Here is an 81,885-nt window from a genome sequence, read left to right on the forward strand (position 1 = left end):
CCGACCGCCGGGCGGCGGTGCGAGCGCACCTCGCGCATGCTCAGCCCGGGGACCAGGCCCATGAAGGCCAGGCCCATCACGACGGTGAGCCCGCCCAGCACGATGTCGATCGTCCGCTTGTAGCCCTGCAGCTCCTGGCCGAAGTAGCCGAACAGGGCGCCGGTGGAGACGAAGACGGCGGTGAAGCCGAGGATGAACAGCAGCACGCCGAGCAGCATCCGGCCGCGCCGGGTGCCGCGCGCGTCGGCCAGGTCGGCGGCGGAGAAGCCGGTCACGTACGACAGGTAGCCCGGCACCAGCGGGAGCACGCACGGCGAGAAGAACGACACGAGCCCGGCCGCGAGCGCGACCGGCGCCGCGACCAGCAGCGCCCCGCTCTGCACGGTCGCGGTGGTGTCGGCGAGCCGCAGGACGGTGCCGGCGGCCTCCGCGCTCACTGCTTCGGCTCCGCGACCACCGGCTGGAGCACCGACTCGAGGGCGTCGTCGACCGTGCCGCCGACGGCGCGGGCGGCGAGCTTGCCGTCCCGGTCGATGATCAGCGTGGTCGGGATCGACTGCGGGTTGAGGCTGCCCTTGGGGAACTTGAGCAGCTGGGTGCCGGCCGGGTCGAAGATGCTCGGGTAGGTGACGCCCTTCTCCTGCTCGAAGCGGAGGGCGTTGGCCTTCTCGGTGTCGCGCGTGTTGACGCCGAGGAACTGGACCCCCTGGTCCTTGTACTTCTGCCAGACCCGCTCCAGGTCGTCCGCCTCGCCCCGGCACGGCCCGCACCAGGAGCCCCAGACGTTCAGCACGACGACCTTGCCGCGGTAGTCCGAGAGCTTGACCTGGTTGCCCTCGAGGGTCTCCCCGGCGATGTCCGGCGCGTCCTCGCGGTGGCCGGCCTCCGCCTTGGAGACGTTGGTGCCCTTGACCGTCACGAACCCGAGCTGCCCGTCACCACTGCTCGACGAACCCGACGAGGAGCATCCGGTGAGGACGAGCGCAGCGGCGGCGGCGGTAGCGGCGGCGGCTGCGGCGACACGGGGGCGGGGGCGCGCCATGGCAGACATGTGAAAAGTTTCGCATGGAGTTCCAGGCAGGTTCGGGGGGGTCCTGCCTTGCGCGTCGCACCCCCTCTGACCTGCGGCGAGGCCCGGCCGTCCGGTGATCTTCGGACGGCCGGGCCCCATACTTACACCCCGCTTACGGGCCGTTCGGGCGAGTCTCGAACGGGCCCTCGGGCGCGTCGTCCGCGGGCCTCGGAGCCTCAGGCGCCGAAGCTCTTGCCCACCGGCTTGTCGCCCTTGCGGCCCTTGCCCACCAGGTGCGCGGGCAGCAGGTCGCGGGCCGGCTCGCGGTAGCCGACCGAGACGATCTTGTCGCCCTCGAAGGTGAAGCTGGTCAGCGAGGCCAGCGAGCACTGCCGGTTGCGCGGGTCGTGCCACAGCCGGCGGCGCTCGACGAAGGAGCGGACGATCCAGATCGGCAGCTGGTGGCTGACGCAGACCGCCTCGTGCCCGCGGGCGGCGTCCCGGGCGGCGCCGAGCGCGCCCATCATCCGCACGACCTGGTCGAGGTAGGGCTCGCCCCAGGAGGGCTTGAACGGGTTGGTGAGGTACTTCCAGTAGCCCGGGTTGCGCAGCGAGCCGTCACCGACGCCGAAGGTCTTGCCCTCGAAGATGTTCTCCGCCTCGATCAGCCGCGCGTCCGCCGCGACCTCCAGGCCGTGCGCCTTGGCGATCGGCTCGGCGGTCTCCTGCGCCCGCTCCAGCGGGGACGCCACCACGTGGGTGATGTCCCGTCCGGCCAGGTCCTCGGCGACCCGGTCGGCCATCCGCCGGCCCAGCTCGGACAGGTGGTAGTCCGGCAGGCGGCCGTACAGGACGCCCTCCGGGTTGTGCACCTCACCGTGCCGCATCAGGTGGACGACGGTGATCTCTTCGGCACTCACTTCTCAAGACTCCTGGGGCTCGGGGTGGACTAGGCCGTGGCCGCGGCGGCCGCGCGCGCGGCGGCCGGCAGGGCGGCGGCGATCCGCTCGATCGCCCGCTCGTCGTGGGACGCCGAGACGAACCAGGACTCGAAGGCGGACGGCGGCAGGTAGACGCCCTCGGCGAGCATCGCGTGGAAGAAGGCGGTGAAACGGTACGCCTCCTGGGTCCTGGCCTCGTCGTAGTTGGTGACCGCGGCCTCGGTGAAGAACACCGAGAACATGTTCCCGGCGGTCTGCAGCCGGTGCGCCACGCCCTCCTTGGCGAGCGCCTCGGTGACCAGGCCGGAGACCTCGGCGGCGACCCGGTCCACCGTCGCGTAGACCTCGTCGGTGCAGCCGCGCAGCTGGGCGAGGCCGGCGGCGGTGGCGACCGGGTTACCGGAGAGGGTGCCGGCCTGGTAGACCGGGCCGGCCGGGGCCAGGTGCGCCATCACGTCGGCGCGGCCGCCGAAGGCCGCGGCCGGGAAGCCGCCGCCCATGACCTTGCCGAAGGTGAGCAGGTCCGGCGCCCAGCCCTCGTGCGCGGCCTCCAGGCCGTACCAGCCGGCCTTGGAGACGCGGAAGCCGGTCATCACCTCGTCGGAGATGAACAGCGCGCCGTTGTCCCGGCAGAGGCGGGCCAGGCCGGCGTTGAAGCCGGGCAGCGGCGGGACGACGCCCATGTTGCCGGGCGAGGCCTCGGTGATCACGCAGGCGATCTCGCCCGGGTGCGCGGCGAAGGCCTGTTCGACCGCGGCGAGGTCGTTGTAGGGCAGCACGATGGTGTCGCCGGCCTGGGCGCCGGTGACGCCCGGGGTGTCGGGCAGGCCGAAGGTGGCGACGCCGGAACCGGCGGCGGCCAGCAGCGCGTCCACGTGACCGTGGTAGCAGCCCGCGAACTTCACGACCTTCGCCCGGCCGGTGAAGCCTCGGGCCAGCCGGATCGCGGACATGGTGGCCTCGGTGCCCGAGGAGACCAGCCGGACCTGCTCGACCGGGGCGATCCGCGCGACGATCTCCTCGGCGAGCTCGACCTCGCCCTGGCCGGGCGTGCCGAAGGACGTGCCGCGGACGACCGCCGCCTGCACGGCGTCGATCACCGCGGGGTGCGCGTGGCCGAGGATCATCGGACCCCACGAGCACACCAGGTCGACGTACTCGCGGCCGTCGGCGTCGGTGAGGTAGGGGCCGGTTCCGGACACCATGAAGCGCGGCGTGCCGCCGACCGCGCGGAAGGCGCGCACCGGGGAGTTGACGCCGCCGGGCGTGACGACCGACGCGCGGTCGAACAGCGACTGGGACTGGGGGGCTTCGTAGGGGTAGCTCACGGGAGACATGGTCTCAAATCGTGTCCTTGACCTCTGCATGTCGGACCCGATCATCTGGAACGATGATCCGGGCACCGTTGTCTGTACGGTTGTCCGTAGAGACGGGGGCGCTGACTGCCCCGCGGCGCGGACCAGTCAGACTGTGCACTCAGAGTGCGCAGGCGCTCCGGTTGTGTGCAGGGGTGTGGAGAGGACTGCCGCCTTCCGCGAGTGGGTAGGGCCCGCGAGTGGGTACGGCGGCGCATGACGGGTAAGGAGCACGTCCGGAGGGACGCCGGGCGTGCGGGGGTCTGTCGATTCCGGCGAATTCCGGTGAGGATGGTCCGAGTGTCCGAGGCGCAGGACGGCTACGACGAGGCCGCGGGGGGCTCCCGCAGGCCTGCCGAGGCCGCACGCGGGGGTACGGGAGCGGGGACGGGACGCGGTCGCCGCGGCGGCGAGAGGCGGGGTGAGGGACGCGTGGGGGTGACGTACAAGTACTTCGGCGCACCCGACCGCGCGACGGCCGCCAGAGTCCCCACCGCGCTCGGACCGGGCGGACTCGGCCTGGACGCGGGTGAGCTGGGCTCGCTGGGGCGCCTCGGCGACCTGATGGAGACCAGCGGGTCCCCCAACGGGCACCTCTCCACCAAGATCAAGCCGGAGACCATGAGCGCCATGGTCCTCACCGGCATCCAGGGCGTCCCGCTGCACCAGGTCCCGCCGCTGGAACTCGTCGTGCTGCACCCCGACTACGCCGTCGTCCAGCTCCCGCAGAACGTCGTCGAACCGCTGCGCAAGGCCGACGAGACCGAGCTCGGCGCGGCGGCCTTCATCTGGTCCACCGTGCCCGACCGCCGGGGCCCGCGCGACGCCTTCGTGATCTACAGCATGCTGCACGAGTGGCAGGACTTCGCCAACCGCCTGCACGAGGCCGGCCACCAGCTGTACTGCCTGGTCTGGCCGTAACGCGGCCGGACGGACCGGCAGATCCGACGAAACCGAACGCCCCGACGGCCGAACCGGCCTCGGGGCGAAGGTGTCTGACGGCTCGTCACCGGTCGGCCCCGGCGGGGCGGAGCACCACTGCGGCGAGCAGCGTGGCGAGCACCAGCAGGCCGGCGGCCACCGCGAAGGCGACGTGGAAGCCCCCCACGGGTGAATCCGAGGGGCGGTCGGCGAGGGTGGTGAGGACGGCGACGCCGAGTGCGCCGCCGACCTGCTGGGTGGTGTTGAAGAGCCCGGAGGCGGTGCCCGCGTCGGCCGGCCCGGCACCGGACATGCCCAGCGCGGTGAGGGCCGAGATCGCGAGGCCGAATCCGGCCGCGAGCAGCATCGTCGGGAGCAGGTCGAGGACGTAGTCCGCGTCGGCGGGCAGCCGGATGAGCAGCGCGAGGGCGGCGACCAGCAGGACGAGACCCGCCAGCAGCACCGGGCGTTCGCCGAAGCGGGCGTTGAGGCGGGCGGAGAGCGCCAGCGAGACCGTGCCGATGGCGAGTGCGGCGGGGAGCATCGCGAGGCCGGTGGCGGCGGCGCCGTAGCCGCGGACGTTCTGCAGGTAGAGCGCGATCAGGATCTGGAAGCCGAACAGCCCGGAGACCATGAGCAGTTGGACGGCGTTGGCGCCGGAGACGTTCCGTGAACGGAACGTCCGCAGCGGCAGCAGGGGGTGGGCGGCGCGGGCCTGGCGGAGCAGGAAGCCGGCCAGCAGGGCGAGCGACAGCGCGCCGAGGCCGAGGGTGCGGGCCGAGGCCCAGCCGTGCTCGCCGGTGCCGACGATGGCGTAGATGCCGAGCATCAGGGCGGCGGTGATCAGCGCGGCGCCGAGCCCGTCGGCGCCGGCCCGCAGGCCGGGGCCGCTGTCGGCCGCCAGCGCGCGGACGGCGAGCAGGGCGGCGGCGAGGCCGAGCGGCAGGTTGATCAGGAAGATCCAGTGCCAGCTGAGCGCCTGGGTGAGCACGCCGCCGAGCACCTGGCCGACGGAGGCGCCGGCCGCGCCGACGAAGCTGAACGCGCCGATGGCCCGGCCGCGTTCGCGGGGCTCGGGGAAGAGCGTGACGATCATGCCGAGGCTGACGGCCGAGGCCGTCGCACCGCCGACCCCCTGGAGGAAGCGGGCGGCGATCAGCACGCCCTGGCCGGGGGCGAGGGCGCAGAGCAGCGACGCGGCGGTGAAGACGCCGAGCCCGGCGACGAAGACGCGCTTGCGGCCGACGAGGTCGCCGAGGCGGCCGGCGAGCAGGAGCAGGCCGCCGAAGGCGATCAGGTAGGCGTTGACCGTCCAGGTCAGGCCGGCGGGCGAGAAGTGCAGGTCGTCCCGGATGGCGGGCAGCGCCACGGTGACGATCGAGCCGTCCAGGACGATCATCAGCATCCCCGCGCAGAGCACGGCGAGGGCGAGTGCGCGGGAACGGACGGGGGCGGCGGGCGCCGGGGCGGGCGCGGTCGGGGCGTGCGTGGGCATGGCGGGTCTCCCGGTTCGTCGAGTACCGGGTAAGACGCTAGCAGATTGTTTTGTTCGGGACTATCTATCTCGGGAGCAGCTCGCGGCGATCCGCTCAGCTCCGGGCGCGGCGGGCGCGGCGGACCGTCCGCTCGCTCTCCACGGGCTCCGCCAGGTGGCCGTCCACCAGGCGCGTCAGCGCCGACACGAAGACCCCGCGCTCGGGCTCCGGCAGGGCGTCCAGCACCTCGCGGTGCACCCGGTCGGCGATCTCGGTGCCCCGCTCGACGGCGCGCTCGCCCGCCTCGGTGACCGAGATGATCCGGGCCCGGCGGTCGATGGCGGACGGGCGGCGCTCGGCCAGGCCCGCCTTCTCCAGCTCGTCGACGGTGACCACCATCGTCGTCTTGTCCAGGTCGGCCAGCTCGGCGAGCTGGATCTGGGTGCGCTCCGCCTCCTGCGCGTGGAACAGCACGCAGTACGCGCGGGGGGTGATCCCGAGCTCGGTGAAGGCCGACGCCATCCGGGTCGCCAGCACGTGGCTCGCGTGGTCCAGCAGGCCGGAGATGTCGCGGATCTGCCGCACGGGCGGGGTCGTCGTCATGCGTCCGAGGTTAGCAACGTGCCGTCCGTCGGCAGATGATCCCGTAGCCAACCAACCGGCGTGCCGTCGCACACGAACCGCCCCGGCGCGGGACGGCCTACGGGATGCCCATCTCGAACAGCGCGTACCCGGCGTACCAGCCCGCCGCGATCGCGGGCATCGCGAACAGCCCGATCAGCGAGGGCGTCCGCACCCGGCGCAGCGCGACCGCGAGGCCGACGCAGAGCGGGAAGGCCGGCAGCAGGTAGCGCGAGATGTTGTCGAAGATCTGGTTGCTGCTCAGCGCGGTGAAGATGGTCAGCAGCGTGTAGATCACCAGGACCAGCGGCGGGCGCAGCCGCAGCAGCAGCACCAGCAGGCCGGGCAGGGCGATCAGCAGCGCGATCGCGATCAGGTCGGGGGCCGGGTTGGACTGCCAGAAGTTCCAGTGCCCGGTGACCACGTCCAGGGCCGTGCGGGAGGTGGAGGCGCCCCAGTCGAAGTAGCGGTTCCAGGCGCCGCGCTGGAGCTTGAAGTAGCCGCCCCAGTCCCCCATCCGGTAGCCGACCCAGGCGACGTACCAGAGCAGGCCCCACGGCGTGATCAGCATCGCGAAGAGCGGGCGGCGGACGCCGTCGGTGCGCCGGACGAGCGCCACCAGGGCGGCGACCGAGACGGCGGCGATCAGGGCGGCGGCGGTCGGGCGGTTGAGGCCCGCGGCCAGGGTCAGCAGCCCGGCGGCGACCCAGCGGTGGGTCATCACGCAGTAGCAGGCCCAGGCGGACAGCGCGACGAACAGCGAGTCCGAGTAGACCGCCCACTCGACGCCGGAGCCCGGGAACAGGCCCCAGAGCACCGCGGCGATCACGCCCGCCCGCCAGCCGCCGAGCCGCTCGGCCACCGCGAAGATGCCGGCCGCCGCGACGAACGAGGCGAGCACCGACACGACGATGCCGGAGCCGTACGGGCCGAGCCCGGTGACCGCGCCGACCAGCCGCATCAGCCACGGGTAGAGCGGGAAGAAGGCCGCCGAGTTCTCGTAGTAGCTGGCCAGCGGGAAGCCGTGCAGCGGGATCAGCTGCGGGTCGTAGCCGTTCTCGGCGATCCGCTGGTACCAGATGCCGTCCCAGGTGCCGAGCACGTCCCACGGCTGGGCGCCGCCGCCGCGGCCCGGGTCCTTCTTGAGGTAGTCCCCGGTGTGGGCCAGCAGCATCATGAAGACGGTCAGGCCGGTGGCCTTGACCACGGCGTACGCGCCGAGCGCGGGCGCGAAGCGGTCCATCAGGGCGCCGAAGCGGCCCGGGGCGGTGCGCTCCGGCTCCGGCCGTTCGTCCGTCGTCACCGGAGGCGTCGGGGCGCCGGGTTCGGCGCTGGACGACTCGGTGCTCGATGCCGTGCTCATCTGCTGTGGCTCTCCCCGCCCGGCTCGTGGTCGGCGCGCCGGCGAACGCGGCGACGTCGAGTGAGCCTACGACACCGGCCCCGCCCGGCCCGGGGCGGCGGGGCGCAACCGGGCAGGCACACCCGGGCAGCGGGTCCGCCGCCGCCCGTCACGAGGACGGGCGGCGGCGGGCCGGGGCGCGGCGGTGTCTGCGGCGGTGTCAGCCGTGGAGGTAGACGATGCCGAGCTTGGTGAGCTGCCAGAGCTGGTCGGCGGCGCCGGTGTCGGCCGCGAGCACGACGAGCGGGTTGCCCTGCGCGTCGCGGCCGCCGCCGGCGGTGAGCACCTTGCCCTGGTCCTGGGAGTCGGCGACCGTGTAGCGGCCGCCGCCGGCCGGCTTGAACACCCAGTGCTGGTTGCCGCCGCCGTTGCAGCCCCACTGCTGGATCCGGGTGCCGACGGCGACGGACGCGGCGTCGGCGTCCAGGCACATGTCCCGGTTGCCGCTGAAGTCGAGCTCGTAACCGCCGCCCGCCTTCGCCTCCAGGACGAACGACTGGTTGAGCCCGCCGGTGGCCGGGTAGTTGATCGCGGCGCGGCCGTTGGTCGCGTCGCCGTAGGTGCCGCCGCCGGTGAGGTCGAGCGCGTTGCCGGTGGCCGCGTTGGTCAGCTGGTACCAGGCGCCGTCCTCGGGGCCGTCGCCGAACGGCTGCCCGGGGGTGAGCGGCTGGATGGACGTGGTGTTCTGCTGGTTGAGCGTGCAGTAGGCCTCCGCCTGGTCGGGCCGGGCGAAGAACTGGCCGAGGCAGACGCCCTCGCCGCGGTAGCCGGCGACGCGCAGGTGGTACGACTGGCGGACCATGTTCATGCACAGGCCGGGGATGCCGATCTGCGAGTCGCAGCCGTTGCGCGCCCACTCGGAGAGGTTGATGACGTCCCCGTTGCTGTACTCGTACGGGGAACTGGTCCACTCGGCGCAGACCTCGTGCCCGAAGGCGACCCGCCGCTGGTCCAGGTACCGGACGCCGGGCACCTGTTCGGCCGCCGAGCGGAGCGCGTCGCTGAACGTCGGCACCACCCAGTTGTGGCCCCAGGCCAGGTCCTCGGGGAAGGCCGGGCAGCCGTCGGCGATCTTGCCGAGGTAGTCGTTGCGGCGGATGTCCGGTGTGATCGGGTTGAAGTACGACTGGTAGACCAGCTGGTACGAGGAGTCCGCGTAGCCGGCCCGGCGCATGGTCTGCCGGATGTTCTGCAGCGCCGCGACGACCTTGGGCTGGACGCGCTTGGCCCGCTGGGCGATGTCGGCGCTGCCGATGGTGTCGCGGCAGCCCTGGCTCTTCGGGATCGGGAAGTACTGCGCGAGGCAGTGCATCATGATCCCGCTGAAGTCGAAGTCGTCGTTGGCGCCGATCGTGACGACGACCATCTTGACGTCGTACTTGCCCGCCGCGTCGGCGAGTTTGACGTCCTGCTTGGGCTCGCCGAAGTCGCCGCTGCCGCCGCCGGTGATCTTGGCCAGCTCCGGGTCGCTGACCAGGTCTCCGGTCTGGGCGCCGGAGCAGGCGAGGTCGATCGGGGTCACCCCGGGGATGTCGGTGACGAAGACCTCCGACTTCGGGTGCCGGTGGCAGTAGTTGGTGGGGGTGTCGGTGTCCGGGAAGTAGCCGTCACCGGTGTCGGTGCCGGCGCCCTCCCCGGAGATGGCGCTGTCGCCGAGGGCGACGATCGCGGCCGGGCGGGCGCCGTCGGCCGCGGGGGCCTGGTCGGCGAGGGCGGCGGGTGCGCCGGCCAGGCCGAGGGTGGCGACGAGGGCGCTCACGGCGAGAAGTGCGCCGTACGGGGAGCGGCGCGCAACCGTCCGGGTTCTGCGCGCCGCCGACAGTCGTGACCTGATCACACGCGACTCCTTGCGGGGGGGTGGGGACCGCCCGGCCGGGGGCGCCGAGCGGCGCGGAGCAAGAACGCGGAGCAGAAAGATGAGCAGGTCTCACATTCTAGGTACTGACAAGTAACGCAACAAGGCTTGTGACAGCAGCGGAAGTTGACGCTCCGCGGGCCGTCGCGACGCCCCCGGACATGCGAAAGAGCCGCCGCCCGCACCCCAGGAGGGAAGCGCGGGACGGCGGCTCGACACCCGGCCGAACCGGGTGCGGAATCAGCCCAGGTTGGCGCAGTGGTTGCCGAACGCAGGGTTCAGCGCACCGATGACGTCGACCGAGTTGCCGCACAGGTTGACCGGGATGTGCACCGGGATCTGGATCTGGTTGCCGGAGATGACACCGGGGGAACCCGCGGCGACGCCCTCGGCGCCCGAGCTGGCCATCGCGGAGCCCGCGCCCGCGGCGACGATACCCACCACGGCGGCACCGACGGCAGCCGTCTTCTTGATGCTCATACGAGCCTCCTGACTGTTCAACAGAGATGCACGGGGAGTGCGACAACTAGAACGAGACCCGTCGGGAGCGGTTGCGAGCGCACACGCCATGTCACCCGTGTGGCGCAACGGTGGCGGTACCCGGCATTCGGGTGATCACCGGACCGGACCGTTTCCCCTCGCGCCCTGCCTCGTTCTCCCTGGCGGAACACGCTCCACTCAGGCCCCTACACGAATCGAGTACCGCCCATGCGCAAGCTAGCCCACGGCGTCGCCGGCACCGCGGCCACCGCCGCCCTGCTCGCCGCCGGTGCCGGCGTCGCGTCCGCCCACCACCTGCACGGCGCGACCGCCGAGGGTGTCGCGGCCGGCTCCGCCGGCGTGGTCTCGGGCAACTCGGTGGAGGTCCCCGTGCACATCCCGCTCGACGTGTGCGGCAACTCGGTCGACGTGGCGGGCCTCCTGAACCCGGCGTTCGGCAATCACTGCCTCAACGCCTGACCGGGAATTCCTCCTGGTCGCGCCTTGCCCCGGACCTTATCCCGGCCGTGCGGGAAACCGTCCGCGAGGCGCCGAGAAGCGGCCACCGCGGCCACGCCCGAGCCATGGGCGGAACACGCCGGTGTGCGCCGACGGAGTGACAAACCACGGCAATCCCAGAAGCCAGCGGGCGAGCATTCCTGCTCGCCCGGCTCCCGACATTCGCGATCCGTCGGGCAGAAAACGGAGGAAATAACATGCGCAACCTCAAGAAGGCCGCCGTCCTGACGCTGGCCACCACCGGTCTGGTCCTCGGTGCGGCCGGCGGCGCGTTCGCCAGCTCCGGCGCCCAGGGCGTGGCCGCCGGCTCCCCCGGCGTGCTCTCCGGCAACCAGATCCAGGTGCCGATCCACATCCCGCTGAACGTCTGCGGCAACACCGTCAACGTCATCGGCCTGCTGAACCCGGCCTTCGGCAACAGCTGCGCCAACGTCGGCTGAACCCGCGGTCGCCGCCCCGGCGACAGCTGATTCACCGAGTCCGTGCCGCGCCCCGCGACGGGGCGCGGCACGCTCCACCCGTGTGTGATCGAGGAGATCAACCCCCATGCAGAACGTGAAGAAGGTCGCCGTCCTCTCCGCCGCCGCCGCCGGCCTGGTGCTCGGCGCGGCCGGCTCCGCCGCCGCCAGCTCGGGCGCCGAGGGCGTGGCCGCCGGCTCCCCCGGCGTCGGTTCCGGCAACCAGATCCAGGTCCCGGTGCACGTGCCGATCAACCTGTGCGGCAACTCCATCAACGTGGTCGGCCTGCTGAACCCGGCCTTCGGCAACAGCTGCGCCAACGTGGACATGCACCCGCACCACGACGCGGACGACTGCTGATCCTCCGGTCGGCACGCGTTCCGGCCGAACTGCCCCCCGACCGACCGGCCGGGGGGCAGTTCGGCATCTCCGGACGGCCCCCTGCTCCCGGCCGGCCGCCGGCCGACCGGATCCCGATCCACCGAAGGGTGATCCGCATGGTTTCGAAGAAGGGCGGGGCCGGGCTGGCCGCCGCCGTCGGCGCCGCGGTGCTGCTCGGCGCGGGCTCCGCGCAGGCCGCCACCGCCCCGGTCCCGGAGACCGGCCCGGCCACGCTGACGAAGACGGACGTCGGCCAGGCGCTGAACGGGACGACCTCCGGGCTCGGCTACGGCGTCGCGCCGATCAAGAGCCTGCGCCTGGACCCGTGGGCGAACTCCTCGGCCGACGTGCTCAACAACGGCGCGACCGTGCAGCCCGACCAGGGCCTCGCGCCGGTCGGCACCGGTACGCTGACCGGTCCGCTGAGCGCCGGGGGCGGCGCCAAGGACCTCCCGCTGGTCGGCGGACTGACCGGCGTCCTGCCGGGCTGAGGCCCGCGCACACGCGAGAGCCCGGCACCCGTACGAGGCGGGGGTGCCGGGCTCTCGCATGTGCCCGGAGGACTCAGAGCTGCGCGAGGTCCGTGAGCCCGGTCTCCTGCACGACGCCGGTCGTGGTGGCCGCGGTGGTCGTGGCCAGGTCGTTCACCTCGTCGGTGACCGAGAGGCGGTGGTCCTCGTTGCCGAGGGTCGCCGTGGCGCCCGGCACCGCCTGGACGGCGCCGGTGACCAGCCGCGGGTCCACCTCGTCGACCTTCAGGTGACCGCCGGCCAGCTGGCCGGTGCCGTCCTGGGCGAGCGAGAGCGGCTTGCCGAGGGCGAGGCCCGGGGTGTCGGCGCGCAGCGGCGCCGCGGGGGCGTCCAGCAGCACCTTGCCGAGGTCGGTGCTCTGGTCCACCAGCGGGACGGGCAGCTCGGCCTTGGCGCTCGGGCCCACCTTGCCGGTGCGCAGCTCGGGGACGAGGCGGTCGGGGAGCAGCTCGGTGCTGGTGCTGGTGGTCCGCCCCGGCGCCGGCGGCATGACCAGCGAGGTGGGGATGCCCGCGGTGAGGTGGCTGTCCAGCGGGGCGAGCGGGATGTCCGCGGGGACCTGCTGGGTGGCCAGCTTGTCCTCCAGCGCTCCGACCTGGTCGGGGCTCATGGGGGCGGCGGAGGCCGCCCCCTGGGAGGCGAGCACGCCCGCACCGACCGCCAGCAGCATCGCGCCGGCCCGCTTGGAGAACTTCATGCTTTTCACCGTTCTGCCTGTCCGTACTGGAGATCTTCCGAGGGGGGTACGGCCGCGCTACCCGAGTACCGCAGCCGTAAAGCAATCTGTCTCAACGAGTGAGCGGGAGTACCGATTGCGGCGGTTAACCGATTCGGCCTAATAATCCGACCGGAAACCACTCCCGGACGCGCCTCCCGGACTCTTTTCAAAAATCCCCGTAACCTTCCGTGCCGTCATTCTTTGATCTGGACGTCAGTGACTGCAGACCGGGTCTGAGCGTTCTACGCGTTGTACGCACGGAAACCAAAGAGCTTTTCAGAGAGGGATCTCCCCATGATCCAGAAGTCCTTCGCCGCCGCCGGCCTGGCCGTCGCCGCGCTGGCCGCCGCCGCCGCGCCGGCCACCGCCATCGGTGACGCGGACGGCGCCGCCGCCTCCATCGAGGGCAACGGCGGCACCAACTTCACCGGCACCGTCGGGAACAACAGCCCGAACTTCCACTTCCTGGACAACGCGAACGTCTGCCTCCCCGAGATCCACAACATCGCCGTCGGCGTTCTCGGTGTGGCCGTCCCCGTCGAGGTCCCGATCGCCAACAGCGGTGGCAAGCAGTACTGCACCCAGGGCCAGGGCACCCAGAGCCACGGCGACGCCGGCGTCTCGCACCTGGTCGGCTGACGAACCGTCCGAGCCGTACCGCCTGCAGCTCCCGGGCAGGCCTCCTGAACCATCCCTTCGAATCGCTCCCCGATTCACCCCTCGAGAGGAAAACCGGAAATGATCAAGAAGTCCCTCACCGCTGCCGGCCTGGCCGCCGCCGCCATCGCGATGTCCGCCGGCTCGGCCTCCGCCATCGTCGACTCGGACGGCGCCGCCACCTCGGTCCAGGGCAACGGCGGCACCAACCAGACCGGCACCCACGGCAACGCCAGCCCGAACTTCCACACCCTGGACAACGCCAACATCTGCCTGCCGGAGGTCCACAACATCGCCGTCGCCGTCATCGGCGTCGCGGTTCCGGTCGAGGTGCCGGTCCTGAACAGCACCCCGAAGCAGATCTGCAACGTCGGCCAGAACACCCAGTCCTCGGGCGACGCGGGTGTCTCGCACCTGATCGGCTGATCAAGGGGCACGGCACGGACGGAGGGCCCGGGGAGGTTGGTCTCCCCGGGCCCTCCGGGCTGTACGGACGAGGTGTCCGGCGGGCGCGCGCCCGGCCGGGTGAACGGCCGTCCGGTCCGGCGCGTGGGGCGGCGGGCCGGACGGCCGGAAGTGATCACGTGTCACAGGCAGAGCGCCGGCCGAGGCGCTCCCGAAGAGAGGGCAGAACCATGAAGAGCAAGCTGGCCAAGGTCGCGCTGACCGCCACCGCCGCGCTCGCGCTCGCGGGTGCCGCCACCCCGGCGTTCGCGCACGTCGGCCTGGCTGGGGGCGGCGAGTTCGTCGGCTCCGCCGACCCGGTGTTCGCGGCCGACCAGTGGGCCGCCGTCGCCCACACCTCGCACATCGTCACCGGTGGCGAGGGCTGGGGCGCCGCCACCGCCAAGGACGTGGCCGGCGGCGTGGAGGGCTTCGCCCACGTCCACGACTTCCGGTAGGCGGTACGGCGGAAGGCCGGGCCTCCTCCTCGCAGGGAGGGGGCCCGGCCTTCCGCCGTCCCCGCCCCGAGCCGAAGGGCGCGCCCGGAGGCGAGCGGGCGGGTAACGACGGCTACTTGAGCATCGCGGCGGCCTCGACCGCCCAGTAGGTGAGGATCTGCTGGGCGCCGGCCCGGCGGATCGAGGTGAGCGTCTCCATGATCATCCGCTCCCGGTCGATCCAGCCGTTCGCCGCCGCGGCCTCGACCATCGCGTACTCCCCGGACACCTGGTACGCGGCGACCGGCACCGGCGAGGCGTCGGCGACCTGGCGCAGGATGTCCAGGTAGGCCATGGCCGGCTTGACCATCACCATGTCCGCGCCCTCGGCGAGGTCCTGCTCCAGCTCGCGCAGCGACTCGCGGGCGTTGGCCGGGTCCTGCTGGTAGGCCTTGCGGTCGCCCTTGAGCGAGGAGCCGACCGCCTCGCGGAACGGGCCGAAGAAGGCCGAGGCGTACTTGGCGGTGTAGGCGAGGATGCCGGTGTCCTGGTGCCCGGCCTCGTCCAGCGCCCGGCGGACGACGCCGATCTGGCCGTCCATCATGCCGGACGGGCCGACCAGGTGGACGCCCGCGTCGGCCTGGACCCGGGCCATCTCGGCGTAGCGCTCCAGGGTGGCGTCGTTGTCCACGCTGCCGTCGGCGGCCAGCACGCCGCAGTGGCCGTGGTCGGTGTACTCGTCCAGGCACAGGTCGGACATGACCACCAGGGAGTCGCCGACCTCGGAGACGACGTCCCGGATCGCCTGCTGGAGGATGCCGTCCGGGTTGGTGCCCTCGCTGCCGATCGCGTCCTGCACGAGCGGGACGCCGAACAGCATGACGCCGCCGACCCCGGCCTCGGCGGCCTCGACCACGGCCTTGCGCAGGGTGTCCCGGGTGTGCTGGACGACGCCCGGCATCGAGCCGACCGGGACGGGCTCGCTGACGCCCTCGCGGACGAACAGCGGCAGGATCAGCTCCGCCGGGTGCAGCCGGGTCTCGGCGACCAGACGGCGCATCGCCGGGCTCTGGCGCAGCCGGCGGGGGCGAACGTACGGGAATTCAGCGGACACGGCTTCTCTCTCCGAACGGTGGTGCAGCTCCGGGGGCGACGGGATCGCCGCCCCCGGGTCCCGGACAGGGGTCAGCGGGCCTTGCGGCGCGAGCCCGGGCGGCGCTCGCTGGGCCGGTAGACCGGCTCACCGGCAGCGGTCGCGGTGTCGCGGCGCTTGGCCCCGAAGTCTGCCAGCGCCTGGGCCAGCGCGGCCGCCGACGGGGCCGGGGCCATCACGTCGACCCGCAGGCCGTGCTCCTCGGCGGTCTTCGCGGTGGCCGGGCCGATGCAGGCGATGACGGTGACGTTGTGCGGCTTGCCGGCGATGCCGACCAGGTTGCGCACGGTCGAGGACGAGGTGAAGAGCACCGCGTCGAAGCCGCCGCCCTTGATCGCCTCGCGGGTCTCGGCCGGCGGCGGCGAGGCGCGCACCGTGCGGTACGCCGTCACGTCGTCGACCTCCCAGCCGAGCTCGACCAGGCCGGCCACCAGGGTCTCGGTGGCGATGTCGGCGCGCGGCAGCAGCACCCGGTCGATCGGGTCGAACACCGGGTCGTAGGGCGGCCAGTCCTCCAGCAGGCCGGCCGCGGACTGCTCGCCGGAGGGCACCAGGTCCGGCTTCACGCCGAAGTCCACCAGGGCCTGCGCGGTGGTCTCGCCGACCGCCGCGACCTTGATGCCGGCGAACGCGCGGGCGTCCAGGCCGTACTCCTCGAACTTCTCCCGGACCGCGCGGACGGCGTTCACCGAGGTGAACGCGATCCACTCGTAGCGGCCGGTCACCAGGCCCTTGATGGCCCGTTCCATCTGCTGCGGGGTGCGCGGCGGCTCGACCGCGATGGTCGGCACCTCCTGCGGCACCGCGCCGTACGAGCGCAGCTGCTCGGACAGGCCGTGGGCCTGCTCCTTGGTGCGCGGCACGAGGACGTTCCAGCCGAACAGCGGCTTGGTCTCGAACCACGAGTGCGAGGCGCGGTGGGCGACCTGCTCGCCCACCACGGCTATCACCGAGGTGGCCGGGTCGACCGGGGCCGAGACCGGCGAGGGCAGCACCCGGGCGGCCTTCAGGTCGGCCGCGATGCCGGACAGGGTCGAGGTGAAGGTGCGCTGGCGCGTGGTGGTGCCGGACAGCGTCGCGCTCAGCGCCGCCTCCGGCTTGCGGCCGTTGGAGACCAGTGCGGCGGCGGTCGCGGGCAGCTGGCCCAGCGTCGTGCGGACCACCAGGGTGGTCTCCGGCGCGCCCAGGTCGACCGGGCCGCCGGCCAGCAGCGCTGCGCCGTCGACGAAGCGCACGTCCGCACCGGCGGAGCCGCGCAGCGGGACGCCCGCGTAGGCCGGCACGCCGACCGACTGGGCGACGCCCGGGATCACCTCGAAGGCGATCCCGTCGCCCGCGCAGCTGAGCATCTCCTCGGCGGCGCAGCCGTCCAGGCCCGGGTCGCCGTCGACGGTGCGGACCACGTGCTTGCCGGCCCGCACGGCCTCGGCGACCAGCTTGGCCAGGTCGAGCTCGACGCCCTCGGCGCCGGGGGTGTGCACCTGCACTCCGGCCGGGCAGTGGCTGCGCACGGCGGCGGCGGTCAGCGGATCGGCGACCAGGACGTCGGCCGAGGACAGCACCTCGACCGCGCGCAGGGTCAGCAGCCCCGGGTCCCCGGGGCCCGCGCCCAGGAAGGTGCACCGTCCGGTGGCGGACTGGCCGCCCGGGAACGGGATGTCGGTGGCGGCGGTGGGGCTCATGCGCCCACCTCGCTGCGCTCGGCGGTCTCTTCGCGAAACGCGCAACTCTTCATGATTCGCTCGCTTCGCTCGCTCATCGGGCTCGCTCCCCCATCAGGGCGGCCGCGCCCGCGTCGAGCAGCCGGGCGGCCAGCGCGCGGCCGAGGGCCGTCGCCTGCTGCTCGGCGGTCTCGTCGAGGACGATCGGACCGTTGGCGGACATCTTCAGCAGGGTGGCGCCGTCGGTGGTGCCGACCACGCCCTCCAGCCGCAGTTCGTTCGGCCGGCCCCAGGTGGCCAGCCCGGCCACCGGCGCCGAGCAGCCGGCCTCCAGGGCGGCCAGCAGCGCCCGCTCGGCGGCCACCTCGACCCGCGTGGGGGCGTGGTCGAGGGCGGCGAGCGCGGCGGCGAGGTCAGTGTCGGCGCTGGTGCACTCGATGGCGAGCGCGCCCTGGCCGGGGGCCGGGATCATCAGCTCGGGGTCGAGGTGCTGGGAGATCTCGGCGCTGCGGCCGAGCCGGTTCAGGCCCGCGGTGGCGAGCACCACGGCGTCCAGCTCGCCCTTGGTGACGTAGCCGATCCGGGTGTCCACGTTGCCGCGGATCGCGACGGTCTCCAGGGCGGCGCCGCGGGCGGCGGCCCAGGCGTTCAGCTGGGCCATCCGGCGCGGGGAGCCGGTGCCGATCCGGGCCGGGCGGCCGGCGCCGGCCAGCTTCTCCACCAGCTCGTCCAGGGCCAGGCCCTCGCGGGCGACCAGGGCGTCGCGGACGTCCTCGCGCTCGGGGACGGCGGCCAGCACCAGGCCCTCGGGGGCGGCGGTGGGCAGGTCCTTCAGCGAGTGCACGGCGAAGTCGATCCGGCCCTCCAGCAGCGCGTCGCGCAGCGCGGAGACGAACACGCCGGTGCCGCCGATCTGGGCCAGCGCCTCGCGCGAGGTGTCGCCGTAGGTGGTGATCTCGACCAGCTCGACGGCGCGCCCGGTGAGCCTGGTCACCTCGCGGGCGACCATGCCCGACTGGGCCATGGCGAGCGCGCTGCGCCGGGTGCCGAGCCGCAGGGCGGGGGCGGCCGGAGCCTGCTCCGTGATCGGTTGACCATTCATGAGGTGATCGTCCCGGTGGTACTCGTGGGATGGCTGACGGTTCATCCGGCGCTCCCGCCCGAGGGCTGGGGCCGGCCGCCGACGGGCGTGCCCGACACGGCGTGCACGGCCGCCGGGTCGAGGTCGAACAGTTCGCGCAGGGCGTCCGCGTAGGAGGCGCCGCCGGGCTCGGCGGCGAGTTGCTTGACCCGCACGGTGGGTGCGTGCAGGAGCTTGTCGACGACCCGCCGGACGGTCTGGGTGATCTCGGCGCGCGAGCGCTCGTCCAGGTCGGGCAGCCGGGAGTCCAGCCGGCCGAGTTCGGCGGCGACGACGTCGGAGGCCATCGACCGCAGCGCGACGACGGTCGGCGCGATCCGGGCGGCCCGCTGGGCGGCGCCGAACGCGGTGACCTCGTCCGCGACGATCCGGGTGACGGCGTCCACGTCGCCCGCGCCGGGGCTGGCGGCGTGCGCGTGCGAGAGGCTCTCCAGGTCGACCAGCAGGGCGCCGGGCAGCTCGTGCACCGCGTGGTCGACGTCGCGCGGCATCGCGAGGTCCAGCAGGGCGAGCGGCTGCTCGGCCCGGCGCAGGGCGACCGCGGCGGCGACGTCCTCGGCGCGGATCACCACGCCGGCCGCGCCGGTGCAGGAGATCACCAGGTCGACGTCGGCCAGCGCCTGCGGCACCTTGGCCAGGTCGAGGGTGCGGGCCACGCCCGGGCCGAGGATCTCGACCAGGCGCTCGGCGCGCGCGGGCGTCCGGTTGGCGACCAGCAGGTCGGTGACGCCGGAGCGGACCAGGGTCGCGGCGGCCAGCGAGCTCATCGAGCCGGCGCCGACCACCAGGGCCCGCTTGCCGGCGATCTCGCCCGCGCCGGCCGCGACCTGCTCCAGGCCGAAGGTCACCAGCGACTGGCCGGCCTTGTCGATGCCGGTCTCGCTGTGCGCCCGCTTGCCGACCCGCAGCGCCTGCTGGAACAGCTCGTTCAGGTCGCGCCCGGCGGTGTGCTCCTCCTGGGCCTTGGCGAGCGCGTCGCGCAGCTGGCCGAGGATCTGGCCCTCGCCGACGACCATCGAGTCCAGGCCGCAGGCCACCGAGAAGAGGTGGTGGACGGCGCGGTCCTCGTAGTGGACGTAGAGGTGGGGGGTCAGCTCCTCCAGGTCCACGCCGCTGTGGTGGGCCAGGAGCAGGGACAGCTCGGCGACGCCGGCGTGGAACTTGTCGACGTCCGCGTACAGCTCGATCCGGTTGCAGGTGTTGAGCAGCGCGGCCTCGGCGACGGTCGCGGTGGCCGCGGCGTCGTGCAGCAGCCGGGTCGGCGCGTCACCGGTCAGCGCGGCGCGCTCCAGCACGCCGACCGGGGCCGTCCGGTGGCTCAGTCCTACGACGAGAAGACTCACGCCCGCCCCCCACAGATCTTCGTGTTCATGCGGGCATCACCGCGGACAGATCGCCCTCGCCGCCCTTGGCCGGCTTGCCCTTGGCCTGCTCGGCCTGGTCCTTGGCGGTGGTCTCGGCGCGGCCCTTGCCGTTGCCGCCGGCCGCGCGGCGCAGCTTGGCGGCCGCGGCGCGGACCGGGCCGGGGGCACGGTCCAGCACCGACTCGGTGCGGTCGGGCTCCTCGCCGGCCTTGCGCTGCTCGTGGAAGGCCAGGATCTGCAGCTCGATGGAGAGGTCCACCTTGCGCACGTCCACGCCGTCCGGGACGGTCAGCACGGTCGGGGCGAAGTTGAGGATGCTGGTGACGCCGGCCTCGACCAGGCGGTCGCAGACCTGCTGGGCGGCACCGGGCGGGGTGGTGATGACACCGATCGAGACGTGCTGGCTCTCGACGATCGACTCCAGCTCGTCCATGTGGCGCACCGGCAGCCCGGCCGCCGTGGAACCGACGACGTTCGGGTCGGCGTCCAGCAGGGCGGCGACCCGGAAACCGCGGGAGGCGAAGCCGCCGTAGTTCGCGAGGGCGTGGCCGAGGTTCCCGATGCCGACGATGACGACCGGCCAGTCCTGGGTCAGGCCGAGCTCGCGGGAGATCTGGTAGACGAGGTACTCGACGTCGTAGCCGACACCGCGGGTGCCGTAGGAGCCGAGGTAGGAGAAGTCCTTGCGCAGCTTGGCGGAGTTGACCCCGGCCGCGGCGGCCAGCTCCTCGGAGGAGACGGTCGGCACCGAGCGCTCCGAGAGCGCGGTGAGGGCCCGCAGGTAGAGGGGCAGGCGGGCGACGGTCGCCTCCGGGATGCCCCGGGCACGCGAGGGTCGGCGCGCGGCGCCCTGGTCGGGCGTCTGCGAACTGCTCTGTGGTGATCGGCCGATTGCCACGGTGCTCCTGTGGGTGAAGCTGGGCTTTGGCAGCCAGGCTATGCGTTTGTGAACGTGTGCACAAAGATGGTGTCCGATTTGTCCCCGCACAGTGATGCGCATCACGCCGTCGAACCCATAGCACCGCAGTCCGTCAGGACCACGGCCGGGGCCGGTACCCCGGGCAGCCACGGGCCGTACGGCGCCTCCCGGCGCAGCAGCGGGACGGCCGCCCCGGACGGGCGGGAACGGGCCCGGCCCAGCCGCGGCCACGGCACCAGGGCCGCCTCGCGCAGCGCCCCCGCCAGGTCGTCCGGCGCCAGGTCGTCCGGCGGGCCGCCCGGGACGCCCACGCAGTGGCGCAGCAGCTCGGCGGTCACCCGGGCGTCGCCGAGCGCGGTGTGCGCCGGGTACCAGCCGAGGCCGGCCGCCTCCACGCAGGCCGCCAGGCCGTGGCCGCGGGCCTCCGGCAGGAGCGCGCGGGCCAGCCGCATCGTGCACAGCAGCGGGACGGGCGGCAGCGGCACGCCGATGCGGGCGAACTCACGGTCCAGGAAGGCGTGGTCGCAGCTCACGTGGTGCCCCACCAGCACCCGGCCGGCCAGCAGCTCCAGCAGCCGCGGCGCGATCTCCCGGAAGCGCGGGGCGCCCTCGACGTCCGCCTGGCTTATGCGGTGCACGTGGGTCGGGCCGACCGGGCCCAGCGGGTCGAGCAGGGTCGCGAACTCGCCCTCCGGGCGCAGCTCGCCGTCCAGCAGGACCACCGCGATCTCGACCACCCGGTGCCGCCACGGGCTCCGGCCGGTCGCCTCCACGTCCACCACGGCGAAGCCCTGGGCCCCGGCACCGTCCGGGGCTTCGGAGGGCGCGGGGGTGGGACCGGGAAGCATGGCGGCACTCCTCGTGTGCTCAGCCCCCCACGGGCGCAAACGAGTTCGATCGTAAGCCGACGAACACGCTCCGACATCGCCGGTTCGGAGTGGGTTTGGCAACGATTCGGCGACTCGCCCCCGCCGGTCGGCGGGGGGGACGGCCGGAGCCCGGGAAAAGGCGGCGGAGGGGGGTCAGCCGCCCAGCGCGGCGCGCAGGCGGCGCTCGTCCACCCGCCAGAAGTCGTGCTGGCGGCCGTCGATCAGCGTCACCGGGATCTGCTCCCAGTACAGCCGGTACAGCTCCTCGTCCTGGGTGATGTCCTTCTCCTCGAAGGCCGCGCCCAGCTCCCCCGTCACCCGGACGATCACCTCCCGGGCGTCGTCGCACAGGTGGCACCCGGGCTTGCCGACCAGGGTCACGGTACGGTCCGCCGGGGACGGCTTCGGGCTCTTGTCACGTCGCAGCAGTGGGCTCACCCGGCCATTGTCCGCCCCGCCCGCGGCGGCCCCGCGCCCGGCCGCGCAGCGCTCTGTTCACCGCACGGGCACGCCGCCGTCACGGCCGCTGCGCGCCCGGCTGGCTATGCTCGATGACATGGCCGTGCTCCGAAGGCTCACCCGCGCAAGGCGCCCCACCACCGAGCTGACCGCCCTCGCGGGCGAGGCCGCGGCCGAGGCGGCGGAGGCCGCCCTGCGCGCCGAGCCCGAGCCGGCCGGAGCCCTCGCGGACACCGCCGCCGACACCCCCGGCGCACCCACCACGGCCCCCGGTGCGGCCACCGGCAGGCCCGGGAAGGCCCCCAAGGCACCCGCAGGCAACCACACCCCCGAGCCCGGGGACCCGCACGCCGCCGCCTTCTTCGACTGCGACAACACCATCCTGCGCGGCGCCGCGATCTTCTACCTCGGCGTCGGCCTCTACCGCCACGGCTTCCTCACCCGCCGCGACATCGCCCGCTTCGCCTGGCAGCAGGCCTGGTTCCGGCTGCACGGCGCCGAGGACCCGGACCACATCTCGGACGCCCAGCACACCGCGCTCGGCCTCGTCGCCGGCAAGGCCACCGCCGAGCTGGAGGCACTCTGCGAGGAGGTCTTCGAGGACGTCGTCGCCGACAAGATCTGGCCCGGCACCCGCGCCCTGGTCCAGATGCACCTCGACGCCGGCCAGCGGGTCTGGCTGGTCACCGCCGCCCCGCTGGAGGTGGCCCGGGTGATCGCCCGGCGGCTCGGCATGACCGGAGCGCTCGGCACCGTCGCCGAGGCCCGCGACGGGCTCTACACCGGCCGGCTGGTCGGCGAGCTGCTGCACGGCCCCGCCAAGGCCGCCGCGGTCTCCGCGCTCGCCAGACGCGAGCGGCTCGACCTCGACCGCTGCGCCGCGTACAGCGACTCGGCCAACGACATCCCGATGCTCTCCCTGGTCGGCCACCCGTACGTGGTGAACCCGGACGGCGCGCTGCGCCGGCACGCGCGCGCCCAGGGCTGGCGGGTGCGGGACTTCCGCACCGGGCGGAAGGCGGCCAGGATCGGGTTGCCGGCCGCGGCCGCGCTCGGCGTGCTCGCGGGCGCGACGGCCGCCGGGGTCGCGCTGCACCGGCGGCGCCGCCGCGCGTGATCCCGCGCACGTTCCGCCACTCCCCGACGCGCGCGAGTTGCCGTCGGAGCCGCTCCGAACTCCCTCGCACGGCCTTCCCCTTCACGGGTGACCAGACGTCAACAGGGCCGCTGACCTGGCCCCTCGTACGGGCGAACTCCGGTCCACGGCAGGGCCGTCCGACCCCGCTGCCCGAACCTGATACCCGCTGACCGGTTCTGATCGTTCGCCAGACCGGGAAAGTCGGCGATTACCGAGCCCCAAGGCAGGGAAACCGCCCACCGGACCGCCGAATTGGTCACCCTGAGCGCTCGTTCGGTCACGTTGGGCCGGATGAACGGTGACACGATCGGTCAGTGTCAGCCGAATATGCACGCGAAATGGATCCCAAGCGACCACTTCGACCACACGGTGTAGCTGTCATTGCACAAAGCGTTATTCTCTCCTGGATGCGCGTCACCCGACCGCCCCGTCCGAACGGGCCATGGTGGCGTGCTCTCCGCGCAGGCGGAGGTGATCCGTCCACAGTTCTGCCTCTGGGAGTCCCGTGTACCCACCCGTCCGGAACGACGCGCCTGCACCCTCCCGCCCGTCGTCCGCGCCCCTGCGCCCCCGCACCGGCCTCCGCGGTCGCCCGGTCACCACCCGGCAGATCTCCACCGGCCTCGACCTGCTGCGCAGCCTGCTCCTCAGCCAGCTCGCCGTCTCGCCCCAGCTCGTCCCGGCCGGGGCGGCGCTCGGGCCCCAGCCGGCCCCCGGGCTCGCGCTGCGCACCACCGCGGCCGGCTCGGCCGGCACCGGCTCCCGCGGCCGCACCGGCACCACCGGCGTCGGCCGCAGCCGGACGCGCACCGCGCCCACCCCGGGCTACGAGACCGAGCACAACCCGATCATGGAGCTGGTCGAGCGGGCCCAGGCCGGCGAGAGCGAGGCCTTCGGGCGCCTCTACGACCACTACTCGGACACCGTCTACCGGTACATCTACTACCGGGTCGGCAGCCGGGCCACCGCCGAGGACCTCACCAGCGAGACGTTCCTGCGCGCCCTGCGCCGGATCGGCACCTTCACCTGGCAGGGCCGCGACTTCGGCGCCTGGCTCGTGACGATCGCCCGCAACCTGGTCGCCGACCACTTCAAGTCCAGCCGCTTCCGGCTGGAGGTCACCACCGGCGAGATGCTCGACTCCAACGAGTGCGAGCGCAGCCCGGAGGAGTCGGTCCTGGAGTCGCTCTCCAACGCGGCCCTGCTCGACGCGGTGCGCCGGCTCAACCCGCAGCAGCAGGAGTGCGTCACGCTCCGCTTCCTGCAAGGGCTCTCGGTGGCCGAGACGGCGCGGATCATGGGCAAGAACGAGGGCGCCATCAAGACGCTGCAGTACCGGGCCGTCCGCACCCTGGCCCGCCTGCTCCCGCCCGACGCGCGATGAGGCGCACGGCCGTGCGGGCAGCGGCGGCCGCGTGCGGCGCCGACGGGGAGATACCCCACCGGGCCCGAGCCGTCGGTCCGTCACCACCGGTGGCGGACCGACACGTCCGGGTGAACGGTCGGTCCGATGATCAGTCGTGCGTAACCGACCACCCGCACCGCTCGTTGGCCAATGTGCAAGCCGCCACCACGCGTACGGTCAAGCCGAATTGCGGCCCGTCACCCGATGGAGTGGCTTTGGCCCGCCGGGGCAACCGTCCGGCAGGCCGGGGTGTCGACAACGACGAAGGGAGGTGTGGCCCGTGACGGCAAACGTGCTGGAGCACCGACGGGCGAAGGCCTTCGCCGAGGCGCTGGAGGCCCACCAGGCAGAGCAAGGCGGCACGGCCGACGCCGAATCGGCCAACACCGCTACCACTGGCCAGAGTTCCGCCGCGATGGCCGAACTGGTCGGCCTGGCGGGCGCGTTGGGCACACTGCCCGGCCCGGCACTCGACCCGGAGGTACGGACCGTCCAACGCGCCCAGCTGATGGCCGCGTTCGAGCAGGCCTTCGCCGGCGGACCGGGCGCCGCGGTGCCCCGCCAGCGTCGGCACCGCGCGGTCCGAACGGCCCCGCGCGGCCGCTGGAGCCGCCGCTTCGCGATCGGCGGCCTCGTCGCCGGCCTCGCCGTCGGCAGCCTCGCGGGCGCCGCCGCCGCCAGCACCAGTGCCCTCCCGGGGGACACGCTGTACGGCATGAAGCGCGGCCTCGAAGGACTCCGGCTCGACCTGGCGGGCTCCGACTCCGAGCGCGGCGAACTGCTCCTCGACAACGCCGCGACCCGGCTCAAGGAGGCCAAGAGCCTGGTGGGCCGCACCGACGGGGCGGGCGCACTCAGCCCGGGCACCGTCGACCAGGTCCGCCGCGCACTGGACGACATGCACGCCGATGCCATCAAGGGCCGCGACCTGCTGCGCTCGGTCTACCGGAGCAACGGCTCGCTCGACCCGATGCGGACACTGGCCGGCTTCGCCCACGACGAGGACGGTCGCTGGACCGAGCTGGAGGGGCGACTGCCCTCCCAACTCACGCCGCAGGCCCACCTGGTGAACCAGCTCTTCGACGACATAAGCGAGGACGTCGCGCCCCTGCGCCTGGCCCAGCCCACCGCCCCCGGCGGTGCACCGGCCGACGCGGGAGCGGGCGGCGACACCGCCGGCCCGAACCCCGGTGGCACCGGCCCGGCGCCGTCGGGCGCCACCGGCACCGCACCGGGCGCACCCGCCCAGGGCGGCAGCACCGGCACGGCCGGCGGCAACCGGCCCGGCGGCACCGAGCACCCCTCGGTCGGCGCCGGGACGCTCCTGCCCGGCGGCACCGGCGCCAAGGGCAACGGCCTGACCGGGAGCCTGCCCAGCAGCGCTCCCGACGCCGTCAACGGGCTGGTGGGCAACCTCACCAACGGGCTCACCGGCGCCAAGCAGCAGCCCTCGCCCAGCACCGACGCGGCGCCCGGCGGCCAGTCGCAGCAGCAGCCGACCGCCACGCCCAGCGCCGCCACCGGCGGCCAGCAGCAGGGCGTCGACGTGCCCCCGCTCATCCCGGGGCTGCTGCCCGGGCTGCGGATCCTCGGCGGCTGACGCACCGGGCCGGCACACGACGGTCGAGGGCCCGGCGGGGCGAACCCGCCGGGCCCTCGGCCGTCGTCCTGGCGTCGGAAGAGCCACAGCGCTGCAAGGGGCCACAGTGCCAGGGGAACCGGGCTAGAAGAACACCGAGCGCCGCTGCACCAGCAGCTTGTAGAGCGTGTGCTGGATGGTCTCCCGCACCTCGTCCGCCAGGTCGAAGACCAGCATCGGATCGTCCGCCGCCTCGGCCGGGTACCCGTCGGTGGCGATCGGCTCGCCGAACTGGATCGTCCACTTCGTCGGCAGCGGCACCGCGCCGAGCGGGCCCAGCCACGGGAACGTCGGCGTGATCGGCACGTACGGCAGGCCCAGCAGCCGGGCCAGCGTCTTCAGGTTGCCGATCATCGGGTACGTCTCCTCCGCCCCGACGATCGAGCACGGCACGATCGGCACCCCCGCCCGCAGCGCCGAGGAGACGAACCCGCCGCGCCCGAAGCGCTGGAGCTTGTACCGCTCGGCGAACGGCTTGCCGATGCCCTTGAAGCCCTCCGGCCACACCCCGACGACCTCGCCGCGCTCCAGCAGCGCCTGGGCGTCCTCGTTGCAGGCGAGCGTGTGGCCGGCCTTGCGGGCCAGCTCGTTGACGCCCGGCAGCACGAACACGAGGTCCGCGGCGAGCATCCGCAGGTGGCGGTGGTTCGGGTGGTGGTCGTGGATGGCGACCTGGGTCATCAGGGCGTCCAGCGGGATCGTCCCGGAGTGGTTGGCGACGATCAGCGCGCCGCCCTCGGCCGGGATGTGCTCGACGCCGCGCACCTCGATCCGGAAGTACTTCTCGGCCAGCGGGCGCAGCAGCCCGAGCAGGACCTCCTCGGTGAGCTCCTGGTCGAAGCCGAACTCGTCCACCTCGTAGTCGCCGGTGAGGCGGCGGCGCAGGAAGGCCAGCCGCTCGGCGGCCCGGCCCTCCCAGCCCTTGCCGAACAGCCGGGTCGCGGCCGGGCCGAGCTGCCCGGACAGCGCGCCGCCGACGGCCCCGGCGAGCCGGTCGGCGAGGGCCGGGTGGTCGGGGTCCGGGGAGGTCCAGCTGGGGGCGGACTCGATCGGGATGACCTTGGCCTCGCCCGGCGCGTTCTCTGCTGCGGCACTCATGGCGGGTTCAGCTCCTCGGTCGGGTGGGGCGGTCGGTGCGGTCGCGATCTGCGCGGTCGCGGGCGGAGCGGTCGCGGTCGGCGGGGCCCGCTTCGGGGCCGAGCAGCCCGGTCAGCCGGTCGGTGACGGCGGCGAGCCGTTCGGGCGGCAGGAGGCCGGGGCCCCGGGCAGCGGCGAAGTCGGCGAAGGCCTCCGGGGTGGTGAAGGCCGGGCGGTAGCCGAAGGTCTCCCGCAGCCGGGTGGTGTCCACGACGCGCCCGTGGGTGAGCAGCCGCAGCTGCTCGGCCGAGACGTCCACCAGGCGGGTCTGCCGGGCCAGGCCGGCCATCCAGCTGACCGCGGGTAGCAGCAGCGGGAGGGTGGGCCGGCCGAGCCGGCGGGCGCACTGGGAGAGCAGCAGGACGCCGTCCCCCGCCACGTTGAAGGTGCCGGTGTTGACGGTGCCCGGCGCGGGCTCGCCGGCGGCCCGGCAGAGCACGGCGACGGCGTCGTCCTCGTGCACGAACTGGAGCCGCGGGTCGTAGCCGAGGACGGTCGGCAGCACCGGCAGCGCGAAGTACTCGCTCAGCGGGGTGTCGGCGGCGGGGCCGACGATGTTGGCGAAGCGCAGCACCGTCACCGCGACGTCGGGCCGGCGGCGGGCGAAGCCGCGGACGTAGCCCTCGACCTCGGCGGCGTCCTTGGCGAAGCCCCCGCCGGGCGGGTTCTTCGGCTGGATCCGTTCGGTGAACACGGCCGGGTCGCGCGGGGCCGAGCCGTAGACGCCGGTGGTCGACTTCACCACCAGCCGCCGCACGCCCGGCGCCTTCTGGCAGGCGCCCAGCAGCTGCATGGTGCCGATCACGTTGGACTCCTTCACCGCGGAGCGGTTGGTGGAGCCCAGCCCGGTGGCGGAGACGCTGAGGTGCACGACGGTGTCGACCCCGTGCTCGGCGATCACCCGGGCGACCGCCGGGCGGCGCAGGTCGAGCTGGTGGAAGCGGTAGGGCGCGGCCGGACCGTCCGGGTCCTCGACCGGGCGACCGGGCGGCTGCACGTCGACGCCGACCACCAGGTCGACGTCGGGCCGGCGGCGGACCTCGGCGACGAAGCGGGCCCCGAGCTGCCGGGCCACACCCGTGACGAGCACGACGACGCCCACAGTGCTCCACCCCAATCCTCGACCCGAGCGGCCTGCGTGCACCGTACCGCGCCGCCGCGACGGGCCGTGAAACGACACCGCCCGCCCAGCCCACGAGGGGCCCGGGCGGGCGGTGGTAGCGCGCGGCGCGCAGGGCGCGTCCGGGGGCGCTTACTTCTTGTTGCGACGCTGAACGCGCGTGCGCTTCAGAAGCTTGCGGTGCTTCTTCTTGGCCATACGCTTGCGACGCTTCTTGATGACAGAGCCCACGGAACAACCCTCGCTCACTGAGACTCTCGTCCGTGAGAGACGGAGTCCATACGACTGACGTGAGGGCCTAGCCTACCGTCCGGTTGCCCGGGGCTGTAAATCGCGCCCCCGTCCGCCGGGGAACACGCGGGAAATCCGTGGCAAACGGGTGCGGAGCCCACCGTGGTGAGCCCCGCACCCGCGCGCCCCGTCCTACGCGCTTTCGAGCCGCACGTAGGACTCCTTGAGGTACTCGTGCACCGCCTGCTGGGGCACCCGGAAGGACCGTCCGACCCGGATGGCCGGCAGCTCTCCGCTGTGCACCAGGCGGTACACCGTCATCTTGGACACCCGCATGACCGCGGCAACCTCCGCCACGGTCAGGAAGACGACTTCCTGCAGGGGGCGTTCGCCGGAACTCATGACCATCACCCGACCCTTAACCCGTGTGCAAGGCACCGGCTTCCCCTCCGGTGACTCCACCGGCACACGTGTATCCCCAGAGTAGTTATGGGTGGTACCAGTGGGAAGAGGGAGAAGCGCAGTCCTCGTACGGTGAGAGATAGTCCTGTTGCAGTACGTAGTCACTCGGCGGTTCGTAGCAGTGGGCGTGCGCACCGCCACCGCGCGGGGCGTCCGGGGCGCCGGTTTCAGGCCAGCAGGCCGTGGTGGGGGAAGACGGCGCGACGGCTGGCGAGGATCGCCTGGTCCAGGCGGTCGGCCGGATCGTATCCCGCGTCGAAGTCGCGCCACACCGGGCGGGCGCCGTCGGTCATGCGCAGCGGGGCGGGGCGGCGGGTGAGGCGGTAGACCTCGGCGCGCCACGGTTCGGGGGTCTCGGTGGCCGGGTCGACGGGGTGGCCGGCGGCGGTGGCGACGAGGTGGGTCCAGGTCCGCGGGACGACGTCCACGACGGCGTAGCCGCCCCCGCCGGTGGCGACCCAGCGGCCGCCGGCGTGGCGGTGGGCGAGGTCGTGCAGGTCCTCGGCGATCAGCCGCTGGGCGTCGACGGTGACGGCGAGGTGGGCGAGCGGGTCCTCCAGGTGGGTGTCCGCGCCGTGCTGGGTGACCAGGACGTCCGGGCGGAAGGCGGCGAGGAGTTCAGGCACCAGGGCGTGGAAGGCGCGCAGCCAGCCGGCGTCGCCGGTGCCGGCCGGGAGCGGCAGGTTGGCGGCGCCGCCGGGGGCGTCGGGGCCGCCGGTCTCGGTCGGGAAGCCGGTCTGCGGGAAGAGCGTGGCGGGGTGTTCGTGGAGCGAGATCGTGAGCACCCGGGGGTCGTTCCAGAAGGCCTGCTGGACGCCGTCGCCGTGGTGGACGTCGACGTCGACGTACGCGACGCGCTCGGCGCCGAGTTCGAGCAGGCGGGCGATGGCGAGCGCCGGGTCGTTGTAGATGCAGAAGCCGGAGGCCTTGGCGGGCATGGCGTGGTGCAGTCCGCCGGCGAAGTTGACCGCGTGCGGGGCGTCGCCGCGCCAGACCGCCTCGGCGGCGGCGACGGACTGGCCCGCGATCAGGGCGGAGGCCGAATGGATCGCCGGGAAGGCCCAGTTGTCGTCGGTGCCGAGCCCGTGCCGGACGTCGTGCCGGTCGGGGTTGGCGGCGGCGCGCTTGACGGCCTCGACGTACTCGCGGGTGTGCACCAGCTGGAGCGTCGAATCCCCGGCCGGGGGCGCCGCCTTGACGGTCACGCCGGGCGCGGTGGCCAGTCCGAGGGCCTCGACGAGGCGCATGGTGAGGGCCAGCCGGGTCGGGTCCATCGGGTGGCCGGGGCCGAAGTCGTAGGCGGTGACGGCCTCGTCCCAGAAGAGGTGCAGGCCGCAGGGGAGGTCACGCTCGGCTTCGGGCATGGCCTCCACCGTAGTGGGTGGTGGTCCGCGGGCGGCCGCCGGGCCGGGGCGAGTCCCGGGGGCCGGGGTTCAAACCCGTACGGGAAAGGCGGCTTGAAGCGGAAGGTCAGGAGCGGTCGCCGGCCGGGGCCGCGGCGGTGGCGGCGGTGCGTGCGGGGAGCGTCGCGCGGGCGGGCCGGCGGCCGGCGAGGCGGCAGCCGAGGCAGTCGGGGTGGCCCTGCCGGCCGGCCGGGTCGGGGGTGCGCCAGTGCCGCTGCCCGGGCGGACGCGGGCCGGTGGGCTTGCCCCGGCCGGCGACGTGGAGCAGCCAGGCGGCCACCGCCCCGAGGGCGACGACCAGGCCGCCGGCCCAGAGGCCGGGGACCGAGCCGGCCACGAGGGCCACGCCCGCGACCGCGGAGCCGAGGATCACGACGACGGAGCCGGTCCAGCCCGCGACGGTGTGTCCCATGTCGTGTTCGCCGTGTGCGCCCATGTCTCCTCTTTTGGTGTGATGGACGGGTTCGCCGGGGCTCGACCCCGACAGACGTTTTATCTCACGAGATAAGTTACTTAGATGCTAAGGAGATCCCGGGTGAAGGGCAAGCCGCGCCCCCAGGCGTCGCCCGAGCAGGCGCTCTACGCGATGGACCGGATGATCGCGCTCGCGCAGTTCGGGCAGCAGGACATCGCCGCGCGGCTCGGGCTCAACGTGACCGACCTGACCTGCCTCGGCTTCGTCATCGAGGCCGCTCTGGCCGGCGAGGCACTCGCCGCCGGCGACCTGGCCGAACGCGCCCAGCTGACCACCGGCGCCGTCACCGGCGTGCTCAACCGGCTGGAGAAGGCCGGGTACGCGCACCGGGAGGCCGACCCGGCCGACCGCCGCCGGGTGCGGGTGGTGATGGCCGACGACGCGCAGGCGCGCATCCTCCAGGTCTACGGGCCGTTCTACGAGCGCGTCGGCGCCCTGTTCGCCGACTACACGCCGGACGAGGTCGCCGTCCTGACCGACTGGTTCACCCGCGCCCGCGCGATCCTGCGGGAGTCCCTGGACGAGATCCGCGCCGAGTGAGACGCGGGGCGGGGGCCCGGGGCCTGAAGACAGGCCCTACGCCTCGGCGGGCGCCAGGGCGGCGGGCGCCGGGGCGAAGCGGTCGGCCAGCGGGAGGACGGCGAGCACCAGCACCATCGGGGCGAGCAGCGCCCAGCGGTACGAGCTGCCGTCCGCGATCGCGCCGACCAGCGGCGAGCCGATCAGGAAACCCACGTAGTTGAAGAGGTTGAGCCGGGCCACCGCGGCGTCCGAGTCGGCCGGGAACAGCCGCCCGCCGGCCGCGAACACCTGCGGGATGATCGCGCAGATGCCGAAGCCGAGCAGCGTGAACCCGGCGATGCCCGCCCACGCCGCGGGCGCCGCGGCGGCGGCCGCGAAGCCGAGCGCCGCCAGCGCCGCGCCGCCGCGGACCACCGGGACGGCGCCCCAGCGCTGCACCGCGCGGTCGCCGAGGGCGCGGCCGAGCAGCATCGCCACCATGTAGCCCAGGTAGGACAGCTTGGCGACGTCCTCGGGGCTGCCCAGCCCGTCGGTCAGGTACTTGACGCTGTAGTTGGAGACCGAGGCGTCCGCGATGTACGCGAAGGCCATCGCCAGGCACAGCGGCAGCAGCGGCCGCCACGGGATCGAGCGGGCGGCGGCCTCCGCTGCCTCCCGGACGGCGTCGCCGAGTTCGGCGGGCCCGGCGAAGCGGGTGCCGACCAGGACGGCGAGCGGGGCGATCACCGCGGCCGCGGTGCCGAACAGCAGCGGCAGCCCGAGGTCGTAGTGCGAGCCGAGGCCGGCGACGGCCGCGCCGAGGATGCCGCCGAGGCTGAACGCGGCGTGGAAGCCGATCATGATCGAGCGGCCGTAGCGGTGCTGGAGCCCCACCCCGAGCATGTTCATACTGGCGTCCAACGCTCCCACCAGCAGCCCGAACGCCCCCAGCGCGATGGCGAGTTGCCACAGCTCGTCGCCGAGCCCGACGCCCGCGAGGCTGAGGCAGACGCCCGGCTGGACGACCCGCAGGACGGCCCGCGCGCCGGTGCGCTTCACCAGCTGTTCGGAGGTGATCGAGCCGACGCCCGCGAGGATCGGCACGGCGGCCAGGAACACCGGCAGCAGCCCGTCGCTCAGCCCGTACCGGTGCTGGATCTCCGGGATGCAGGTGACCAGCAGCGCGAACGTCGTGCCCTGGAGCAGGAAGCTCAGGGCCAGGGCGGCGCGGCCGGCCCGCAGGCGGGACGGGACCCCGGCACTCGACGGGAACGCAGGACTCATGCGGGAACCTCGCTACCGGCCGGTACGACGATGTTGGCGAGAGCGTAGGTGCCCGGGAGGACTTTGGGGAGAGGGTGCGCAGCGCTTTCCGCGCTCAGCCCAGCAGCGCGGGCACCTCGGCGAGGTCGGCGATCAGCCCGGTGGCCCCGGCGGCCGTCAGCTTGGCCGGATCGGTGAGCGCGGTGTAGCCGTACACGTCCATGCCGGCGGCGCGGGCGGCCAGCACGCCGTTGGGGCTGTCCTCCAGCACCAGGCAGCGCGAGGGGTCGACACCGAGGGTGCGGGCGGCGTGCAGGAACAGGTCGGGCGCGGGCTTGCCGACGCCGACGTCCTGCGCGCTGAAGATCCGCTCCTCGGCGAAGTGCCCGCGCAGGCCGGTGACGTCGAGCGCGGTGCGGATCCACGCGTGGTGCGCGGAGGAGGCCAGGCAGTACGGGACGGCACGCCGCTGGAGCTCCTTCAGCAGCGCCTCCGCGCCCCGGACGGCGGTGAGTTCGGCGCCGAACGCGTCGAAGACCCGGCCGTGGAAGAGCTCGTCGAAGCCCTCGGGCAGCGTCGCGCCGTCGTACCGCTCGGCGATCACGTCGTGGATGCGGTGGGCGGCACAGCCCATGAAGTCCCGGTAGCTGTCCTCGATCGTCGTCGGGTGGCCGAGTTCGGTCAGGTACTCGGCCAGCACCCGGTTGGAGAGCGGTTCGCTGTCCACCAGGACGCCGTCGTTGTCGAAGATCACCAGGTCGTAGGCCATGCCGCCGAGCCTAACCGGACGGACGTTCGAGGCGGTTACTTCCCCCCGGAGGCCAGCTCGCGCGAGCGGTCCCGGGCCGCCTCCAGGGCGCCCAGCAGCGCGGCCCGCACCCCGTGGTTCTCCAGCTCGCGGATGGCCGCGATGGTGGTGCCGGCCGGGGACGTGACGGCCTCGCGCAGCTTCACCGGGTGCTCGCCGGAATCGCGCAGCATCACCGAGGCGCCGATCGCGGACTGGACGATCAGGTCGTGCGCCACCTGCCGGGGCAGGCCGAGCAGGATGCCGGCGTCCGTCATCGCCTCGACGAGGAAGTAGAAGTAGGCCGGGCCGGAGCCGGAGAGCGCGGTGGCCGCGTCCTGCTGGCTCTCGGGCAGGCGCAGCGCCTTGCCGACCGAGCTGAAGATCTCCTCGGCGCGCACCAGGTGCTCCTCGGTGGCGTGCGAGCCGCCCGAGATGACGCTCATCCCCTCGTCCACCAGGACGGGCGTGTTGGGCATCACCCGGACCACCGGGGTGCCGGCCGCCAGCCGCTCCTCGAACCACGCGGTGGGCACGCCGGCCGCGGCCGAGATGACCAGCCGGTCCGGGCTGACGTGCGGCGCGAGCTCCTCCAGCAGGGTGCCCATGTCCTGCGGCTTGACGGCGAGGATCAGGGTGTCGGCGAGCTTGGCGGCCTCGGCGTTGGAGACGGCCACGACGCCGTGGCGGTCGGCCAGTTCGGCGGCGCGCTCGGGGCGGCGGGCGGTCACCAGGACGTCCGCCGGATCCTTGCCGGCCCGCAGCAGACCGGAGAGCAGGGCCTCCCCGATCTTGCCGGTGCCCAGGAAGGCGATCTTCTGTCCGTGCGCTGCGCTGCCGCCCATGGCCGCTCCTAACCTCGGTACTGCTGCCATCCTCGCACCGCGCGGCAGCCCCCGGCGGGACCGTCCGGCCTGTGGTCCCTTACGGAGAAACTCGGGGGTTTCCCCTATGGCCCCGGGGCGTCCGCAGGAGCACCGTGGGGGTATGGCACACGACGAGATGTCCCGACGTGAGAACCGGCAACTCGCCGTCGCCTCGGCGACGATGGGTCCGTGGCGGACGGCCGCGGGGGTCGGTGCGGTGGTGGGGGCGACGGCCCTGGGGATCGACGCGATCACCGGGCACTGGTCGCTGAGCATCCTGGCCGGACCGGCCGGCTGGGGTCTGTTCTTCTTCTTCCTCGTCGGCACGCTGGGCGGCCAGTTGCGGCGCGACACCGGCGACCGGCGGCTGCGGCGGTGGGCCGACGCGCACCCGTGGCAGGCGGCGCTCCCGGCGGCCGGCGGACTGCTGCTCCTGAACACGCTGGCGCAGCTGTTCCTCGGCGACGCGGGCGTGTTCGCCGCGTTCTTCGAGTCGCTCATCCCGGCCGGGATCCTGCTGGCGATCGCCGGTGTGGTGGGGTCGGTGAAGCAGGCCCGCAGCAAGGGCTGAGGCTCCCCCGCACTGCTCCGACCTGGGCAAACGGGGCAAACCTCGGCACTCCGTGCACGAGTTCAGCACAAGGTGTGCCCCCGATCGACCGGTCGTCACACCCCGTCGGCATACTGGCGCGATGCCGATCGCCGAAGATCCAGAACCGCGCCCCTCGGAGGGCGGTGAGCCGGGCGGGTCCGACCTGTCCGGAGCGGGCGGGAAGGACCCGTTCGCGGACCTCGTCCTCGACGACGAGTTCGTCAAGGGTGCCGCCGTCACGGAACAGTCCGGCCGCACCCGGATGCTTGCCGCCCAGTGGAAGCACACCCCGCCGGTCGACCCGGGCGGCCGCCGGTCGGTCGACGACGGCCCGGCGGCGCCGAAGCGCCGGTTCGGCCGCAAGCCGAAGCTCCAGGCCGTCGACCCCTGGGGCAACCCGCGCCCGCCCAAGCGCCGGGTCCTGGAGTGGCGCACGCCGCTCTTCGCCGTCCTGGCCATCGCGGTGCTGGTGGCGGCGCTCAACATCGAGGGGCTGCGGAACTGGTACCAGGGCGGTTCCGCCGGCTCCTCGGCGTCCCACACCCCGGTGCCCACCGTCGCCCCGGAGACGGCCAAGCCGACGACGGCGCCGCCGAAGGTCGACGCCGACCAGCCGACGGTCGACCACCCGTGGGCCGGCTCCCCCGCCGAGGGCTGGCCGAACGGCGCGGACGCCTTCGTGCTCCCCGATGCCAAGGCCACCGGCGTCTTCTCCGCCGACCAGGTCGCCGCCCAGCTCCAGCTGGTCAAGGACTACCTGACCGCCGCCAACCTGGACCCGCAGGTCATCGCGGGCGGCCGCCCGGAGGCCGCACTGGCGCTGCTGGACCGGGCCGAGCGCGACCAGGCGGCCGCCGCCCTGGCGACCCCGTCCAAGGAGAACGACCCCACCAACTGGTTCAGCCGCTTCGACCCGCGCGAGGCCGTCCAGGTCGGCGGCGTGGTCAAGGTCCAGGGCCGGATCGGCTTCGAGGGCGACGGCGACAAGGGCGTCCTGGTGCACGCCGACTTCAGCTACGTGTACGCGGTGCGTCCGGGCCCGGACGCCGCCAAGCGGGCCGCGTCGCCCGCGCCGTCGGCGAGCGGCGGCCCGAAGCCGACGAAGCCGGCCGCGCCCGGGACCCAGGACCCGGCGGCCAGGCCGGTGGGCCTGGTGCTGCCCGCGGCCGACGTGGCCGGGGACACCTGGACCACCCGGACGGTCGTGCGGCGGGTCGAGAACTTCCGCTTCTACGACCCGGCCCGCTACCAGGTCAACCCGAAGAAGATCGCGTTCGGCGAGGGCGGCGGCTCGGACTCGGCCAACTCGGCCTGCGACGTCTACGACGGCTTCTACCACCCGCAGTTCGCCCAGTTCGACCCGGTTCAGCAGGACACCCCGGGCTCCCGGCCGACCGGCCCCGCGACCGACCCGTACGACCGCAGCAAGGACCTCGTCCCGAGCGACCAGTGCGGCACGGTCAGCCGCAACTGACCGTCAGCGCTTGCGCTTCCCGCCGGACCGGCCGCCGCGGCCGGTCCGGCGCTTCTCGTACTGCTCGACGGCCCGCTCGTACCGCGCCCGCCGGACGCCCTCGCCCGGGGCCTCGGTGAGGCTGCGGACGAAGTAGGCCAGCAGGGAGCCGACCCCGCCGATCATCCAGACCGCGCCGAGCGAGCGGTCCTCGGTCATCCAGCCGGTGAGCCGGTCCTTGCCCTCGGCGAGCACCTTCCAGGTGCGCAGCGCGGCCAGCAGCGAGCAGAGCGCGACGGCCAGCACCAGCAGGGTGTTGAGGAACCCGCCCTGGGCGGAGAGCGCGACGCCCTCGACGGCGAGTCGCAGCACGAACGCGGCCGCCGCGGCGATGACCAGCGAGCCGGCGGACACGGCGACGCGGCGCGGCCAGTAGCCGTGGTCGCGGTGCACCCAGCTGGTGCCGAACCAGCGGATCGGCTCCGGCTGCGGGGCGGCGGGGTCCGGGGCGCCGGCGGGGTTCGGGGCGGGGGTGGGGGGCTGCTCGCTCACGCCGCCGATTATCCCCCGGTTGTCCCCCCGGCCCCGGACGCGCGAGGAGGAGCCGTCCCGTGGTCCGGGGCGGCTCCTCCTCGCGCGTGTGGTGCGAGTGGCTCAGCCGAGCTTGGTGACGTCGCGCACGGCGCCCTTGTCGGCGGAGGTGGCCATCGCGGCGTAGGCCCGCAGGGCCTGGCTGACCTGGCGCTCGCGGCTCTTCGGGCGGTAGCCGCCCCCGGCCTCCAGCGCCCGGCGGCGCTCGGCGAGCACCTCGTCCGGGACCTCCAGGGAGATCGTCCGGCCGGGGATGTCGATGGCGATGGTGTCGCCGTCCTCGACGAGGGCGATGGTGCCGCCGGAGGCGGCCTCCGGGGAGGCGTGGCCGATGGACAGGCCCGAGGTGCCGCCGGAGAAGCGGCCGTCGGTGACGAGCGCGCAGGCCTTGCCGAGGCCGCGGCCCTTGAGGAAGGAGGTCGGGTAGAGCATCTCCTGCATGCCGGGGCCGCCCTTGGGGCCCTCGTAGCGGATGACGACGACGTCGCCCTCCTTGACGCGCTTGGCGAGGATCGCCTCGACGGCGTCCTCCTGGGACTCGACGACGACGGCCGGGCCGCTGAAGGTCCAGATCGACTCGTCGACGCCGGCGGTCTTCACGATGCAGCCGTCCTCGGCGAGGTTGCCGTACAGCACGGCGAGGCCGCCCTCGACGGAGTAGGCGTGCTCGACGCTGCGGATGCAGCCCTTGGCGGCGTCGGTGTCCAGCGACTCCCAGCGCTCGGACTGCGAGAAGGCCTCGGCGGAGCGGACGCAGCCGGGGGCGGCGTGCCACAGCTCGACGGCCTCGGCGGAGGGCGAACCGCCGCGCACGTCCCAGGTCTTGAGCCACTCGGCGAGCGAGTCGGCGTGCACGGTGTGGACGTCCTCGTTGAGCAGCCCGGCCCGGTACAGCTCGCCGAGGATGGCGGGGATGCCGCCGGCCCGGTGGACGTCCTCCATGTAGTACGAGCCGTTGGGCGCGACCTTGGACAGGCAGGGCACCTTGCGGGAGATCGCGTCGATGTCCCGCTGGCCGAAGTCCAGCTCGGCCTCCTGGGCGGCGGCGAGCAGGTGGAGGATGGTGTTGGTCGAGCCGCCCATGGCGATGTCGAGGGCCATGGCGTTCTCGAACGCGGCGCGGGTGGCGATCGCGCGGGGCAGGACGGAGGCGTCGTCCCGGCCGTAGTGGCGGTTCGCGATCTCGACGACCGTCCGGCCGGCGTTCTCGTAGAGGGCGCGGCGGGCGGTGTGGGTGGCGAGGACGGAGCCGTTGCCGGGCAGCGAGAGGCCGATCGCCTCGGTGAGGCAGTTCATCGAGTTGGCGGTGAACATGCCGGAGCACGAGCCGCAGGTCGGGCAGGCGTTCTCCTCGATGATCGCGATGTCCTCGTCGGAGACGTTCTCGTTGACGGCCTGGGAGATCGCGTCGACGAGGTCGAGCTTGCGCACGGTGCCGTCGACGAGGGTGGCCTTGCCGGCCTCCATCGGGCCGCCGGAGACGAAGACGGTCGGGATGTCGAGCCGCAGCGCGGCCATCAGCATGCCCGGGGTGATCTTGTCGCAGTTGGAGATGCAGATCAGGGCATCGGCGCAGTGCGCGTTGACCATGTACTCGACCGAGTCGGCGATCAGGTCGCGCGAGGGCAGCGAGTAGAGCATGCCGCCGTGGCCCATCGCGATGCCGTCGTCGACGGCGATGGTGTTGAACTCGCGCGGGATGCCGCCGGCCTGCTTGATCGCCTCGGAGACGATCCGGCCCACCGGCTGGAGGTGGGTGTGGCCGGGGACGAACTCGGTGAAGGAGTTGGCGACCGCGATGATCGGCTTGCCGAAGTCCTCGCGGGCTACGCCGGCGGCCCGGAGAAGCGCCCGGGCGCCTGCCATGTTGCGACCGTGGGTGACCGTACGGGACCTCAGCTCGGGCACTGTGCTCCACTCCTTCGGGGCTCGCGCGCGGCCCCGCGGGCAGGAGGGTGCGGGAACCGCTGTGGCTACCGAGCCTACGCCCGCCGTCCGGGCCGCGGACGGTCCGTCCGCGATGCGGTCAGGCGGCGGGCGCACGGGCGCACGGACCGTACGGCCGCACGGGGGGTCAGGACGGCGTGACGGCGACCACCAACTCCAGGGTGAACGGCTCGGTCACCCAGCCCCCGGGGAACTCGGCGAGCGTGGCCTCGCGCTCGGCGGCGAGGACCGGAGCGCGCTCGGCCGGGTCGAGCGAGGCCAGGTACGAGCGGGAGGTGAGGTCCGTGATCACGTGGTCGACGGTGACCCGCCGCTCCCAGCGCAGCACCGTGCGCTCGACCGCGAGGCCGGCCGGGGCGAAGTGGCTGGTGTGCTCGCTGATCCCGCCGTAGCCGTGGTAGCGCTCGGGCAGCGCGGCGGCCATCCGCTCGGCCCGGGCCCGGACCCACGGGACGGTCTCGTCGTGGACGTTCCACCAGGTGGCGAGCGCGCCGCCGGGGCGCAGCACCCGGATCGCCTCGGGGACGGCCAGCTCGGGGCGGGTCCAGTGGAAGGCCTGGGCGTAGGTGATCAGGTCGGCGGAGCGGTCGTGGAAGGGCAGGTCGTCCCCGGAGGCCCGGACCAGCGGCAGGCCGGGCGAGGAGGCGAGGTACTGGGCGGCCATGCCGCCGTTGGGCTCGACCCCGACGACGTCGGCGCCGCGGGCGGCGAGCAGCCGGGTGGCGATGCCGGTGCCGGCGCCGACGTCCAGGACGCGGGCGCCCTTGAGGGCGCGGCCGGAGAGCCGTTCCAGGGCGTCGAAGAGTCCGTCGGGGTAGGTCGGGCGACCGCGGTCGTACTCGGCGGCGACCCCGCCGAAACTCTGAGCGAGCTCCCGGAAGTTCTTTGCCTCCGTCATGTCTCCCCCTACGTGCGGCAGTTGGTGCCCGGTGGGGCACGTGGGTTCAGCGTACGCGCGAGGGGGTGGCCAGGTGCAAGCGGGTGAAGGCGAGCGCCTCGGCGAGGTCGGCCTCGCGTTCGGCGGGGGACGCGGAGCGCCGCGTGTTGACCTCCAGCACGACGTGGCCGTCGAAGCCGGTGCGGGCGAGGTGTTCCAGCAGCTCGGCGCAGGGCTGGTTGCCGCGGCCGGGGATGAGGTGCTCGTCCTTGCCGGAGCCGCTGCCGTCGGCGAGGTGGATGTGGGCGAGCCGGTCGCCCATCCGCTCGACCATCTCGAACGCGTCGATCCGGGAGGTGGAGACGTGCGAGAGGTCGATGGTGTAGTGCCGGTACGCCTCCTCGGTGACGTCCCAGCCGGGGGCGTAGGCGAGCATCTCGCGGTCGCGGTAGCGCCACGGGTACATGTTCTCGACCGCGAACCGGACGTCGGTCTCGCCCGCCATGCGGTTGATGCCCTCGACGAACTCCCGGGCGTACTGGCGCTGCCAGCGGAACGGCGGGTGGACGACGACGGCGCTCGCGCCGAGCTTCTCGGCCGCCGCCCGGGCGCGGACCAGCTTGGTCCACGGGTCGGTGGTCCAGACCCGCTGGGTGATCAGCAGGCAGGGCGCGTGCACGGCGAGGATCGGCAGCCGGTGGTGGTCGGAGAGGCGGCGCAGCGCCTCGATGTCCTGGCTGACCGGGTCGTTCCAGACCATGACCTCGACGCCGTCGTAGCCGAGCTTGGCGGCGAGTTCGAAGGCGACGGCGGTGCTCGCGGGGTACACCGAGGCGGTGGAGAGGGCGACCTTGGTGTCCGGGATGTGCAGGGCCGGGTGCGGGGGCAGCACGAGCCGGTCGGTGGTGCGCAGGAGGGGCGCCCGGGTGGCCTCGCGCTTGGCGGCCTTGACCGACTTCACGGACTGGACGGCGGCCTTGGCGGCGCCGGTGGCGCGGGCGGTGCGGGTCTCCTTGCGCGCCGGGGCCGCGGTGGCCTTCGGGGCGGCCTTCCCGGCCCCCGCCACGGCCTTCTTGGCCGTCGCCTTCTTGGCCGTGGCCTTCTTGGCGCCCTGCGCGGTGCGCTGGGCCGCCTTCACGGCCTTGGCGGCCTTGGCGGCGGTGGCGCCCTTGACGGTCTTGCCCAGCTTGCGGCGCGGGCCGTCCGGCCGCGGCTGCCCGTCGCCGGGGGCGCGGCCCTCCCGCGTCCCGTCGTCGCCCGCTGGTTGCACCACGGGAGACAGCGTAAGCGGACCGGCTCGCGAACGGCACCGAACGCCGGGCGAACGAGACGCGGCTCTCAGGCGCCCCCGGTGTCCTGCGGGGTGACGGTGCGGCCTGCGGCTCAGGTGGTCAGCGCGGGCCGGCGGCGGTCGGCGGGGCTGTCCATGGCGTCCAGGCGGCGCAGGATGATGCCCTCGCGCAGGGCCCACGGACAGACGTCGAGCTCCTCGAGACCGAAGAGGTCCATCGCGGCGTCGGCGACCAGCGCGCCGGCCAGCAGCTGCTTGGCCCGGCCCTCGGAGACGCCGGGGATCTGCGCCCGCTCGGCGACGGTCATGGTGGACAGCCGGGGCAGCCAGGCGGACAGGCCGGTGCGGGTGAGCCGGCGGTCGGCGTACGGGCCGGCGTCGGCGGGGGCGGCGCCGGTCATCCGGGCGAGCTGCTTGAAGGTCTTGGAAGTGGCGACGGCGTGCTGCGGGGCGCCGAGCCGGGAGATCTCGCCGACGACGGTGGCCATCTCGGCGCGGACGTGGCGTCTGAGCTCGCGCAGCCCGTCCGGGTCGGCGACGTCGCCGGGCAGCCAGCGGGCGGTCAGCCGGCCGGCGCCGAGCGGCAGCGAGCAGGCGACGTCGGGCTGTTCGTCCAGGCCGCAGGCGATCTCCAGCGAGCCGCCGCCGATGTCCAGGTTGAGCAGCCGGCCGGAGGACCAGCCGAACCAGCGGCGCACGGCGAGGAAGGTGAGCCGGGCCTCGTCCTGGCCGGACAGGACCCGCAGTTCGACACCGGTCTCGGTGGCGACGCGGCGCAGCACGTCCTCCCCGTTGGCGGCCTCGCGGACGGCGGAGGTGGCGAAGGGCAGGATGTCGACGACGCCCTTGTCCTCGGCGACGCGCAGCGAGGAGGCGATGTGGCCGACCAGCCGCTCGACACCGGCCTCGCTTATCGCCCCGCGCTCATCGAGCAGCTCGGCGAGACGCAGTTCGGCCTTGTGCGAGTAAGCGGGCACGGGGGCGGCGCCCGGATGGGCGTCCACCACGAGGAAGTGGACCGTGTTGGAACCTACGTCGAGCACACCGAGTCGCATAACTCTCCACGCTACGCGATCCGGCCGCGCCGGTGATCGGTCGCGGCGGTACTGCCTCGGCGCCGCCGCGGCACTCGTGCTGGTCGCAGGTGCCAGGGGGCGGCGGACGCCGGCGGGCGGGCCGGGCCCGGGTGGCCGGATCCCTCAGTTCCTGTGCGGTCCCGCCGGGCGGCCGGTGGGGCAGTTGGCGTCCAGCCAGCGGCGGGCCGGGCCGGGGGTGTCGGTGATCAGGCCGTCGGCGTCACGGCCGGTCATCAGCTGCCAGGACTCCTCGTCGTCGACGGTCCACACGTAGACCTCGTGCCCGGCCCGGCGCTCGGCGGCGATCCGGGAGGCGCTGGCCAGGGTGGTGTCCAGGGCGATGCCGCTCAGCGGCAGGTTGCCGGGGTTCTCGGCGATGGAGGCGCCCTGGATGAGGACGATCGGCAGTCCGGGCGCGGCCGCGTGGGCCACCCGCAGGTGGTCGGCCGAGAACGAGTACATGATGACCCGGGCGCCGCTGGCCGCCGCGAGCCTGGCGATCCGGACGACGTCCTCGGTCCGGCGCTGCCACTTGATCTCCATGAGCAGGGTGGCGTTGGTGCGGGCCATCCGTTCGAGCAGCTGTTCCAGGGTGGGGACGGGCTCGGCCGGGCCCGGTCCGATGGTCACCCGCAGGGCGGCTATCTGAGCGGCGGTCAGGTCGCCGATCGCGCCCTTGCCGTTGGTGGTGCGGTCCACGCTCGGGTCGTGCATCAGCACCGGGACGCCGTCGCGGGTGGTCTGGACGTCGGTCTCCACCCAGTCGGCACCCTGGCGCAGCGCCGTGTCGAAGGAGGCCATGGTGTTCTCGGGGGCGTTCTGCGGCGCGCCGCGGTGGCCGATCACCACGGGTCCGGTGCACGGCGGCGGCGCGCTCTCCGCCCGGGCCCGCAGCGCGGGTCCGGAGGCGCAGCCGGAGGCCAGGACGGCGAGCGAGGCGAGGATGGCGGTCCGGACGGCGCGGGGCGAGGCGGTCACGGCTCGGGGCTCCAGTCGGGCGTCGGGCGCCGCGGGCACGGACGCACGGGGCATCCAACACGCAACGGCTCGGAATCATCAAACCGAACGGACTGCCCGACACGGCCGGTGGTTCCCGCGGAGGCTCTACCCTTGCCGGGTGGCACCAGCAGAAACCTCCAAGAAGAAGTCCAAGGCGAAGGTCCCGGCCGCTCCGGCCCCGGTCGACCTGGCCATGCCGGCCCTGCGCGCCGAGGTCCCGCTCGACTTCCCCCGCGCCTGGGTCGAGTTCGCCGACCCCGCCGACGAGGAGCAGGTGTTCCGCTGCGACCTCACCTGGCTGACCTCCCGCTGGTCGTGCGTGTTCGGCCGCGGCTGCCACGGCATCCGCGAGGGCCGCGGCGAGTCGGACGGCTGCTGCACGCTGGGCGCGCACTACTCGGACGAGGACGACGAGAAGCGCGTCGCCGGCCACGCCGCCCGGCTGACGCCGGACATCTGGGAGAACTTCGCGCACGGCACCGACGGCAAGGGCCGGATCAAGGCCGACGGCGGCATCACCATGCTCGACGAGGACGGCGACCGCCAGACCCGCCGGGTGGGCGGCGCGTGCATCTTCGTGAACAGCCCCGGCTTCGCGGGCGGGGCCGGCTGCGCGCTGCACGCGCTGGCGCTCAAGGAGGGCCGCGAGCCGCTGGAGACCAAGCCGGACGTGTGCTGGCAGCTGCCGATCCGCCGCACCTACGACTGGATCGACCGGCCGGACGACACCCGCTACCTCCAGGTGACGATCGGCGAGTACGACCGCCGCGGCTGGGGCCCGGGCGGCCACGACCTGCACTGGTGGTGCACCGGCAGCCCGGAGGCGCACGGCGGGCCGGACCCGGTGTACGTCAGCTACCGCCCCGAGCTCACCGAGCTGATGGGCCGGGCGGGCTACGACGTGCTGGCCGGCCTGTGCGAGGAGCGGATCGCCACGAAGGGCGACCGCAAGGTGGCGCCGCACCCGGCGGATCCGGTCGGCAAGGCGAAGAAGAAGGACTGAGGGCCGGGCCCGGGGACCGTCCGTCCCCGGGCCCGCTCGTTCCCTGCTCGTCGCCGTACTCGTCGGTGTCTACTCGTCGGTGTCTACTTGTCGATGTCGCCGACGACGAAGAACATCGACCCGAGGATCGCGACCATGTCGGCGACCAGGGTCCCGGGCAGCAGTTCGGTCAGCGCCTGGATGTTGTTGAAGGACGCCGAGCGCAGCTTGAGCCGCCACGGCGTCTTGTCGCCGCGCGAGACCAGGTAGTAGCCGTTGATCCCGAGCGGGTTCTCGGTCCAGGCGTAGGTGCTGCCCTCCGGGGCCTTGAGCACCTTGGGCAGCCGCAGGTTGACCGGGCCGGCCGGCAGGGTGGCGAGCTTGTCGAGGCACGCGTCGGCCAGGTCCAGCGCGTTGAGCGTCTGCTCCAGCAGGCACTCGAAGCGGGCCAGGCAGTCGCCCTCCTCGCGGGTGACGACGGTGAGCACCTGCCGCAGCTCCTCGGAGCCGTACGCGAGGTAGGGCTCGTCGCGGCGCAGGTCGAAGTCGAGGCCACTGGCCCGCGCGATCGGGCCGCTGACGCCGTACGCCTCGGCCTGCGCCCGGGTGAGGACGCCGACGCCGGCGGTGCGGGCGCGGAAGATCTCGTTGCCGAGGACAAGGTCCTCGAAGACCGGCATCTGCGAGCGGACGGTGGCGACGGCGGTGCGGACGCGGCCGAGCCAGCCGGCCGGGAGGTCCTCCTTGAGGCCGCCGACCCGGTTGAACATGTAGTGCATCCGGCCGCCGGAGGCCTCCTCCAGCACGTGCTGGAGGTCCTCGCGGCCGTGGAAGGAGTGGAAGATCGCGGTGATCCCGCCGAGCTCCAGCGGGTAGGAGCCGAGGAACATCAGGTGGTTGAGCACCCGGTTGAGCTCGGCGAGCAGGGTGCGGATCCACACCGCCCGCTCGGGCACCTCCATGCCGAGCATCCGCTCGACGCCGAGCACGACGCCGAGCTCGTTGGAGAAGGCGGAGAGCCAGTCGTGCCGGTTCGCCAGCATGATGATCTGCCGGTAGTCGCGGGCCTCGAACAGCTTCTCCGCGCCCCGGTGCATGTAGCCGATGACCGGCTCCGCGGTGACGATGCGCTCGCCGTCGAGCACCAGCCGCAGCCGCAGTACGCCGTGCGTCGCGGGGTGCTGCGGGCCGATGTTGAGCACCATGTCGGTGGTGCCCGCCTCGCCCGTGATGTTCTCGGCTCCCGCCCCGATGCCGACCGTGGTCTCCCTCATGGGTTCAGAGTCTGCCATCCCACCAGGGGTTCCAGGCTCCGAGCCCCTACCAAATCTCCAGGGGTGGAATGCGGACGCTCTGCAAGACCCAGCCGAAGGCACCCAGCCCGGCCGGGTCGGTGAGTTCGGCCGCCTCCCCGGCGCCGCCGAGGGCCCGGAGGTAGGCCACCGGGTCGCTGGAGGCGAGGGCGAGCGGCGGGCGCCCGCCGCTGACGCCGAGGGCGCGCAGGGCCTCGCGCTGCGTCGTCCACAGGCTGTGGACAGCGGGGACGACGATCGAGTCGAGCGCGACGTGCACGGTGACGTCGCACGAGCCGTCCGGCACGGGGGCCACCTCGCGGCCGTCCCGGAAACCGGTGCGGGTGCCGAAGAGCGGACGGCGGGCGGCGGTGTGCCCGTAGTCGACGGCGACGGCCAGGCCGCGCTCCAGCCCGGCCACGGCGTGCGCCCAGGCGGCGTCCCGGGGGCCGCCGAACTCCACCAGGTCCCCGGGGTGTTCGACCGGCCACCAGCGGGCGGCCCAGGCGGCGTCGGCCTCCGAGACGGGCTCGCCGAGCCGCTCCCGGCCGGTCTCCGTCTCCACCTCGACGTACCGGAGCACCCCGTCCTCGTCCACCTCGCCGGCGTCCAGCGGCACGTTGTCCAGCCACTCGTTGGCGAACAGCAGCCCGCTGACGCCCCGCGGCACCTCGCTCGTCCACAGGGCTGTGGACGGAAGTCCGGCCGGCCGGTCCGCGATCTCCACGCCGTACGGGCGCAGCCGCGCGCGCACGTGGTCCGGGACGGCCCCGAGCACCCCGGTCAGCAGTTCCCCCCGCCCGGCCCCGACGTCGACGAAGGCCAGCTCCTCCGGACGGCCGAGGGCCGCGTCAACCTCCAGCAGCAGCCGGGCCACCGCACGGGCGAACTCCGGCGAGGCGTGCACCGAGGTGCGGAAGTGCCCCGCCGGGCCCTCCGGCCTGCGGTAGAAGCCCGCCTCCTGGTCGTACAGGGCCCGTTCCATGGCGGGCGCCCACCGCATCCACGTCATGGGGCGCGACGCTACCGGCCGACCCCGGCCCCTCCCCAACCGGAGCCGGGGCTTCTCCGACCTACGGAGTAGGGCGGATCGCCCTACCGGCGGACCTGGACGGGTCGTGCGACTGCCTACGCTTGAGACGTGCATCGACTCAACGCCTGGCTCCGCCGTCACCCCATGGTGGTCGACGCCGCCTGGGCGGCGATCGTGCTCCTCCTCGGCCTCCTGCCGAACGACAACGTCTCCGGGGGCTGGCGGTTCGACGCGCAGATCGCCACCGCGGTGGCGCTGCCCGCGCTCATGGTCTTCCGCCGCCGCCTGCCCGACGTCGCGGTGGCCGCGGCCACCGCGATCGCCCTCGGCCAGGTCGGTCTCGACATCGACCCGGCCGCCTCCTCCATCGCCTACCTGGTGTTCGCCTACACCGGCGCCGCCTTCGGCCGCACCTGGACCTCCCGGCTGGCCCTGGCCGCCGGGCTGGCCGCCGGGCCGCTCGCCTACTGGCGGATGAACCCCGCCAAGACGCACTTCGCGGAGGACGGCGTCACCGCCGTCCGCACGCCGTACAGCATCGGCGAGGCGCTGCTCATCATGCTGCTGATGAGCACCCCGTTCATCCTCTGCTGGGCCTGGGGCCGGCTGACCCGGGTCCGCCGCGCCTACCTGACCGAGCTGGAGGACCGCGCCGCCCGGCTGGAGCGCGAGCGCGACGCCCAGTCCAAGGTCGCCGTCGCCGCCGAGCGGGCGCGGATCGCCCGCGAGCTGCACGACGTCGTCGCGCACAACGTCTCCGTCATGATCGTCCAGGCCGACGGCGCCGCCTACGTCCTCGACAACTCGCCCCAGCAGGCCAAGGAGGCGCTCGGCACGATCGCCTCCACCGGCCGCCAGGCACTGGTCGAGATGCGCCGCCTGCTCGGTGTGCTGCGCACCGCCGACACCGCCGAGGAGTACGTGCCCCAGCCGGGCGTCGAGGAGCTGCCCGAACTGCTGGAGCAGGTCCGCACCGCCGGCCTGCGGGTCGACTACGCGACCTCGGGCCACCCGCGCGAACTGCCGCGCGGCGTCGAGCTCACGGTCTACCGGATCGTCCAGGAGGCGCTGACCAACGTGCGCAAGCACGGCGGCCCCGACGTGCACGCCCGGGTCGCGGTCGACTTCGGGGAGCGCGAGCTCGCCGTCCTGGTCGAGGACGACGGCCGCGGCACCACCGACGAGCAGCTCGCCTCCGGCGGCACGGACGGCCTCGGCCACGGCCTGATCGGCATGCGCGAGCGGGTCGGCATGGTCAGCGGCAGCCTCGACGTGGGCCCGCGCCCCGGCGGCGGCTTCCGGATCCGGGCCGTCCTGCCCCTGAAGACGGCCCACTAGCCCGCCCGCCGCTCACCCCCTAGGAGCTCCCTTTGACCATCCGCGTGATGCTCGTCGACGACCAGGAACTGCTGCGCACCGGCTTCCGGATGATCCTGCAGTCCCAGGGCGACATCGAGATCGCCGCCGAGGCCGGCGACGGCGCCCAGGCCCTGGAGAGGCTGAAGCACACGCCGGTCGACGTGATCCTCATGGACGTCCGGATGCCCCGCCTGGACGGGGTGCAGGCCACCCGCCGGATCTGCCTCGCCGAGGACGGCAGCCCGCTGCCGGACGCCCCGCACGTGCTCATCCTCACCACCTTCGACCTCGACGAGTACGCCTTCGCCGCGCTCAAGGCCGGCGCCAGCGGCTTCCTGCTCAAGGACGTGCCGCCGACCGAGCTGGTGGCCGCGATCCGCGCCGTGCACGGCGGCGACGCGGTGGTCGCGCCGACCACCACCCGCCGCATGATCGACCGCTTCGCCGAGGTGCTCCCCACCCCGCAGAGCGCGCCCGGCTCGGACGCCCTCGGCCCGCTCACCGACCGCGAGCGGGAGGTGTTCCTGCTGGTCGCCCAGGGCCTGTCGAACGGCGAGATCGCCGCCCGGCTGGTGCTCTCCGAGGCCACCGTGAAGACCCACGTCGGCCGGATCCTGGCCAAGCTCGGCCTGCGCGACCGGGTCCAGGCCGTGGTCCTCGCGTACGAGGCCGGGCTCATCCGGGCCGGGGCCGGGGACTGACGCGCCCGTACACTGGGGCGGTACGTCCGGTACCCGAGGTGGACCGGAACGGAGATCAGGGACAAGGTGGGCCCCGTGTGTGAGCGCAGCGAACTCACCATCGACCGGCGCGCATGGGCGAACGCCCCTGCCGAGCGGAGCGAGGTGGGCGCGTGAGCACCTACGAAGGCGGCGACTTTTCCGAGTTCGCCCCGCTCGACGACGGTTTCGGCGACCCGCGCGACCCCGGCAACCGCCCGGCCCGGCTGACCGTCGGCGTGGTCGGCACCGGCCGGGTCGGCCCGGCCCTCGGCGCCGCCCTGCAGCTCGCCGGGCACACCGTGGTCGCCGCCTCCGGCGTCTCCGCCACCTCGCGCCGCCGCGCCGAATCGCTGCTGCCGGGCGTGCGGATCGTCACCCCGCCCCAGGTGCTCGCCGCCGCCGACCTCGTCCTGCTGACCGTCCCCGACGACGCCCTGGCCGACCTGGTCGCGGGCCTCGCCTCGACCGGCGCGGTCCGCCCCGGCCAGCTGGTCGTGCACACCTCCGGCGCGCACGGCGTCGGCATCCTGGAGCCCGCCACCCGGGCCGGGGCGCTGCCGCTCGCCCTGCACCCGGCGATGACCTTCACCGGCACCTCCGTCGACCTGGACCGGCTGGCCGGCTGCCCGTTCGGCGTGACGGCGCCCGCGGAGCTGCGGCCGGTCGCCGAGGCGCTGGTCGTGGAGATGGGCGGCGAGCCCGAGTGGGTGCCCGAGGAGGTCCGCCCGCTCTACCACACGGCCCTCGCGCACGGCGCGAACCACCTGGTCACGCTGGTCGCGCAGGCGATGGACCTGCTGCGCACGGCGGGCGTCGCCGAGCCCGGCCGGCTGCTCGGCCCGCTGCTGGGCGCGGCCCTGGACAACAGCCTGCGCTCCGGCGACGCGGCCCTCACCGGCCCCGTCGCCCGGGGCGACGCGGGCACCGTTCGGCGCCACCTGGCGCAGCTCAGTACGGTGTCCCCGGACATCCCGGCGGCCTACCGGGCGATGGCCCGCGCCACGGCGCAGCGGGCGCTCGCCAACGGGACGATCGACGAACCGTCGGCGGCGGCGCTGCTGGACGTACTGAACGAGGAGATTCCTGATGGCACGCGGTAAGCAGCCGAACAAGCCCCAGCGGACGCCGAAGGTCCACCGGGCCGTCGTCACCCGCACCGTGGACGACTTCGAGGCCGCGTTCTGGCCGGACGAGCGGCCGGTCGACAACGCCGTCGTGATGACCATGGGCGCCCTGCACCAGGGGCACGCCGCGCTGGTCCGGGCCGCCCGCAAGCAGGTCGGCCCGGAGGGCCGGGTCGCGGTGACGGTCTTCGTCAACCCGCTGCAGTTCGGCGCCGGCGAGGACCTGGAGCGCTACCCGCGCACCCTCGACGACGACGTGAAGCTGGCCGAGGAGAACGGCGCCGACGTCGTCTTCGCGCCCTCCGTCGACGAGGTCTACCCGAACGGCGAGCCGCAGGTGCGCCTGGCGGCCGGCCCGATGGGCGAGCGCTTCGAGGGCGCCACCCGCCCCGGCCACTTCGACGGGGTGCTCACCGTGGTCGCCAAGCTGCTGCACATCACCGACCCGGACTTCGCCTTCTTCGGCGAGAAGGACGCCCAGCAGCTGGCGGTCATCCAGCGCATGGTCGCCGACCTGGACTTCGACGTCGAGATCGTCGGCGTGCCGACCGTCCGCGAGGAGGACGGCCTGGCGCTGTCCTCGCGCAACCGCTACCTCTCGGAGGAGGAGCGCGAGCGCGCCCTCGTCCTCTCGAAGGCCCTGTTCGCGGGCCGCGACGTCGCCGCCCAGGGCCCGAAGGCCGTGCGCGAGGCCGCCGCGGCCGTCCTCGACGCCGCCGAAGGCGTCACCCTCGACTACCTCGCCCTGATCGACCCGCACGCCTTCACCGAGGCGGCGGACGACTTCCAGGGCGAGGCGGTGCTGGCCGTCGCCGCGAAGGTGGGCTCGACCCGCCTGATCGACAACGTCCACGTCATCTGCCGCTAGGCAGATGACCGGCAAGCACAGAATCGTTCGATAGAGCTCTTCCCACCCCAGGCATGCACTCACAGGAGGCGTGACCCGCAATGCTCCGCACCATGCTCAAGTCCAAGATCCACCGGGCCACCGTGACCCAGGCCGACCTGCACTACGTCGGCTCGGTCACGGTGGACGAGGACCTCCTCGACGCCGCCGACCTGCTCCCCGGCGAGCTGGTCCACATCGTCGACATCAACAACGGCGCCCGGCTGGAGACGTACACCATCGCCGGCCCGCGCGGCACCGGCGTGATCGGCATCAACGGCGCCGCCGCCCGCCTGGTCCACCCCGGCGACCTCGTCATACTCATCGCCTACGGGCAGATGGACACGGCCGAGGCCAAGGGCTACGAGCCGAAGATCGTCTTCGTGGACGAGCACAACCGGATCACCGGCCTCGGCGGCGACCCCGCGGACGCCCCGGAGGGCAGCGGCCTGCTGCGCGGCGACACGGCGTACCGTGGCGCCGACGGCGCGGCCACGACGGCCACGCGCTGAAGGAGCAACTGAGCCATGCCCGTTAAGCACCGCCTCACCGCCCCCGCCCCCGGCTGGACGTCCACCACCGATGTGGTCGTGGTCGGCTCGGGGGTGGCCGGTCTCACCGTCGCCCTCAACGTCCGCGAAGCCGGCCTGCGGGCCACGGTGGTCACCAAGGCGATGCTGGACGACGGCTCCACCCGCTGGGCCCAGGGCGGCATCGCCGCCGCCCTGGGCGAGGGGGACACCCCCGGGCAGCACCTCGACGACACCCTGGTGGCCGGCGCCGGGCTCTGCGACGAGGAGGCCGTGCGCACCCTCGTCACCGAGGGCCCGGACGCCGTCCGCCGGCTGATCGCCACCGGCGCCGCCTTCGACCGCGGCGAGGACGGCGAGATCCTGCTCACCCGCGAGGGCGGCCACCACCGCCGCCGGATCGCGCACGCCGGCGGGGACGCCACCGGCGCCGAGATATCGCGCGCGCTGGTCTCCGCCGTCCGCAGCACAGCGACACCAGCGGCCCTGGCCGCGGAGGGCATCGAGCTGATCGAGCACGCGCTCGTCCTCGACCTGCTCACCGACGCGAACGGGCACGCCGCCGGCCTGACCCTGCACGTCATGGGCGAGGGCCAGCGCGACGGCGTCGGCGCCATCCGGGCCCGCGCCGTGGTGCTGGCCACCGGCGGCATGGGCCAGGTCTTCTCGGCGACCACCAACCCGGCGGTCTCCACCGGCGACGGCGTGGCGCTCGCGCTGCGGGCCGGCGCCGCCGTCACCGACCTGGAGTTCGTCCAGTTCCACCCGACCGTGCTCTGGCTCGGCCCCGAGGCCGAGGGCCAGCAGCCGCTGGTCTCCGAGGCGGTCCGCGGCGAGGGCGCCCACCTGGTCGACGCCGACGGCGTCCGGTTCATGGTCGGGCAGCACGAGCTGGCCGAACTGGCCCCGCGCGACATCGTCGCCAAGGCGATCACCCGGCGCATGCAGGAGCAGGGCGCCGAGCACATGTACCTGGACGGGCGGCACTTCGGCGCCGCGATGTGGGAGCAGCGCTTCCCGACCATCCTCGCCTCGTGCCGCGCGCACGGCATCGACCCGGTCACCGAGCCGATCCCGGTCGCCCCGGCCGCGCACTACGCCTCCGGCGGCATCCGCACCGACCGGCACGGCCGCACCACCGTCCCCGGCCTGTACGCCTGCGGCGAGGTCGCCTGCACCGGGGTGCACGGCGCCAACCGGCTGGCGTCCAACTCGCTGCTGGAGGGCCTGGTCTTCGCCGAGCGGATCGCCGCCGACCTGGCCGGCCGGCACCGCGCCGACGACCTGCCCGAGCGCTCGGTGGACGTCGCCGCCGCGCGCGCCGCACAGCCGGTGCCGCTGCCGCCGTCCGAGGCGCGGGCCGAGATCCAGCGGCTGATGTCGCGCGGCGCGGGCGTGCTGCGCTCGGCCGCGTCGATGGCCGACGCCGCGGCCGGCCTGGCCCTGCTCGCCGAGCAGGCCTACGCGCACGTCGCCGAGGAGAAGCCCGCCGACCCGCGGGTGGAGACCTGGGAGGCGGCCAACCTGCTGCTGGTCGCCACCGCCCTGGTCGCCGCCGCCGCGCAGCGGGAGGAGACCCGCGGCTGCCACTGGCGCGAGGACTTCCCCGAGCGGGACGACGCCCACTGGCGGCGTCACCTGATCACCCACCTGACCGCCTCCGGCGACCCCGTCAGCACCCCCGAGGAGCGTTGAGAACCATGTCCCACTCGCACGAGGAACTCCCCCTGGCCGACCAGGGCGGCTGCGGCGACGGCTGCGCCTGCGGGGACGGCGAGGGCTACGAGACCGGGCTCGACCCGCAGCTGGCCGAGCTGCTGGAGCAGGCCGGGCTGGACCCGATCGAGGTCGAGGACGTCGCCACCCTGGCGCTGGCCGAGGACCTGGCCGGCGGCGAGGACGTCACGTCCGTCGCCACCGTGCCCGCCGACGCCGTCGCCACCGCCGACTTCACCGCCCGCTCGGCCGGCGTGGTCGCGGGCCTGCGGATCGCCGAGGCCGTCGTCTCGCTGGTCTGCGAGGAGGAGTTCGAGGTCGAGCGGCACGTCGAGGACGGCGACCGGGTCGAGGCCGGCCAGGTGCTGCTGTCGATCCGCTCCCGCACCCGGGACCTGCTGACGGCCGAGCGCAGCGCGCTCAACCTGCTCTGCCACCTGTCCGGCATCGCCACCGCGACCCGCGCCTGGGCCGACGCCCTGGAGGGCACCGGCGCCGTCGTGCGGGACACCCGCAAGACCACCCCGGGCCTGCGCGCGATGGAGAAGTTCGCGGTCCGCTGCGGCGGCGGCGCCAACCACCGGATGGCGCTGTCCGACGCCGCGCTGGTGAAGGACAACCACGTCGTCGCGGCCGGCGGCGTGGCCGAGGCCTTCCGGGCCGTCCGGGCCGCCTACCCCGAGCTGCCGGTCGAGGTCGAGGTGGACACCCTGGAGCAGATCCCGCCGGTGCTGGAGGCCGGGGCGGACCTGATCCTGCTGGACAACTTCACCGTCGGGCAGCTCAAGGAGGCCGTCGCGCTGGTGGCCGGCCGGGCCCGGCTGGAGGCCTCCGGCGGTCTCACCCTGGCCACCGCGCGCGAGGTCGCCCAGACTGGTGTCGACTACCTGGCCGTGGGCGCGCTCACGCACTCCTCGCCGATCCTGGACATCGGCCTGGACCTGCGCGCCTGACCGTCAGGAGAAGACGCCAGGCCCGTCCCGACTCGCAGAAAGCGCCCCATGCTCCTCACCATCGACGTCGGCAACACCCAGACCACACTCGGCCTGTTCGACGGCGAGGACGTGGTGGAACACTGGCGGATCTCCACCGATCCGCGCCGCACGGCCGACGAACTGGCGGTGCTGCTGCAGGGGTTGATGGGCAGCCGCACCGCGGTCCGCGAGGCCGCGGTGGAGGGCCTGGCGATCTGCTCGTCCGTTCCCGCCGTGCTCCACGAGCTCCGCGAGGTGACGCGCCGTTACTACGGCGACGTCCCCGCGGTGATCGTGGAGCCCGGCGTGAAGACCGGCGTGCACGTCCTGATGGACAATCCGAAGGAGGTCGGCGCCGACCGGATCGTCAACGCGCTGGCCGCCAACCACCTGTACGGCGGGCCGTGCATCGTGGTCGACTTCGGCACCGCCACCACCTTCGACGCGGTCAACGCCCGCGGCGACTACGTGGGCGGTGCGATCGCCCCGGGCATCGAGATCTCGGTGGAGGCACTCGGTGTCCGCGGCGCCCAGCTGCGCAAGATCGAACTGGCCCGGCCGCGCAACGTGATCGGCAAGAACACCGTCGAGGGCATGCAGTCCGGCATCCTCTACGGCTTCGCGGGCCAGGTCGACGGCCTGGTCGACCGGATGGCCAAGGAGCTCGCCAAGGACCCGGACGACGTCCAGGTGATCGCCACCGGCGGCCTCGCCCCGCTCGTCCTCGGCGAGGCCGGCAGCATCGACGTCCACGAGCCCTGGCTCACCCTCATCGGCCTGCGGCTCGTCTGGGAGCGCAACCGCCCGAGCTGACCGGGCCGTTCCGTCGGGCCGAACGTGGGGCATCGGCGCGACGTTACCGACAAATCGGATATTCCTCACGTAGTGTCAGCCCATGCCTACGCCACACGGATCGCGCGGCGGCATGGCCTTCAGCGCCGACGAAGTCCGCGTGCTGCGCCGCGCCCTCGCCCAAGCCCTGCACCCCGCCGTCCCCGTCCACTTCCCGGCCCTCGAACGGACGGCCTGCGCCGACCCGGGCGCCGAGCTGTGGGCCGAGGACGTCCAGGACGCGCTGCGTCTGACCGAGGCGATCGACGAGGCCGTCCAGGAGGGCGGCCGGCTGCGCGCCTTCCTGCTCGCCGACCTCGGGCGCTACCGGGCCGCGCTGCCCGGCAGCGCCAGCGGCTACCTGGAACGCCTGGAGGAGGCCGTGACCGACGGCTACCTGCCCGGCCCCGAGGACCTCACCGCGCTGCGCGGGCTCACCCGCCAGCCCTGCGGCCACCTGGAGCGCTCCCGCCGCTCCCGGCTGGCCGGGCGCTGCCACGCGCTCGCCGAGGCCGCCGTCCGCGAGCGGCTCGCCCGCGCCGTCGGCCAGCCGCGCCACCTGGTGGCCGTACCGAACCCCGCCGCACCACCGAGCAGTCTCCCCACCCCTGTTGGAGGACGGATCACGATGAGCAGCACCGACTCCCCCGCCGAGCGGCCCGCAGCCCCGCAGGACCCGCCCAGCCCGCACCGGATGCCCACGCCGGCGGAACTCTTCGGCCGCCGCCCCAAGCCGCCCGCCCGTCCGGCCCCGCCCGCGACGCCGGCGCCCGGCCCGGAGGACGTCGAACTCGCCACCGGCACCGGCTGAGCCGGACCGGACGGAGCGAAAGGGAGGCCGCGCCGAGCGGCCTCCCTTATCCATGTGTCGACTTTCCGGCAATTCCCCCACTGAATGACGGTCACATCTTCATAACCTTCACGCCGTACGGCGGGGCATTCGGTCCGGTCCTGCGCGCATTGATGCGGGATCGGCCCGGTTGACGGCCGGGGGGGCGTACCCAAAAGTCGCGGAGTCACACTCACTCGATCCGGGGGAATCACGTGAACCCGACTCGCACGCGCCGGGCACTCGGCGCGGGTGCGGCCACGCTCGTCGCGGCCCTGTCCGTCGGCACCGCGGCCGTGCCGGCCCACGCCGCCGACCACCAGCTCAAGGTATTCCCGGCGTCCGGCTCGCTGCAGATCCCGAGCCGGCCGGTCGCGCCGCCGCGGTCCGGCGAGAACGTCTTCCTGCACATCGGCCGCACCGGCACCGGCGCCGTCTCGGACGTCAAGCTCGCCCTCGACGTCTCCGGCCTCGACGGTCTGGCCACGCTCGAAGCCCCGGGCTGCACCACCGCCGGCAAGGTCATCACCTGCACCATCGGCCGGCTGGACCAGGACAACATCAACATCACCACCAACCTGTGGCTGAGCGCCGTCGCCGGCGCGAAGCCGGGCTCCAGCGGGACGGTCCACGCGACCCTCAGCGCGCCCGGTGCCGAGACCGGCACGGCGGACTTCCGGGTGGACGTCGGCACGGCCACGTTCCGCACCCACCAGCGCTCCCAGACGAAGGGCGCCAAGGTCGGCAGCAAGCTGCCCACCGACCTGGAGTTCGCCAACCACGGGGAGCTGCCCGCCAAGCGGGCGATCGTCCACGTCGACCTGTCGGCCGGCCTGACGGCGGACACCTGGCCGTCCAACTGCGAGTACGCGGTGGACAAGGGCCAGCCGTGGAACAACGACCCGCCGATGCCCGCCGTGCACGGCATCTGCACCATCGACGGCGAGATCGCCCCCGGCCAGGCGGTCAAGCTGAACGGCCTCGACATCACCGTGGGCCCGGACGCCTACTACACCGTCGCCGGCTACGACGTCTTCGCCGTTGCCGACGCGTACGGCACCGGCTGGCTGAACGACCTGCGCAAGCGGCTCGCCTTCAAGCCCGGGACGGGCGCGCCCGCCACCCTGACCAAGAGCGCGGGCGACGGGATCCCGGCCGGCAACGACACGAACGGCTACAGCACCGAGCAGGAGGTCCTGGCGGACAACTCCGCCGACTTCCAGGCGACCGGCGGCTGGGCCCCCGACACCTCCGGCGCGGCGGGCGTCCTCACCGCCGGGATGGGCAACAACGGCCCGGCCTCGATCTACGACCGCAGCGGCGGGGACGGCGCGCCCCACGTCACCGTGCAGCTCCCCGACGGCGTCACCGTCACCGACCTGCCCAAGACCTGCCACGCGGACGACTACGTCCACGGCAAGAAGTCCGACAAGCCGCTGAACAAGTACGCCTGCGACGGGGTGGGCGCCGCGTTCATGCCGAACGGCGCGAGCGTCTCGCACAAGCTGGGCCTGAAGCTCCCCGCCGGCACCGGGGAACTGGTGGCCACCGTTTCGCTGCAGAACATGTCGAGCGACTACCAGGACGGCCACCCGACCGCCGTCATGGACTGGGACCGCAACCCGGCCAACGACCTCGTGAAGGTCACCCTGCGGCCCGGGGCACCCGCCAACGGCGGCACCGGTACGCCGGTGTCCGACACCACGCCGACGGCCGCTCCCGCGCCCGCCACGGGCGCCACCGGCACCGCGGGCGGGGCCGAGCTGGCCGACACCGGGAGCTCCGCCACCCTGCCGCTGGCCGGCGCGAGCGCGGCCGCCGTCGCCCTCGGCGCCGCCGCCCTGATCGGCTCGCGCCGCCTCCGGGCCCGCCGGAACGGCTGAGCCGTCCGCGCCCCTGTGGGGAGGGCGCCCGACGCGCCCTCCCCGCGGGGTTATCCCGTGGCGGAGCACGGTGTGTGGCTGGCTACCCTTGTGGGGTGAGCGATCAGAGTCTTATTCCCGCGACCGACGACCTTCCCGAGCAGATGCGCGTCCGGCGCGAGAAGCTCGACCGGCTCCGGGCCGCCGGTGTCGACCCGTACCCGGTCGGCTTCCCCCGCACCACCACCATCGCGGACCTGCGCGCCAAGCACCCGGACCTGGAGGCCGACACCGCGACCGGCGAGCGCGCCGGCGTCACCGGCCGGGTGATCCTCTCCCGCACCGGCGGCAAGCTCTGCTTCGCCACCCTGCGCGACGGCAGCGGCGACCTCCAGGTGATGTTCTCCCTGGACAAGCTCGGCCCGGAGCGGCTGGCGGCCTGGAAGGCGGACATCGACCTCGGCGACCAGGTCGGCGTCGAGGGCGAGGTGATCACCTCCAAGCGCGGCGAGCTGTCCGTCATGGTCGACCGCTGGGAGCTCACCGCCAAGTGCCTGCGCCCGCTGCCGGACAAGCACAAGGGCCTGACCGACCCGGAGGCCCGGGTCCGCCAGCGCTACGTCGACCTGATCGTGAACCCCGAGGCGCGCGAGATCCTGCACCTGCGCAGCAAGGTCGTCCGCTCGATCCGCCGCACCTACGAGGACCGCGGCTACATCGAGGTCGAGACCCCGATGCTGCAGCCGGTCCACGGCGGCGCCAACGCGCGCCCGTTCAAGACCCACATCAACGCGTACGACATCGACCTCTACATGCGCATCGCGCCCGAGCTGTACCTCAAGCGGCTCGTGGTCGGCGGCGCCGAGAAGGTCTTCGAGATCAACCGCAACTTCCGCAACGAGGGCGCGGACTCCACCCACAACCCGGAGTTCACCTCGCTGGAGTCGTACGAGGCGTACGGCGACTACGACACCCAGGCCGAGCTGATCCGCGAGACGATCGTCAACGCGGCCCGGGACGCGCTCGGCACCACCGTGATCAAGGGCCTGGACCCGCACGGCGTCGAGCACGAGATCGACCTGGCCGAGCCGTGGGAGGAGGTCAGCGTCTACCCGGGCATCTCCGCCCACCTCGGCGTCGAGGTCACCCCGGAGACCGGCGTCGAGGAGCTGCGCAAGCTGGCCTTCGACCACGGCATCCCGTTCGAGAAGAGCTGGGGCCACGGCCAGATCGTGCTGGAGATGGTCGAGCGCCTGCTGGAGGAGAACGCCGTCCGGCCGACCTTCATCAAGGACTACCCGACCGAGGTCTCCCCGCTCACCCGCCAGCACCGCTCGATCGCGGGCGTGGCCGAGAAGTGGGACCTGGTCATCTTCGGCACCGAGATCGGCACCGCCTACTCCGAGCTCGTCGACCCGGTCGAGCAGCGCGCCCGCCTGACCGCGCAGTCCCTGCTCGCGGCCGGCGGCGACGTCGAGGCCATGCAGGTCGACGAGGACTTCCTGCGGGCCCTGGAGTACGCGATGCCGCCCACCGGCGGCCTCGGCCTCGGCGTGGACCGCCTGATCATGCTGCTGACCGGCAAGAACATCCGGGAGACCGTGCTCTTCCCGCTGGTGAAGCCGGAGCCGAAGGCTTCCGCCGCCGCGGCGGAGAAGACCGAGGAGGAGTGACCTGATGGACTACGTCAGCGCGATCGTCCCGCCGCTGGTCATGGCGATCGGCTTCGGCTTCCTGGTGCGGGCCATCGTCCGCAGCCAGGGCGGGGCCCAGAAGGCCAAGGAAGACCTCGACTGATCCGCGGACGGCCGGCCCCGGCGCATCCGCGTCCGGGGCCGGCCACCGCCCGCACGCCCGCCGCGCCGCCATTCCCGATTCCGGGGGTGGCGGCGCGCCGGTTTGGCGCACTTCACAAGATTTGCCCCATTCACTCCCTATCCTGGCCGCACTATGGTCCGGCAACTCGGCGAACTTGAGAACGCCATCATGACCAGGGTGTGGCGGTGGAACCGACCGGTGACGGTTCGCGAGGTTCTCCAGGATCTGCAGTCCGAACGCGAAATCGCCTACACCACGGTGATGACGGTCCTGGACAAGCTGCACAGAAAGGGCTGGCTGCGCCGCGAGCGCGCCGGCCGGGCCTATCGATATGAACCGGTCTCGTCCCGCGAGGCGTACACCGCGGCACTCATGAACGACGCGTGGGCCACGAGTGACAATCCCGCGGCGGCCCTGGTGCACTTCTTCGGCCTCATGTCGCCCGAGCAACGGGAGGCGCTGCGGGACGCCTTGCGGGTGGCCGCACTGTTCCCGCCCGATCCGGCCGGGCCGGAATCCCCGGACGACGGGGCGGATACCGGGGGGACCCCACCCGGGGCGGCGCGATAACGTCCCGCCATGGAGGTCACCATCCGCCGCGCACGGACCACGGACGTGCGGGCAGTACGCAGGCTCATCGACGCCTACTCGCGGGACGGCATTCTGCTCGACAAGCCCACCGTCACCCTGTTCGAATCCGTGCAGGAGTTCTGGGTCGCGGAACGCGACGACGATGCCACCGTGGTGGCCTGCGGCGCGCTGCACGTGATGTGGGAGGATCTCGCCGAGGTCCGCACGCTCGCGGTGGATCCGGCCTGCCGGGGGTTCGGGGTCGGACACCTGCTGCTGGAGAAGCTGCTGCAGACGGCCCGCTGGCTCGGCGTCCGTCGGATTTTCTGCTTGACGTTCGAGGTGCCCTTCTTCGCGAAACACGGTTTCGTCGAGATCGGCGAGCTCCAGGAAACCGATGATGGTACGACAGACCCGGCGGCGATCGCTACGGATGTCTATGAAGAACTTCTCCGCTCGTACGATGAAGGTGTCGCGGAGTTCCTCGACCTGGAGCGGGTGAAGCCCAACACACTGGGCAACTCGCGCATGCTGCTGCACCTCTGAGCGGCTCCGCGCCGGTCAGGGGTTTGTGTTTTCCGGTGAAAGGCGCTTTCCTTTCCTTAGGCAATGGGTCGTTTAGCGGAAAGGGAAGCCCGTGGCACAGAGGGTGCAGGTCATTCTTGAAGACGATCTCGACGGCGGTTCGGCGGACGAGACGGTGACGTTCGCGCTCGACGGCGTTGCCTACGAGATCGATCTGAAGAGCGCGAACGCGGACAAGCTGCGCGGTCTGCTGGCGCCGTACGTCGAGAAGGGCCGCAAGCAGAGCGGCCGGCTCGCCGGTCCGCGCCGGCCGGGCCGCGGCACCGCCGCCCGCCCGTCCGGCAGCGCTCCGGACACCGCCAAGATCCGCGCGTGGGCCAAGGAGCAGGGCCTGGAGGTCAACGACCGCGGCCGCGTTCCGAGCGTGGTCCGCGACGCCTACGACAAGGCGAACGTGGCCTGACCCCGGCCCCGGACCACCGGAGCGGGTGCGGGGCCCCGGCGGCCGCGGACGGCGTCGACGGCACACGCGCGGGGCGCGGAGGAGCCTCCTCCGCGCCCCGCGGCACGCGCCGGACCGGCCGCACCGCCGCCGGGGGCCGGGCGGGACGGCCGCGGGCCGGGCTCGGGCGGCGGAACAATCACGAGCTGTGCAACGCTGTAGGGGCGAAGCGGTAACGCGGACACCACCGGGATGGCGTACCGGCCACGGTGGCCCCCGCTGAGCCACCGTCACCGCGGCCCCGTCCCGGCCCGACTTCTCGCCAGGCGAACACCGCCACCGCGGAAACTGCGCGAGAACCGCCCCGATACCGGGTATGAATGCAGGTGGACGGGTTCTTCGACCCGTCCAGGGGCAGTATGCGTGACCGGCCGGAGACGGATCCGGCTGCACCCCGGCGGTCCTTGTTCGCCGATGGCGTAGCGGTATCCGGTGCATCCGGCCCGCCTGCGGGAACACCGATTCCCAGCATCAGGTTGGGATTGGTGTCGGCTGGTCGCGCAGCATCTCGCTCCCACTACCGGGGAGTGAATCCGTGGGCCGCGCCGCTGAGCGGGACTAGCATGCGGAAGGACAGGGCGGGGACAGTCCCCGAACTGCCCGACCGCTCTGAGGAGCGATAAACGATGTTCGAGAGGTTCACCGACCGCGCGCGGCGGGTTGTCGTCCTGGCTCAGGAAGAAGCCCGGATGCTCAACCACAACTACATCGGCACCGAGCACATCCTCCTGGGTCTGATCCACGAGGGCGAGGGCGTCGCCGCTAAGGCCCTGGAGAGCCTCGGGATTTCTCTTGAGGCCGTACGCCAGCAGGTCGAGGAGATCATCGGCCAGGGCCAGCAGGCCCCGTCCGGCCACATCCCCTTCACCCCCCGGGCGAAGAAGGTCCTGGAGCTGTCGCTCCGGGAGGCCCTGCAGCTCGGCCACAACTACATCGGCACCGAGCACATCCTGCTCGGCCTGATCCGCGAGGGCGAGGGCGTCGCCGCCCAGGTCCTGGTCAAGCTGGGTGCCGACCTGAACCGGGTGCGCCAGCAGGTCATCCAGCTGCTGTCCGGCTACCAGACCGGCGGCGGCAAGGAGTCGGCCACGGCCGGCGGGCCCGCCGAGGGCACCCCGTCGACCTCGCTGGTCCTGGACCAGTTCGGCCGCAACCTCACCCAGGCCGCCCGCGAGGCCAAGCTCGACCCGGTCATCGGGCGCGAGAAGGAGATCGAGCGGGTCATGCAGGTGCTGTCCCGCCGCACCAAGAACAACCCGGTCCTGATCGGTGAGCCCGGCGTCGGCAAGACCGCCGTGGTCGAGGGCCTGGCCCAGGCGATCGTCAAGGGCGAGGTCCCGGAGACGCTCAAGGACAAGCAGCTCTACACGCTGGACCTGGGCGCCCTGGTGGCCGGCTCGCGCTACCGCGGTGACTTCGAGGAGCGCCTGAAGAAGGTCCTCAAGGAGATCCGCACCCGCGGCGACATCATCCTGTTCATCGACGAGCTGCACACCCTGGTCGGCGCGGGCGCCGCCGAGGGCGCCATCGACGCCGCCAGCATCCTCAAGCCGATGCTGGCCCGCGGCGAGCTGCAGACCATCGGTGCCACCACCCTGGACGAGTACCGCAAGCACCTGGAGAAGGACGCCGCGCTGGAGCGCCGCTTCCAGCCGATCCAGGTCGCCGAGCCGTCGCTGCCGCACACCATCGAGATCCTCAAGGGCCTGCGCGACCGCTACGAGGCCCACCACCGGGTCTCCATCACGGACGCCGCCCTGGTCGCCGCCGCCACCCTGGCCGACCGGTACATCTCGGACCGCTTCCTGCCGGACAAGGCGATCGACCTGATCGACGAGGCCGGCTCCAGGATGCGCATCCGCCGGATGACCGCGCCGCCGGACCTGCGCGAGTTCGACGAGAAGATCGCCGACGTGCGCCGCGAGAAGGAGAGCGCGATCGACGCGCAGGACTTCGAGAAGGCCGCGTCCCTGCGCGACGACGAGAAGCAGCTCCTGCAGGCCAAGGCCAAGCGCGAGAAGGAGTGGAAGGCCGGCGACATGGACGTCGTCGCGGAGGTCAACGAGGAGCTCATCGCCGAGGTCCTGGCCACCGCCACCGGCATCCCGGTCTTCAAGCTGACCGAGGAGGAGACCTCGCGTCTCCTGCGCATGGAGGACGAGCTGCACAAGCGCGTCATCGGCCAGAAGGACGCCATCAAGGCGCTCTCCCAGGCCATCCGGCGCACCCGTGCGGGCCTCAAGGACCCGAAGCGCCCCGGCGGCTCGTTCATCTTCGCCGGCCCGTCCGGCGTCGGTAAGACCGAGCTGTCCAAGACGCTGGCGGAGTTCCTCTTCGGCGACGAGGACGCGCTGATCGCGCTCGACATGTCCGAGTTCTCGGAGAAGCACACCGTCTCCCGGCTCTTCGGCTCCCCGCCCGGGTACGTGGGCTACGAGGAGGGCGGCCAGCTGACCGAGAAGGTCCGCCGCAAGCCGTTCTCGGTCGTCCTCTTCGACGAGGTCGAGAAGGCCCACCCGGACATCTTCAACTCGCTGCTGCAGATCCTGGAGGACGGTCGCCTGACCGACTCCCAGGGCCGCGTGGTCGACTTCAAGAACACCGTCATCATCATGACGACCAACCTCGGCACCCGGGACATCTCCAAGGGCTTCAACCTCGGCTTCGCGGCCACGGGTGACACCCAGACCGGGTACGAGCGGATGAAGGCGAAGGTCGGCGAGGAGCTCAAGCAGCACTTCCGCCCCGAGTTCCTGAACCGCGTCGACGACATCGTGGTGTTCCACCAGCTGTCCGAGGACGACATCATCCAGATCGTCGACCTCATGATCGCCAAGGTGGACGAGCGGCTCAAGGACAAGGACATGGGCCTGGAGCTCAGCGTCGAGGCCAAGAAGCTGCTGGCCAAGCGCGGCTACGACCCGATCCTGGGTGCCCGTCCGCTGCGCCGCACGATCCAGCGCGAGATCGAGGACCACCTCTCCGAGAAGATCCTCTTCGGCGAGCTGCGGGCCGGCCACATCGTCGTCGTCGACGTCGAGGGCGAGGGCAAGGAAGCCAAGTTCACCTTCCGGGGCGAGGAGAAGTCCGCCGTCGCGGACACCCCGGCCGCCGTTGCTTCCTCGGGTCCGGACCTGACGAAGTAGCAACATTTAACAGACAACAGCAAGCGGGCTGAGCCCCCGGCGTTCGCGCCGGGGGCTCAGCCCGTTTCGCATGCCCCTCGCACCGCTCTGACCTGGGGTTTTCCCACGACCCATCAGCTGACGGAAAGTCGGCGAGCATAGCGCTGTCGCCATGTCAGGGTCAAGGTCTATCTTTTCCGTCCCCACTTCGGTCAAAGTACGTCCACCTGTCTTTCATATTGGTTTACCGAGCCTTGGCCAAGAGTCGGCTCGGCCGGGGAGGACGTCACAACGTTGAAGACCACCAGGAGAACCGCTGCGGCCACCACGGCTGCGGCGGTCATCGTCACGCTCGGCGCGGGTCTGTTCCCGAGCAGCGCCGTCGCGGCCGGTTCGGCTGCCACGCCGAAGGACCCGGCCGACGCCGTCCAGTCCGTCAACACCGAGCACAACATTCCGGGCCCGCTGACCGAGAAGGTCGACGCCGAGCGCAAGGCCGCCACCGAGCAGCTGCTCGACGGCACCGCGCAGGTCGAGCAGCACAACGGCAGCACCAGCGTGAAGCTCGGCAAGGACAAGTACGTCGAGCTCGCCCGTGAGCGCACGGACAAGATCTTCACGATCCTCGTCGACTTCGGCGACCAGGTCGACAACACCACCAAGACCGCCGACGGCAAGGTCAAGTACGGTGGCGAGGCCGGTCCCAAGCACAACGAGATAGCCGCGCCGGACCGCGCCACCAACAACTCGACCGCCTGGCAGGCCGACTACAACCAGCAGCACTACCAGGACCTGTACTTCGCCAAGGACAAGGCCTCGCTGAAGACCTTCTACGAGAAGCAGTCCTCGGGCCGCTACTCGGTCGACGGCGTGGTCTCGGACTGGGTCCGGGTGCCGTGGAACGAGGCCCGCTACGGCTCCGACTACTGCGGCTCCAACGTCTGCGCCAGCGCCCAGGACCTGATCCGGGACGCCGTCGACATCTGGTACAAGGACCAGGTGGCGAAGGGTCAGACCCAGGAGCAGATCAAGGCGACCCTGGCCTCCTACGACCAGTGGGACCGCTACGGCTCGCACCACGACGGGAACTTCAACCAGCCCGACGGGTACATCGACCACTTCCAGATCGTGCACGCCGGTGAGGACAAGTCGGCCGGCGGCGGCAAGCAGGGCAGCAAGGCCCTGTGGGCCCACCGCTCCTACGTCTACGGCAACCTGACGGGCCAGGCCGGCCCCGACGGCAACAAGCTCGGCGGCGTCCAGGTCGGCGACACCGGCTTCTGGATCGGCGACTACACGATGCAGCCGGAGAACGGCGGCCTCGGCGTCTTCGCCCACGAGTACGGCCACGACCTCGGTCTGCCGGACCTCTACGACACCGCGGGCAAGGGCATCGACAACTCGGTCGGCTTCTGGTCCCTGATGTCCTCCGGCTCCTGGCTCGGCGAGGGCAAGGACAGCATCGGCGACATGCCGAACGACCTCGACGCCTGGAGCAAGTACCAGCTCGGCTGGCTGAAGGCCGACCGCGCCAAGGCGGGCACCGAGTCGACGCACCACATCGGCCCGGTGGAGTACAACACCAACCTGCCGCAGGCGCTCATCGTCGACCTGCCGAAGAAGTCGATCACCACGGAGATCAACAAGCCGTTCGGCGGCCAGTCCGAGTGGTGGAGCGGCAGCGCCGACAACCTGAACGTCACGCTCACCCGTGACATCGACCTGACCGGCAAGGCCAAGGCCAGCATCAACGCCAAGGCCTGGTACGAGCTGGAGCAGGACTTCGACTACGCCTTCGGCGAGGTCTCCGTCGACGGCGGCAAGACCTGGACCGTCGTGGACGGCACCTGGAACGGCGCCGCGCTCCCCAAGGAGAACGGCCGTCCGGCCGTCAGCGGCCTCGCCGCCACCTGGGGCGACCTGTCCTTCAACCTGGACGCCTACGCCGGGAAGAAGATCCAGTTCCGCTACCACAACACCACCGACGGCGGCCTGCACTACCGGGGCTTCGCGGTGGACGACATCTCGGTGGTCGCCGACGGCGCCACGGTGTTCAGCGACGACGTGGAGAAGGGCGACAACGGCTGGACCGCCGCCGGCTTCACCCGCTTCGGCGGCTCGTTCACCAAGGAATACGGGCAGTACTACATCGCCGAGAACAAGCAGTACGTCTCGTTCGACCAGACGCTGAAGACCGGCCCGTACAACTTCGGCTTCGCCGACAAGCCGAGCTGGGTCGAGCACTACGCGTACCAGCCCGGCCTGCTGATCTGGTACTGGGACCAGTCCCAGACCGACAACAACGTCAGCGCCCACCCGGGCCACGGCCTCGTGCTGCCGGTCGACTCGCACCCGGCCCCGCTGAAGTGGGCGGACGGCACCCTGATGCGTCCGCGCATGCAGGGCTTCGACTCGACCTTCGGTTCGCGCCGCGTCCCGGCGCTGACCCTGCACAAGGCCGGCGTCGAGACGGTCGTCCCGAAGTCCAAGGGCGTCGACGAGTTCAACGACCTGAAGTCCTGGTGGTCCAAGGACGACCAGTACAGCGGTGTGGACGTCCCGAAGACGGGCACCAGCATCGAGGTCGAGAACGAGTCCTCGAACTACCTGGAGACCTGGATCCGGGTCCGTCCGGTCGGCAACTGATCGGTGAGCGGACGTAGTTGATCCGTCGGTCCGACCCGTCCCCGCACTGCGCGGGGGCGGGTCGGACGCTTTTCAGGCCTTGCGCTCGGGCAGGCGGTCGAGGAAGGCCGCGACCGCCTCCGCGATCCCGGCGGCCGTCCAGTCCAGCGCCTCGGCGGCCACCGTGACCTCGGTCATCGCCAGTCCCGGCGGGCCGGGCTCGCGCCAGCTGCCGAACAGGCCCACCTTGGCGTCCTCGGCCAGCCCCAGGCCCGCCTCCTCCAACTCCGCGGCCGGGTACGGCAGCCAGAGCTGGAACTGGTGGGTGTGCGGCGGCGCCGGGTGCACCCGGGCGCCGGGCACCGCGGCGACGGCCTCGGCCAGCGCGCCGGCGACCGTCCGAGCGTGGGCCACGTACCCCTCCAGGCGCGGGAGTTCGCGCTCCAGCCCGGCGAGCGCGGCCAGCGCGGGCGGCCACTGCTGGAACAGCTGGCCGCCGTACCGGTGCCGCCAGGCCTTCGCCGTCCGCACGAAGCGCTCCGGACCGGCCAGTGCGGCGCCGCTGATCCCGCCGAGGGTCTTGTAGAAGGAGACGTACACCGAGTCGGCCAGCGCGGCGACCTCCGGCAGCGAGCGGCCGAGGTGGAACACCGACTCCCAGAGCCGCGCGCCGTCCAGGTGCAGCGCCGCTCCCTGCTCCGCCCGCACGACCTCGGCGACGGCCACCAGCTCCGCCCAGTCGGGCAGCACGAAGCCGGCCTCGCGCAGCGGCAGTTCCAGGATCATCGCGGCGTACGGCTCGTCGAAGCTGCGCACCTCCTCGACGGTGGGCAGGCGCGGGGCCAGGGTCGGCCAGACGCTCCGCAGGCCGGTCAGCACGCCGAGCGCGTGGCGCTCGTGCTGGTCGGTGTGGCCGAGCGGGTGGGTGGCCACGGTGGGCAGCCCGGCCGCCTCGGCGTGGATCCGCAGCGCGACCTGCTGGGCCATCGTGCCGGTCGGGAAGAAGGCCGCGTCCTCGGTGCCGAGCAGGTCCGCGACCCGGCGCTCCAGCGCGCGGACCACGCCGTCGCCGTACTGGTCCGGACGCCCGTCGAGGTCGTGGACGCCGTCCGCCTCCCCGGCCAGGGCGGCGAGGTGTTCGCGCAGGCTCTTCGGCCGGTGGCCGGAGAGCAGCCGCTCGCAGCCGCGCTGGGCGGCGAAGCGGCGGTCCTGGAGGCTCGGGCGGCGGGGGCCGTCGAGGTCGTCGCTGCTGTTGGCATACATGCGTCGATCGTCCCCCAGCGGAGGCTCCCGGTCAGCGGTGCGGACGCGAGCGGCGGGCGCGGCCGGCGGCAAACCTCACGGCCGCGTGGTGCTGGTCACAGGACTCGGAGGCGGTACGACCGGCGGTAGTAGACGGCGTCGACGGGCGCGGCGGACGACGCGGACCGTGGGCCGACCATCGGATTTCATGATCGTTGCTCCGTCGGCTTGAATCTCCGGCGCGACACCGACTACACGCCGTAGTACGTCACCGCGTTTGGGAGTCCGCTCGGTGACGGTTAAAGCTGAGTGGTCCCCCGCTCAGCACACGCCGCGCCCGACCGGGCCCTTCGTGCTGCCCTTCTACGACCGTGATTGGGCCCGCCATGTCCTCTGTCCCGCCCGTGGGGCCGGCCCTGCGCCGGCTCGCCGCCCGCACGGCGGCCCAGGCGGCGGCCTGGCAGCCCCGACTCGGCCACGCCGTCCGCACCGTCGGCGCCCACGCCGCGCCGGTGCTCGCGCTCGCCGAGGCCCGGCACCCGCTGCCCGGCGCCCGGGTGTGGGCCGACCGCGAGCGGGCCGTCGTCGCCGCCGGGGGCACCGCGGTGCTGCTGGCCGCCGCGCTGCTCGTCGCCGCGCCCGGCAGCGCCTCCGCGCAGACGGTCCTCCCGACCACCCCCGGCAGCTCGGCCTTCACCGCGCCGCAGGCCACGGTGCCCGTCCCCGGCATGGTGCAGGTGGCCGGGCCGAGCCCGTACCGGCTCCCGGACGACAGCGAATCGGCGCAGGCGGACGTGGCGATGGCCCCCAACCTGCTGCCGGTCGAGCCGGCCGCCGAGCCGGCCCCGGGGGCGCCGGCGGCGTCGGCCCCCGAAGGCGGGGAGGCCGTGCCCGCACCCGCCGCGGCGCCCGACTGGTCCGCTCCCGTCCCGGGCGCGCCGACCAGCAATCCGTACGGGGTGCCCAACTCCGAGTACGCGGCGGGCTACCACACCGGGGTGGACTTCGCGATCGACCCGGGCACGCCGCTGCTGGCGGTCGGGAACGCGACCGTGGTGTCGGCCGGCTGGGACGGCTCGTACGGCAAGGAGGTCGTGCTGCGGCTGACGGACGGGCGCTTCGCGCAGTACGCGCACCTGTCCTCGGTGGAGGTGTCGCCCGGCCAGCAGGTCTCGGCGGCCGAGGAGATCGGGCGCTCCGGGAGCACCGGCAACTCGACCGGGCCGCACCTACACTTCGAGATCCGCACCAGCAACCGGTACGGCGCGGTGATCAACCCGGTCGCGTACCTGGCCTCGCACGGCGTCACGGACTTCTGAGGTCCGGAGGTCCCGAGGGGGACGGGGCGGCTCGCGCTCCGGGCCGCCCCTCCGTCGTGATCGGGCCCGGGTGTGCTCGGGCCCGGGTGTGATCAGGCCTGGGCCGGGGCGGGAACCGGGCGGTCGATCAGGGCGCCGATCTCCAGCGCGACCTCGCGGGCGGCGGCCATCGCCTCCTCCACGGTGGCCTGCGGCGACTCGTGCCACAGGTGGTCGACGTGGTCGGTGCCGGTCTCGTCCTGCTTGAGCAGGAACATCGCCGAGTTGATGGTGAAGAGCGACATCGCGGCGCGCAGCCGGTCCTGGAAGCTCGCGTCCGGCCCGTGCACGAGGCGGACCATCGCGATCATGCGCTCCTTGAACTCCAGGCCGGCCGGCGACTCGCGCAGGGCGGGCTGGTTCTCGTGGAAGAAGCGCAGCAGCGGCGCGCGCTCGGACATCCCGGCGGCGAAGCGGCGGATCAGCTCGTCGCGCAGCTCCGGCGTCCAGGGCTGCTGCCGGCCCCACTCGATGGTCTCGTCGATCGGCGCGGCCATGGACTCGACGATCCCGTGGACGATGTCGTCCTTGGTCTTGAAGTGGTAGTAGAGCGCGGCCTTGGTGACGCCCAGGCGGTCGGCGATCTCGCGCAGCGAGGTCTGCTCGTAGCCCTGCTCGGCGAAGAGCTCCAGAGAGACCGCGATGATGCGGGCCCGGGTGTCGCTGCGCGGGCTGTGCGTCGTACCCATGGCCTGCCTCATGACTGCGTCGGTGACTGCTGCGGACGCCGGCGGTGCCCGCCCCCCGGGACACATTCTCCCTGCCCAGGCGGCCGGGATGGAAACTGGCTTGACGACCGGCTAGTGGACAACTTACCGTGCCGACGGTCCATAAACTAGCCGGGCGACAAGTAAGTAGCCGCTCCAGGCCCGACGATCGTCCACACCCAGTCCCGGGAGACACCACCCCATGTCACAGTCCAAGACCGCCGACCCGGTGCCGGAGGACAAGCAGGCCGAGGAGGAACAGCCGCGGTCACCCCGCGAGATCCGCCTCGTGATGGTCGGCCTGGTCGTCACGATGCTCCTGGCCATGCTCGACAACCTGATCGTCGGCACCGCGATGCCCACGATCGTCGGTGACCTCGGCGGCGCCGAGCACCTGTCCTGGGTGGTCACCTCGTACACCCTGGCCACGGCCGCCTCGACCCCGATCTGGGGCAAGCTCGGCGACCTCTACGGCCGCAAGGGCACCTTCCTCACCTCGATCGTCATCTTCCTGGTGGGCTCGGCACTGTCCGGCCTGTCGCAGAACATGAACGAGCTGATCGGCTTCCGCGCCCTGCAGGGCCTGGGCGCCGGCGGTCTGATGGTCGGCGTCATGTCGATCATGGGCGCGCTCGTGCCGCCGCGCGACCGCGGCAAGTACCAGGGCATGTTCGCCGCGGTGATGGCGCTCGCCACCATCGGCGGCCCGCTCGTCGGCGGTTTCATCACCGACCACCTGAGCTGGCACTGGACCTTCTACATCAACCTGCCGCTCGGCGTGATCGCGCTCGCCGTGGTCGTCGTCACCCTGAAGCTGCCCAAGGTCCGCAACAACGCCCGGATCGACTACCTGGGCGCGATCCTGCTCACCACCGGCATCACCTCGCTCGTGCTGATCACCACCTGGGGCGGCCAGCAGTACGCGTGGGGCTCGAAGCAGATCCTCGGCCTGGCCGCGCTGGCCGCCGCCTCGCTGATCGCCTTCTGCTACGTGGAGCAGCGGGTCGAGGAGCCCATGCTCCCGCTCAGCCTGTTCAAGAACCTGAACTTCACCCTGGTCTCGATCATCGGCTTCATCGTCGGCTTCGTGATGTTCGGCGCGACCGTCTTCCTGCCGCTCTACCAGCAGATCGTGCAGGGCGCCTCGGCGACCAACTCCGGCCTGCTGCTGATGCCGATGATGTTCGGCATGCTGGTCGTCTCGCTCGTGGTCGGCCAGGTCGTCACCAAGACCGGCAAGTACCGGATCTTCCCGGTCATCGGCACCATCGTGATGACCGGCGGCATGGTCCTGCTCTCCACCATGGGCACCGAGACCAGCAGCTTCACGTCCGCCTGCTGGATGGTCGTGCTGGGCGCCGGCATGGGCTTCCTGATGCAGATCACCATGCTGGTCGCGCAGAACAGCGTCGAGCTCAAGGACATGGGCGTGGCCAGCTCCACCGCCACCCTGTTCCGCACCATCGGCGGTTCCTTCGGTGTCGCGCTGTTCGGCGCCCTGTTCAACAACCGGGTCGCCGACACGATGAAGGAGCGGCTGGGCGAGCACGCCTCGGCCGGCGCGTCGAAGGCCGACCCGAGCCAGATGAGCCCGGCGGCGCTGAAGCAGCTGCCCGCCCCGGTCCAGGACGCCTACCACCACGCGGTGGCCAACGGCATGCACACCGTCTTCCTGTGGGGTGCGGCGGTGGCCGTGATCGCGATCGCCGCCTCGGTCTTCATGCGCGAGGTGCCGCTGCGCGGCGCCGGCAAGGACGAGAAGGCGGCCGAGGCCTCGCTGGAGGCCGCGGCCGTCTGACGGCCCCTGCCGTGCGCGGCTGATCGACGCGACGCCCCCGGAGGGTTCTCCGGGGGCGTCGTCGTGTGTCGGGGCAGGTCTACTGCCATCGGGGCAGAGTTACTGCGGGAGGCGGTAGACGCCCTGCTCGACGGGCTCGACCAGGCCGTCCGCCACGAGGCCGTCCAGGGCCCGGGCCCGCTGCACGGCGTCCGGCCAGACCGCGTCCAGCCGGGCCTGCTCGACCGAGCCGTGCGCCTCGCGCAGGACGGCGAGCAGCTTGCCGCGCACCTGCCGGTCCGTCCCCTCGTAGGACTGGCCGCGCCGGGCCGGGCCCTCGTACGGCGGGCGGCCGGCCCGCTGCCAGGCGCAGTGGGTGAACAGCGGGCAGTCGCCGCACTCGGGGCCGCGGGCGGTGCAGACGAGCGCGCCCAGCTCCATCACGCCGACCGCCCAGGTGGCGGCCGTCCCGGCGTCGTCGGGCAGCAGCGCGGTCGCCGTCCGGCGCTCGGCCGCCGTGGTGGCCTGGGCCGGGTACTCGACGCCCGTCACCGCGCGGGCGAACACCCGGCGGACGTTGGTGTCCAGCACGACGTGGCGCTGGCGGAAGGCGAAGGACGCGACGGCCGCGGCCGTGTACTCCCCCACCCCGGGCAGCGACAGCAGCGTGGCGTGGTCGTCCGGCACCTCGCCGCCGTGCTCCTCGGTGATCGCCACCGCCGCCGCGTGCAGCCGCAGCGCGCGCCGCGGGTAGCCGAGCCGGCCCCACATCCGGACCGCCTCGCCGGGGGCGTCGGCCGCGAGGTCGGCGGGGGTGGGCCAGCGCTCCAGCCACGCCTCCCAGGCGGGCAGGACCCGCTTCACCGGGGTCTGCTGGAGCATGAACTCGCTCACCATGACCGCCCAGGGCGACGCGTCGGGCGTGCGCCAGGGGAGGTCGCGCTTGCTGGCCTCGTACCAGTCGAGGACGGTCGCGTGCAGCGCCGGCAGCGGGAGGGGCAGCCGAAGGGCGGGTCCTGCGGGGGAAGGAGACGCGGTGGTGGCGGTGGCGGTGTTGGAAGTCATGGCCCTTCGATCCTCCCACGCCCGCGGACCCGGCCGAAGTGGAGTAGGTGATTCCGGATCCTGTGTAATTTCCGGGCGGACACGCCGGAAGACCTCCCTCGAACGGCTCAAATGGCGGATCATGTGAAGGAAGGGGCGACTGTGCGGTGTTGGTGAGTCAATCGCCACACACTGTCTCGTAGAGTTCGGGTGTGCCCTCTCTGCGTCAACCCGTGGGACCGTTGCCGGCCTCGATCTACTGGCGACGGCGTGTCGTCGTGCTCGCCGCCGTGGCCGCGGTCATCGCCCTCATCGCCTGGCTGATGTCCGATCAGGGCGGCGGCGGTGACGACGGATCACAGAGCAAGGCCGCGCAAGCCGCGCCGACCCAGTCCCAGACACCCGCTCAGGCCATCACGCCCGGCGCCTCGCCGAGCGGCCCCGCGGCGCGCCCCGGCGGCGGCGGCACGGGCGGTACCGTCCCCGGCTCGGGCGGGGGCGGCGGCGAGGTCAGCCTCAGCACCGGCGGCACGGGCACCGGCGGCGCGGCCGGCCCGGCCCCTGCCACCGGCGGTGCCGGCGGCGCGGCGGCGGGTGGTGCGGCGGGTGGTGCGGCCGGTGGCACCGGCGGCGGTGCGGGCGGCTCCGGTGGCGGCGCCCCCGCGGTGAACACGCCCGACGTGATGGCGCTGCCGATCTGCGCCACCTCGCAGGTGGCCCTGGAGCTGGCCAGCCCCCAGAACTCGTACCAGTCCAAGGACAAGCCGCGGTTCGCCCTGACGGTGAAGAACTCCTCCGGCGCCAACTGCCGCGTGGACCTGGGCCGGACGACCTCGGTGGTCACCGTGACCGCCGCCAACAAGGGCGACCGGGTCTGGTCCTCCGGCGACTGCCCGACCGACCGGGGCAGCCTCTGGGTGCAGCTCCCGGCCAACGGCAGCCAGATCGAGACGTTCACCTGGGACCGCAGCCGCAGCAAGCCGCAGTGCGCCACCCCCGACCCGGCGCCCCCGGCGAACGACACCTACGTGGTGAACGCCGACGTCACCGGCCTCACCGGGGACAAGGTCTCGGCGCGCATCTCGATCCGCCTGGACGGCTGACCGGCCGTCACCCCGCCCGTACGCCGAAGCCCCCGATCCGCGAACCGCGGTCGGGGGCTTCGGTGTTGTGCGGGTCGATCGATGCCTGACGGCCGATCCGGCGATCCGGCGATCCGGCGATCCGGCGATCCGGCGATCCGGCCGAGGGTCAGACGTAGCGCTCCAGGATGGACGATTCGGCAAGGCGGGACAGGCCCTCGCGGACCGAGCGGGCGCGGGTCTCGCCGACGCCCTCGACCGTCTGCAGGTCGTCGATGCTCGCCGCGAGCAGCTTCTGCAGCCCGCCGAAGTGCTCGACCAGGCGCTCTATCACCGTGTTGGGCAGGCGCGGGATCTTCGCCAGCAGCCGGTAGCCGCGCGGCGAGACGGCGGCGTCCAGCGACTCCGGCGAGCCGGAGTAGCCGAGCGCCTTGGCGACCGTCTGCAGGTCGAGCAGTTCGGCGTGGGTGAGCGCCTCCAGGTCGGCCAGCACCTCGGTGACCGTCCGGCCCTTCTTGGCGGCCCGCTCCGGGAAGTAGTCCCGGGCGACCAGCTCGCGCTCCGGCTCCACGCCCGCGATCAGCTCGTCCAGCTGGAGCGACAGGAGGCGGCCGTCGATGCCGAGCTCCAGCACGTAGCCGGCGATCTCGGTGGCGATCAGCCGGACCATCTCCAGGCGCTGGGCGACGGCGGTGACGTCCCGGACCGTCACCAGGTCCTCGATCTCCAGCGCGGACAGCGTGCCGGCCACCTCGTCCAGGCGGAGCTTGTAGCGCTCCAGGGTGGCGAGCGCCTGGTTGGCGCGGGAGAGGACGGTGGTCGAGTCCTCCAGCACCCGCCGGGTGCCGTTGACGTACATCGCGATCAGCCGCATCGAGTGCGAGACCGCGACCACCGGGTAGCCGGTCTGCCGGTTGACCCGCTCGGCGGTGCGGTGGCGGGTGCCGGTCTCGTCGGTGGGGATCGTGGAGTCCGGCATCAGGTGGACGCCGGCCCGGACGATCTTGGTGATGTCCTTGTCCAGCACCACCGCGCCGTCCAGCTTGCACAGCTCGCGCAGCCGGGTCGCGGTGAACTCGACGTCCAGGACGAAGCCGCCGGTGCAGATCGACTCGACGTGCTTGTCGAAGCCGAGCACGATCAGACCGCCGGTGTTGGCCCGCAGGACCCGCTCCAGGCCGTCGCGCAGCCCCGTGCCGGGCGCGATCGCGCTGAGGGAGGCCCGCAGCAAGGCCTCCTCACGGGAGGACTTGTCCGCCCCCCGGTCGCTGGCTGCCACGTGACTCCTCCGGTCGCCCGTGCCGCGCGCCTCGCGCCGTGCGCCCGGCCTGCGGTCTGTTGCTCTGTCGCTCAGTACCGCTCGGTACTCGCCTTCTCGTCAATGAGACAGGGGAAAGTCTAACTGCGTGTGGCGGGGACAGGGCTTGGGTCAGCGCAGTTCGTCGGAGTCGAGCGGCTCCCAGCCGTCCATCAGCTCCTCCGGGTAGGCGGCGACCCGGGCCTGGCGCGGGGCCGGCGGCGCCGACGGTGCCTCACCACGCGCCTCACCACGCGCCTCACCACGCGCCTCACCACGCGCCTCACCACGCGCCTCACCACGCGCCTCACCACGCGGCTTGGCGGCGGCCCGGCGGCGGCCCGGGATGGCGCGCAGCGCCTCGCCGATGTCGGCCACCTCGACCACCTTCATGCCCGGCGGCACCTTGCCCGGGTCCGGCGGGACGAGGGCGTGCGTGAAGCCCAGCCGGTGCGCCTCGGCGAGCCGGCGCTGCACACCCGTCACCCGCCGCACCTCGCCCGCCAGGCCGACCTCGCCGATCGCCACCAGGTTGCTCGGCAGCGGGGTGTCGGTCGAGGAGCTGGCCACCGCGAGCGCGACCGCGAGGTCCGCGGAGGGCTCGCTGAGCTTCACGCCTCCGACCGTCGCGGTGTAGATGTCCTGCTTGCCGAGCTTCACGCCGCCGTGCCGCTCGACGACCGCCAGGATCATCGCGATCCGCGGCGACTCCAGGCCGGAGGTCGTCCGGCGCGGCGACGGGATCTGCGAATCCACCATCAGCGCCTGCACCTCGGCCACCAGCGGGCGCTTGCCCTCCAGCGTGACGGTGAGGCAGGTGCCGGGGACGGGCTTGTCACGCCTGGTCAGGAAGAGGCCGGACGGATCGGCCAGGCCGACGATGCCCTCGTCGTGCAGCTCGAAGCAGCCGACCTCGTCGGTGGCGCCGTAGCGGTTCTTGACCCCGCGGATGAGCCGCAGCCGGGCGTGCCGGTCCCCCTCGAAGCTCAGCACGACGTCCACCAGGTGCTCCAGCAGGCGCGGGCCGGCGATCTGGCCGTCCTTGGTGACGTGACCGACCAGCAGCGTGGCCATGCCGCGCTCCTTGGACGCCCGGATCAGCGCGCCCGCCACCTCGCGGACCTGCGCCGGGCCGCCGGGGGCGCCGTCCAGCTCGGCGGAGGCGATGGTCTGCACCGAGTCGAGGATCAGCAGGCCGGGGCCGACCGCCTCGATGTGCCCGAGCACCGCGCCGAGGTCCTGCTCGGCGGCGAGGTAGAGGTGTTCGGAGAGCGCGTCGATCCGGTCGGCACGCAGCCGGACCTGGCCGGCCGACTCCTCGCCGGTGACGTACAGCGTGCGGTGCTGGGCGGTGGCCGCCTTCGCGGCGACGTCCAGCAGCAGGGTGGACTTGCCGACACCGGGCTCGCCGGCCAGCAGCACCACGGCACCGGGGACGAGACCGCCGCCGAGGACCCGGTCCAGCTCCGGGACGCCCGTCGACCTGGCCGTCGCGACCTGGCCGTCCACCTGGGCGATCGGGCGGGCGGGCGCGCTGACCGGGCCGGCCGCCGTCGTCCGGATCGGCACCGCGCCGTACTCCTCCACCGTGCCCCAGGCGTTGCACTCCGGGCAGCGGCCGACCCACTTGGGCAGCTGGTTGCCGCACTCGGTGCAGCGGTACGCCGGGCGCGGCTTGGCGGTGGTCTTGGTACGGGCAGCCATGGGGCCCACCGTAGCGTCTGGGTACGACAGTGGCGGGTACGGCCGTGCGGGGGCCGGGTCCGATCCGGGTCCGGTCCGGGCCTGGGTCCGGACCGGCTTCCGTTCAGGGCCGCGCGTCCACACACGTGGGCGATGTTGTTACCCGAAAGAAGTACATACGCCAGGAATCGGCCGGACGGGCCGCCCGTCGTCCCTACCGTCGGACGGGTGACAACGCGTACTGATGGGCCGCCGCGCGCGGAAAGACCGGCGACGGCCGTGCTCGCGGCGTACGACCGGCAGGTGGACGGCCTGTTCACCTACTGCCTCTCGGTGCTGTGCGAGCACGACACCGCCGCCGACACCCTGCGCGAGGTCCGCGACCTGGCGCAGCGGCACGGCGGACGGCTGGCCGAACCCGGGCTCGTCCGGGCCTGGCTGTTCTCGCTCGCCCGGTACTGCTGCCTGCGGCGGCTCGCGGACGGCGCCGGGGGGACGGCCGGCACCGGGCTGACGGAGGCCGAGGCGGCCCGGCGCCGGCGCGAGCTGGCCTCGCTCGCCTGGCCGGAGGCGGCCGGGACCGGCCCCGAGCAGCGGGAGGCCCTGGAGCTGTCGGTCCGCCACCGGCTGACCCCGCTGGAGGTGGCCGCGGTGCTCGGGCTGCCGTTCGACGCGACCCGGGCGCTGCTCGGCGCGGCGGAGGCGGAGGTCGCCCGCACCAGGTCGGCGCTGCTGGTGCTCGGTGTGGGCAGCTGCCCGGAGCTCGACCGGCTCGGCGGGGCCGGGGCGGAGAGCTGGCGGGACTGGGTGCTCGGGCCGGCGCTGCGGCGGGAGCTCGTGCAGCACGTCGTCGACTGTCCGACCTGCCGGGGGACGGCGGAGCGGGTGGCGGGCGAGGCGGCGGACGGTGCGGGGCCGGCGGGTCCGGCGGGTCCAGCGGGTCCGGCTGGGCTGGCCGGGCTGCCGTTGCTGACGGCGCCCGCCGCGCCGGACGGCATGGTGGCGTACCTGCCGCAGACCTCCGGGGCCGGGCGCAGTGCGAGTGCGGAGGCGGCCGTCGAACCGGGTCTGCGGTTCGACCAGAGCGGGTTCCCGCGGCACCGCGCGCCGGACGCGGGCCGCGGACTGGCCGTCCGGCGTCGGGTGGTGACCACCGGGGTGCTCGCGGCCGTGCTGGCGGCGCCGGTGGTCGCGCTGTGGGCCGGCCACCGGGGTGGTGGCGGGCCCGGGGCGACGGCGGCCGTGTCGTCGGTGCGGGTGGACGAGGCCGGGCGGCAGGCGGAGCAGCGGCCGGCGGGGGCCGGCGGGGTGGGGGTCACCACCTCGGGTGCGGGTTCCGTCGGTGGGACGGGGGTGCCCGGGGTGGAGCTCGCGGGGGCCGGGGCGACGGGTGCAGAAACGTTCTTCCCCGGCTTCCGCGGGCCCGTGCTCCAAGGTCCCGCCGTCCCCGTCCCGGGCCGGGGCGCGACGCCGCTCGGCAGCCCCGCCCTGATCGCCACCCCCGCGACGGCGGTCGGGCCGGCCGCCGGCTCCGGCTGGGCCGCGGGCGGCGGCGCCGACCGGCCCGCACCGGTCGGGCTGCTCACCGTCGAGGCGGGCGAGTACGGCAACCGGACGGTCCTCACGCTCACCAACTCCGGTGGCAGCGAGATCCGTTGGCACGCGGTCGTGGACGCGGCCTGGCTCCGGCTGAGCCGCGACTCCGGGACGCTCGAACCGGGCCAGCGCATCACGGTGATCGTCACGGTGGACGACGGCCTCGCCCCCACGACGCACTGGACGGCCCGGATCGCACTGCCGCCGTCCGAGGCCGTGGTCACCCTGGAGGGCGGCCCGCAGGACCACGGCGGCTCCGCCCCGCCGTCCGCCTCGCCGACGCCGACCGCGGCACCGACGGCCACGGCCACGGCCACGCCCGCCCCGGGCACCACCCCGACCGCCACGGCCTCGCCCAGCGCGACGCCCGCACCGACCGCCACCCCCACGGCCCCGCCCACGAGCACGCCGACACCCCAGCCCCCGTCCCCGCCCCCGCCCTCGCACTCGCCGAGCCCGACGGCCACGGCGTCCCCGAGCGCGACGTCGACGCCGCACCCGCGGAGCGGCGCATCGGCCCCGCCGCAGCCTTCGCCGCGGTGAGGGAGCGCCTTTCGGCTCACACCGGAGGGCGGGCTGCGGCGTCAGGTGCACGCGACGGTGGGTGGGGCGTCTCCCGGCCCGAGCCGAGAGCGGTTCAGCGCCGGTGGATCAGGGGCACCTGGTACGTGCCGTCCAGGACGGACTGCTTCGGCCGGTAGAAGCGGATGATCGGGCGGAACTCGCCCGCCGGGGTGGGCAGCCAGTTCGCCAGTTCCGTCGGGTCCTCGGGCTCCTCGTGCTGGAGGGTCAGGGTGAGTGAGCCGTCCGCGCCGTGCACCAGGCCGGGGGTGCGGTCGCCGATCGAGTAGCGCTCGATCGGGTTGTCCACGAGGTAGTAGTCCGGCAGCGAGTACATCGTGACGGACCAGAACGCCTCGGCCGGCGGCGGCTGGTCGAAGCGGAGCGTGTAGCGGTTCGCGCCGCTGAGCGGGCGGCCGTCGGAGTCGTCGTACGTCATGGCGTACGAGGCCTCGTAGGCGTGGTTGCCCCACAGGCCGGCGCGGGCGGCGGCGGCCCGGCTGAGGTAGCCGGCGCGGCGGTCGGGGATGCGCCACTCGGGGTCGTCGATGGTGCCGGGGCCGAGGTGGTCGATGTTGTAGTCGAACAGGTGCAGCGCCGAGCGCCACTCCCCCAGCGGGTGGTCCTCGGGCGGGCGGGTGGCCGCCTCGACCCGTTCGCGCCCGGCGGCCAGGCCCTTGAGCAGGGTGTGGGTCCAGTCCGAGGCCGCCGCCCGGTACGGGGAGATGCCCTCGTCCAGCAGGCCCAGCGGGGCCAGCCGCCGCTCGTACTCGACGTCGGGACCGGCGGGCGGGAAGGCCCGCATCCAGATCCGCATCCGTTCGAAGAACGCGAGCCGCTCGGGGACGTCCTGGTCGGGCTCGGGCAGGCCGGCGGCCAGGCCGCCGGGCTCCAGCGGGGTGAGGGTGAGCGCGTTCTGCAGGGCCTTGACCCGGGGGAGGTCGTCCGGGCCGGCGCAGGCGAAGCGGCCGACGACGGTCGCGACCGTGGTCGGCGCCTCGATCACCTTCTGCGGGTCGGGCGGGGTGCCGTGCCAGCCGGGCGGGACGACCAGCCAGGTCTGCGCGCCGGTGCCGGTGGCGCGGCTGCCGAGGTAGGCGAAGTTGTCGGTCCAGGCGCCGACGAACTGCAGCACGTAGTAGGCCCCCGCGGTGTCCGGGACGTGCAGCACCTGGGGGCCCTCGGAGAGGTCGAGCTGGGCGATCGAGTAGACGGTGTCGTTGTTGACCGAGACGAAGTCGTCCCCCGGGGCGGCCAGCCGGGTGGCGTGGCTGAAGCGGTTGAACGTCGCCGCCGGGAGGGTGCCCATCCCGCCCTTGGTGAAGCGCTCGACCATCGTGAGGCCGGCGACGAGCGGGTAGCCGTAGACGTACGCGTCGGCGGCCAGGGCCTCCAGCTCGGGCTGGGTCATCGGGTGTCCTGTCGTGGTCGGTCGGGGGTGGTCGGGGGCGGTCGGGCCTGGGGAGCGGTCGGTCGGGGGTGGTCGTGACCGGTCGGGGTCAGGGGGCGAGCGGCGGTCAGCGCGGGGTGAGCGGCGGGAGCCGCCAGCGGCCGTCGAGTGCGGGCGCCTCGGGGCCGTGGAGCCGCAGGACGACGGTGAACGGGCCGTCCGGCGCCGGGAGCCAGTTGGCGGAGTGCTCGGCGTCGGCGGGGCGCTTGTGCCGGACGTGGAGCGTCAGACCGCCGTCCCGGTCGTGGACCAGGCCCGGGGTCCGGTCGCCGATCGCATAGCGGTCGAGGGTGTTGTCGACCGGTCGGCGGTCCGGGAGCTCGTACAGGGCGGCGGACCAGGAGAAGCGGGCCGGCGGCAGCGCGCCGGGGCCGAACCGGATCGTGTAGTCGCGGTCGCTCGCGCTGGGCGGCCGGTGGCCCTCGCTGTCGGCCGTCCAGGCGCCGCACCAGACCTCCTCGGCGGGGAGGTCGTACGGGCCGAGCCGGGCGCCGAGGGCCTGGCGCAGGTAGTCGGCGCCGGTCTGCTCGCGGGTGCCGGCGAGGCCGCACGCGTCGGGGCGGGCGGCGGCCTCGCGCTCCAGCCGGGCCCGGGCGTCGGCGATGCCGCGCGCCATCTCGGCGCGCACGTCCAGCGGGAGGGCGGCGGGCTCGAACTCGCCGCGGCCGTCGATCCCGAGGTCGGTGAGGCGGCCGCGCAGGTCCGCCTCGGCGGGTGGGAGCGGGACGGCGGCCGGGTGGCGGGGCGACGGGAGCGGGAAGAAGCCGAGCAGGAAGTCGAGGAAGGCGAAGAACTCGACGGTGTCCGTCACCTCGTCCCGCCAGACCGGCCAGACCGGGTCCGGGGCGGGGTGCGGCGCCGGGGTGCCCTCGTACTCGTGCAGCGGCCGCAGCCGGTACTGCTGCCGGACGGCCTCCATCGCGGCGACGTCGGCCGGCTCCGGCCCGGCGAGGTGCGTGCGGGCGACGATGCCGGCCAGACGGGTGGCGGTGCGGATCACGCTCCGGACGCCGGGCGGCGGCTCGCCCTGCCAGTCGGGGCCGGCCACCAGGTGGTCGCCGGCCTCCGGGCCGGTGGCGCGGGCGCCGACGAACCCGGCGTACACGGCGTCGAGTTCGTGGACCGGCAGCACGTAGTAGCGGTCGTCGGCGGGGACGGAGAGGACCCAGGGCTCGGCGCGCAGGTCGAGCCAGGCGGAGGAGGACGGGAGATCGTGGTCGACGGCTCCCTCACCGAGGGGCGAGGCGGGGAGAGTCGCAGTGTGGGGGGCCGCGGTGCGGAGGGTCGCCGGGTCGAGGGCGGACGGCGGCGGGTGGTGACGGAAGACGCCGAAGCCGCCGACGTACGCCGGATCGGCGTCGTCCAGCGCCTGCGCGTACAAGGTGCGGTAGTTCCGCAGGATCGGGTACCCGCGCAGCCACGCCTCGGCAGCCGTCGCACGGACGGTGGTCGGATCGACGAGGGCCGGGCTGACCATGGTGTCGCTCTCCCCAGCAGGATCAGGACAAATCACTACATAGGGGATGCTAGGCGGGGAGGCGCCGGTCAGCACCTGGAGCGGCGGGCGGAGGGAAGCGAAGGGAAGGGGACGCCCCGGGAGTGGAAAGCGGGAGGGAAAACGAGGGAAAGCGGGAGGGAACCAGGAGTGGGGAGTCGGCCGGGGCGCCATACCACACCCCCCCGCGGGCAGTGGGTGGGGCGCGGCACCAGCGCGGCCACCGCGAGCAGCAGTGTCGTATAAACAAAAGACGCTGCCG

At 73.3% G+C, this 81,885-nt stretch carries 76 protein-coding genes (1 of these 76 cut by a window edge); 35 read left to right on the forward strand and 41 right to left on the reverse strand.

The genetic code is table 11. The annotated features are described in order from the left end of the window. From ACFVSN_RS33780 to hemL, 4 genes are all read right to left on the reverse strand, one after another. Positions 1 to 437: the 5' portion of a cytochrome c biogenesis CcdA family protein gene (locus ACFVSN_RS33780; protein WP_380444729.1), read on the reverse strand. The gene continues 352 nt to the left of window position 1, outside the view; 437 of the gene's 789 nt are visible here — the first part of the coding sequence; it begins with the start codon at positions 435 to 437; the stop codon falls past the left edge of the window. Next, positions 434 to 1,051 carry a TlpA family protein disulfide reductase gene (locus tag ACFVSN_RS33785; RefSeq protein ID WP_380444728.1) on the reverse strand — a complete coding sequence of 206 codons (618 nt, stop codon included), beginning with the start codon at positions 1,049 to 1,051 and terminating at the stop codon, positions 434 to 436. Before ACFVSN_RS33785 ends, ACFVSN_RS33780 begins: the two co-directional genes overlap by 4 nt. Positions 1,052 to 1,248: 197 nt before the next feature. Next, entirely contained in the window at positions 1,249 to 1,899 is a 651-nt protein-coding gene (locus ACFVSN_RS33790; protein ID WP_380444772.1) for a histidine phosphatase family protein, read from the reverse strand. A 62-nt stretch (positions 1,900 to 1,961) separates the two neighbouring features. Continuing rightward, entirely contained in the window at positions 1,962 to 3,290 is a 1,329-nt protein-coding gene (hemL, locus tag ACFVSN_RS33795) for a glutamate-1-semialdehyde 2,1-aminomutase (protein WP_380444726.1), read from the reverse strand. Between the two features lie 309 nt (positions 3,291 to 3,599). Here hemL and ACFVSN_RS33800 point away from each other — a divergent pair, with 309 nt between their 5' ends. After that, on the forward strand, positions 3,600 to 4,229 hold the full coding sequence (locus ACFVSN_RS33800; protein WP_380444724.1) for a hypothetical protein: 630 nt from the start codon (positions 3,600 to 3,602) through the stop codon (positions 4,227 to 4,229). Between the two features lie 85 nt (positions 4,230 to 4,314). Here ACFVSN_RS33800 and ACFVSN_RS33805 read toward each other — a convergent pair whose 3' ends face one another. From ACFVSN_RS33805 to ACFVSN_RS33825, 5 genes are all read right to left on the reverse strand, one after another. Continuing rightward, positions 4,315 to 5,724 (reverse strand): MFS transporter, encoded by a 1,410-nt coding sequence (locus tag ACFVSN_RS33805; protein WP_387957360.1) that lies wholly within the window; start codon positions 5,722 to 5,724, stop codon positions 4,315 to 4,317. A 94-nt stretch (positions 5,725 to 5,818) separates the two neighbouring features. Beyond that, on the reverse strand, positions 5,819 to 6,307 hold the full coding sequence (locus ACFVSN_RS33810; protein WP_380444722.1) for a MarR family winged helix-turn-helix transcriptional regulator: 489 nt from the start codon (positions 6,305 to 6,307) through the stop codon (positions 5,819 to 5,821). Between the two features lie 97 nt (positions 6,308 to 6,404). Continuing rightward, positions 6,405 to 7,688, reverse strand: coding sequence for a hypothetical protein (locus ACFVSN_RS33815; protein ID WP_380444721.1), 1,284 nt, complete (start codon positions 7,686 to 7,688; stop codon positions 6,405 to 6,407). Between the two features lie 199 nt (positions 7,689 to 7,887). Next, positions 7,888 to 9,486: an RICIN domain-containing protein gene (locus ACFVSN_RS33820; RefSeq protein ID WP_387957362.1), complete on the reverse strand. Its 1,599-nt coding sequence runs from the start codon at positions 9,484 to 9,486 to the stop codon at positions 7,888 to 7,890. Between the two features lie 336 nt (positions 9,487 to 9,822). Further along, the gene (locus ACFVSN_RS33825; RefSeq protein WP_329929030.1) at positions 9,823 to 10,062 is read right to left on the reverse strand and encodes a chaplin; all 240 of its coding nucleotides are present in this window, start codon (positions 10,060 to 10,062) and stop codon (positions 9,823 to 9,825) included. Between the two features lie 228 nt (positions 10,063 to 10,290). On the opposite strand from ACFVSN_RS33825, the gene ACFVSN_RS33830 reads away from it, so the two are divergent. The 4 genes from ACFVSN_RS33830 (at position 10,291) to ACFVSN_RS33845 (ending at position 11,912) form a co-directional block, all read left to right on the forward strand. Beyond that, positions 10,291 to 10,542, forward strand: a complete 252-nt coding sequence (locus tag ACFVSN_RS33830; protein WP_380449117.1) for a chaplin — start codon at positions 10,291 to 10,293, stop codon at positions 10,540 to 10,542. 236 nt (positions 10,543 to 10,778) lie between these two features. Continuing rightward, a complete protein-coding gene (locus ACFVSN_RS33835) occupies positions 10,779 to 11,021 on the forward strand; it encodes a chaplin (RefSeq protein ID WP_329929032.1) in 243 nt (80 codons plus the stop codon). 106 nt (positions 11,022 to 11,127) lie between these two features. Beyond that, positions 11,128 to 11,400: a chaplin gene (locus tag ACFVSN_RS33840; protein ID WP_380446751.1), complete on the forward strand. Its 273-nt coding sequence runs from the start codon at positions 11,128 to 11,130 to the stop codon at positions 11,398 to 11,400. A gap of 137 nt (positions 11,401 to 11,537) precedes the next feature. Then, a complete protein-coding gene (locus ACFVSN_RS33845; RefSeq protein ID WP_387957364.1) occupies positions 11,538 to 11,912 on the forward strand; it encodes a hypothetical protein in 375 nt (124 codons plus the stop codon). Positions 11,913 to 11,985: 73 nt separating this feature from the next. On the opposite strand, the gene ACFVSN_RS33850 is transcribed toward ACFVSN_RS33845, so the two are convergent. Beyond that, on the reverse strand, positions 11,986 to 12,648 hold the full coding sequence (locus ACFVSN_RS33850) for a hypothetical protein (RefSeq protein ID WP_380446756.1): 663 nt from the start codon (positions 12,646 to 12,648) through the stop codon (positions 11,986 to 11,988). 315 nt (positions 12,649 to 12,963) lie between these two features. Between ACFVSN_RS33850 and ACFVSN_RS33855 the strand changes: the two genes are divergently transcribed. From ACFVSN_RS33855 to ACFVSN_RS33865, 3 genes are all read left to right on the forward strand, one after another. Further along, the gene (locus ACFVSN_RS33855; protein WP_329929036.1) at positions 12,964 to 13,308 is read left to right on the forward strand and encodes a rodlet layer protein; all 345 of its coding nucleotides are present in this window, start codon (positions 12,964 to 12,966) and stop codon (positions 13,306 to 13,308) included. Positions 13,309 to 13,407: 99 nt separating this feature from the next. After that, on the forward strand, positions 13,408 to 13,752 hold the full coding sequence (locus ACFVSN_RS33860) for a rodlet layer protein (protein ID WP_380446759.1): 345 nt from the start codon (positions 13,408 to 13,410) through the stop codon (positions 13,750 to 13,752). Between the two features lie 209 nt (positions 13,753 to 13,961). Further along, on the forward strand, positions 13,962 to 14,228 hold the full coding sequence (locus ACFVSN_RS33865) for a hypothetical protein (RefSeq protein ID WP_380446762.1): 267 nt from the start codon (positions 13,962 to 13,964) through the stop codon (positions 14,226 to 14,228). Between the two features lie 112 nt (positions 14,229 to 14,340). Here the strand turns inward: ACFVSN_RS33865 and hemB are convergent, their stop codons facing one another. The 7 genes from hemB to ACFVSN_RS33900 all read right to left on the reverse strand — a co-directional run bounded on the left by hemB (position 14,341) and on the right by ACFVSN_RS33900 (position 21,752). Then, a complete protein-coding gene (gene hemB / locus ACFVSN_RS33870) occupies positions 14,341 to 15,321 on the reverse strand; it encodes a porphobilinogen synthase (protein WP_380446765.1) in 981 nt (326 codons plus the stop codon). 71 nt (positions 15,322 to 15,392) lie between these two features. Then, entirely contained in the window at positions 15,393 to 17,042 is a 1,650-nt protein-coding gene (locus tag ACFVSN_RS33875; RefSeq protein ID WP_380446767.1) for a uroporphyrinogen-III synthase, read from the reverse strand. A 73-nt stretch (positions 17,043 to 17,115) separates the two neighbouring features. Further along, complete coding sequence (hemC, locus tag ACFVSN_RS33880; protein ID WP_380496638.1) at positions 17,116 to 18,123, reverse strand: hydroxymethylbilane synthase; 1,008 nt, start codon at positions 18,121 to 18,123, stop codon at positions 17,116 to 17,118. A gap of 41 nt (positions 18,124 to 18,164) precedes the next feature. After that, on the reverse strand, positions 18,165 to 19,505 hold the full coding sequence (locus ACFVSN_RS33885) for a glutamyl-tRNA reductase (RefSeq protein ID WP_380446772.1): 1,341 nt from the start codon (positions 19,503 to 19,505) through the stop codon (positions 18,165 to 18,167). 25 nt (positions 19,506 to 19,530) lie between these two features. Continuing rightward, positions 19,531 to 20,424, reverse strand: a complete 894-nt coding sequence (locus ACFVSN_RS33890; RefSeq protein WP_380496639.1) for a redox-sensing transcriptional repressor Rex — start codon at positions 20,422 to 20,424, stop codon at positions 19,531 to 19,533. A gap of 101 nt (positions 20,425 to 20,525) precedes the next feature. Then, a complete protein-coding gene (locus ACFVSN_RS33895; RefSeq protein WP_380446777.1) occupies positions 20,526 to 21,293 on the reverse strand; it encodes an exonuclease domain-containing protein in 768 nt (255 codons plus the stop codon). A 174-nt stretch (positions 21,294 to 21,467) separates the two neighbouring features. Continuing rightward, positions 21,468 to 21,752, reverse strand: a complete 285-nt coding sequence (locus ACFVSN_RS33900; RefSeq protein WP_363656471.1) for a glutaredoxin family protein — start codon at positions 21,750 to 21,752, stop codon at positions 21,468 to 21,470. 118 nt (positions 21,753 to 21,870) lie between these two features. On the opposite strand from ACFVSN_RS33900, the gene ACFVSN_RS33905 reads away from it, so the two are divergent. From ACFVSN_RS33905 to ACFVSN_RS33915, 3 genes are all read left to right on the forward strand, one after another. Further along, positions 21,871 to 22,890 carry an HAD family hydrolase gene (locus ACFVSN_RS33905; protein ID WP_380503804.1) on the forward strand — a complete coding sequence of 340 codons (1,020 nt, stop codon included), beginning with the start codon at positions 21,871 to 21,873 and terminating at the stop codon, positions 22,888 to 22,890. A 583-nt stretch (positions 22,891 to 23,473) separates the two neighbouring features. Continuing rightward, complete coding sequence (locus ACFVSN_RS33910) at positions 23,474 to 24,295, forward strand: ECF subfamily RNA polymerase sigma factor, BldN family (RefSeq protein WP_380446809.1); 822 nt, start codon at positions 23,474 to 23,476, stop codon at positions 24,293 to 24,295. 301 nt (positions 24,296 to 24,596) lie between these two features. After that, on the forward strand, positions 24,597 to 25,916 hold the full coding sequence (locus tag ACFVSN_RS33915; RefSeq protein WP_380446783.1) for a DUF5667 domain-containing protein: 1,320 nt from the start codon (positions 24,597 to 24,599) through the stop codon (positions 25,914 to 25,916). A gap of 123 nt (positions 25,917 to 26,039) precedes the next feature. Here the strand turns inward: ACFVSN_RS33915 and ACFVSN_RS33920 are convergent, their stop codons facing one another. From ACFVSN_RS33920 to ACFVSN_RS33945, 6 genes are all read right to left on the reverse strand, one after another. Continuing rightward, positions 26,040 to 27,053, reverse strand: a complete 1,014-nt coding sequence (locus ACFVSN_RS33920) for a lysophospholipid acyltransferase family protein (RefSeq protein ID WP_380503807.1) — start codon at positions 27,051 to 27,053, stop codon at positions 26,040 to 26,042. Between the two features lie 7 nt (positions 27,054 to 27,060). Beyond that, positions 27,061 to 28,194, reverse strand: coding sequence for an NAD-dependent epimerase/dehydratase family protein (locus ACFVSN_RS33925; RefSeq protein ID WP_387957367.1), 1,134 nt, complete (start codon positions 28,192 to 28,194; stop codon positions 27,061 to 27,063). A gap of 150 nt (positions 28,195 to 28,344) precedes the next feature. After that, a complete protein-coding gene (locus ACFVSN_RS33930) occupies positions 28,345 to 28,443 on the reverse strand; it encodes a 30S ribosomal protein bS22 (protein WP_003948845.1) in 99 nt (32 codons plus the stop codon). Between the two features lie 192 nt (positions 28,444 to 28,635). Beyond that, positions 28,636 to 28,845 (reverse strand): helix-turn-helix domain-containing protein, encoded by a 210-nt coding sequence (locus tag ACFVSN_RS33935; RefSeq protein WP_148644250.1) that lies wholly within the window; start codon positions 28,843 to 28,845, stop codon positions 28,636 to 28,638. A gap of 227 nt (positions 28,846 to 29,072) precedes the next feature. Next, the gene (locus ACFVSN_RS33940) at positions 29,073 to 30,269 is read right to left on the reverse strand and encodes an acetoin utilization protein AcuC (RefSeq protein ID WP_387957369.1); all 1,197 of its coding nucleotides are present in this window, start codon (positions 30,267 to 30,269) and stop codon (positions 29,073 to 29,075) included. A gap of 106 nt (positions 30,270 to 30,375) precedes the next feature. Continuing rightward, on the reverse strand, positions 30,376 to 30,744 hold the full coding sequence (locus tag ACFVSN_RS33945; RefSeq protein ID WP_380503815.1) for an HGxxPAAW family protein: 369 nt from the start codon (positions 30,742 to 30,744) through the stop codon (positions 30,376 to 30,378). Positions 30,745 to 30,843: 99 nt separating this feature from the next. Between ACFVSN_RS33945 and ACFVSN_RS33950 the strand changes: the two genes are divergently transcribed. Further along, positions 30,844 to 31,323 carry a MarR family transcriptional regulator gene (locus tag ACFVSN_RS33950; protein WP_380446795.1) on the forward strand — a complete coding sequence of 160 codons (480 nt, stop codon included), beginning with the start codon at positions 30,844 to 30,846 and terminating at the stop codon, positions 31,321 to 31,323. 36 nt (positions 31,324 to 31,359) lie between these two features. Here ACFVSN_RS33950 and ACFVSN_RS33955 read toward each other — a convergent pair whose 3' ends face one another. The 3 genes from ACFVSN_RS33955 to proC all read right to left on the reverse strand — a co-directional run bounded on the left by ACFVSN_RS33955 (position 31,360) and on the right by proC (position 34,179). Then, on the reverse strand, positions 31,360 to 32,568 hold the full coding sequence (locus ACFVSN_RS33955) for an MFS transporter (protein WP_380496645.1): 1,209 nt from the start codon (positions 32,566 to 32,568) through the stop codon (positions 31,360 to 31,362). Between the two features lie 94 nt (positions 32,569 to 32,662). After that, positions 32,663 to 33,316, reverse strand: a complete 654-nt coding sequence (locus ACFVSN_RS33960) for an HAD family hydrolase (RefSeq protein WP_380496646.1) — start codon at positions 33,314 to 33,316, stop codon at positions 32,663 to 32,665. A gap of 35 nt (positions 33,317 to 33,351) precedes the next feature. Beyond that, on the reverse strand, positions 33,352 to 34,179 hold the full coding sequence (proC, locus tag ACFVSN_RS33965; protein ID WP_380446802.1) for a pyrroline-5-carboxylate reductase: 828 nt from the start codon (positions 34,177 to 34,179) through the stop codon (positions 33,352 to 33,354). A gap of 142 nt (positions 34,180 to 34,321) precedes the next feature. On the opposite strand from proC, the gene ACFVSN_RS33970 reads away from it, so the two are divergent. After that, on the forward strand, positions 34,322 to 34,771 hold the full coding sequence (locus tag ACFVSN_RS33970) for a hypothetical protein (protein WP_380446804.1): 450 nt from the start codon (positions 34,322 to 34,324) through the stop codon (positions 34,769 to 34,771). A gap of 121 nt (positions 34,772 to 34,892) precedes the next feature. Further along, positions 34,893 to 36,266 carry a hypothetical protein gene (locus ACFVSN_RS33975; RefSeq protein ID WP_387957372.1) on the forward strand — a complete coding sequence of 458 codons (1,374 nt, stop codon included), beginning with the start codon at positions 34,893 to 34,895 and terminating at the stop codon, positions 36,264 to 36,266. A gap of 3 nt (positions 36,267 to 36,269) precedes the next feature. Here the strand turns inward: ACFVSN_RS33975 and ACFVSN_RS33980 are convergent, their stop codons facing one another. The 6 genes from ACFVSN_RS33980 to ACFVSN_RS34005 form a co-directional block, all read right to left on the reverse strand. Further along, positions 36,270 to 36,797, reverse strand: coding sequence for a hypothetical protein (locus ACFVSN_RS33980; protein ID WP_380496648.1), 528 nt, complete (start codon positions 36,795 to 36,797; stop codon positions 36,270 to 36,272). A 102-nt stretch (positions 36,798 to 36,899) separates the two neighbouring features. Beyond that, the gene (gene ilvD / locus ACFVSN_RS33985) at positions 36,900 to 38,744 is read right to left on the reverse strand and encodes a dihydroxy-acid dehydratase (RefSeq protein ID WP_380442354.1); all 1,845 of its coding nucleotides are present in this window, start codon (positions 38,742 to 38,744) and stop codon (positions 36,900 to 36,902) included. 166 nt (positions 38,745 to 38,910) lie between these two features. Further along, positions 38,911 to 39,681, reverse strand: coding sequence for a class I SAM-dependent methyltransferase (locus ACFVSN_RS33990; protein WP_380442356.1), 771 nt, complete (start codon positions 39,679 to 39,681; stop codon positions 38,911 to 38,913). 46 nt (positions 39,682 to 39,727) lie between these two features. Beyond that, positions 39,728 to 40,531 carry a sugar phosphate isomerase/epimerase gene (locus ACFVSN_RS33995; RefSeq protein WP_329930204.1) on the reverse strand — a complete coding sequence of 268 codons (804 nt, stop codon included), beginning with the start codon at positions 40,529 to 40,531 and terminating at the stop codon, positions 39,728 to 39,730. A 512-nt stretch (positions 40,532 to 41,043) separates the two neighbouring features. Further along, complete coding sequence (locus tag ACFVSN_RS34000) at positions 41,044 to 42,006, reverse strand: Ppx/GppA family phosphatase (RefSeq protein ID WP_380442358.1); 963 nt, start codon at positions 42,004 to 42,006, stop codon at positions 41,044 to 41,046. Positions 42,007 to 42,150: 144 nt separating this feature from the next. Then, on the reverse strand, positions 42,151 to 43,005 hold the full coding sequence (locus ACFVSN_RS34005) for a glycerophosphodiester phosphodiesterase (protein WP_380442360.1): 855 nt from the start codon (positions 43,003 to 43,005) through the stop codon (positions 42,151 to 42,153). 139 nt (positions 43,006 to 43,144) lie between these two features. Between ACFVSN_RS34005 and ACFVSN_RS34010 the strand changes: the two genes are divergently transcribed. Further along, the gene (locus tag ACFVSN_RS34010; RefSeq protein WP_380442362.1) at positions 43,145 to 44,029 is read left to right on the forward strand and encodes a hypothetical protein; all 885 of its coding nucleotides are present in this window, start codon (positions 43,145 to 43,147) and stop codon (positions 44,027 to 44,029) included. Positions 44,030 to 44,112: 83 nt separating this feature from the next. On the opposite strand, the gene ACFVSN_RS34015 is transcribed toward ACFVSN_RS34010, so the two are convergent. Together ACFVSN_RS34015 and ACFVSN_RS34020 are read right to left on the reverse strand one after the other, a co-directional pair. Next, positions 44,113 to 45,282 (reverse strand): NADH-quinone oxidoreductase subunit D, encoded by a 1,170-nt coding sequence (locus ACFVSN_RS34015; protein ID WP_380442364.1) that lies wholly within the window; start codon positions 45,280 to 45,282, stop codon positions 44,113 to 44,115. A 46-nt stretch (positions 45,283 to 45,328) separates the two neighbouring features. Continuing rightward, a complete protein-coding gene (locus ACFVSN_RS34020; protein WP_387957376.1) occupies positions 45,329 to 46,312 on the reverse strand; it encodes an SAM-dependent methyltransferase in 984 nt (327 codons plus the stop codon). 165 nt (positions 46,313 to 46,477) lie between these two features. Between ACFVSN_RS34020 and ACFVSN_RS34025 the strand changes: the two genes are divergently transcribed. From ACFVSN_RS34025 to ACFVSN_RS34100, 16 genes are all read left to right on the forward strand, one after another. Further along, positions 46,478 to 47,671 (forward strand): sensor histidine kinase, encoded by a 1,194-nt coding sequence (locus ACFVSN_RS34025; protein WP_380442453.1) that lies wholly within the window; start codon positions 46,478 to 46,480, stop codon positions 47,669 to 47,671. Positions 47,672 to 47,703: 32 nt separating this feature from the next. Then, entirely contained in the window at positions 47,704 to 48,393 is a 690-nt protein-coding gene (locus ACFVSN_RS34030) for a response regulator (RefSeq protein ID WP_380442368.1), read from the forward strand. A 152-nt stretch (positions 48,394 to 48,545) separates the two neighbouring features. Further along, positions 48,546 to 49,514 carry a Rossmann-like and DUF2520 domain-containing protein gene (locus ACFVSN_RS34035; RefSeq protein ID WP_380442370.1) on the forward strand — a complete coding sequence of 323 codons (969 nt, stop codon included), beginning with the start codon at positions 48,546 to 48,548 and terminating at the stop codon, positions 49,512 to 49,514. Continuing rightward, entirely contained in the window at positions 49,501 to 50,406 is a 906-nt protein-coding gene (panC, locus tag ACFVSN_RS34040; protein WP_387600617.1) for a pantoate--beta-alanine ligase, read from the forward strand. The genes ACFVSN_RS34035 and panC overlap by 14 nt, the downstream gene beginning before the upstream one ends. 80 nt (positions 50,407 to 50,486) lie before the next feature. Further along, a complete protein-coding gene (gene panD, locus ACFVSN_RS34045) occupies positions 50,487 to 50,936 on the forward strand; it encodes an aspartate 1-decarboxylase (RefSeq protein WP_380442374.1) in 450 nt (149 codons plus the stop codon). 15 nt (positions 50,937 to 50,951) lie between these two features. After that, positions 50,952 to 52,649 (forward strand): L-aspartate oxidase, encoded by a 1,698-nt coding sequence (locus ACFVSN_RS34050; RefSeq protein WP_380503835.1) that lies wholly within the window; start codon positions 50,952 to 50,954, stop codon positions 52,647 to 52,649. 5 nt (positions 52,650 to 52,654) lie between these two features. Then, on the forward strand, positions 52,655 to 53,623 hold the full coding sequence (nadC, locus tag ACFVSN_RS34055; protein WP_359965108.1) for a carboxylating nicotinate-nucleotide diphosphorylase: 969 nt from the start codon (positions 52,655 to 52,657) through the stop codon (positions 53,621 to 53,623). Positions 53,624 to 53,671: 48 nt separating this feature from the next. Then, positions 53,672 to 54,457, forward strand: coding sequence for a type III pantothenate kinase (locus ACFVSN_RS34060; RefSeq protein ID WP_380442379.1), 786 nt, complete (start codon positions 53,672 to 53,674; stop codon positions 54,455 to 54,457). 82 nt (positions 54,458 to 54,539) lie between these two features. Further along, a complete protein-coding gene (locus ACFVSN_RS34065) occupies positions 54,540 to 55,286 on the forward strand; it encodes a hypothetical protein (RefSeq protein ID WP_380442381.1) in 747 nt (248 codons plus the stop codon). 233 nt (positions 55,287 to 55,519) lie between these two features. Continuing rightward, complete coding sequence (locus ACFVSN_RS34070; RefSeq protein ID WP_387957379.1) at positions 55,520 to 57,187, forward strand: hypothetical protein; 1,668 nt, start codon at positions 55,520 to 55,522, stop codon at positions 57,185 to 57,187. A gap of 95 nt (positions 57,188 to 57,282) precedes the next feature. Continuing rightward, positions 57,283 to 58,839, forward strand: a complete 1,557-nt coding sequence (gene lysX, locus ACFVSN_RS34075; RefSeq protein WP_387957382.1) for a bifunctional lysylphosphatidylglycerol synthetase/lysine--tRNA ligase LysX — start codon at positions 57,283 to 57,285, stop codon at positions 58,837 to 58,839. 277 nt (positions 58,840 to 59,116) lie between these two features. Next, positions 59,117 to 59,554 (forward strand): BlaI/MecI/CopY family transcriptional regulator, encoded by a 438-nt coding sequence (locus tag ACFVSN_RS34080; RefSeq protein ID WP_380442387.1) that lies wholly within the window; start codon positions 59,117 to 59,119, stop codon positions 59,552 to 59,554. Positions 59,555 to 59,563: 9 nt separating this feature from the next. Beyond that, entirely contained in the window at positions 59,564 to 60,100 is a 537-nt protein-coding gene (locus ACFVSN_RS34085) for an amino-acid N-acetyltransferase (protein ID WP_329929958.1), read from the forward strand. A gap of 91 nt (positions 60,101 to 60,191) precedes the next feature. Continuing rightward, positions 60,192 to 60,542: an Lsr2 family protein gene (locus ACFVSN_RS34090; RefSeq protein ID WP_380442390.1), complete on the forward strand. Its 351-nt coding sequence runs from the start codon at positions 60,192 to 60,194 to the stop codon at positions 60,540 to 60,542. 665 nt (positions 60,543 to 61,207) lie between these two features. Continuing rightward, entirely contained in the window at positions 61,208 to 63,727 is a 2,520-nt protein-coding gene (locus tag ACFVSN_RS34095) for an ATP-dependent Clp protease ATP-binding subunit (RefSeq protein WP_350574326.1), read from the forward strand. Positions 63,728 to 64,000: 273 nt separating this feature from the next. Further along, a complete protein-coding gene (locus ACFVSN_RS34100) occupies positions 64,001 to 66,352 on the forward strand; it encodes an immune inhibitor A domain-containing protein (RefSeq protein ID WP_387957384.1) in 2,352 nt (783 codons plus the stop codon). 72 nt (positions 66,353 to 66,424) lie between these two features. Here ACFVSN_RS34100 and ACFVSN_RS34105 read toward each other — a convergent pair whose 3' ends face one another. Further along, positions 66,425 to 67,594, reverse strand: coding sequence for a threonine aldolase family protein (locus tag ACFVSN_RS34105; RefSeq protein ID WP_380442394.1), 1,170 nt, complete (start codon positions 67,592 to 67,594; stop codon positions 66,425 to 66,427). A gap of 365 nt (positions 67,595 to 67,959) precedes the next feature. Between ACFVSN_RS34105 and ACFVSN_RS34110 the strand changes: the two genes are divergently transcribed. After that, entirely contained in the window at positions 67,960 to 68,892 is a 933-nt protein-coding gene (locus tag ACFVSN_RS34110; RefSeq protein ID WP_387957387.1) for a M23 family metallopeptidase, read from the forward strand. Positions 68,893 to 68,984: 92 nt separating this feature from the next. Here the strand turns inward: ACFVSN_RS34110 and ACFVSN_RS34115 are convergent, their stop codons facing one another. Further along, complete coding sequence (locus ACFVSN_RS34115) at positions 68,985 to 69,620, reverse strand: TetR/AcrR family transcriptional regulator (protein WP_380442398.1); 636 nt, start codon at positions 69,618 to 69,620, stop codon at positions 68,985 to 68,987. A 220-nt stretch (positions 69,621 to 69,840) separates the two neighbouring features. Here ACFVSN_RS34115 and ACFVSN_RS34120 point away from each other — a divergent pair, with 220 nt between their 5' ends. Further along, a complete protein-coding gene (locus tag ACFVSN_RS34120; protein ID WP_380496664.1) occupies positions 69,841 to 71,436 on the forward strand; it encodes an MDR family MFS transporter in 1,596 nt (531 codons plus the stop codon). A gap of 99 nt (positions 71,437 to 71,535) precedes the next feature. Here ACFVSN_RS34120 and ACFVSN_RS34125 read toward each other — a convergent pair whose 3' ends face one another. Then, positions 71,536 to 72,480, reverse strand: coding sequence for an A/G-specific adenine glycosylase (locus ACFVSN_RS34125; RefSeq protein WP_380442402.1), 945 nt, complete (start codon positions 72,478 to 72,480; stop codon positions 71,536 to 71,538). A 212-nt stretch (positions 72,481 to 72,692) separates the two neighbouring features. Here ACFVSN_RS34125 and ACFVSN_RS34130 point away from each other — a divergent pair, with 212 nt between their 5' ends. Beyond that, positions 72,693 to 73,562: a hypothetical protein gene (locus ACFVSN_RS34130; RefSeq protein ID WP_387957389.1), complete on the forward strand. Its 870-nt coding sequence runs from the start codon at positions 72,693 to 72,695 to the stop codon at positions 73,560 to 73,562. A gap of 148 nt (positions 73,563 to 73,710) precedes the next feature. Here ACFVSN_RS34130 and disA read toward each other — a convergent pair whose 3' ends face one another. Further along, positions 73,711 to 74,820, reverse strand: coding sequence for a DNA integrity scanning diadenylate cyclase DisA (gene disA / locus ACFVSN_RS34135; protein ID WP_380442406.1), 1,110 nt, complete (start codon positions 74,818 to 74,820; stop codon positions 73,711 to 73,713). Positions 74,821 to 74,970: 150 nt separating this feature from the next. Then, complete coding sequence (radA, locus tag ACFVSN_RS34140) at positions 74,971 to 76,542, reverse strand: DNA repair protein RadA (protein WP_387957391.1); 1,572 nt, start codon at positions 76,540 to 76,542, stop codon at positions 74,971 to 74,973. Between the two features lie 207 nt (positions 76,543 to 76,749). On the opposite strand from radA, the gene ACFVSN_RS34145 reads away from it, so the two are divergent. Further along, the gene (locus tag ACFVSN_RS34145; RefSeq protein WP_387957393.1) at positions 76,750 to 78,660 is read left to right on the forward strand and encodes a sigma-70 family RNA polymerase sigma factor; all 1,911 of its coding nucleotides are present in this window, start codon (positions 76,750 to 76,752) and stop codon (positions 78,658 to 78,660) included. A 94-nt stretch (positions 78,661 to 78,754) separates the two neighbouring features. Here ACFVSN_RS34145 and ACFVSN_RS34150 read toward each other — a convergent pair whose 3' ends face one another. Next, the gene (locus ACFVSN_RS34150; protein WP_387957395.1) at positions 78,755 to 80,089 is read right to left on the reverse strand and encodes a DUF1254 domain-containing protein; all 1,335 of its coding nucleotides are present in this window, start codon (positions 80,087 to 80,089) and stop codon (positions 78,755 to 78,757) included. A 106-nt stretch (positions 80,090 to 80,195) separates the two neighbouring features. Then, entirely contained in the window at positions 80,196 to 81,605 is a 1,410-nt protein-coding gene (locus ACFVSN_RS34155; protein WP_387957397.1) for a DUF1254 domain-containing protein, read from the reverse strand. Positions 81,606 to 81,885 lie beyond the last annotated feature (280 nt).

It is taken from the genome of Kitasatospora sp. NPDC057904, assembly GCF_042887925.1.
Taxonomy (GTDB): Bacteria; Actinomycetota; Actinomycetes; order Streptomycetales; family Streptomycetaceae; genus Kitasatospora.

Coding starts and splice junctions, on each gene's coding strand:
- panD (WP_380442374.1), top strand. CDS start 50,487: ATGCTCCGCACCATGCTCAAGTCCAAGATCCACCGGGCCACCGTGACC.
- ACFVSN_RS34060 (WP_380442379.1), top strand. CDS start 53,672: ATGCTCCTCACCATCGACGTCGGCAACACCCAGACCACACTCGGCCTG.
- ACFVSN_RS34085 (WP_329929958.1), top strand. CDS start 59,564: ATGGAGGTCACCATCCGCCGCGCACGGACCACGGACGTGCGGGCAGTA.
- ACFVSN_RS33825 (WP_329929030.1), bottom strand. CDS start 10,062: ATGAGCATCAAGAAGACGGCTGCCGTCGGTGCCGCCGTGGTGGGTATC.
- ACFVSN_RS33805 (WP_387957360.1), bottom strand. CDS start 5,724: ATGCCCACGCACGCCCCGACCGCGCCCGCCCCGGCGCCCGCCGCCCCC.
- ACFVSN_RS33865 (WP_380446762.1), top strand. CDS start 13,962: ATGAAGAGCAAGCTGGCCAAGGTCGCGCTGACCGCCACCGCCGCGCTC.
- ACFVSN_RS34065 (WP_380442381.1), top strand. CDS start 54,540: ATGCCTACGCCACACGGATCGCGCGGCGGCATGGCCTTCAGCGCCGAC.
- ACFVSN_RS33935 (WP_148644250.1), bottom strand. CDS start 28,845: ATGAGTTCCGGCGAACGCCCCCTGCAGGAAGTCGTCTTCCTGACCGTG.
- ACFVSN_RS34155 (WP_387957397.1), bottom strand. CDS start 81,605: ATGGTCAGCCCGGCCCTCGTCGATCCGACCACCGTCCGTGCGACGGCT.
- ACFVSN_RS33945 (WP_380503815.1), bottom strand. CDS start 30,744: ATGGGCGCACACGGCGAACACGACATGGGACACACCGTCGCGGGCTGG.
- ACFVSN_RS33850 (WP_380446756.1), bottom strand. CDS start 12,648: ATGAAGTTCTCCAAGCGGGCCGGCGCGATGCTGCTGGCGGTCGGTGCG.
- ACFVSN_RS33840 (WP_380446751.1), top strand. CDS start 11,128: ATGCAGAACGTGAAGAAGGTCGCCGTCCTCTCCGCCGCCGCCGCCGGC.
- hemC (WP_380496638.1), bottom strand. CDS start 18,123: ATGAATGGTCAACCGATCACGGAGCAGGCTCCGGCCGCCCCCGCCCTG.
- ACFVSN_RS33975 (WP_387957372.1), top strand. CDS start 34,893: ATGCCGATCGCCGAAGATCCAGAACCGCGCCCCTCGGAGGGCGGTGAG.
- ACFVSN_RS33895 (WP_380446777.1), bottom strand. CDS start 21,293: ATGCTTCCCGGTCCCACCCCCGCGCCCTCCGAAGCCCCGGACGGTGCC.
- ACFVSN_RS34000 (WP_380442358.1), bottom strand. CDS start 42,006: ATGCGACTCGGTGTGCTCGACGTAGGTTCCAACACGGTCCACTTCCTC.
- ACFVSN_RS33940 (WP_387957369.1), bottom strand. CDS start 30,269: ATGCCCGAAGCCGAGCGTGACCTCCCCTGCGGCCTGCACCTCTTCTGG.
- panC (WP_387600617.1), top strand. CDS start 49,501: ATGGCACGCGGTAAGCAGCCGAACAAGCCCCAGCGGACGCCGAAGGTC.
- ACFVSN_RS34105 (WP_380442394.1), bottom strand. CDS start 67,594: ATGTATGCCAACAGCAGCGACGACCTCGACGGCCCCCGCCGCCCGAGC.
- ACFVSN_RS34050 (WP_380503835.1), top strand. CDS start 50,952: ATGCCCGTTAAGCACCGCCTCACCGCCCCCGCCCCCGGCTGGACGTCC.
- ACFVSN_RS33955 (WP_380496645.1), bottom strand. CDS start 32,568: ATGAGTCCTGCGTTCCCGTCGAGTGCCGGGGTCCCGTCCCGCCTGCGG.
- ACFVSN_RS33860 (WP_380446759.1), top strand. CDS start 13,408: ATGATCAAGAAGTCCCTCACCGCTGCCGGCCTGGCCGCCGCCGCCATC.
- ACFVSN_RS33970 (WP_380446804.1), top strand. CDS start 34,322: ATGGCACACGACGAGATGTCCCGACGTGAGAACCGGCAACTCGCCGTC.
- ACFVSN_RS34080 (WP_380442387.1), top strand. CDS start 59,117: ATGGTCCGGCAACTCGGCGAACTTGAGAACGCCATCATGACCAGGGTG.
- ACFVSN_RS34015 (WP_380442364.1), bottom strand. CDS start 45,282: ATGAGGGAGACCACGGTCGGCATCGGGGCGGGAGCCGAGAACATCACG.
- ACFVSN_RS33875 (WP_380446767.1), bottom strand. CDS start 17,042: ATGAGCCCCACCGCCGCCACCGACATCCCGTTCCCGGGCGGCCAGTCC.
- ACFVSN_RS33845 (WP_387957364.1), top strand. CDS start 11,538: ATGGTTTCGAAGAAGGGCGGGGCCGGGCTGGCCGCCGCCGTCGGCGCC.
- ACFVSN_RS33960 (WP_380496646.1), bottom strand. CDS start 33,316: ATGGCCTACGACCTGGTGATCTTCGACAACGACGGCGTCCTGGTGGAC.
- ACFVSN_RS33800 (WP_380444724.1), top strand. CDS start 3,600: ATGGTCCGAGTGTCCGAGGCGCAGGACGGCTACGACGAGGCCGCGGGG.
- ACFVSN_RS33835 (WP_329929032.1), top strand. CDS start 10,779: ATGCGCAACCTCAAGAAGGCCGCCGTCCTGACGCTGGCCACCACCGGT.
- ACFVSN_RS34020 (WP_387957376.1), bottom strand. CDS start 46,312: ATGACGTGGATGCGGTGGGCGCCCGCCATGGAACGGGCCCTGTACGAC.
- hemL (WP_380444726.1), bottom strand. CDS start 3,290: ATGTCTCCCGTGAGCTACCCCTACGAAGCCCCCCAGTCCCAGTCGCTG.
- ACFVSN_RS33920 (WP_380503807.1), bottom strand. CDS start 27,053: ATGAGTGCCGCAGCAGAGAACGCGCCGGGCGAGGCCAAGGTCATCCCG.
- ACFVSN_RS33990 (WP_380442356.1), bottom strand. CDS start 39,681: ATGACGGAGGCAAAGAACTTCCGGGAGCTCGCTCAGAGTTTCGGCGGG.
- ACFVSN_RS34110 (WP_387957387.1), top strand. CDS start 67,960: ATGTCCTCTGTCCCGCCCGTGGGGCCGGCCCTGCGCCGGCTCGCCGCC.
- ACFVSN_RS33810 (WP_380444722.1), bottom strand. CDS start 6,307: ATGACGACGACCCCGCCCGTGCGGCAGATCCGCGACATCTCCGGCCTG.
- ACFVSN_RS34120 (WP_380496664.1), top strand. CDS start 69,841: ATGTCACAGTCCAAGACCGCCGACCCGGTGCCGGAGGACAAGCAGGCC.
- ACFVSN_RS33905 (WP_380503804.1), top strand. CDS start 21,871: ATGGCCGTGCTCCGAAGGCTCACCCGCGCAAGGCGCCCCACCACCGAG.
- nadC (WP_359965108.1), top strand. CDS start 52,655: ATGTCCCACTCGCACGAGGAACTCCCCCTGGCCGACCAGGGCGGCTGC.
- ACFVSN_RS33815 (WP_380444721.1), bottom strand. CDS start 7,688: ATGAGCACGGCATCGAGCACCGAGTCGTCCAGCGCCGAACCCGGCGCC.
- ACFVSN_RS33790 (WP_380444772.1), bottom strand. CDS start 1,899: ATGCGGCACGGTGAGGTGCACAACCCGGAGGGCGTCCTGTACGGCCGC.
- ACFVSN_RS33830 (WP_380449117.1), top strand. CDS start 10,291: ATGCGCAAGCTAGCCCACGGCGTCGCCGGCACCGCGGCCACCGCCGCC.
- radA (WP_387957391.1), bottom strand. CDS start 76,542: ATGGCTGCCCGTACCAAGACCACCGCCAAGCCGCGCCCGGCGTACCGC.
- proC (WP_380446802.1), bottom strand. CDS start 34,179: ATGGGCGGCAGCGCAGCGCACGGACAGAAGATCGCCTTCCTGGGCACC.
- ACFVSN_RS33855 (WP_329929036.1), top strand. CDS start 12,964: ATGATCCAGAAGTCCTTCGCCGCCGCCGGCCTGGCCGTCGCCGCGCTG.
- ACFVSN_RS34115 (WP_380442398.1), bottom strand. CDS start 69,620: ATGGGTACGACGCACAGCCCGCGCAGCGACACCCGGGCCCGCATCATC.
- ACFVSN_RS34125 (WP_380442402.1), bottom strand. CDS start 72,480: ATGACTTCCAACACCGCCACCGCCACCACCGCGTCTCCTTCCCCCGCA.
- ACFVSN_RS34025 (WP_380442453.1), top strand. CDS start 46,478: ATGGTGGTCGACGCCGCCTGGGCGGCGATCGTGCTCCTCCTCGGCCTC.
- ACFVSN_RS33785 (WP_380444728.1), bottom strand. CDS start 1,051: ATGTCTGCCATGGCGCGCCCCCGCCCCCGTGTCGCCGCAGCCGCCGCC.
- ACFVSN_RS34095 (WP_350574326.1), top strand. CDS start 61,208: ATGTTCGAGAGGTTCACCGACCGCGCGCGGCGGGTTGTCGTCCTGGCT.
- ACFVSN_RS34150 (WP_387957395.1), bottom strand. CDS start 80,089: ATGACCCAGCCCGAGCTGGAGGCCCTGGCCGCCGACGCGTACGTCTAC.